This is a genomic window from Sulfurimonas sp. RIFOXYD2_FULL_34_21 (genome assembly GCF_001830805.1).
Classification (GTDB): domain Bacteria; phylum Campylobacterota; class Campylobacteria; order Campylobacterales; family Sulfurimonadaceae; genus Sulfurimonas.
Map to the genome: position 1 here is coordinate 57,672 of NZ_MICH01000002.1, position 115,343 is coordinate 173,014.

106 protein-coding genes (2 of these 106 cut by a window edge) are annotated in these 115,343 nt (G+C 33.9%); 65 read left to right on the plus strand and 41 right to left on the minus strand.

Features of this window, described 5'->3' with window-relative positions:
* The 8 genes from A2530_RS01600 to A2530_RS01635 all read right to left on the minus strand — a co-directional run.
* On the minus strand, positions 1 to 753 hold the 5' portion of the coding sequence (locus tag A2530_RS01600) for an ABC transporter ATP-binding protein (RefSeq protein ID WP_294884522.1). 102 nt of this gene lie to the left of the window's left edge; the window shows 753 of its 855 coding nt (coding positions 1-753); the start codon lies at positions 751 to 753; its stop codon lies beyond the left edge, outside the window.
* 177 nt (positions 754 to 930) lie between these two features.
* Complete coding sequence (locus A2530_RS01605; protein WP_294884520.1) at positions 931 to 1,944, minus strand: hypothetical protein; 1,014 nt, start codon at positions 1,942 to 1,944, stop codon at positions 931 to 933.
* Positions 1,945 to 2,145: 201 nt separating this feature from the next.
* A complete protein-coding gene (gene arsC / locus A2530_RS01610; RefSeq protein ID WP_294884518.1) occupies positions 2,146 to 2,502 on the minus strand; it encodes an arsenate reductase (glutaredoxin) in 357 nt (118 codons plus the stop codon).
* Between the two features lie 9 nt (positions 2,503 to 2,511).
* On the minus strand, positions 2,512 to 3,204 hold the full coding sequence (gene modB / locus A2530_RS01615) for a molybdate ABC transporter permease subunit (protein ID WP_294884516.1): 693 nt from the start codon (positions 3,202 to 3,204) through the stop codon (positions 2,512 to 2,514).
* Positions 3,197 to 3,601: a molybdopterin-binding protein gene (locus A2530_RS01620; protein ID WP_294884514.1), complete on the minus strand. Its 405-nt coding sequence runs from the start codon at positions 3,599 to 3,601 to the stop codon at positions 3,197 to 3,199. Before A2530_RS01620 ends, modB begins: the two co-directional genes overlap by 8 nt.
* Positions 3,598 to 4,344 carry a molybdate ABC transporter substrate-binding protein gene (modA, locus tag A2530_RS01625; RefSeq protein ID WP_294884513.1) on the minus strand — a complete coding sequence of 249 codons (747 nt, stop codon included), beginning with the start codon at positions 4,342 to 4,344 and terminating at the stop codon, positions 3,598 to 3,600. Before modA ends, A2530_RS01620 begins: the two co-directional genes overlap by 4 nt.
* A 21-nt stretch (positions 4,345 to 4,365) precedes the next feature.
* Entirely contained in the window at positions 4,366 to 5,838 is a 1,473-nt protein-coding gene (locus A2530_RS01630) for an OprD family outer membrane porin (protein WP_294884512.1), read from the minus strand.
* Between the two features lie 74 nt (positions 5,839 to 5,912).
* Positions 5,913 to 6,704, minus strand: coding sequence for a TOBE domain-containing protein (locus tag A2530_RS01635; RefSeq protein ID WP_294884510.1), 792 nt, complete (start codon positions 6,702 to 6,704; stop codon positions 5,913 to 5,915).
* 146 nt (positions 6,705 to 6,850) lie between these two features.
* On the opposite strand from A2530_RS01635, the gene pyrH reads away from it, so the two are divergent.
* The 6 genes from pyrH to A2530_RS01665 are packed head-to-tail and all read left to right on the plus strand — an operon-like array spanning position 6,851 to position 13,706.
* Entirely contained in the window at positions 6,851 to 7,564 is a 714-nt protein-coding gene (gene pyrH / locus A2530_RS01640; protein ID WP_294884508.1) for a UMP kinase, read from the plus strand.
* A gap of 23 nt (positions 7,565 to 7,587) precedes the next feature.
* Entirely contained in the window at positions 7,588 to 7,806 is a 219-nt protein-coding gene (locus A2530_RS01645) for a DNA-directed RNA polymerase subunit omega (protein ID WP_294884506.1), read from the plus strand.
* Between the two features lie 5 nt (positions 7,807 to 7,811).
* Positions 7,812 to 9,965 carry a RelA/SpoT family protein gene (locus A2530_RS01650; protein WP_294884505.1) on the plus strand — a complete coding sequence of 718 codons (2,154 nt, stop codon included), beginning with the start codon at positions 7,812 to 7,814 and terminating at the stop codon, positions 9,963 to 9,965.
* A gap of 24 nt (positions 9,966 to 9,989) precedes the next feature.
* Entirely contained in the window at positions 9,990 to 11,189 is a 1,200-nt protein-coding gene (gene tyrS, locus A2530_RS01655; RefSeq protein ID WP_294884504.1) for a tyrosine--tRNA ligase, read from the plus strand.
* Positions 11,189 to 12,280: a nitronate monooxygenase gene (locus tag A2530_RS01660; RefSeq protein ID WP_294884503.1), complete on the plus strand. Its 1,092-nt coding sequence runs from the start codon at positions 11,189 to 11,191 to the stop codon at positions 12,278 to 12,280. The genes tyrS and A2530_RS01660 overlap by 1 nt, the downstream gene beginning before the upstream one ends.
* Before the next feature lie 7 nt (positions 12,281 to 12,287).
* The gene (locus A2530_RS01665) at positions 12,288 to 13,706 is read left to right on the plus strand and encodes an N-acetylmuramoyl-L-alanine amidase (RefSeq protein WP_294884502.1); all 1,419 of its coding nucleotides are present in this window, start codon (positions 12,288 to 12,290) and stop codon (positions 13,704 to 13,706) included.
* Here the strand turns inward: A2530_RS01665 and A2530_RS01670 are convergent.
* From A2530_RS01670 to A2530_RS01735, 14 genes are all read right to left on the minus strand, one after another.
* Positions 13,703 to 14,416, minus strand: a complete 714-nt coding sequence (locus tag A2530_RS01670; RefSeq protein WP_294884501.1) for a phosphocholine cytidylyltransferase family protein — start codon at positions 14,414 to 14,416, stop codon at positions 13,703 to 13,705. The genes A2530_RS01665 and A2530_RS01670 overlap by 4 nt on opposite strands.
* Positions 14,413 to 16,830: an aminotransferase class V-fold PLP-dependent enzyme gene (locus tag A2530_RS01675; RefSeq protein ID WP_294884499.1), complete on the minus strand. Its 2,418-nt coding sequence runs from the start codon at positions 16,828 to 16,830 to the stop codon at positions 14,413 to 14,415. The genes A2530_RS01670 and A2530_RS01675 overlap by 4 nt, the downstream gene beginning before the upstream one ends.
* Positions 16,808 to 17,797 carry a hypothetical protein gene (locus A2530_RS01680; RefSeq protein ID WP_294884497.1) on the minus strand — a complete coding sequence of 330 codons (990 nt, stop codon included), beginning with the start codon at positions 17,795 to 17,797 and terminating at the stop codon, positions 16,808 to 16,810. The genes A2530_RS01675 and A2530_RS01680 overlap by 23 nt, the downstream gene beginning before the upstream one ends.
* Entirely contained in the window at positions 17,794 to 21,159 is a 3,366-nt protein-coding gene (locus A2530_RS01685) for a hypothetical protein (RefSeq protein WP_294884496.1), read from the minus strand. The genes A2530_RS01680 and A2530_RS01685 overlap by 4 nt, the downstream gene beginning before the upstream one ends.
* Positions 21,156 to 22,328, minus strand: a complete 1,173-nt coding sequence (locus tag A2530_RS01690; protein WP_294884494.1) for a hypothetical protein — start codon at positions 22,326 to 22,328, stop codon at positions 21,156 to 21,158. Before A2530_RS01690 ends, A2530_RS01685 begins: the two co-directional genes overlap by 4 nt.
* Positions 22,318 to 24,756 (minus strand): Mur ligase family protein, encoded by a 2,439-nt coding sequence (locus tag A2530_RS01695; RefSeq protein ID WP_294884493.1) that lies wholly within the window; start codon positions 24,754 to 24,756, stop codon positions 22,318 to 22,320. The genes A2530_RS01690 and A2530_RS01695 overlap by 11 nt, the downstream gene beginning before the upstream one ends.
* Positions 24,757 to 27,864, minus strand: a complete 3,108-nt coding sequence (locus A2530_RS01700) for a Mur ligase family protein (protein WP_294884491.1) — start codon at positions 27,862 to 27,864, stop codon at positions 24,757 to 24,759.
* Positions 27,865 to 27,880: 16 nt separating this feature from the next.
* Positions 27,881 to 29,080 (minus strand): hypothetical protein, encoded by a 1,200-nt coding sequence (locus A2530_RS01705; RefSeq protein WP_294884489.1) that lies wholly within the window; start codon positions 29,078 to 29,080, stop codon positions 27,881 to 27,883.
* Between the two features lie 14 nt (positions 29,081 to 29,094).
* Positions 29,095 to 30,951 (minus strand): protein containing Six-hairpin glycosidase-like domain protein, encoded by a 1,857-nt coding sequence (locus A2530_RS01710; RefSeq protein WP_294884487.1) that lies wholly within the window; start codon positions 30,949 to 30,951, stop codon positions 29,095 to 29,097.
* A 6-nt stretch (positions 30,952 to 30,957) separates the two neighbouring features.
* Positions 30,958 to 31,563 carry a LuxR C-terminal-related transcriptional regulator gene (locus tag A2530_RS01715; RefSeq protein WP_294884485.1) on the minus strand — a complete coding sequence of 202 codons (606 nt, stop codon included), beginning with the start codon at positions 31,561 to 31,563 and terminating at the stop codon, positions 30,958 to 30,960.
* Complete coding sequence (locus A2530_RS01720) at positions 31,564 to 32,904, minus strand: HlyD family type I secretion periplasmic adaptor subunit (protein ID WP_294884483.1); 1,341 nt, start codon at positions 32,902 to 32,904, stop codon at positions 31,564 to 31,566. It lies immediately after the preceding gene.
* Positions 32,904 to 35,063, minus strand: coding sequence for a type I secretion system permease/ATPase (locus A2530_RS01725; RefSeq protein WP_294884481.1), 2,160 nt, complete (start codon positions 35,061 to 35,063; stop codon positions 32,904 to 32,906). Before A2530_RS01725 ends, A2530_RS01720 begins: the two co-directional genes overlap by 1 nt.
* 174 nt (positions 35,064 to 35,237) lie before the next feature.
* A complete protein-coding gene (locus A2530_RS01730; RefSeq protein WP_294884479.1) occupies positions 35,238 to 37,784 on the minus strand; it encodes a TolC family outer membrane protein in 2,547 nt (848 codons plus the stop codon).
* Between the two features lie 12 nt (positions 37,785 to 37,796).
* Complete coding sequence (locus tag A2530_RS01735; RefSeq protein WP_294884478.1) at positions 37,797 to 38,585, minus strand: OmpA family protein; 789 nt, start codon at positions 38,583 to 38,585, stop codon at positions 37,797 to 37,799.
* A 214-nt stretch (positions 38,586 to 38,799) separates the two neighbouring features.
* Here A2530_RS01735 and A2530_RS01740 point away from each other — a divergent pair, with 214 nt between their 5' ends.
* From A2530_RS01740 to hypF, 20 genes are all read left to right on the plus strand, one after another.
* On the plus strand, positions 38,800 to 41,802 hold the full coding sequence (locus A2530_RS01740; RefSeq protein WP_294884477.1) for an HNH endonuclease: 3,003 nt from the start codon (positions 38,800 to 38,802) through the stop codon (positions 41,800 to 41,802).
* Positions 41,803 to 41,825: 23 nt separating this feature from the next.
* Positions 41,826 to 42,572, plus strand: coding sequence for a M48 family metallopeptidase (locus A2530_RS01745; RefSeq protein WP_294884476.1), 747 nt, complete (start codon positions 41,826 to 41,828; stop codon positions 42,570 to 42,572).
* Positions 42,569 to 43,666 carry a succinyl-diaminopimelate desuccinylase gene (gene dapE, locus A2530_RS01750; RefSeq protein ID WP_294884474.1) on the plus strand — a complete coding sequence of 366 codons (1,098 nt, stop codon included), beginning with the start codon at positions 42,569 to 42,571 and terminating at the stop codon, positions 43,664 to 43,666. Before A2530_RS01745 ends, dapE begins: the two co-directional genes overlap by 4 nt.
* Before the next feature lie 4 nt (positions 43,667 to 43,670).
* Positions 43,671 to 44,066: a thioredoxin family protein gene (locus A2530_RS01755; RefSeq protein ID WP_294884473.1), complete on the plus strand. Its 396-nt coding sequence runs from the start codon at positions 43,671 to 43,673 to the stop codon at positions 44,064 to 44,066.
* A gap of 18 nt (positions 44,067 to 44,084) precedes the next feature.
* Positions 44,085 to 44,459, plus strand: coding sequence for a RidA family protein (locus A2530_RS01760; RefSeq protein ID WP_294884472.1), 375 nt, complete (start codon positions 44,085 to 44,087; stop codon positions 44,457 to 44,459).
* A gap of 132 nt (positions 44,460 to 44,591) precedes the next feature.
* Positions 44,592 to 45,188, plus strand: a complete 597-nt coding sequence (locus tag A2530_RS01765) for a TetR/AcrR family transcriptional regulator (RefSeq protein ID WP_294884471.1) — start codon at positions 44,592 to 44,594, stop codon at positions 45,186 to 45,188.
* Positions 45,185 to 46,411: a TolC family protein gene (locus A2530_RS01770; RefSeq protein ID WP_294884470.1), complete on the plus strand. Its 1,227-nt coding sequence runs from the start codon at positions 45,185 to 45,187 to the stop codon at positions 46,409 to 46,411. Before A2530_RS01765 ends, A2530_RS01770 begins: the two co-directional genes overlap by 4 nt.
* Positions 46,408 to 47,160, plus strand: a complete 753-nt coding sequence (locus A2530_RS01775; RefSeq protein WP_294884468.1) for an efflux RND transporter periplasmic adaptor subunit — start codon at positions 46,408 to 46,410, stop codon at positions 47,158 to 47,160. The genes A2530_RS01770 and A2530_RS01775 overlap by 4 nt, the downstream gene beginning before the upstream one ends.
* A gap of 5 nt (positions 47,161 to 47,165) precedes the next feature.
* Positions 47,166 to 50,207: an efflux RND transporter permease subunit gene (locus A2530_RS01780; RefSeq protein ID WP_294884467.1), complete on the plus strand. Its 3,042-nt coding sequence runs from the start codon at positions 47,166 to 47,168 to the stop codon at positions 50,205 to 50,207.
* 144 nt (positions 50,208 to 50,351) lie between these two features.
* Positions 50,352 to 53,024 carry a PAS domain S-box protein gene (locus A2530_RS01785; RefSeq protein WP_294884466.1) on the plus strand — a complete coding sequence of 891 codons (2,673 nt, stop codon included), beginning with the start codon at positions 50,352 to 50,354 and terminating at the stop codon, positions 53,022 to 53,024.
* Between the two features lie 2 nt (positions 53,025 to 53,026).
* The gene (locus A2530_RS01790; RefSeq protein ID WP_294884464.1) at positions 53,027 to 54,532 is read left to right on the plus strand and encodes an HD domain-containing phosphohydrolase; all 1,506 of its coding nucleotides are present in this window, start codon (positions 53,027 to 53,029) and stop codon (positions 54,530 to 54,532) included.
* 41 nt (positions 54,533 to 54,573) lie between these two features.
* Positions 54,574 to 55,164 carry a TetR/AcrR family transcriptional regulator gene (locus tag A2530_RS01795; RefSeq protein WP_294884462.1) on the plus strand — a complete coding sequence of 197 codons (591 nt, stop codon included), beginning with the start codon at positions 54,574 to 54,576 and terminating at the stop codon, positions 55,162 to 55,164.
* Between the two features lie 2 nt (positions 55,165 to 55,166).
* Positions 55,167 to 56,045 (plus strand): hydrogenase, encoded by an 879-nt coding sequence (locus A2530_RS01800; RefSeq protein ID WP_294884460.1) that lies wholly within the window; start codon positions 55,167 to 55,169, stop codon positions 56,043 to 56,045.
* Positions 56,038 to 57,297, plus strand: coding sequence for a nickel-dependent hydrogenase large subunit (locus A2530_RS01805; protein ID WP_294884459.1), 1,260 nt, complete (start codon positions 56,038 to 56,040; stop codon positions 57,295 to 57,297). Before A2530_RS01800 ends, A2530_RS01805 begins: the two co-directional genes overlap by 8 nt.
* Before the next feature lie 243 nt (positions 57,298 to 57,540).
* On the plus strand, positions 57,541 to 58,692 hold the full coding sequence (locus tag A2530_RS01810) for a hydrogenase small subunit (RefSeq protein ID WP_294884457.1): 1,152 nt from the start codon (positions 57,541 to 57,543) through the stop codon (positions 58,690 to 58,692).
* A gap of 10 nt (positions 58,693 to 58,702) precedes the next feature.
* Positions 58,703 to 60,436 (plus strand): nickel-dependent hydrogenase large subunit, encoded by a 1,734-nt coding sequence (locus A2530_RS01815; RefSeq protein WP_294884456.1) that lies wholly within the window; start codon positions 58,703 to 58,705, stop codon positions 60,434 to 60,436.
* 10 nt (positions 60,437 to 60,446) lie between these two features.
* Positions 60,447 to 61,163 (plus strand): Ni/Fe-hydrogenase, b-type cytochrome subunit, encoded by a 717-nt coding sequence (gene cybH, locus A2530_RS01820; protein WP_294884455.1) that lies wholly within the window; start codon positions 60,447 to 60,449, stop codon positions 61,161 to 61,163.
* Between the two features lie 167 nt (positions 61,164 to 61,330).
* Positions 61,331 to 61,876 (plus strand): HyaD/HybD family hydrogenase maturation endopeptidase, encoded by a 546-nt coding sequence (locus A2530_RS01825; RefSeq protein WP_294884453.1) that lies wholly within the window; start codon positions 61,331 to 61,333, stop codon positions 61,874 to 61,876.
* Positions 61,873 to 63,543: a hydrogenase gene (locus tag A2530_RS01830; RefSeq protein WP_294884451.1), complete on the plus strand. Its 1,671-nt coding sequence runs from the start codon at positions 61,873 to 61,875 to the stop codon at positions 63,541 to 63,543. The genes A2530_RS01825 and A2530_RS01830 overlap by 4 nt, the downstream gene beginning before the upstream one ends.
* Complete coding sequence (gene hypF, locus A2530_RS01835; RefSeq protein WP_294884450.1) at positions 63,540 to 65,774, plus strand: carbamoyltransferase HypF; 2,235 nt, start codon at positions 63,540 to 63,542, stop codon at positions 65,772 to 65,774. The genes A2530_RS01830 and hypF overlap by 4 nt, the downstream gene beginning before the upstream one ends.
* Here the strand turns inward: hypF and dcm are convergent.
* The gene (gene dcm, locus A2530_RS01840; RefSeq protein ID WP_294884449.1) at positions 65,771 to 67,009 is read right to left on the minus strand and encodes a DNA (cytosine-5-)-methyltransferase; all 1,239 of its coding nucleotides are present in this window, start codon (positions 67,007 to 67,009) and stop codon (positions 65,771 to 65,773) included. The genes hypF and dcm overlap by 4 nt on opposite strands.
* Before the next feature lie 117 nt (positions 67,010 to 67,126).
* Positions 67,127 to 67,855, minus strand: a complete 729-nt coding sequence (locus A2530_RS01845) for a PmeII family type II restriction endonuclease (RefSeq protein WP_294884447.1) — start codon at positions 67,853 to 67,855, stop codon at positions 67,127 to 67,129.
* Between the two features lie 277 nt (positions 67,856 to 68,132).
* Here A2530_RS01845 and A2530_RS01850 point away from each other — a divergent pair, with 277 nt between their 5' ends.
* From A2530_RS01850 to A2530_RS02035, 38 genes are all read left to right on the plus strand, one after another.
* Positions 68,133 to 68,774, plus strand: a complete 642-nt coding sequence (locus A2530_RS01850; RefSeq protein WP_294884445.1) for a hypothetical protein — start codon at positions 68,133 to 68,135, stop codon at positions 68,772 to 68,774.
* Between the two features lie 40 nt (positions 68,775 to 68,814).
* Entirely contained in the window at positions 68,815 to 69,615 is an 801-nt protein-coding gene (gene hypB / locus A2530_RS01855) for a hydrogenase nickel incorporation protein HypB (protein ID WP_294884443.1), read from the plus strand.
* On the plus strand, positions 69,615 to 69,905 hold the full coding sequence (locus A2530_RS01860; protein WP_294884441.1) for a HypC/HybG/HupF family hydrogenase formation chaperone: 291 nt from the start codon (positions 69,615 to 69,617) through the stop codon (positions 69,903 to 69,905). The genes hypB and A2530_RS01860 overlap by 1 nt, the downstream gene beginning before the upstream one ends.
* A 1-nt stretch (position 69,906) precedes the next feature.
* A complete protein-coding gene (hypD, locus tag A2530_RS01865; protein WP_294884626.1) occupies positions 69,907 to 71,049 on the plus strand; it encodes a hydrogenase formation protein HypD in 1,143 nt (380 codons plus the stop codon).
* Positions 71,046 to 72,275, plus strand: coding sequence for a P-loop NTPase fold protein (locus A2530_RS01870; protein WP_294884440.1), 1,230 nt, complete (start codon positions 71,046 to 71,048; stop codon positions 72,273 to 72,275). The genes hypD and A2530_RS01870 overlap by 4 nt, the downstream gene beginning before the upstream one ends.
* Before the next feature lie 64 nt (positions 72,276 to 72,339).
* The gene (locus tag A2530_RS01875) at positions 72,340 to 73,359 is read left to right on the plus strand and encodes an aldo/keto reductase (RefSeq protein WP_294884438.1); all 1,020 of its coding nucleotides are present in this window, start codon (positions 72,340 to 72,342) and stop codon (positions 73,357 to 73,359) included.
* Positions 73,360 to 73,362: 3 nt separating this feature from the next.
* Positions 73,363 to 73,851, plus strand: a complete 489-nt coding sequence (locus A2530_RS01880) for a histidine phosphatase family protein (protein WP_294884437.1) — start codon at positions 73,363 to 73,365, stop codon at positions 73,849 to 73,851.
* 6 nt (positions 73,852 to 73,857) lie between these two features.
* The gene (locus tag A2530_RS01885; protein WP_294884435.1) at positions 73,858 to 74,547 is read left to right on the plus strand and encodes a CHAD domain-containing protein; all 690 of its coding nucleotides are present in this window, start codon (positions 73,858 to 73,860) and stop codon (positions 74,545 to 74,547) included.
* A 12-nt stretch (positions 74,548 to 74,559) separates the two neighbouring features.
* Positions 74,560 to 75,558, plus strand: a complete 999-nt coding sequence (gene hypE / locus A2530_RS01890; protein ID WP_294884433.1) for a hydrogenase expression/formation protein HypE — start codon at positions 74,560 to 74,562, stop codon at positions 75,556 to 75,558.
* Positions 75,559 to 75,561: 3 nt separating this feature from the next.
* A complete protein-coding gene (locus tag A2530_RS01895) occupies positions 75,562 to 77,250 on the plus strand; it encodes a hydrogenase maturation protein (RefSeq protein WP_294884432.1) in 1,689 nt (562 codons plus the stop codon).
* 101 nt (positions 77,251 to 77,351) lie between these two features.
* Positions 77,352 to 77,693: a hydrogenase/urease nickel incorporation protein HypA gene (gene hypA, locus A2530_RS01900; RefSeq protein WP_294884430.1), complete on the plus strand. Its 342-nt coding sequence runs from the start codon at positions 77,352 to 77,354 to the stop codon at positions 77,691 to 77,693.
* Positions 77,694 to 77,870: 177 nt separating this feature from the next.
* Positions 77,871 to 78,179: a 50S ribosomal protein L21 gene (rplU, locus tag A2530_RS01905; RefSeq protein ID WP_294884429.1), complete on the plus strand. Its 309-nt coding sequence runs from the start codon at positions 77,871 to 77,873 to the stop codon at positions 78,177 to 78,179.
* 27 nt (positions 78,180 to 78,206) lie between these two features.
* Entirely contained in the window at positions 78,207 to 78,464 is a 258-nt protein-coding gene (gene rpmA, locus A2530_RS01910; RefSeq protein ID WP_294884428.1) for a 50S ribosomal protein L27, read from the plus strand.
* A gap of 204 nt (positions 78,465 to 78,668) precedes the next feature.
* Complete coding sequence (gene obgE, locus A2530_RS01915; protein ID WP_294884427.1) at positions 78,669 to 79,778, plus strand: GTPase ObgE; 1,110 nt, start codon at positions 78,669 to 78,671, stop codon at positions 79,776 to 79,778.
* A 27-nt stretch (positions 79,779 to 79,805) separates the two neighbouring features.
* Complete coding sequence (gene proB, locus A2530_RS01920) at positions 79,806 to 80,579, plus strand: glutamate 5-kinase (protein ID WP_294884426.1); 774 nt, start codon at positions 79,806 to 79,808, stop codon at positions 80,577 to 80,579.
* Positions 80,569 to 81,504 carry a methionyl-tRNA formyltransferase gene (gene fmt, locus A2530_RS01925; protein WP_294884425.1) on the plus strand — a complete coding sequence of 312 codons (936 nt, stop codon included), beginning with the start codon at positions 80,569 to 80,571 and terminating at the stop codon, positions 81,502 to 81,504. Before proB ends, fmt begins: the two co-directional genes overlap by 11 nt.
* The gene (locus A2530_RS01930) at positions 81,485 to 82,120 is read left to right on the plus strand and encodes a biotin--[acetyl-CoA-carboxylase] ligase (protein WP_294884424.1); all 636 of its coding nucleotides are present in this window, start codon (positions 81,485 to 81,487) and stop codon (positions 82,118 to 82,120) included. Before fmt ends, A2530_RS01930 begins: the two co-directional genes overlap by 20 nt.
* The gene (locus A2530_RS01935) at positions 82,117 to 82,902 is read left to right on the plus strand and encodes a ParA family protein (protein ID WP_294884422.1); all 786 of its coding nucleotides are present in this window, start codon (positions 82,117 to 82,119) and stop codon (positions 82,900 to 82,902) included. The genes A2530_RS01930 and A2530_RS01935 overlap by 4 nt, the downstream gene beginning before the upstream one ends.
* Positions 82,899 to 83,741: a ParB/RepB/Spo0J family partition protein gene (locus A2530_RS01940; protein ID WP_294884421.1), complete on the plus strand. Its 843-nt coding sequence runs from the start codon at positions 82,899 to 82,901 to the stop codon at positions 83,739 to 83,741. Before A2530_RS01935 ends, A2530_RS01940 begins: the two co-directional genes overlap by 4 nt.
* Positions 83,742 to 83,867: 126 nt before the next feature.
* Complete coding sequence (locus A2530_RS01945; RefSeq protein WP_294884419.1) at positions 83,868 to 84,290, plus strand: FoF1 ATP synthase subunit B'; 423 nt, start codon at positions 83,868 to 83,870, stop codon at positions 84,288 to 84,290.
* A gap of 9 nt (positions 84,291 to 84,299) precedes the next feature.
* Positions 84,300 to 84,818 (plus strand): F0F1 ATP synthase subunit B, encoded by a 519-nt coding sequence (locus A2530_RS01950; protein WP_294884417.1) that lies wholly within the window; start codon positions 84,300 to 84,302, stop codon positions 84,816 to 84,818.
* A gap of 1 nt (position 84,819) precedes the next feature.
* Complete coding sequence (locus A2530_RS01955; RefSeq protein WP_294884416.1) at positions 84,820 to 85,353, plus strand: F0F1 ATP synthase subunit delta; 534 nt, start codon at positions 84,820 to 84,822, stop codon at positions 85,351 to 85,353.
* Positions 85,354 to 85,374: 21 nt separating this feature from the next.
* Positions 85,375 to 86,892 carry a F0F1 ATP synthase subunit alpha gene (atpA, locus tag A2530_RS01960; RefSeq protein ID WP_294884414.1) on the plus strand — a complete coding sequence of 506 codons (1,518 nt, stop codon included), beginning with the start codon at positions 85,375 to 85,377 and terminating at the stop codon, positions 86,890 to 86,892.
* A gap of 10 nt (positions 86,893 to 86,902) precedes the next feature.
* Entirely contained in the window at positions 86,903 to 87,790 is an 888-nt protein-coding gene (gene atpG / locus A2530_RS01965; protein WP_294884412.1) for an ATP synthase F1 subunit gamma, read from the plus strand.
* Positions 87,791 to 87,801: 11 nt separating this feature from the next.
* Complete coding sequence (gene atpD, locus A2530_RS01970) at positions 87,802 to 89,196, plus strand: F0F1 ATP synthase subunit beta (protein ID WP_294884410.1); 1,395 nt, start codon at positions 87,802 to 87,804, stop codon at positions 89,194 to 89,196.
* 16 nt (positions 89,197 to 89,212) lie between these two features.
* A complete protein-coding gene (gene atpC, locus A2530_RS01975; protein ID WP_294884408.1) occupies positions 89,213 to 89,605 on the plus strand; it encodes an ATP synthase F1 subunit epsilon in 393 nt (130 codons plus the stop codon).
* A 4-nt stretch (positions 89,606 to 89,609) separates the two neighbouring features.
* Positions 89,610 to 90,176: a MotA/TolQ/ExbB proton channel family protein gene (locus tag A2530_RS01980; protein ID WP_294884406.1), complete on the plus strand. Its 567-nt coding sequence runs from the start codon at positions 89,610 to 89,612 to the stop codon at positions 90,174 to 90,176.
* A 2-nt stretch (positions 90,177 to 90,178) separates the two neighbouring features.
* The gene (locus A2530_RS01985; protein WP_294884404.1) at positions 90,179 to 90,571 is read left to right on the plus strand and encodes a biopolymer transporter ExbD; all 393 of its coding nucleotides are present in this window, start codon (positions 90,179 to 90,181) and stop codon (positions 90,569 to 90,571) included.
* Positions 90,564 to 91,331: a TonB C-terminal domain-containing protein gene (locus A2530_RS01990; protein WP_294884402.1), complete on the plus strand. Its 768-nt coding sequence runs from the start codon at positions 90,564 to 90,566 to the stop codon at positions 91,329 to 91,331. Before A2530_RS01985 ends, A2530_RS01990 begins: the two co-directional genes overlap by 8 nt.
* A gap of 2 nt (positions 91,332 to 91,333) precedes the next feature.
* Positions 91,334 to 92,584 carry a Tol-Pal system protein TolB gene (gene tolB, locus A2530_RS01995; RefSeq protein ID WP_294884400.1) on the plus strand — a complete coding sequence of 417 codons (1,251 nt, stop codon included), beginning with the start codon at positions 91,334 to 91,336 and terminating at the stop codon, positions 92,582 to 92,584.
* 70 nt (positions 92,585 to 92,654) lie between these two features.
* The gene (locus tag A2530_RS02000; protein ID WP_294884399.1) at positions 92,655 to 93,179 is read left to right on the plus strand and encodes an OmpA family protein; all 525 of its coding nucleotides are present in this window, start codon (positions 92,655 to 92,657) and stop codon (positions 93,177 to 93,179) included.
* A gap of 3 nt (positions 93,180 to 93,182) precedes the next feature.
* A complete protein-coding gene (locus tag A2530_RS02005; protein WP_294884398.1) occupies positions 93,183 to 94,109 on the plus strand; it encodes a tetratricopeptide repeat protein in 927 nt (308 codons plus the stop codon).
* 64 nt (positions 94,110 to 94,173) lie between these two features.
* Positions 94,174 to 94,686: a peptidylprolyl isomerase gene (locus tag A2530_RS02010; protein ID WP_294884397.1), complete on the plus strand. Its 513-nt coding sequence runs from the start codon at positions 94,174 to 94,176 to the stop codon at positions 94,684 to 94,686.
* Positions 94,640 to 95,425, plus strand: a complete 786-nt coding sequence (locus A2530_RS02015) for a Fis family transcriptional regulator (RefSeq protein WP_294884396.1) — start codon at positions 94,640 to 94,642, stop codon at positions 95,423 to 95,425. Before A2530_RS02010 ends, A2530_RS02015 begins: the two co-directional genes overlap by 47 nt.
* Positions 95,426 to 95,439: 14 nt before the next feature.
* Positions 95,440 to 96,378 (plus strand): ACP S-malonyltransferase, encoded by a 939-nt coding sequence (fabD, locus tag A2530_RS02020; RefSeq protein WP_294884394.1) that lies wholly within the window; start codon positions 95,440 to 95,442, stop codon positions 96,376 to 96,378.
* 1 nt (position 96,379) lies between these two features.
* Positions 96,380 to 97,096 (plus strand): nitrilase-related carbon-nitrogen hydrolase, encoded by a 717-nt coding sequence (locus A2530_RS02025; protein ID WP_294884392.1) that lies wholly within the window; start codon positions 96,380 to 96,382, stop codon positions 97,094 to 97,096.
* A 9-nt stretch (positions 97,097 to 97,105) separates the two neighbouring features.
* Complete coding sequence (locus A2530_RS02030; protein ID WP_294884390.1) at positions 97,106 to 97,798, plus strand: 5'-methylthioadenosine/adenosylhomocysteine nucleosidase; 693 nt, start codon at positions 97,106 to 97,108, stop codon at positions 97,796 to 97,798.
* A gap of 16 nt (positions 97,799 to 97,814) precedes the next feature.
* Complete coding sequence (locus A2530_RS02035; protein WP_294884624.1) at positions 97,815 to 98,546, plus strand: ATP-binding protein; 732 nt, start codon at positions 97,815 to 97,817, stop codon at positions 98,544 to 98,546.
* Here A2530_RS02035 and A2530_RS02040 read toward each other — a convergent pair.
* Together A2530_RS02040 and A2530_RS02045 are read right to left on the minus strand one after the other, a co-directional pair.
* Complete coding sequence (locus A2530_RS02040) at positions 98,536 to 99,027, minus strand: hypothetical protein (protein WP_294884389.1); 492 nt, start codon at positions 99,025 to 99,027, stop codon at positions 98,536 to 98,538. The genes A2530_RS02035 and A2530_RS02040 overlap by 11 nt on opposite strands.
* Positions 99,028 to 99,171: 144 nt before the next feature.
* On the minus strand, positions 99,172 to 99,390 hold the full coding sequence (locus tag A2530_RS02045; RefSeq protein ID WP_294884388.1) for a cold-shock protein: 219 nt from the start codon (positions 99,388 to 99,390) through the stop codon (positions 99,172 to 99,174).
* Between the two features lie 343 nt (positions 99,391 to 99,733).
* Here A2530_RS02045 and A2530_RS02050 point away from each other — a divergent pair, with 343 nt between their 5' ends.
* A complete protein-coding gene (locus tag A2530_RS02050) occupies positions 99,734 to 100,444 on the plus strand; it encodes a YebC/PmpR family DNA-binding transcriptional regulator (RefSeq protein WP_294884386.1) in 711 nt (236 codons plus the stop codon).
* Positions 100,445 to 100,586: 142 nt separating this feature from the next.
* Here A2530_RS02050 and A2530_RS02055 read toward each other — a convergent pair whose 3' ends face one another.
* From A2530_RS02055 to rplI, 15 genes are all read right to left on the minus strand, one after another.
* Complete coding sequence (locus tag A2530_RS02055; protein WP_294884384.1) at positions 100,587 to 101,834, minus strand: type II secretion system F family protein; 1,248 nt, start codon at positions 101,832 to 101,834, stop codon at positions 100,587 to 100,589.
* The gene (locus A2530_RS02060; protein ID WP_294884383.1) at positions 101,834 to 103,567 is read right to left on the minus strand and encodes a GspE/PulE family protein; all 1,734 of its coding nucleotides are present in this window, start codon (positions 103,565 to 103,567) and stop codon (positions 101,834 to 101,836) included. The genes A2530_RS02055 and A2530_RS02060 overlap by 1 nt, the downstream gene beginning before the upstream one ends.
* Positions 103,568 to 103,576: 9 nt before the next feature.
* Positions 103,577 to 104,119: a hypothetical protein gene (locus A2530_RS02065; protein ID WP_294884381.1), complete on the minus strand. Its 543-nt coding sequence runs from the start codon at positions 104,117 to 104,119 to the stop codon at positions 103,577 to 103,579.
* Positions 104,116 to 104,868 (minus strand): CDC27 family protein, encoded by a 753-nt coding sequence (locus A2530_RS02070; protein WP_294884379.1) that lies wholly within the window; start codon positions 104,866 to 104,868, stop codon positions 104,116 to 104,118. Before A2530_RS02070 ends, A2530_RS02065 begins: the two co-directional genes overlap by 4 nt.
* A complete protein-coding gene (locus tag A2530_RS02075; RefSeq protein ID WP_294884377.1) occupies positions 104,861 to 105,676 on the minus strand; it encodes an AAA family ATPase in 816 nt (271 codons plus the stop codon). Before A2530_RS02075 ends, A2530_RS02070 begins: the two co-directional genes overlap by 8 nt.
* Positions 105,673 to 107,313: a pilus (MSHA type) biogenesis protein MshL gene (gene mshL / locus A2530_RS02080; RefSeq protein WP_294884376.1), complete on the minus strand. Its 1,641-nt coding sequence runs from the start codon at positions 107,311 to 107,313 to the stop codon at positions 105,673 to 105,675. The genes A2530_RS02075 and mshL overlap by 4 nt, the downstream gene beginning before the upstream one ends.
* Positions 107,314 to 107,322: 9 nt before the next feature.
* Positions 107,323 to 107,799 carry a hypothetical protein gene (locus tag A2530_RS02085; RefSeq protein WP_294884375.1) on the minus strand — a complete coding sequence of 159 codons (477 nt, stop codon included), beginning with the start codon at positions 107,797 to 107,799 and terminating at the stop codon, positions 107,323 to 107,325.
* A complete protein-coding gene (gene pilO / locus A2530_RS02090) occupies positions 107,799 to 108,437 on the minus strand; it encodes a type 4a pilus biogenesis protein PilO (RefSeq protein ID WP_294884374.1) in 639 nt (212 codons plus the stop codon). Before pilO ends, A2530_RS02085 begins: the two co-directional genes overlap by 1 nt.
* Positions 108,434 to 109,984 (minus strand): hypothetical protein, encoded by a 1,551-nt coding sequence (locus tag A2530_RS02095; RefSeq protein ID WP_294884373.1) that lies wholly within the window; start codon positions 109,982 to 109,984, stop codon positions 108,434 to 108,436. Before A2530_RS02095 ends, pilO begins: the two co-directional genes overlap by 4 nt.
* A gap of 2 nt (positions 109,985 to 109,986) precedes the next feature.
* A complete protein-coding gene (locus A2530_RS02100; protein ID WP_294884372.1) occupies positions 109,987 to 111,294 on the minus strand; it encodes a M99 family carboxypeptidase catalytic domain-containing protein in 1,308 nt (435 codons plus the stop codon).
* Between the two features lie 11 nt (positions 111,295 to 111,305).
* Complete coding sequence (locus A2530_RS02105) at positions 111,306 to 112,277, minus strand: L,D-transpeptidase family protein (RefSeq protein WP_294884371.1); 972 nt, start codon at positions 112,275 to 112,277, stop codon at positions 111,306 to 111,308.
* Positions 112,274 to 113,152 carry a GTPase Era gene (gene era / locus A2530_RS02110; protein ID WP_294884370.1) on the minus strand — a complete coding sequence of 293 codons (879 nt, stop codon included), beginning with the start codon at positions 113,150 to 113,152 and terminating at the stop codon, positions 112,274 to 112,276. Before era ends, A2530_RS02105 begins: the two co-directional genes overlap by 4 nt.
* Positions 113,153 to 113,170: 18 nt before the next feature.
* Positions 113,171 to 114,499, minus strand: a complete 1,329-nt coding sequence (gene hslU, locus A2530_RS02115) for an HslU--HslV peptidase ATPase subunit (RefSeq protein ID WP_294884369.1) — start codon at positions 114,497 to 114,499, stop codon at positions 113,171 to 113,173.
* Positions 114,496 to 115,041, minus strand: coding sequence for an ATP-dependent protease subunit HslV (hslV, locus tag A2530_RS02120; RefSeq protein ID WP_294884367.1), 546 nt, complete (start codon positions 115,039 to 115,041; stop codon positions 114,496 to 114,498). Before hslV ends, hslU begins: the two co-directional genes overlap by 4 nt.
* A gap of 90 nt (positions 115,042 to 115,131) precedes the next feature.
* Positions 115,132 to 115,343, minus strand: the 3' portion of a protein-coding gene (gene rplI / locus A2530_RS02125) for a 50S ribosomal protein L9 (protein WP_294884365.1). The gene runs 235 nt beyond the window's last position; 212 of the gene's 447 nt are visible here — the last part of the coding sequence; its start codon lies off the right edge, out of view; the stop codon is at positions 115,132 to 115,134.

The window sequence follows — 115,343 nt, forward strand, 5'->3', positions numbered from 1 at the left end:
TAACTGCTGCCCGATAGATATGACGGCTACATAGATAACATCGACTTTAATTATGTCCAATAGCTCTCCTTCAAATGAGAACTTCTGGCTTCCGCTTGTTCTAAGAAGTACATCTTTTGGAGTGCCGTCGTTTACAATTTTGCCGAGATTTAGAACCACTACGCGATTTGCCAGACGGTACATCTCGCTGGTGTCATGGCTTACCATAACGGTCGTAGTGCCGAACTCTTTGTGAAGTGTTAAGATTTCGTTTTGCAGTTTTGTTCTCATAGCGGCATCAAGGGCAGATAATGGCTCGTCAAGAAGCAGAAGTTTCGGTCGCTTCATCATAGCTCGACAAAGTGAAACCCTCTGCTTTTGCCCTCCGCTTAGAGTATTTGGAATCCTGTTCTTTAGGTCGCTTAGTTCGGTCATCTCTAAAAGCTTTTTTGCAAGTTCTCTGTCTTTGCTTACAAAAAGCAGGTTCTCTTCAACGCTCATATTTTCAAAGAGTGCATAGTCTTGAAAAACAAAGCCGATGCCTCTTTTTTGAGGGGGCAGACGAAAGCTCTCGCTTAACCAGCTCTCACCGCCCACTTTTATCTCTCCCTTTGCATCTTCAAGCCCTGCTAGTATGCGAAGAAGAGTTGTTTTTCCGCTGCCGCTTTTTCCGCTAAGAGCTACAAACTCTCCCTCTTTTATAATTAAATCTACATGTAGATTCATTTCACCGTTCGCACCGTGTAGCGGTTTGGTTATGTTTATGGTTATCATATTAAGTCCAATTCTTGGGATATATCTTTTATAAGTTTGCTAAGAGGTCAGGGTAGGCTTTGATTATATTTACTATTGGGTGTTTTTCTCTGGTAGTTACTTTACCTATAAACTTTGCACTATATAAAAAATAATTGTTTTCAAAACCTTGTTTTAGGGTTTGATAAATAAAAAAAGTCATTGATTTTTCAGTAAATTAATTAATTCAAGAATTTTATCGTCAATAATTTCAGATATATTTTCTTTATCAAAAATAGATTTATCAAATGCAAAATAATTTGAAATACTGTTTTCATCATCTTCGTATTCGTATCTTTTTAAGTCTTGAACTTTTGACAATATCTTCTCATCATCTGAAATGATTTCTATCAAAATCGGAACTCCAGCTTTCTCCCATATTTCATAAATAACACCAAACCATATCTCAAAATCTTCTGATAGGTTATATTTCTTATTATCGATGTAGTACCCATAAAAATCTGGATTTTGTTCATCATATTTTTTGCGGACATGCACTTTGTATTTTATATTGTTCACAATATCAAACAATTTATTCATTACTCTTGGTATATTCGCATTAAAAGCCATCTTTAACTCCTCATTTTTCATATTGTGTTGTTGGAAAATTAGTTCTATCTCATTTTTTGAAAAATGAATTAGTTTGGTATAAAACCACCTATAATCAAGAATTTCACAAAACTCTTTAATGATAATATTGAGCTTGTCTAATTCTCTTTTTCTTATCTCGTTTATAATCTCTTCCCAATATAAAAAATGATTATTTTGAATTATCTCTTTTGGATAGTTATTGCAAAATTCTTGCCATTCTGAAAAAATTTGGTTTATGTGCATATACCCTTTTGGGATTATAAAATATAGATTGTCATTATATGAAAGTTCATTTTGTTTTTTAAGATAACACAAATACCCTTGTGGCTGATTTTTTGTAAGTTCTGTATATTTCTCAACTTTTAGTTCAAAAATATAATCCTCATCATCATAATTGAGTATTAGATCGCCTCTGCCTATTTTATTATTTTCATCTTCTTTAAAACACTTTTCAATCTCTCCAAAGTTTTTTTCAGTTGAAAAATCTTCGTATGATATATGTTGACATTTTAATTTGTTATCGTTATTTCGTTTTTGATTGACCATATCAATGAATATATCTCTAAATGCTTTATATGACATCAAATTACAAAAAACTTCTGTGAGCGACGTTTCATTTTTTAAAATATTAAAAAAAATATTCTTTTTCCTCATTTATTCATTCCAACTTTTTTACTATCATAACTACATGTAAACCTCGGGCTAAAGTTAAATCCCTCATTTTCAATGTTCTTATACTTTTCTACCCAAAGATAAACCAGTTCCATCTCAAAATCCTCTTATTTAGCCTATAAGCTCGGCAAGTCTCTCCATCGGTCTTGCTATGACGGCTTTGCTGCCCTTGATGATTATTGGGCGTTCTATCAGTTTTGGGTGTTTTAGCACTATGTCCATTATCTCCTCTTGCGAGAGGTTCTTCTCGGCAATACCCAGCTCTTTGTACTCGTCCTCTTTTGTTCTTAGCATCTCTCTTATGTCCGAGATACAGAGCATCTTGATAATGTTTTTTAGCTCGTCTTTGGTTATATCTTCTTTTAGATATTCGAAGACTTCGAACTCTTGATTCTTATCTTCGAGCATAGATTTTGCCTCTCTTGATTTCGAACACTTCGGGTTATGCCATATCTTTAACTTGCTCATTTTAACTCCTTATATACCGAATTTTCTGTTTTGCTTACCGTTGAACATGTAAACGCCAAGAAGCACCAAAAAGCTGATAATTACCATTATAGCGCTATATACATGTGCCGTGGTGTAGTCCATTATCTCTACCATTTCATAGATAGCAACTGATGCCACTTTTGTTTCATTCGGTATGCTTCCCCCGACCATCAGCACGACGCCGAACTCTCCGACTGTATGAGCGAATGTAATGATTATAGCAGTCATTAGAGAGGGTTTGATATTTGGCAGGGCGACTCTTAGCATTGTCGTAAATGCGCTTTTTCCGCTTATATAACTCGCTTCTATCATATTTTTGTTAAGAGCTTCAAAACCGCCTTGCAGGGGTTGAACCATAAAAGGCAGTGAGTAAAATACACTAGCTACCACAAGACCGGTAAAATTAAAAACAAGTTTAATGCCAAAATACTCCTCAAAAAATACGCCGATAACAGAGTTTTGCGACAATGCCCACAGTATATAAAACCCCAAAACCGAAGGCGGAAGGACAAGTGGCAGGGCGGTAACGGCTTCAAAAAAAGGTTTTGATTTTGATGAGGTCTGAGAGAGCCACCATGCTAAAGGAAGTGCTATAAAAAAGAGTATAAAAGTAGTTATCAGTGCCAGTTTAAAAGAGATAAAAAAAGGTGTAAACTCTAAATTTGATAGCGTCTCAATCATTGATTACTTCTTGTATAGAGAGTTCACTAGCTTTAATAAGAGCTACTAATCTGTCCTCTTTTTTTAAATTCATCCTAAACGCCGATTTTTTCGTGATGATACTCTCTATTATAGTGTTTTCGCTTAGTCTTAGTCTAAGTGCGCAAAGCAGCTCCCCGACATCTATCGACTCCACTTTACATGTAAGTCTGTTTGAGTAGCTTAGTTCTCCGCTTAGATTTTTACCGATACCTATATTTGAAGCTTTACATGTAAGCTTTACGATGGAACCTATCGTTATATTATTTGGTATTTCAAGGCTCATCATAGATAAACTCTCACCGTTAAAATCAAAGTCGATAATGTTGAGGTTTTCTACGCTGTTTATTGATGTTACTTTGGCAACTATCGTACTCATTTAGTTATATAGCCGTAACTTTTAAAAATCTTTTTTGCCTTATCGCTAAGAACAAAATCGTAAAAGTCTCTATACTCGCTGTTGTTTTTGCCATATTTTAAAATAACTATGCCTTGTTCGATGGGTGTATATAGTTTTGAATCTACTTCAGCCCAGTTGATACCCTCTTTGTACATTGACATTTTATCGCTGTAGAGGGATGATTTTGCGATAAGTCCGATATCTGCTGCAGTTACGGTATAAGCAACGGTTTGAGAGATGGATTCTGCAAAAACAAATTTATCTTTTACGCTTTCATAGACTCCGCCGTTTTTCATAGCTTCTATAGCGGCTATTCCATAAGGCGCAGTCTTTGGATTTGCTACTGCTATTTTTGAGATTTTATCGCTTTTTACTATCTCTATGCCTTTTGAAAAATCTTGCTCTTTGTTGCTAAGATATGCAAGAGCGCCCTCGGCATAAACGACAGGTTTTGTAACAGCTATTTTATCATCATAAAGAGATTGCGGGTACTTCATATTAGCAGACATAAAAAGCCCGTATGGTGCGCCGTTTTTTATCTGCGCGGTAAGTTTCCCGCTGCTGCCTAATGTTACTTGAATGTCGGTGTTTGGATGATTTTTTTTAAACTCGGTTTTTAACTCTTCTATGGCATAACTGACATTGGCTGCTACTGCTATATTTATTGTTTGGGCTGCAAGAGAAGTAGCTATTATTGCTATGCTTAGTACTATTTTTTTCACTGAGTTATTCCTGTAAATATATTAAAACAGATAGTTGACTTCAAAACGTGCATCAAGATTATCCGCATCTATCTCTTTTGTGTCGGCATAGCCAAATCTAAGACGCCATTGCAAATCAATCATGCTCGGGATATTTTGAACAAATCCAGCGTAGTAAAAGTTTTCGTCAAAATAACCTTTTGTTTCATCCGCATCCGTATGCAAAAATGAAAAAAGCATAAAAACATCCCTATAGACTCCTTTTGAATTTATTCCTTTAGCAAACTGAATGCGATAGCTTTTAGTATTTGCCATCCAGTTGTATCTTGCCATAGATCTTGTGTATCCCACAGTAGGAAAGCCGCGCCAAGGTGTGATTAAATCCGCTTCGTCTAAAACATTGCTATACCCTATGTTTATTCTGTAATTATCATAAGATGCAAGTAAACGCGCGGCTATCATCTGTGAGTCAAGTGAAGAGGCATCTTTATAGCCTCCGTTTGCTCCGCTTAAACCTGCTAAGTTACCGTTATAACTTGCACCGCCTATCTCTCCTGCACCGTTGTCAAACTGTTTTATATAACGAATACCGGGAATAATATCAAAATTGGAAAGTTTGATTTTATAATTTGCTTCAATCATTGTTTGTGAGAGAAGTTCATTAACTTTGTAAAATGATGCACTAAGGACGGTATTGTCAAATGATTTATTGCGGATATCGCCGGTAATTAGAGGTGCATCCGTACTTACTCCTGCCGCTTTTAGATTTGTATAGCTAAGTCCTTTATGCATTACTGTGTCATCATTTCCATTCCAAGAAGAGTGTTTAGCTGCATCAGAGTCATCATACATTAAAACAGAGTGGGAAGTCGTATGGTCGCGTAGCTTCTCTTTTGTTAAATAGGCAACCTTAACGTCCGTATCGGGAATAATTTTTGTCTGTACAACTACGCCGTCAAAAGTATTTGGAAGCATCTTTGTGTCATTGGCTCTCGCATAAAAAGTGTCAACTAGTTGGCGTCCTACATGCAGACCTGTTTTTGGTATGCCCATATAGCTTACATAAGCTTGACCTAAAACAGCCATAGATTTGTCGCCGTTATTTAAGTAGTCATAGCGGCTTACTAAATCTTTTGCAGGTTTTAATAAACCTACAGGGTCTTTGCCATTATCAAAAAACCCTTGCGAATAATATAATCCCGTCGTAAAATTAAAGTTCTCAAATGTTGCACTCTTATATATTAAAGAGCCGCCGAGTCCAAATGCTTTATGAGAGTTTTGAGTTGTATTCTCTTTTTCCCAATTGTATAAAAAGCTGTTAAAGCGAAGCCGCCCGTAAAATATACCCTCTTTAAACATATCTGCCGCATTATCGACAGACTTAGGCAACTTATTATAAACTAATTGATAGTTTCCTCTTAATATGCGTTTTGGAACATCTTCGCTTGCGCATGAGATAGATGCAAAAAGTAGTGTTAAAATCAAAATTATGCTAAACCTGATACTTCTGTTCATAAACTTTCCTTTACGTTAATATAAAAAACTAACTATAACTTTTATTTATTATTTAATAAAAGTATGCTTTTTTGTTACCAAATACCTAAAATTATTGTGTTAGGTTTACAAAACGCAACAACTTCCATTCCTATTTCTAATTTTTGTTCATCAAGTTTTTCTGTTGACATAGTTGAGCATATAGTGTTGCCACCGTTTAGCTCGATAATAACTTCCGCATTAAAACTGTCTGTATTAATTCTTATAATTTTTCCTATAAAACGGTTTAAATCACTTTTGTTTAGCGTAGTGTCGGTGTCAACCGTTAACGCATTTGCTTTAAAAAGTGCAAATAGTTTGCTTCCGGTTTCAATTCCGAGGGTATCGATAGAGTCATTTGTTATTATTGCCATAATGGTATCTTCGCCATGAAGTTTTAAAAAAATCTTACTCTCTACGGCACCTTTTTCTATTTTTACAACTTCTGCCTTGAGCTGATTTCTGGCACTTATTCGAATATCCATACTTTTTAAAAGATTAACATGTCCGTTTTTTTCGCTGATGCGTTTGGAGAGATTGTCTAAAAATTGTTGATGTTCTTCTTGTAAAATTTCATAAGTATTTATTAGCTCTTTCGCATACTCGGTTAGATGAGTTCCGCCGCCCCCTTTTCCACCTTTTGAGCTTTGGACAAGAGGGTGTTCTGAGAGATTATTCATAGCGTCAACAGCGTCCCAAGCAGCTTTATAACTCATTTTCATAGCTTTTGCGGCTTTTGTTATAGAACCGCTTTTGCCGATATTTATTAGGAGTCTTATTCGTCCTTCTCCAAGAAAATTATGTTCTGATTTGCTTATCCAAAAACGGCCTTGAAGAGTACTTTGCACTGTGATTTCCTAAATTGTATGTATCGTAGTATATTAAAATATATAACGATTGTCAATAATATTATGCATTATTATTGCAATTTTTTTCAAAGCAAAACAAAAGCCAATTTTAAGTATTATTCGCGCAATATTTACAAAGGAATTGCATGGCTAAAAAACGGGTGTTAGTAAAGTTTTCAGGTGAAGCTCTTGCAGGTGAAGCGGGTCATGGAATAGACACGCAGATTTTAAATTATATATCACAGGAGATTAAGTCTCTTGTAAATGCCGGAATCGAAGTAGGGATAGTTATCGGTGGCGGAAATATTATCCGCGGTGTAACGGCGGCTAAAGACGGTATTATCAAGAGAACTTCAGGTGACTACATGGGAATGCTAGCAACTGTTATAAACGGAGTTGCAATGCAAGAAGCATGTGAACATGCCGGACTTCAAGTTCGTATGCAAACGGCTATAAAAATGGAACAAATTGCAGAGCCATATATAAACCGTCGTGCAGTTCGTCATTTGGAAAAAGGTCGCGTAGTTATTTTTGCCGCAGGAACAGGAAATCCATTCTTTACGACAGATACGGCGGCAACTCTAAGAGCTGTTGAAATAGGTGCCGAAGTAATAATTAAAGCTACAAAAGTTGACGGTGTTTACGATAAAGATCCAAATAAATTCAGTGATGCAGTAAAATTGTCTGTTTTGACATATGAACAAGCGTTAAGTGATGATATCAAAGTTATGGATGATACTTCTATCGCATTGGCAAAAGATAATTCATTGCCTATATTAGTGTGCGATATGTTTAAAAAAGGCAATCTATTAGATATTTTACAAAACGGTAACATGCAAAACTGCTCGATAGTAAGATAAGTAAATTAAATTAAGGAAAGAAAATGAAAGTAGAAGTATTAACTGCAAAGATTTTAGATAATAACCCAAAAATGGATCGTTATCAGTTGGCAATAGCAGTTGCAAAAAGAACTGATGAGCTTTTAAACGGTGCGACAAGCAAGTTGAATGTTGCAAAAAATGTTAAAGTTGCTGATTTAGCTTTAATGGAAATAGCAGAGGGCCTTATAACTGTTAAAGGCTTTGTGGATATCAAAAAGTAACTCAATTGAGCCAGAGTCAAGTTGATATAGAAAAAGTCAAGCAAATATGTGATGTTGACTCTGCAATTGCTTATCTTTTTACACAAATTACTCCGAGTGAAACTCTAAAAAAAGCTCTTAGCTACTCTATAGCTGCACATGAAAAACAGTTTAGAAAAAGTGGAGAGCCATATATAATTCATCCGATTTTAGTTGCCAGCATTGTTTCATCTATTACGGATGATGAATCTATGGCAATTGCGGCACTTCTTCACGATGTGGTCGAAGACACACAAGTCAATATTGACGAGATAAGAGAACTCTTTGGGGCAGATGTCGCTCATCTAGTTGAAGGTCTTACAAAGATTGACACCATTAGGGATGCTGAATTAATTCCGTCAAATTCGGATGAAAGACTGGTCGCTTCAGCGCTCTCATTTCGTAAAATGCTCTTAGCTAGTATTAAAGATGTAAGAGTTTTAGTTGTAAAACTTTGTGACAGACTTCATAATATGCTAACACTTGATTCGCTTTCTCCTCAAAAACAAGAGAGAATTGCAGAAGAGACGCTTGTCGTTTATTCGCCTATAGCACACCGTTTAGGAATCTCTTTTTTAAAAAATTTATTAGAAGATTTAAGTTTCTCATATCTTTTTAAAGAAGAGAAGTTCCATATAGATAACTATCTTGATACGAATTATCATGCTATCGAGATGAAGCTAAATGAGTTCAAAGAAACAATAAATAAAATTTTGGTTCAAAACGGTTTTTGCGAAGATGATTTTGAGATACTCTCGCGTGTTAAACATAGATACTCTATTTATCTTAAAATGCAGAGAAAAGGCGTGGGGATAGAAGAAGTTCTAGATCTTTTAGCCGTTAGAATTCTTACAAAAGACGCCGTTAAATGCTACAACATCTTAGGTCTTATTCATCTGCATTTTCAACCGCTAAGCTCAAGATTTAAAGATTATATAGCAGTTCCTAAAGATAACGGTTATAGAACAATTCATACAACAGTTTTTTATAATACGGCTATTTTTGAAGTTCAAATTAGAACTTACGATATGCATAAAACCGCAGAGCTTGGAGTTGCCGCTCACTGGAAATACAAAAGCGGCGGGAATGATAATATAAAACTTGATTGGCTACATAATCTCGGTTATCAAAACGAATCGGTAGAAGATTTTTACGATTTGATAAAGAATGACCTTTACAGTGAGGATATATCAGTGTTCTCTCCCACCGGAGAAGCTTTTACCCTTCCTCGCGGCGCCGTTGTTTTGGATTTTGCTTATGCCGTGCATACACATGTAGGAAATCATGCGAAATCTGCTCTTGTCAATAAAACAAAAACATCACTTATAAATGAGCTTCATAACGGCGATATCGTAAAGATAGAAGTTGACGAAAACAATATCACGAGATGTAGCTGGATTGATGCGGTTAAGACCTCAAAAGCTAAAACAAATATGAGATATAACTGCAATGCCAGAGTAAGAGATATAGATTCAAAGTCAAGTATTAACATTGTAGCAACCGCTATGAATTTAAATAGCTCAAGGGTAGAAGAGTGGTTTGATAATCATAACTGCGATAAAAGAGCTACGATTGCTACCGATATAGAGCAGTTTCGTGAAGTCATACATAAATATACCATAGACATAAGCCAAAACAGCCGTTTTAAAAGATTTTTATCAAGACATAGATTTAAACTTAAACTATACGGTTTTAGAGGTTTAGAAGTTTACAGTGCATCTTATGTCAGTGATGTTGTATTTGATTATTGCTGTCATCCTAAAAACGGTGATGAAGTTTTGGCATTTTTAGAAAAAGGAAAAGCACATGTACATCATAAAATGTGTAGCAGTGCCTCAAAAAAACTAGATGCTAAAGAGCCGATGGTATTTGTAAGATGGGAAAAACTAAATGTCCACAACTACAATATGATAGTTTCTCTTCATAGCGGAGTAGGTACTTTGGCTGAGTTTTTAAACTTTCTGGCAAGATTAAAAATTGATATCAACCAAATAGAACTTGGAAAAAACAGAAGCGAGTCCACTAGATATTGTGAAATCGGATTTGAGTCAAAAGAAGCTGATATTAATTCACTTCGTGCTAAAATCGAGCAAAAAATAAAAGTCATACATCTTATTCGTACCGATGATGCTTATAGATAGAATTTAAATGGGAAATATATAAATATGTTAGAAGAAGCTTTAAGAGAGATAGAAAGAGGCAGTGCTGAAATTATAGATATTCAAAGAATCCAAAAATTGTTAAAGGCATACTTTGATGAAGGTAAAACTTATACAGTTAAAGCAGGATTTGACCCTACGGCACCTGATTTGCATCTTGGGCATACCGTGCTTTTGCAAAAACTTGCGACATTTCAAAAGTATGGTGCAAAAATACAGTTTTTAATCGGTGATTTTACCGCTCAAATAGGTGACCCGACAGGAAAAAGTGCAACTAGAAAAACTCTTAGTGCGGCAGAGATACAAGAGAATGCAAAAAGCTATAAAGAGCAAGTATTTAAAATTTTGGATGCTTCTAAAACCGAAGTTGTTTTTAATTCCCAGTGGATAAACCCGCTTGGTGCGTCGGGTATGCTCTCTTTAACTACGACTTATAATGTTGCTAGGATGCTTGAGCGTGATGATTTTGATAAAAGATACAAAAGCGGAACATCGATTTCAATCAGTGAATTTATCTATCCGCTTCTTCAAGGATATGACAGCGTTCATCTAAAAAGCGATATAGAGATAGGCGGAACAGATCAGAAATTTAATCTTTTGATGGGAAGACATCTTCAGCGAGCTTATGAGATAGGAAAAGAGCAGTCTGTTTTAATGATGCCTATTTTAGAGGGTCTTGACGGCGTACAGAAGATGAGTAAATCTCTAAATAACTATATCGGTGTTGCAGATGAGCCAAACGACATGTATGGGAAAGTTCTTAGTGTATCCGATGAGCTTATGTGGAGATATTATGAGCTTTTAAGCACAAAAACATTGTCTGAGATTGAAGGTCTAAAAAGTGGAGTAGAGAGCGGTTCTTTACATCCTAAAGCGGTTAAAGAGGATTTGGCTTTAGAGATTACTGCAAGGTTTCACTCAAAAGAACTTGCGAAAGCGGCAAAAGATGAGTTTGAAAAAGTACACTCAAACAATCAAATACCATCAGAGATTGATGAATATAGTTGTGATGGAGAGATTTGGATAGCAAAAGCTCTTGTTGATTGCAATATGACGCCTTCAACCTCTCAAGCAAGAAGAGATATTAAGCAAGGTGCTGTTAAAATAAATCAAGAAAAAGTTAATGATGAACAGTTACAGCTCTCAAGCGGAGAGTACGTACTTCAAGTCGGAAAAAGAAAATTTGCAAAGTTAAGGGTGAACTAATGAGCATGCAACCGCTAAAAATTGGTAAATATATTATAGACAAACCTATTGTTCAAGGTGGAATGGGTGTCGGTATAAGCTGGGATAAGCTTGCGGGAAATGTCTCAAAAGAGGGTGGTCTTGGAGTAATTAGTGCAGTCGGAACAGGGTATTATGAAGATAAAAAATATGCTTCAAAACTAGTAGCAGGCAGACCTCTTGATGCACTCGGATTTTACTCAAAAGAGGGATTTGAAGCGATAATAAAAAATGCTAGAAAAGTATGCGGCGACAAACCTTTAGCGGCAAATATCTTATATGCTATAAATGATTACGGGCGCGTGGTAACCGATGCATGTGAAGCCGGAATAGATATTATAATAACTGGAGCAGGGCTTCCTACGAATATGCCTGAATTTACGGAAGGGTATCCTGATGTAGCACTTGTCCCTATCGTCTCTTCCGCAAAAGCTTTGAAGATTATCTGTAAAAGATGGCAAAAGAGATATAACAGAGTCCCGGATGCAGTAGTACTAGAGGGTCCAAAAAGCGGTGGGCATCAAGGTTTTACTTATGAACAATGTTCCATGGAAGAAAATCAGCTGGAAAACCTTGTAAAACCAGTAGTAGAAGAGGCGGCACTTTGGGGAGATATTCCCGTAATTGCCGCAGGTGGAGTATGGGATAAAAACGATATAGAGGAGATGCTCTCTTTGGGTGCAAGAGGCGTTCAAATGGGAACACGCTTTATCGGAACGCATGAGTGTGATGCACATGATAATCTAAAGCAAGTTTTGATAAATGCAAAAAAAGAGGATATTATTCTTATGTCCTCGCCTGTTGGGTATCCGGCTCAAGGTGTGCGAACAAATTTGACAAAGCTTGTTGAAAAGAGAGAAGGACCTGCCATTAAATGTATATCAAATTGTGTGGCTCCTTGTAATCGCGGAGAAGAAGCTAAAGAGGTCGGTTTTTGTATTGCGGATAGGTTAAGCGATGCTTATGAAGGAAATCTTGAAACGGGTCTTTTTTTCTCAGGTACTAACGGTTATAGACTTGATAAAATAATTTCCGTAAAAGAGCTAATGGAAAAACTTACTAAAGGCGAATAAGAGTTTAATGATTCGTTTTCTCCTCCTTCTTTTATTTTTCGCTCTCTCTCTTGAGGCGCTAAGTAGTAGTGAAACCCTCAAGCGTGCAGATTATTATATGCAAACAAAAAATCAAAGTAATAAATTCAGAGCGTATAATGACTATAAAAATCTCTATCTTCGTGCTGTAATAGAAGATGATTCAGATTTAAAACTAAGAACTTTGCAAGGTATAGTAAGTAGTGGCAGAGAACTTAATATAGATGTTTCAAAATACATAAATGAGTTAAAAAAATTTACTCCTGCCGATATTGAGGAATCAAAAAAAGAGAGTTTAGCGAAGCAGACCTATCACAAACCGACATCTAAACCAATGCAGGCAAGCAAAAAGGCAGATGAGATACATGTGCAATCGCTTCATAAACTTGAATCCGTAAAATGGAATGATGAAAAATTAGTTATAACTTTTGATAAAAATTTAGATAAAAATCAGATTAGTTACTTTACCATTCATAAACCATCAGCGAAATCATATAAGTATGTTATCGACGTTAAATCATCTATGCTTATAAAGTTTGAAAATATAAGCAAAAGAGGTATTGATAGAATTAAAATAGCTCAGTATAACCCCACTACTATCAGAATAGTTATTCAAAATAGCTCTAAAATAGATTTTAAGTATGAGCAAGAGAGTCAAAATATAGTAATTGATTTAAATTTAGACTCTTCTGTACGCGAGATAGTAACAACTACTCCAACAAGAGTTGATAGAAATAAAACGATAGTTATAGACCCGGGACACGGCGGCAAAGACCCGGGTGCAATAGGATATAAAAAATATGAAGAAAAAGAGGTTGTTTTTACGATAGCAAATGAGCTTGAAAAGATTTTAAAATCTCGCGGATACAAAGTTTTTATGACAAGAAATAGTGATGAATTTATAAAATTAAGCAATAGAACAAAATATGCCAACGAAAAGTGTGCAGATATTTTTATTAGTGTACATGCAAATGCAGTCGGTAACGGAAGCTCTGATGAGGTTCATGGAATCGAGTGTTATTTTTTATCTCCGTCTCGTTCAAACAGGGCTAAAAAAGTTGCAGCTCAAGAAAACTCCGCAGATATGAGTGATATGAATATTTACGGTAAAGATAGTTATCTAAATCTTTTAAATCATCACAATATATTGGCATCAAATAAACTTGCTATAGATTTGCAAAGAGGAATGTTGGGGCTTCTTAATAAAAAATATGACGATATAAAAGACGGCGGAGTTCGTGAAGGCCCGTTTTGGGTTTTAGTAGGAGCTCAAATGCCTTCCGTGCTTGTTGAAGTAGGTTTTATCTCTCATCCAAAAGAGGCAACGCGTCTTATGGATAATAATTATAGAAAAACTATGGCAAAAGGACTTGCCGACGGAATAGAGCGATATTTTGCAAATAATTAGGCGTGTGATTTTACAAACTCTTTGATTCTCTCATAATCTTCAATATAATCAACTTCTGCCCAGAAAACGCCTGCAACGTTGTTTATAAAAACATCCGCACCTTTATCTACGGTTCTGTATATGACATCTTCCCACCAGCAGTTATAATCTTCGCAAGATACGGCATCAAGAACGGCTTGTTTAAACGGAACCAAATCTTTGGCTTTTAAGATACCAATACCGACATATTCTCCGGTAGTCTGTTCATTTGTAAGCTCTTTACCGTATTTTTTAAGTTTATCGCCGTCCCAGTTAAATCTGTAATCGGCATCTTCAATTCGACTGCTGTCGCTTAACATTACAGGACTTCTTTGTTCTGACAAAACAATATCAAGAATTTTTTCTTCCATAAACACGTCACCGTTCATTATCATAATATCATCGTTTGGAGATAAAAAATCTCGAGCAAACCAAACAGAAGATATTGAGTTTGCAACTCTATAAAAAGGGTTGAAATATCTCGCATATGCAAAGCCTTCAAGTGCTTGGTGAATATACTTTTCTTGATAACCGGTTACTATTGCGATATTTGTAATACCTTTTTTCTTTAGAAGTTCAAAAGTATGTCGTATCAACGGTTTTCCGTTAACATCTACACAACATTTGGGTTGTCCTTGCAAATGTCTGCTTATTCTGCTTCCGACACCTGCCGCCATTATTAAAACTTTCATCTATCTCTCCCGTAATAGTTAAATAAAGCATCTATTAAAATATCTGTATATTCTTTTGTCATAGCACCCATATGTGAAATTCTAAAAGCTTTATCTTTTAATGCACCGCCGTTTGGCGCGACAACAACATTATACTTTTCATCTAAATCTTTTACAATTGTACTTGCAGACTTATCGTCTGTAGGCGTAAGAGTTGTTAAAGCGTTTGGCATAAAATTACTAAACGCTTTAAGAGGAAGAGTCTTTATAGAGTCTCTAAAATATGATGAAATCTCTTTTGCTTTATTTATCTCTGATTCAATACCGTCATTTATAATTTGTTGCAGTCTAGCTTGAAGTTGTAAGATAATAGTAACGGCAGGAGTAAAGGGAGTTTGACCTCTTTTGCCGTCAATTATATAACTATTAAAATCAAAATAGAGTTGATGTTTTGGATTTACCCTTTTTATTGCTTTTGGAGATAGTATAACCATACTAAGTCCCGGCGGCAGAGCTAAACCTTTATGTGAACTTATGATTAATGCATCGATATTGTGATAGCACATGTCAAGTCTGTCTGTTACAAACATACTTATTGCATCTACGATATTAAAAATATCATTTTTTTTACAGAATTTCCCTATAGCATGTAAATCATAAAGCAGACCTACGCTTGTTTCGTGAGCATTTATTAAAAGTGTCGTAGCGTCCTTATGCCGTTTTAAATTTTTTGTATCAGAGAGATTATCGTCGTTTACTTTAAAATCAATATGATTTAAGTCGTGTATAGTGCAAATGTCAACAAATCTTTGACCGAATGTTCCGCCGTTTATTACAACTATCTTATCCTCTTTATTTAAAAGGTTCTGAGCGGTAGCTTCCATTCCAGCCGTTCCTGATGCTGTTAAAAACAAAACTCTGCTATCTTTGGGTGCATTAACTATTTTAAGTAAATTCTTTTCACAATCAAGTAAAATTTCCGAAAATTCGTTGTTTCTAAAATAGGGAGTTTGCATACCTCCTATTGCCAATATATCTTCTGACATTTTTACGGGACCGGGTGTAAAAATATGTTTATTTATAAGATTTTGCATAAATACTCCTTTTTTCAAATTTTGCAATAAAACTATAAAAATATTTTTATAAATATTACTTTTTGTAAAATTATTCAATAATGAAAAAGTATCTTTAATAGCTAAATCATAAATTGAGCCGCAATCTACCGAACACCAAAGACTCCCCCAGTTTCTAGGCGTAAGTTTTTGATTTGTAGGAAGATTTTTGTTGTATGAAGTTAAAATATTTTCAATATCATTATTCTCCATTTTTACTATATTGTAATATTCATTCTCTTTTATATATTTTACCAAGCCTATGTGTAAATTCTTTGTACCTACTTTTATGCGTAAAAGATATTTTGGATGATTAATATCTATATATGTTCCAAACATATGCGATGTTTTTTTATCTTTATTAAACCATTGCGTGCATATCTCCAAAGAGTGTACTTTTGTATTTTTTATAAAATTATCGACAACTTTATATAAGCCCTCTTTGATTGCCTCTTTTTCTATTGATTTAAAAAATTTCTCTAAGATACTCCCTTTAAAGTCATGAGAGTTTTTATAAATACTATTGTATTTTAAAAAGGTATCTTTTTTTACACTGTTTCTCTCAAGAGACTCTTCAAGAGTATAGTTATTTTCTATATCATCAAATACCGCAGCTATTCTGTCTTCGCTGAATTTTGTTAAAGTATTGCGAAGAATTCTATATAAATCACCGTTTTTTCGTAATAACTGAACCAATTGGTGTCCGCCATCCTTGTATGGATAAAGATTTACATTTTTAAATTTCTTAATTTTATTTACATGTTCTACATCTATTCTCTCATCAAGTGAGTAATAAATATTTATTTTGGTTTTATCGTTTAATGAAATTAATAGTTTAGATAAATCAAGATATTTTTCATCAATCCGTTTCGGCAGCCTCGATATCTGCTCTTCCCAGCGATTGTCACTGTATTTTTGTCTATTTTTCGTATCTAAAAATGTTTGAGGCGCAAAAGCGAGTACCATATCTGCCTTTATTAGATGTCCAATTACAATAGCAGCATATCCTCCCATAGAGTTTCCTAGACATACTACTTTTTTATAATTATGCGATTTTATAATTGATTTAAGATATTTTGCGGTTGTTTCAATTGAATCGCTTATTCCTCTCATTCCTTTGTGATACCAAGATTGTTCAAAATCCCTTATAAATATTTTATCAATCTCAAAACCTTGTGTTATTTTAAAAAATTCAAAAGGGTATAGCCCGATAGCACCGCTTATCCCGGCAAACGTAATCAGTAAAGTTTTTGATCCGCTTCCGACTTCCATAGTGTATGGAAGCTCCTGATTTTGTAAATCATTTTGAAATTTTTGTGACATGTTGTTCCTTTTCAATTAGACTTTTGTATCTGTTTATTACGTTGATAAAATCTATAATCTCTGTGTTTTTATTTTGTAGATTACTCAAGGTGTCTCTGATAGAAAGTAAGATATATAAATCGTTGTTTGGTGATTTTTGCTCTTTTTCACTCCATCCGTATTGTGTAAAACCGTATAATTTTGCAACTTCTTTATCATATTTTTGATAATTTTCTAAGATATTTTTAATGATATCAATTCCGCAGAGCTTTTCATCTTCTATCCAATATTTATCTGTAAAAATATTTTTATACTCTTTCTCATGGTTAAAATAGCAATCGCTTTTATCCGACAAAAAAGCTATTCTCTCCCAAAAATAGCTTGACTCATATATAGTTTTTGTAAGCTCATTTATCTCTTGTATAGAGGATGGCAGTTTTTTATGTTTTCCCGTACCTTTTCTAAAAGCGTACTCTATCCATCTTGCCTGACCTTCCATCGACCAGCGGTTGTTAAACATGCTGTATCCGTATTGTATTAGATGAAAAAACTCGTGTAGCGGGGTTAGGGTATATGGAACTAAATCAAGAGAAAATTTTATTACTAAAGAGTCGTTTTTTTCATCTACTACGTCTCCCGCGGCACCGTTGACTTTTATAGGTATCAAATGTATGTCTATATAGTGCGCTTTGTCTTTAAATCTCGGCTGAGCCAGAGGGTGTATAAATTTAAAATCATCAATTAATAATCTTGAAGCTTCATTAAGCTGATTTGCAATATTTTCAACGTAATCAGGAATTTTATTGTTGTTTGAGTCAATCTGATTTTTTTTAGGCAGTGCATTCTCGCCCTCTAACGTATAGTATATTCTAAACTCGTCTTGTTTATAAATTTTATCCAGAGTGCTTAAATATGAATTTGCATAACTATAAATCGGAAGAAAAAAAAGTATAAAAAATATTACTCTTACGTATTTTACAGGATTCAATTTAGTTCATACCTAGTGTTTACTTCGTTTATGTAAATATCCATCATCCCTTTAAACTCGTCGCAAAATCCTGCCAAAGTATAGCCGATTCTAGGATTTATTTCAAAGATTTTAGGAATACCGTTTTGTATTTTATAGTTTATACTGCATTGGCAGTACCCTTTTTTACCGCTAAAAATCTCTATAATATCTCTAAAAATATCGAGAAATTGCGTCTCTTCTTTTTTTGTTTGAATATTTTTTTTGCTCTCTTGCTGTAAAACATAAACCTCTTTATCGGCGGTTTTGCTAAAAGTCACCTCTTTTAAAATTTTTCCGTTCTTGTAAAATATGCTTGTTGCATACTCCGTATTGCTTGGCAGATATTCTGAGATGATACTGTTTTCATCTACTTTAGTTATATCTTTTTTACTATAAGCAAGATATACGCCTCTTCCTGCTCCGCCGGTTTTTGTTTTTACCATGCATGGAAACTTTATATCATCATCTAACATGTAGTATTTCGGCACGTAGTTGCTCATATTGTTTTTTATCATTATGTCGTAGAACTTTTGTTTGTCAACAAAATCTCGAAGTGCTTTTTTGTTGTTTACTATAAACTTCAAGCCATTTTGTAAAAGTAAATCGTTATGTTTTAAAATAGCACTCTGTGTAGCATAGTTGTTTGCAAAAAGTACTTTTATATCATTTTCTTTAGCGTATTTTATAACCTCTTTTATCTTTTTAAAGTTTATATGATAAGCATCAAGCCAGTCGCATTTCAAAACTGCTTTTTGCCACTTGTCTGCGAATAAAATTTTTAATTTTTTTTGGCTTTTTTTAGGGATTGCTTTTTCTTGTATGTTTAGAGATAGATTTTTTAAAATCAGCTCTTCCAATACACCCTTTTTATGCAAACATACTGCTATATAATGGTCACAATCATCATGCGCGATTAATTTAACTTTTTTGCTCTTTAAATGTAGTGCATGAAGTTCGTCTAGTTTAATATCTTTAGAGTAGTGAATCTCTATATTTACATTTTCATCAAGAGGCTCCCTGTAAAGCGGCTCCAAATCAAAATACTCTTTGTCGGCTTTTGATTTATTTAACTTTTCTAACTCTTTTTCCCATCTTATGTCACTATGTTTTTCACGGTTTAGAGTATCTAAAAATGATTGAGGCGAAAATGCCACAATGTTTGTCGCACCTAAAATCTTTCCGCAAAGAAGAGCCATATAACCGCCCATAGAGGCACCTATACAAAGAATTTTGGAGTATTTTTTCTCATCCGTTATCTCTTTTAAAAGAGTGATTGTCTCTTGTATATTTTTTGTAACGCCCTCAATTCCGTTATGAAACCAAGAATTTTTTTTATCCATAATAAAAATTTTATTTGTTTTCATCTCATCGATAATGTATGGATATCTTGAGTTAAATACTCCGCCAAGCCAACCGTTAAATCCCGAAAAAGAGATAATCAAAATATCGGACTCTACCTCAAAATCAAACATGTAAGAGAGTTTTAGGCTGTGTGTAGTTTTTCCGAAATTTTTATAATCGTGCGCCGGCTTAGTGGCAAACTTGTATGTCGGTATAAATTTGTTTGTATTTTTTTCGTAGAGTTCTAGTATGTTTTTGTGAAAGTTTGACTCTAAAGAGGGCTTCTTTTTGTACTGTGTGTAAGAGTCTATAGAGATTATAAGATAATAATCTTCATCATTTTGTAAATTTTCTAAAGCTGATATATCATATAAATCAGGGTTGTTATGAATGGCGATGGTTCTATTTTGAGCGTTCCATTTTGTAGTATAAATTTTTTGTAGATTCTCTAGCCCGTTTAACGTAGAAAGATTGTTATAAGCAATTCCCAGCATCCCTTTTACAGTGTTTAGTTTTGATAATGCGGATAAGTCGTCTAATTTGTTTGAAGATAGAGAAAAACTGGCGCCGACATACTCTAAACCCTCAAGACCTTTTAAATTTGTAAGTGCATTATGATGCAGATAAAATGATGATTTCACAACTCTTAAATTTTTTAAAAAACGTATATTTTGAAGTTTTTTATTGTGCGTTATTTTAATAAAATCATCTACCGTGTCGTTTTTTCTAAAGAGAATATTAAAACCGTTTATCTCTTCTAGTAACTCATTTTTGGAAATCTCTAAAGAGTTTATTCTCTCTAAAGAGTTAAAGCCGTTTATTGACTCTAGGTTTTGCATATCCGTAATGCAGAGGTTCTCTACACTGCGAAGATAGTTAAAACTGTTTAAATGTTTTATCTCTTTTGATGAGATAATTAAATCACCCTTTAAATTCTCTACAGCGTTTAAACAATCTAGTTCATATTCCGATAAATCTACACAATTTAATTTTGGAATATTTAATGTTTTTGTCTCTACATCATAATATTCACAATATAAAATAGAGTCAAATTCATTTATAAACTCATTATGGTTAAGTTGTAGAACTTTTAAAAATCTCTGTATCTGCAAGGTGTCAAATCGTTCTAGTTGCGTTTCGCTATTTTTAGAAATAAGTGTTAAAAACTCATCCAACTCTTCATTTCTTGTAGGCATACAATCTTTAACAGCATTTACAATTGCGCTAAATATATATTTATTATTAAGAGTGTTTTTTTTCTCCTCTTTGCTCCAACTGTTTTTAATATATCTCTCTTTTGTACCGAATTTTTTCTCAACCAAAGATGTTTCGTATGAAGAGTATTTTAAAAGAGAGTTTATAAATAGTTTTTCATCGCCGACAAGTGTAATGAGCCTTTTCCAAAAATACTCTGCGTCATGAGTTTTATTGATTAAGATTTCAAGTTCATCCAAATTTTGCGGCAGTGCCTCATATTTGTCAGCTCGATTATGTGTAATATTTTGCGCCCATCTGGCAAGTCCTTCCATAAACCACATGTTGTTAAAAGATGAATATGAGTACTGAAATATATGAAAAAGCTCATGTATGGGAGTTGCGGTTTTTTTAATAAGATTGTTATCTAAGAGTACTCTTATGGCATCACCTTGCATTGAGTGCTGACCTTTAAACAAAGCGCTGTTGTCAACAAGTTCTGCGGCCACTAAACCTTTTTGGGTAGGGATTGCAGTTAGCATGATGTCAATAAACTTTGCACCTTTTTCATAGTATATACCTTTTTTTAGAGGGTCGTTAAGCTTGTATATATTTATGTAGATATTGTAAGCGTGGTAAAATACTTTTATCAAATCCGTAACATAATCAGGTATTCGCACAGCATCTGCATAGTCAAGCTTTTTTGGTGTCTTATCATCACCGCTTAAATTATAAAAGAGTCTAAAAGGCTCTACTACGACACAGTGCTGATATGCGCTATTTTCGCCAAAGTTATATAGTTTCATTGCTTTTTCCATCTGTAAACCACCAAATCTCCGCTCTCTTTTTTAATATCGCTCATCTTCCAAATATCGCCCTCATCAACATCGCAACCCATTCCAAAATAAAAAGCTCCATCAAGCAGTTCAAAAGATCTAGCAAATGTCGGATACTCAAATGAAAACAATTTTTTGTATTTCGTTAAATCATCTGTTTTAAATTCCAAAACCTCTATTTCGGTGTTCTCTTTTACACTTTTTGAACTCAAGACATAAATTGTATCATCTCTTTTTATAATATCTCTAGGTATGTAACCGTCTTTTAATTTTACTCTTTTTGAATATAAATTACCATTTTTTAAGATTGTATAATAAAGACCAAAAGGTTTTGTCTGGTGAGAGTTGTATTTGTATGCTCCCAGATAGATTGCTTTATCGTCAAAGCTTATTATCCTTGTCGCTCTTGAGTATTTTATGTCAAACTTTGTAGAAGGGAACATATCGTATATACTTATATCGTATCTAGGTACAAAGTTTTTGTTTTTATACTGTGCAACGCTAAAATATGGTTTAGATGTATGTTTAAATTTTTTTAATGCAAAAAGCTCATCGCCTATTTGTAAAAAACTATAAACTCTGCTGCTGCCGAGTTTAATAATCTCCCAGTTTTTACCCAAATCTTTTGTTATGCCAACAGCGGCACCTTCGTAAAGACCTACTCCTGCAAAGAGTTTTTTATCTTTATATGCCAAATCATATACATGTAGAGCTTTTGGTATATTTCTATACATCATCCATTTTTGATTATCCACTCTTAGATAAAAGTTTCCAAAATTCCAGCTTCCCGTAGCATCATGACCTGGGATAAAAAGCTTGTCGTCTAAGAGTTTAAATATATCGATTTGGTCATCATAAATAGTAGTTTCTTTATTAAACTTGAGTGTTTTAGGATTATATACATGTAGTTCTACATTGCCTGAGTTTTTAGACGGTCCTTCATTTGCACTGTTGCCTGCTCCTATAAAAAGCTTATCATTATAAACCTGCAAATCCCAGACATTTCTCGAATATGCCGCTTCTCCGTCACTAAATTGCGATTTTGAAGGATTGCCTATAAGTTCAATATCTTTGGTTACATCGACCGCACTTAAAAGTGTGATATTTATAAAAAAGAGGATAAAAAATTTAAAACTCATCTTTAAAAGCCTCTTTTTGAATTGTAACTTTTTTATCTTTGTAAGCTTTATACATGTTTAACATCTTAGCGGGTCGAAGTATTTGCTTGTTATGTTTTAAACCTGTATGTCCCATATCGGAAGCTGCATTTAAAAAATTAAAATTTTGCATCTTTATTATCATCAGATATTCCATATAAATATGTAAACCGTTTATGTTATGGTCACTTTTAATTACAAATAGACTTCCTATATTTTTAGTTATCTCCCCTGCAAAATGGAATGATTTTATTTTAGAATCTATTTTAAATACTAAGCCCAAAAGGTCTTTTTTGTCAAATAGATGAGCATACTCTAAACACATCTTTGTATATCTGTTATCTAAATTATTATACTTTGAACTTTGTCTTATACTCCATTCGTCAAGAAGTTCTAAACACTCTTTTTTATCTTTATTCGAGTACTCTAAAATCTCAACATTTTCAAGAGTATCTATTTTTGCTACGGCTCTTCGAATGTTTCTAAGTTTTTGCCCAGATAAATCATTATATATTTTAGGATTATAGATATATTCTCTGTCTCTTAATTTAAATAAAATATCATCAAATTTTTTTGAGCTTTTTATTTTTATTAAATCATCTCTGTCAACCCATAAAATTTTTGCTTTTTGCTTTTTATTATATCTGTAAAGAGCATTTAAAGAATTATCTAAAACAGTCTCATTAAAAGGCAACGGAGGTATAAACATCTCAAAATCCGGCTTTTTTTCTCCATTTAGAGTGCGAAGCAAAAAGAGTTTTATTGAGCTGTTTTGTTCGCCGATAAGGAGTTCTCTGCTGTTTGATAGCGACCAAAAATATAAAAAAGGAAAATAATAAATCCAAGATGCTTTATCTGCTGCATGAGTATATTTTTTGAAAGTAGCTAAGTCATCTACATGTAAAGCTCTTAAGCCTCTAAAAGATAAATTTTCATCTTGCATACTATTCTTTGATTTTACTTTTGTAAGTTTGATGCCGTCTAAATTTTTTATGTAGAGTATAAATTTTGGCAGGATGCTCTCAAAAATTCCTTTAACACATAGAATGTCGTCATCTTTTATGGAGTCTATAATTTCATCTTTTATATTATTAAAATCTATACTGTGATTTTTCCAGATGGATTTGTCACTTAAAACATTGATATGTTCACTGAATTTCTCAACACTGTAAAAAGTTTTTATCCCTGAATCTTTTATAAGTTTTTGAAACTTTTTAGTATCGATAAATGCAATCTCACCGTCTTTATAGTCAACAAATTCAGATGTGAGTAAAATTTTTCTTCCGTTGTTTTTCGGTTCAATATAGCTAAAAGTTTTAAAAAAATTCTCATAACCCTCTATACCGCCTCGTTTACTCTGATCATAAAGATAAAAATTTTTACTCTTGTAATTTACTTTGTAAAATAGTCCGCTACTTTTAAAATTTTCGCAAGAGTAGTACTCATTTGCCGCGTCATGTATATCTAAACCTAAATGATATGCACAAAGCAAGACTCCAAGCGAGGTAGAAACGGCATACTCTTCAAAAAACGGTACTCGATAAGCAACGACTCTGTCTTCAATTTTTGCAATAACATTCCATCCAAAATCTTCAAACTTTTTATATAAAAGATTTGCATTGCATCTTCTTGGGGTTCCGTAGGTTAAGATATCTACATGTCTGTATTTTTTTGCCTCTTTTTTTATCTGCAAGTAGTGTTCATCATCGTGCGGCAGAAGAAGTTTCCCGCCTTTTTTGATTCCATAAGCAATTGAGAGTTTATTTTCTATAATGGCTTCAATGCTTTTAAATCGCTCAATTCCTTCATGCCCGATAGAAGTTATTACTCCTATGTCCGGATTTATTAGGCGGCTTCTTCTTTGGATTTTTTCTTTTTTAGATACCGGAAGTTCAAGTAAAAAGAGTTCATTGTCTTGTTTTATGGAAGCTGTATTACAGTAGGTAGATGCAGCATAGTTTGCACTGTTTGCTCTAACGTAACAACTTTTTTGTTTTTTTGATATATGATTGAGATTTAGTTTAAAACCTGTTTTTCCGTAGCTTCCAGTAATCAAGACTTTTTTTGCTTGAGTGTTTTTACTTGCATATTTAGCTAATTTCTTTATTGCAAAATAGCTGTTTTCTACTTTTAAAACAGGAATATTTACGTTTATTTTTAAATTTTCATCGACAATAATCGCACTAATTCCTTTTTTTACGGCTTTATTTATGAGGTGTTCATTATTTTTGTAAGCACTTGAATTAGGCCAGTTATCAGACCTTACAACAAAACAATCTCCCTTTTTTAAATAGTGATATGTATTTTGAAACTCTTTTATAATTAGAGTATTATCATTAAGGTTTTCCCATGTTCCGCCCGTTATATCTGCTATATCTTCGGCGCTAAAACATAAATGATTATCAACCATCTATAGCTCTTTTACTACTTTGGATAATATATCATTTAGTGTGCTTTTTGAAAAATCGGTAACGGTAAAATAGTTTTTTGCATCGGTAAAATCGATTAATCTTCCGCAATCAACGCTAAACCATTTTAATCCCCACGTTCTGTACTCAAAAGGCAGATGAATAACATGTGAGAATTTCTCTTCTATTTCGCTTTTCTCATTTTCATCCATTTTAATAACTTTAAATTTCCCGTTATCTTTAACATACTTTACAAAACCTATATGCAAGTTCATAGTAGCTGCTTCTACATGTAAAAGATATTTATCGTCTCCAAAGTAGTAAAAACTTCCAAATAGCTGTTTTTTAGGTAAATCAGGTTTTTTATCAAGATTATTAAACCATTTTTGACAATAAGTTTCATTATAAATATATGAGGCATTTCCCGTCTCTTTTATATCATCATTGACTGATTTAAACTTAGTGTTTGAGCAGATATCTTCATCAAGCGATTTAAAAAAGTTCATAAGCATAGAAGCTCTCAAATCGGTAAAAGTGCTATATTTATCTGTTATTTCTTTATAATCTTCTTTTGAAATAGCATTATTTAAAAGAGATATTTCAAGCGGAATTTTATTTTCTACCTCATCTAAAACTATCATAGTTTTATATTTCAATAAATCTTTTGTTGAGAGTTCATAACCGTCAATTGAGGAATCATATTTACTCTTGTCTTTAAATTTTAAGATTTTATCTGCAACACGACCTAAATAGAGGTATGCATTTCCAATTATAAAGAGCAAATCTCCGCCTTGAACTTCACTGTAGAGCGTTTGTGCCAAATAGTCCAAATCGTCGCTATGCGTTACATGTATATTAGAATTTTTTAGATTATCGGTAACATAGTTCATATAGTTACCCGTAGTATAGAGTCTGTCTATCTTGCTCTCGTTTATCATTTTTGCAAGTTCACCGTGAGCTTCTTTTGTCCAGTCGCTATCTTTTTTGGTAGATATTCCGCCTACAAGCGCAACTATCTTTCCGTCAAGTTTAAAGTTTTTCATGTCGTTAAATGCCGAACGCATTCCATGAATTCCGCCGCGTCTGCTTTGGTCGTAAAAGTGAACGATTCCTGAGCGTTTTTTTATACTTAACATTCTTCCCATAGTCTCAAACGGCACAAGCCCGTCATAATCGGCTGCCGCTTTTTTAACGTCGTAACCCATCTCTTTTACGGCAAGCAAAATACCGACACTTGTAAGCGGAGCGTGTAATTGAAACAGCGGTAAGAAATACTCTACGATTTCACCGTCAATATCTGCTTTTATATTCCAGCCAAACCTTTTAGAATCGAAACTTTTAGTAATAATTTTTGCATTGTCGCTCTCAAGATTTCCATAGGTTAAAATAGGTACGTCAACCCTTCTTTTATATATAGCGTTTAGAAGTTTAGGATAGTGCTCTATGCTTGAGTTCAAAATACATTTTCCACCTTCTCTTAGACCCTCTACTACGGAAGATTTTGCCGTCATTATATTATCTAGGGTTTTATGCATATCCATATGATTTGGACCTATATTTGTAAAGAAACAGAGGTTTGGATTTACCATTTTTGTTCTCTCGACCCTATATGCCTCATCGCTTCCGACTGAGACTTCGTTTATCTCTATGATATCATCTTCTTCAAGATTAATAAGCGAGCGAAGTACGGGGACTTCCGTATTTGCGCTGTTTAAGACAGCATGTGTTTTCGCCTGGTTATTTAAGATATGGTGAAATTGAACTTTTGCTCCGGTTTTTCCTTCTGTTCCCGTGATTAAAACGGTATAAGGGTTATGCTCTTGTCTGACTGTGAGGGCACATTTTTTAAATGCTTCAAAACAATCTTTTACATATAAAATAGGCAAATCTATTAGGTGTGCATAATCTAAGTTATCCAAAACAACTGCTTTTATGCCTTTGTCCAAAACTTTTTTTAGTTCACTCTCAACATTTTTTTCCTCTTTTATCCAATCTTTTATTGCCATTGTAAAATAGATATTGCCTTTTTGGTATGTTCCGTAAGTTCCAACGCCGCTAAATGTAAGGTTGTCATATACTCCATCTTTTATCCACTCTCCGCCCGTATATTTTACGACTCTCTTTGGTGTTAAAAATATCTCGTGATGATTATCTATTTTTTTAATCAGTTCTGAAGCCATTTGAGTAAATTTTTCTCTATCTTCTTTAGCCATATCTAAAATAGAGTAGTCAAACAATCTTAATTCAGGATTCGCAATTAAATCCTTTGTTCTTTGCATCCCTTTTTTAACCTCTTCAATCCACTCTAATAGAGATACTTCATTGTCTAAGTTTGGGTTTTCAAGCAGAGCGGGGCTAAAGCCGTTATATGTTAAAAGATGAGTAAGCGTAACACAGCTAAACGTTCTTGAGTTTCCGTCTGGAAAAGGGTGTAAAAGTTCAAGCTCACGAGGAACCAGCGCGATTACTCTTAGTTTTTCCTCGTCTGTTGAAGCTTTTTTTATATTTTTGTTGTATCTATCGACAATATCTTCCATCTTTGCAACCATCATCATCTGTACGGCATGTTTAGCTTCATAAAACTCATGTAAAGATAGCTTGCCCTCAATAGCTTCTTGTTGCTTTTTTGTTATGTTCGGATACCAGTTGCGGTAGTTTATTTTTCCATCTTTTAACATCGCCTCATAAACTTCATCTACATTAAGCTCGTTTGCGGTTTTACCCCATTTTTGACTATTAAAGATAGCCGTATTATCATCTTTGCGCATCTCAAATACTTCAACTAGATGATTATATGTAGTAGATTTTGCAAAAAACGGCATTCCTGAATTTAGGTAACGAATATCCCCGGGACTTGATTTTAGATTTGTCGTTTCAACGCTTAACATGCAGACTTTGTGAAGTTCGCGTAAGTAAGTGGCTCTTAGTCCGCCGGATATATCAAAGTTATCCAGCATAAAAGCAAAGCCGTTTAAAAGAGCCTGAACGCTTCCTCTCTCTCCTGCTTCATATCCAACCCAACCGTTATACTTTTTTTGAAATCTTCCGTCAACGAAAAATCTCCAAAATTGGGATTTGTCAAATTTTTTTAAGTAATGAATGCCCGACATATTTTTATCCTTAATATTAGTTCGTTATATCTTTTGTGTTTAAAATCAAGATTTTCCCCGTATCTTCACTTATCTCATCATAATCAAAATTTTTAGGGTCTGAGACTTCTGAGCCGAGTGAAAAGTAGAACTTGTCTCCAATCAGTTCAAAAGACCTCGCGAAAGTAGAACTTTTAAATGAGATATATTCACTAAATGAGTCAAAATTATTGCCTATGGCAAAAAAAACTTTTACGACTTTTGTATTTTTATTATAAGCAAGCAGATATGTTTTGCCGTTTTTATAAAGAATATCCCAAACTTGATAATCACCTTGAATTTTTATTTTTTTACTCACAAGTGTATCGTTTATAAACTCGGTATAATAGACTCCAAAAGGGATGAATTGATGGTCATTGTGCAGATACGCTCCGATATAGATAGTTTTTTTATCGATGTTTACTGAATGGACTATTTTTTGTGATTTATAATCCAAGTTATCCGAATCCGGAAAAAAGTTTTTGGAGTTTAAATCGTAATTAGGAACAAAAACGTCTGCTTTATACTCTGCAACACTGAAAAATTGCTTCTTTTTATTTTTTGACATCTTTTTTAAATCTTCTGATGATGGAAAAAACTTTATGGCAAATAGGCTATTTGCTACTTTTAAAAAACTATATATGCGAAAGTGATTTAAATTTTGTATATCCCAGCTGTTTGCGTTATTGCTTGAAATGCCTACTGCTGCACCTTCTTTGACTCCTAGCGCCGTAAATATTTTGCCGTTGTAAAAAGCAACATCATATACATGTAGTCCATTTTTTATATTACGGTATTTCTTTAACTCTTCATTGTTATTTTTTATATATATATTTGCGTACTCCCAGTTTTGCGTAGCATCGTGACCGGGTATGTAGAGCTTGTTTTCAAATACGTCAATTATATCTATCTGCTCGTCATCAACTATCGCCTCTGTCTTAAACTCTTTATTAAGAGGATTGTAGCTTATAAGTAAAACGGGACCGGCATTTTGTTTAGGTCCAATATTGCTGCTATTGCCTGCTCCCATATAAAGTTTACCGTCAAATTCCCGCATATCCCAAATATTTCCGGCATATAAATCTTTTTTATTAGGATATACAGCTTTATATGGAGAATCGAGAATTTCGATTTTATCGCTAACGTCAAAAGAGAGTAAAAATGTATTTATCAGTAGAAGTAAAAACAATACTTTCATCTCTTATATAGCCTTTACTCTTGTGATTTTTTAACGGCTATCGTATCGTATATGCCCATATCCGTTTTATATAATCTTGCAAAAAAACAAGATGCATGCTGTACGCTGTCAACCCTAACCCACTGACGTGTCAGTTTAAATCTGAAGCTATTTAGCGCTCTATGAGGTTCTATATGCGAGTAACAGGACTCTTCGCTGTTAAAAGTTTTCATTAAACCTTTTGCACTTAAGAGCATATTGTTCATTATCCACTCTGCTTTAGGCTCATCACCAAGATATTTAGCCAGATAGTACGCACTTACAACGCCTTCGCACCTAGAAGCGTCATGATAAACATGGTCTCCGTATTCATAAAAGAAGCCGCCTATATAATCTTTGTTATTAGAAAGGGTGTTTTCATCTGTGTACATGTGATTAAACATAGTTGCAGTATCGTTAAAAACAAAATTTATGTAGCTCTCTTTTGCAAGTTTATCTACTTTAATCCACTCTTCGATTGCCTGCATAAGCCAAGCATCCGCAGGAAGAGGTTCAAACATATGAATATATTTAATAGGTCTTACGTCCACTAAAAAATCAAGTGCCATCTCTGTTTTTTTAAGTAAATCTTTTTTTAACTCTTTGTCGATATCTCTTACATGTAGATAATAAAGTGCAAGTCCTAAAAGAGCTTCCCCAGGGTAGTAAAAGGAGAAGAGCTCTTTTTTTGTCTCATCGTTTGGATTTGTTAAAGGTTTTCCGTCATTAAAATTCGGATGAATATAATATCCTATCAATTCGCCGTCTTTATCTACACGGCTTAATATGTGGCGCACAAGCCCGTCCATCTCTTTTCTGTAACACTCATCGCCCGTATGCATATAGTAGTGCATTATAGCTACAAGACCTATTCCCGCACCGCCTAGTTTTGATTTTTTGTTAAAAAAAGGGTAACAGGCAAACTTCTTTTTATATACATGTGTTCTAAAAGTCGATATTAAAAAATCGATAGATTTTTTTGCTTTTTCAAGATAGAGTCTGTTTGCACTGATTTCATAACCGCGAAGCAAAGAGATTGTTCCGCCGCTGTGTCTTAATATATTGTTATATAAAGGATTTATCATTGTCGGATGCATATCGTCAATAATAGTGTTTAAATAGGGGTCGTAGTAGTATAAGAAACTCCCGTCTTCATTCATGTTTTTTACCAGCCAGTCGATGCTTTTTATGGTTTTATCATACATGTTCTCTTTACTAAATTCAATCGGCAGAGGGTATCCCCTCTCAAGCTCTAATACATCATCGCCAAAAGAGATGTATGCAATAGACTCTATAAATTTATACTCTATAGGCTCTCTTCTCATAAAATGGACTCTTTGACTGATTTTATCGCTCTGTTTTGAAATGCCGCACTGTTTCGATAGATAGTTTAAAAGTTGATTTACGCTCATAATTGATTTAGTAAATCCGTCTGTGGGCATAAAAAATCTTGTTATTCCCTCATAAGTGTATTTTAAACCGTTTACCCCAGGCTCAAATCTATTTGCAGAGTGCATTCTCATAGTGGTTAAATTTCTTATGTTGCACTCATACTCTTTAGTTACCATTTCAAAAAGTATTCGACATTTTGAACTATCTTTTAAGTTGAATTTTTTAAAGTTTTCATTCTCTCTTAGTTTATAGTTTATTCTGTTTATCGATTTTGAGAGTGTCTCTTTTTTTGTTCCCCATCTTATATAAGTGTTACCTGCTTGAAAAAGAGTTATATATATTTGAGATATGTTTTTGTCATATTGAAAAAATCCATCATATTTTTTTGAAAAGGGCAGGTTATAAAGCAGAGAGTCTCTTAAATCTATAAAAAAAGATTTTATATTTTGTGAATTTTCCATAACATGTCATTTCAATAAAAGAATTAATGAAACACGGTCATTTACATGAAGTTTTGCAAAAATTGAACTTACATGAGCTTTTACGGTTCTTGTAGAGATATTTACTTTCTGTGCTATTGCATCATTTGTAAGCCCATTCAAAATTAGATAAACTATTCCCACCTCTTTATCGGTGAGTCTCTCTTTAAGCATCTTTATAGACTCTTTGTCCAAAGATGTTTTATCGATTGTTGACACAAGTGTTGCAGTAAGTTCTGGGTAGGTCCATGTTCTGCCGCTGAGTACGACTCGAAACATCTGGTCAAAATGGTGCTGAAGCATTCTTGAGTTTCCGTATGCTTTAACACCGCTGTAGATAAGTTTTTTTCCGGTAGGAATTGCAGGTGATTTTTCAAGAACTATAACGTTTTTTGGAAGTTTTCCTGATGAGATAAGTGTATTAATATCATGAGCAACCGTATCAAAGTCTGCTATCACAATGTTTTTGCTATCTTTTGAAATCTCATCTTCTAATGATTCTAAATCATATGCTATATCAAAACTTTTAACTTTTAATTTACCCGTCCACTCATTTAACATCTCTTGATTCGCGCTAAAGTATATAGTCTTCATTTACCTCTCCGAAAAAACATACTGTTTTGATTTTAGTATAGGCTTTAATAAATATTGCATAACTGTTTTTCTACCGGTCACAATATCGACATCAACGGTCATCCCCGGAATAATTTTTTGAGGTTGTTCTTGTGTTCCTAGATAATTTTTTTCCGTTTCTATGTTTATAATGTAAAAAGTCTCTCCCTTCTCATCAACGGTAGTGTCGGGAGATATGTTAACGACTTCTCCGACTAAAGAGCCGTATATAGCAAAATCATAAGCTGAAACTTTAACTTTTGCCATAGCACCGGGATGTAGATAGGCTATATCGCTAGGTTTGATTTTTACCTCAAGGTATAGTCTTTTATCCGTAGGAACGATTTCAACTAAATCAGCACCCGGTTTTATAACTCCGCCTACAGTATTTACGTAAAGTTTTTGAACTATACCCTCAACAGGTGATTTAACCATTGTTCTACTGACCTGATCGCTAAAAGCAACCTGCTGTGTTGTGAGTCTCTCAAGTTCAGCACTTATCTCGTTTAACTCTTTTTTAGCAGTATTCATAAATGTTTGCTCAGCTTCAATCAGTTTGTTTTTTTGCTCTTTTATAGCTTCTAACAAGCGAGGTAGTGAGAGTTTTGAAGCTTCAATGTCATTTTGTATTCCATTCTCTTCTCTTTTGAGTTTCAAAAAGTCAACTTTTGATTTGACTCCCTCTCTTACCATAGGCTCAGTCATAGCAACTTCCTCTTTGACATATTCTAATGATATCTGCAAAGTTTTAATTCTAGCTTTAGCTTCTTCGTATCCCTGTTTTTTTTGCTCAATTTGTGTTATTATAGAATTGTTTTTAGCATTAAGACCACGTATGTCGGATTGGTAAAGTTCCTTTTCTCTTTTAACATGTATAGCAAAAGCCGGATCATTGACTTTGGTGTCTTCAAATTGTAAATTGTTTGCTTCAGCATAAAGCCTCATTTTCTTTGCTTTTAACTCCATAAATTTGATTTCATTTGTCTCAGAAGTTGAGGTAGTCATAGAGTTATTAATTTTAAGAATAATTTGCCCCTCTTTTACATATTGCCCCTCATTTATTAAAATAGACTCTACTATACCACCTTCAAGATTTTGTATAATCTTATTTTGTCCAAATGGAACAACTTTTCCTCCGCCTCTGGTTATTTCATCTATTTCGGCAAAAGAGGCCCATACAAAAATTAAAATAGTTGTTAAAACCCACATTCTCAAAACTCTGCTAATTCTTGATGGTGTTTTTTCTAATATGGCAGAGCTTAAGCTCTTCATAAATTCATAATCTTTTTCTGTATATTCTACTTTAGAGGTATCTTTTTTCATTACTCTTTACCGCCGCCGCTTAATTTTGCAAGTGCTTCTTGTTTAGGAGCGTCAATTATTATTTTACCGTCATGTACTACTATGATTCTCTCTACTATCTTAAGAAGAGCCATCTTCTGAGTAACAATTATAGATGTTACTCCCTCTAAATTTTTTTCAAAGTTTTTCAAGAGTTTTGATTCGGTTGTCTGATCCATTGCATTACTCGGCTCATCCATTATCATAATAGGTGTTTTTAGTAAAAATGCACGAGCTATCCCTATGCTTTGTTTCTGACCGCCTGAAAGCCCTTGACCTCTTTCTCTAATTGGCATCTCGTAGCCTCTTGGGTGTTTTTTAATAAATTCATCGGCACAGCTAATTTGAGCTGCTCGAACCATTGCTCCGCTACTAGCATGAGTTGCTCTAAATTTTATATTGTCTTCGACCGTACCTTTAAATAACATGACATCTTGAGATATATAACTCATGTGCTTCCTTAAATCAGCCGGGTCAATCTGTTTAATATCAATTCCGTCTATGAGTATTTGACCTGAATCAGGTTCATATAAGCCAAGTAATAATTTTTGTATAGTACTTTTGCCTGAGCCTATTCTTCCAATGATAGCTATATGTTCACCGGGAGTTACTTTGAAAGAGACATTCTTTAACGCAGGTACATCGTTGTAAGGGTAGGTAAATGTCACCTCTTTAAACTCTATGTTACCGCTAAATTCAGGTTTTTGAACAAAAGATTTTCCGTTTGGTCTCTCACTGGGCTGCATAATAACTTCATTTAAAGAGTCGTATGAAGCTTTCGTATCTTCATAATTTGTAAGTATCGATGCTACTTGTCCCATAGGAGAGACAACTCTAGCTGATAGTAAAACGGTAGCAATCAATCCACCCATAGAGAGTTCAAAATCTCTAATTAAATATACGCCGTAAACAACTACCATAACTCGATTTAGCTGTATAAAAAAACCTGTTATTATAGGAAGAGAGGCTGAGAGAGTACGTGATGTTAAACTTTTCCTAGCTATCTCTCCGCTTGCTTCTTCCCATTTCCACTGAACTTGACCCAAAGTCCCTAAGGTTTTTAATGTCTCTATATTATTGAGCGTCTCAATCAATATAGAATTTTTATCTGCATTTGCTTCATGTGTGTTTTTTATACTTTTTTTAAGTGCGCTTTTGAGAAAAAAAGCGTATGAAACAATTAGTATAGTACTAATTAGCGGGATGAGTACTATAGCACCTCCAAGATAGCCGATAACAAATAAAAAGATAACAGTAAACGGCAAATCGATTACTACGGCCATAGTAGCACTTGTAAAAAAGCTTCTAATAGAGTCAAAGTCTTTTAATTTACTTGCAAACGTACCTACAGAGGCAGGATGGTTTGCCATTTTTAAATTTAATATTTTCTCAAATATTATCGATGACATGATAATATCACTTTTTTTAGCTGCATTTTCAAGTAGATAAGTTCTGGTAAACTTTAAAAAAGTATCTAGCCCCATAACGACTATAACACCTATCGCAAAAACCCAGAGAGTCTCTATGGCATTGTTTGGAACAACTCTGTCATATACGTTCATAGTAAAAAGAGGTGAGGCTAAGACAAATATATTAATTAATAGCGAAGCGTATAAAACTTCTTTATATGTTCCAATGGATAATTTTAAAGTACTCCAAAACCAATGTTTTTGGTTTAAATTTAATGTTTGATTCTCTCCATCCGTATGTTCAAAGGCTTTTTTTATTAAAAATCCATAGCCAATGTATTCATCTTCAAGTACGTCAATATCAACCCACTGCTCAATTACCTCTTCGGATGGCATTATGATTTTTGCTTCAGATTTGTCTTGATTAAAGCTGTCTAATATACATGCACCTTGATTTGATAGTAAAATTATCATCGGCAGTTGAAGAGGAGATATTTGAACTAACGGTCTTTTTAATATGCTTGATTTTAAGCCTGCTTTTTCGGCAGCACGCGAAAAAAGACCTTTTGATTTATTTATAGAAAAAAGTTCAGGAGATTCAGATTTCGGTTCAATCGGAAGTCCGGCGGTAAGAGCTTCTGCAGAAAATGGCTTGTGGTAGAGTTTGGTAAATAAAACCAAACACTCAAGCAAAGAATCCATTCTTAAATTATCAACTTCAGTTTGAAGCATACAAAACCTTGAAAAAAATTTTTAAATATTTAACCAGCTTAGCTTAATAAATCTATTTTAATAGTTTTGAATTAAACATTATCGTTTATATTTACTTAATATAACAATATATAATAGCAATTTTTGTGCCATAAAACAAAGTATAGTGTCGAATGTTTGTAATAGTCGAATTGATTACTTAATCAATTCAACATCTATACGACGGTTTTGAGCACGACCTTCCGGTGTTTCATTGCTTGAAAGCGGATTTATAGAGCCTTTTCCTATAGCAATAAGCCTAGATGTAGCTACCCCATAGTTTATAAGTGCTTGTTTAACTGAATTCGCACGATTTTGTGAAAGTACTTTATTATTTTCTTCATCTCCCGATGAATCGGTATGACCTCTTATAATAGCTCTTTTATAGCTAGGGTTCTCTTTTAAAAATAGTGCGAAAGCCTCTACGTCATCCATACGAGAGTTTGATATATCATAACCGTCTGTAGGAAAATTTACCTGTAGCGTCAGAGATAACGGACATCCGTCACTATCTACTTTAAATCCTTTAGGCGTTCCCGGGCATTTGTCTTGAGGATCAAATACACCGTCACCGTCAGAGTCTAGCGGCTGTTTTTTCTCTTCACATCCTCTGCTATTTACCGCATGACCTTTAGGAGTATTTGGACACTCATCCATTTCATCAAATACACCGTCACCGTCAGAGTCTAGCGGCTTTTGCTCTTCACACCCTTGAGCATTTACAACATGTCCTCTAGGAGTGTTAGGACATTTATCCATAGAGTCAAATACACCGTCTCCGTCAGAGTCTGAATCTTTTATCAATTTTCTAACAACAATATCTACGCGGTTATTTAAGTCAACGCCTTCATTCTCATATAGTCCGTTTGTAAACATAGGGGCTTCATCCGAAAGAGCATAAACCGTAATATTCTCTTTTTTTGCACCGGACTTGATTAGTTTTTCTCTTACTACATGTGCTCTTTCGCGTGATAAATCTCGCATTTCGTCTTTTGACATTTTCTCATCGTCAACATTGCCGAGTAACTCAAATTTTATATGCTCTAAACCGTAAGGCTTTATCTGTTTAACCAAAGCATCTAGCTTATCTTCGGCTTCTTGAGTTATAGTAGCCGTTGTTCCTTTAAACAAGAAACCGCTGTATCTTTCTATGCGTAGCGTGTCTTTATAATCATAAACACAACCGTAAATACTTCTTAGTTTATAATTAAGTGAATTGTTACATATGTCCCTGTCATCAACGATTAAGTCCGTATCTCTATCAAGGAAGATAGGAAGAGAATCGTCATTTTTTGGAGCTGTTTTATTTAGATCAAGAGTTACGGTAGGAACATCATAATCAGCTGAGTCTTTATCAACTCTACTGTAGTGTGAATAGTCAACATTAGAGTTAATAACCAACCCTACGTTTGAATAATCAACACTGTTATTGCCCATAATAGTAGTAACTAACGTACCTAAAGCATCAAGGATTCTGTACTTTGCATAGATAAGACTATACTCTGCATTAATAATTTGTGATTCAGAGTTGATAAAATCATTTTGAGCTGAAAGTAAATCAAGAAGTGAGCGTCTTCCTAAATCATACTCTTTCTTATAAAGGCTAAGAGTAGTCTCTGCGTACTCTTTATATTTTTGAAGAGGTTCTATCTGTTTTGTAAGCTGCTCATCGGCTGCCCAAGATAGAGCTAAATCATCAATAGTCTCTCGTCTTAAAGTATCTTTTATATGAACTTCTTTATGAACTTCGCTTATACTTTTTTGAAGTGCCGCTTCGTCTGCAAAACCGTTAAAAAGATTATATTTAACTAGTGCCATTGCTTTAAATCGATTACGTTCACCCTCGGATGCACCGAGATTTTTAGTATAGTTTTGAGATACTTCTATATCAAACTGAGGATAAAACGGAGATTTCTTTTTATGATGAGTTGCTTGTGCTAGTTTTATATTATATTTGCTAACAAGAAGTGAAGGGTTGTTTTGTATTGCAAATTGTATAGCATCGTCAATATTTTTTGGAAGTTCAAAATTTGCCTCAGGTTTAGTCATACTATCTATATCAATGTGTCTCCCAAATACTTTATGAAAGTTAAACAGAGCATCTTTTAGATTATTTTCCTGAACTACATAATTTGAAGTTGCAAGAGATAGAGATGATTGGATTTTATTAACCTCAGAAAGGGTAGTAAGTCCGGAGCCGTAAAGCTTTTGTACCTTATCTAGTATCTCCTTATTTATATCAATATTTTCTTGTGCATTTTTAAGAAGTTCTCTCTGTTTTAAAACAAGCAGGTACTCGTTTACCATCTCAAAAGCGGTAGAGTTAACCCTTTCTACATAGTGATAAGCAGCTGCAACGGTTCTGTTTTCATGCTCTTTTACCTGATAGGTGGTCTCAAAACCCTTAAAAATATTTTGAGTAAACGTTAAAGAGTTGTCATATACGCCAAAGTCAAAAGAGCCATCAGGCGTAGCAGGACGATTATTTAGTTCCGTATGCTCATATCCGGCACCTAAAGAGAGGTCAAGTTTTGGATAGTATCCTGATTTTGCAATTTTAATATCCTCTTTTGTAGAGTTGTAGTTTTTCAATCTCTCTAAAATAATAGGGTTTGTCGATAAAACTTCACTTACCGTTGTTCTTAAATCCTCCGCGCTCAAGAGAGATGCTGCTGTTAATAGTGCTAATGATATCTTTTTCATATTTTTTCCTAATTACTTTCTAATTAATTCAACTTCAGTTCGGCGGTTTTGTGCACGACCTTCTACGGTTGCATTGTCTGCTACAGGCTGAGTAGATGCTTTACCTATAGGCATAAGTCTGCTACTCTCTACACCAAAGCTTACTAGTGCATCTCTGATTGAGTTTGCGCGATTTTGAGAAAGTATTTTGTTTTTCTCTTCATCTCCGCTTGAATCAGTATGTCCGCTTAAGATAACTTTATAGCCTGAGTTGTCTTTTAAAAATTGTGCAAAAGTTCTAAGCTCATTAATAATATCATCGGTTACTGCATACTCGTTAGTCGGAAAATGAGCCTCTAATGTTGCAGTCAGAGGACAACCGTCAATATCAACTTTAAACCCTTTTGGAGTTCTAGGGCATTTATCTTTAGAATCAACTACTCCGTCTTCATCACAATCAATCTCACACCCTTTTCTATCGACAATTACTTCAGGAGGGGTATTTGGACACTCATCTTTGGAGTCAAAAACCCCGTCTTTGTCGGAATCAGGCTCACAAACGCCTTGTGTAGCGGCCGGTGCAATTGCCTGTGCTACAACTTGTTCACACCCTTTTGTATTTACAACAGTTCCTTCGGGTGTGTTAGGACACTCATCCATAATGTCAAAAACACCGTCTTTGTCGGAGTCTATCATCTTATATTCAACTGCTACCGGCTTTATGTAAGGGAACTCTTTTTCATCGGTTGGTTGAATCAGTTCGGAAGCATTTAGGCAAAGTAAGAGGGCAGGGGAAGCAAGTAGGGCTAGTTTGAGATTCATCGTTTATCCTTAAACTTTTTTACTAGTTTTATTTTGTTAATATGTAATCGTACCAAAAAAACAGCATAAATTTGTCAAAATTTTAAATTTTTTAAGTATTTACGGTAAATAACGTTTACTTTTAATACACTAAAATTTTTTTAATCTCTTTAAATAAAGCAATTTTTTTTAATATGATATAATCCTAAGCTTAAAAATAAGAGAAAAGAAATTAATGTTTGCATCAGACCTAGGCGATATCTTAGAGAATAAAGATAAATTATTAACTCAAACATATTTTGAGCTACAGAGATATTTTGAAGATAAATACGGCAACGATACGGTAGTTTTTATGGAGATAGGCACTTTTTTTGAGGTCTATGAAGTAAATAACGACGATATGCAAATAGGCAAAGCAAAAGAGATAGCAGAACTTTTAAACATACAACTTACCAAAAAAAATAAAAATATAGTGCAAAATAGTGATAGAAATCCGCTCTTAGCCGGTGTTCCTGCCGTATCTTTTGACAGATATTTAAGCCGCCTTATTTCAGAACAAAAATATACGGTTATAGTAGTAAAACAAAAAGGCAATCCGCCAAAAATTAGCAGATATATAGCTCAAATAGTCTCTCCGGGAACAAATTTTGATTATGTAATAGATAACGATGACAACTATATAGTCTCTATTTTAGTTGATAAACATAGAGATATATATGTAGTCGGTTACTCTGCCATTGACGTAACGACGGGGAAAACATGGCTATACGAGAGTCATGGAACGAGTGAAGACCCATCTTACGCTCTTGATGAAATTTTTAATCTTTTAAATGTAAATCGTACTTCAGAAATAGTAGTTACTTTTTTAGACGGTGTTGAAGACCAACGCCACGCTATGCACTATCTCGAGATTCCTGAACACTACAATTACAGCGTAAATAACCAAAGACCTCGAGTAGAGTTTCAAAATGAGCTTTTTCGACAAGTCTATCAAATTCACTCGCTTTTATCCCCTATAGAGCATCTGGATTTGGAGAGAAGCCCGATGATTACGGAATCATTGGCTATACTTATCCATTTTGTAATAGAACATGATATACACATTGTACAAAAGCTTAATTATCCTAAAATAATCGATAATCGCCGTTTTATGTATTTAGGCAACAGTGCACTTGATCAGATGGGCGTAATTTCAAAAGACAAAAAGGAGTTTACTCTTTTAAAGATGTTGGATAAAAGTTCAACAGCAATAGGGCGAAGACTTTTAAAAGAGAGACTTTTAAATCCTATTATTGAAAAAGATGAACTTGAGAGAAGGTACAACCTAATAGAGAGAGTTTCATCACATGTAAGATATCTAGATGAGGTAATGCGAGGAATTTATGATTTGCAAAGACTCTCTCGAAGACTCTATTTAGGAAGACTCCACCCTTTTGAGATGAATCATATTTATGAGTCTATGTTAAGTATAAAAGAGTTGATACAGTATGCAAAAAAACATAAAATCCAAAAAATTCACTTTCACGAGAGTGAAGTTGACGAGTTTTTACGAGATATCTCTAAAAGCATAGACTTGGATGTTTCTCGCCGTTTTACAAATGCGACGATTGATGAGAATTTTTTAATGAGCGGTGTTGATGAAGCGATAGACACTTTAGTAAAAGAAAACTCTACTATGCTTATAGTTTTTGAAGATATCATGTCAAAAATAGAGACTTTGCTTGAGTCGTCAAATTCGTCTAGCACAAACTCATTGGTAACACTTGGACTTTTGGAAAAAGAGGGATACTACATATCTCTTAGTAAAAATAGATTTTCTATGATAGAAACGGAGTTCTCCAAACGTGAGGATTTTAAAGATTTTGCAGTAAAAAAACTGACAAACAGCGTAAAAATAACATCTGCTTTTACCGATACGCTATCAGACAATATTATGAAAAATCGCCGTAAGATAGTCTCTTTGGCTAAAGAGAGATATATAGCACTTCAAGAGGTTTACGAGAGAAGATATTCGCTTCTTTTTGACCGCATAATTTCTTACGTAGCGGATTTGGATGTCGGTGTCAGCTCATCAAAAGTTGCACAAGAATATAAACACTCAAGACCTATGATAATAGATGTTAAAAGCGATGAAAATTTTATGCAGATAATGCAGCTTCGTCATCCTCTAATTGAGATTCAAACCGGAAGCGGTATATATGTTCCAAACGATATCGTCATGGGAAATCGTGATTATATGGATTTGCCGCACCCAAAGACGGTTATGCTTGATGTTAATGTGCATGACGGGCATGAGATAAACGGAGTGCTACTTTACGGGATAAATTCTAGCGGGAAATCGTCGCTAATGAAGAGTATAGGACTTGCTACATTAATGGCGCAATCAGGCTTTTTTGTCAGTGCTGCCGTTATGAAATTTTCTCTCTTTGATTCTCTCTTTACCAGAATAGTATCAAGAGATAATCTTGCAAAAGGGCTTTCTACTTTTGCGGTGGAGATGTTAGAACTGAAAAATATTTTTAACCGTGCAACAGTTCGTTCACTAATACTCGGTGATGAGATAAGTCATGGAACAGAGACGCTTTCTGGTGTAGCTATCGTGTCAAGTGCTATTATAAAGCTCTCACGTCTTCGCTCAATCTTTCTCTTTGCTACGCATTTGCACCAACTCTCTACCATGAAAGAGATAAGAGTTTTAAAAAATGTTGTAGATTTGCATTTAAGTGTTGAGTATGATGAGCTTGAGGATAAACTTCTCTTTAATAGAGTTCTTCAAAATGGAAGCGGAAGCAGTATTTACGGGCTTGAATTTGCAAAATCTCTTCACATGGACAGTGATTTTTTAGATACTGCAAATAAAATCCGCAAACGACTTGCACGTGATTTTGACGAATTAGAACTGCTTGTAAAGAAAAAAACAAGTAAATATAACAAAGAGCTTTACGTAACAAAATGCGTAATATGCGGAGATATGGCAGAAGATGTGCATCATATAAATCATAAATCGTTAGCCGATGAGAGCGGTTTTATAGGACATTTTCACAAAGACAGTAAACATAATCTTATTCCCTTATGCAGGGAGCATCATAAGGCAATACATGATGGTAAGATAAGAGTCGGTGGCTTTGTTATGACTTCAAAAGGGTTGGAACTAACTTACGAAGAGCAGATAAGTAAAGTAAAAAACAAGATAGTTGAAGAGCCGCAAATAAATGGTTTTGTTCTTGATGATTGGTAATTTAAGATAACAAAGGAGTAGTTATGAGTAAAATATATCTGGTAATGGTTGCATTTTTATTTGTCGGCTGTTTGAGCAAAACGCCCATTACCGGCAGAGAACAGATGATTTTTATGTCACCGAATGAAGAGAAGACATTAGGGGAAAGTAGTTACAGAGAGTTTCTTAAAACAGCGAAAATTAGCGGCGATAAAGTCCAAACTGCTAGGGTAAAAAGCATAGGAGCGAAGATAGCAAAAGCGGCAGATAGAGCTGATTTTGAGTGGGAATTCAATCTCGTAGAGGATAAACAGATAAACGCTTTTTGTTTGCCCGGAGGTAAAGTAGTCGTTTATACGGGAATATTAGGTATTGCAAAAAATGATGACCAATTGGCAACCGTTATGTCACATGAGATAGCTCATGCACTTGCAAGACACGGCGCGGAGAGAATGAGCCATCAACAGATATCGAGCGGAATTCAAACTTTGGGCAATATAATAATAGGCGCAACCGCTCCGGGATACTCTGATGCTTTTAATATGGCTTACGGTTATGGTACTCAGCTAGGAATTATGCTGCCATACAGTAGAAGTCATGAGTATGAGGCAGATGCTATAGGGGTCTATTTGATGAAACAAGCAGGATACAATATTAATGAAGCGGTGCATTTTTGGGAGAATATGAAAGAGGTTAAAGGCAAGTCTCAGCCTGAGTTTTTTTCTACGCATCCAAACGATGATAACAGAATAAAAAGAATTTCAGAGATAGTAAAAGAGTTGGGCAAGTGAGAACGATAGAACTTTTTAAACACCTTATAGAGCAAAAGAGCGAAACACCGAGTGACGGCGGTATTTTAGATTTTATAGAGAGTTATCTGTCGGATTTTAAAGCTATTCGCATAGACGTAGAGGATGTTAAAAATCTCTTCATGTATAAAAAATTCGGCGAAGGCGAGCACCTCTGTTTTGCAGGACATGTAGATGTGGTTCCATCAGGTGGCGGTTGGGACACAAATCCTTATGAAGCGCTTGAGAGAGACGGTTATATCTACGGTCGCGGAACACAAGATATGAAAAGCGGTGTTGCGGCGTTTGTTCAAGCACTAAAAGAGGCAGAGGGTTTTAGAGGAACACTCTCAATTTTGCTTACTTCAGATGAAGAGGGCGATGCAATTCACGGCACACTTGAGGTACTAAAATATCTAAAAGAGAACGCTCTTCTTCCCGATGCAGTTATAGTCGCAGAACCTACATGTGAAGAGGTTTTCGGAGATGCTATAAAGGTCGGCAGACGTGGCTCTATCAACGGCTATATCACGCTTAAAGGTAAACAAGGACATGCGGCATATCCCGAAAAATCTATAAATCCGGTAAACTTAATTGCTCCAAGACTTGCAAATATGGCGGGAGTTGATTTGGATAGTGGAGATGAATTTTTTGCACCGAGCAAGTTTGTAATAACGGATATAAGAGCAGGTATGCAGGTTACAAATGTAACGCCAAACGAGCTAAAGATGATGTTTAACGTCAGAAACACTACTCTTACAACCCAAAAAGAGGTTAGAGCGTTTGTAGAAAAAAATCTTGAAGGGCTTGATTATGAACTGCGCCTTACTCAAGGCTCATACCCTTTTAGAACTCAGACCGATACAAAACTTGTAAGAAATATCGATGCTTCTATAGAAAAAGTAACGGGAATTAAGCCAAAACACTCAACGGCAGGCGGAACTTCTGATGCAAGATATATAGCTCCTTTAGGTATAGATGTTATAGAATTTGGTGTGATAAATGATACAATTCACGCGATAAATGAGAGAACTTCAATAAAAGAGGTCGAGAACCTTTGCGAAGTTTTTAAAAATCTAATAACTACATGGAGATAAAAAAGTGAGATATTTGGTACTGATAATAGCACTGATTTCTAGTTTGAGTGCTGGTTTTGACTGGCCTAGCGATTATGAAGCGGCTTTGGCAGAGGCAAAAAAAACCAAAAAAGGGGTTTATCTATTTTTAGGTTCAGAGTATTGTAAATATTGTGAGAGATTTGAAAAAGAAGTTTTGGCAAAAGATGAGGTTTTAAGAAGGTTGAAAAAAGATTATGTTCTTTTGTATCTATCAAGAGATATTGATGATATTCCTAAGAAATTTGAGACAAAACCTGTTCCAAGACACTACTTTTTAACAAGTGAAGGTAAAATAATATACACGACAATCGGTTCAAGAAGCATTGAAGGGTTTTATGAACTTTTAGATGAAGTAAAAGAGACAAAAGAATTAAAATAAACAAAAGGATATTTATAAATGAAATTCGTTCAAACAAACAAAGCGCCTTCGGCAATCGGTCCATACTCACAAGCTGTTGTGGCAAACGGTATGGTCTTTACATCGGGTCAAATCGCACTTACACCCGAGGGTGTAATGCTTGAAAATGATATAGTTATTCAGACAAATCAAGTGCTTAAAAATTTAAAGGCAGTTTTAGAAGAAGCAGGAAGTTCAATGGATAGTGTCATAAAAACAACCATTTTTTTAGCCTCAATGGATGATTTCGTAATTGTAAACGAGATATATGCAGAGATATTTGGTTCTCATAAACCAGCTCGTTCAACCGTTGCCGTAAAAACTCTTCCAAAAAATGCACTTGTTGAAATAGACGCTGTTGCACTCGTAAAATAACTCCATTTTAGCTCTCTTATTTTTAAGAGAGTTATCTCAACTTACATGTACTTCTTAATCTTTAGCTAAGCTAATAAAATCTATAATTCTCTTGATTGACTGATAGTCGGTCATTTAAAACAGGATATAAAAATGGCAATAATAGTAGATAAGGTACAAAAAAGAAAAGATATAGCTCTTTCGTGCAAAGAACTCATTTTTAGAAATGGAATAAGCAACTTAACAATATCTCAAATCGCTAAAACGGCAGGAGTTGGAAAGGGAACGATATATGAGTATTTTAAAAACAAAGAGGATATTGTTTTTGAAATAGTAAATATTTTGGTGCAAGAGAGAAATATCATAAAAGAGAAGCAGTTGTCTGAGATAAGTGTTACAAAAGATAAAATAAAACTTTTTAGTAAGTTTTTTTATTGTGATGAAGATATAGAGTTAAGAGAACTTTATAAGGAGTTTATATCAATTTCGTTGAGTAATCCAAACAAAGAGATGATAGCGTTTCAAACTGAGTGTTCAAACGGTTATTTTCGCTGGTTTGAGAAGATTATACAAGAGGGTATAGACAAAGGCGAACTTATAAAAGAGTCGAGTAGATTTGCAAGAGGGCTTTTTGTAATGGCTGAGGGGATGTTTATAAACAGCGAAGTTACAAACAGTATTGATAATCTAAAAGATGAGATATATAACAATATAGATGCCTTATTTGAATTTATAGAGGTTAAGAAATGAAAAAGTTACTATTGTTGGTTATACCTGCATTTATTTTTGCTCAGAATTTAAAATCGCTTATTGAGTATGCACAGCTGCGTAGTGATTTGGTTGTTGCAAAAACTCTAAACAAAGACGCACAGAGTAAAAATATCGACTCAAAAGAGAGTGCGTATCTTCCTACGATTGATGTCGGAGGTTACTATCAAAGTCTTCAAGATAAAACAGCTACTCAAGCGGGAGATATTTACAGCGGTTATGCAAAAGTCGGTTTTGATATATATGACGGCGGTAAAAAATCATCTCTGCTTGAAGAGGCAAGATACTCATACAGAGCTAGCGAGCATGATGTAAAAGAGATAAGAAAATCTCTCGCACTTGAGATAACAGAAGATTTTTACATGGTTAAAAATCTGCAGGCTTCTCTAAGAGCAAAAGAGGACGCGGGAAAATCTCTGCAAGAGCAACTAGAACGTATAAAAAAATATTTTGAAGCCAAACTTGCTACAAAAGATGACATTGACAGACTTCAAGCGGCAAGTGATACGAATATTTATGATATTGAGTCATTAAAACTTGATATTTTGGCAACCATAAAATCCTTAGAGCTAAAAGTAGGTAAAAAAATTGAAACTTTGGATGATTCAAATTTTAAAGAGTCAATTGATGAGAGTTTAGAAAATAGAGATGCAATCAACTCTTTAATGGCAAAAGAGAGTGCCTTAATAAGCAGTTCAAAATCTATAGAGAGTGCGTACTATCCGCAGATAAGAGTAGAAGATACATACAGCTTGTACGGATATGACAGAGCTGACGCACTACATCCAAAAGGGCTGGATAATCAAAACAAAATCCTGCTTAGTGCAAATATGAGACTTTTTGATTTTGGGACGATAAGCAAGTCAAAAGAGGCGGTGCAGATAAATGCTCAAGCTCTAAAGAGTGAGATATCTTACATGTTAAAAGAGCAGAAGATGCAGCAAGAGATTGCTCTTTTTAGAATTCAAACAAGCAAAGTAAAAATTAAAAGTGCTTTGAGTGCATTAACTGCGGCTTCAAGTGCATTTAAAACGATTAATGAGAAGTATAAAGCTGGCATAGTAGATTATGTAATATATTTGGATGCGTTGACATCAAAAACAAAAGCAGATGCACTATATGAATCATCACTTAATGAGTTAGAGACGGCTTATGCAATGTACTACTATTACAGCGGAAAAAATTTAACGGAGTATATAAAATGAAGAAAATAATTATAGGGTTAATGAGTTTGGTTTTGATGCTTGGTGCAGAGGATATTTATGCAAACTTTCATATAGAAGCAATTAAAAGCGCAAATTTAGCATTTGATGCTAGCGGTGTTGTTAAAAAAGTACATGTAGATGTATCAAGCAGGGTAAAAAAAGGCGACAGGCTCGCAGAACTTTATAATGACGATAAAAAGGCTTCACTCAACATTGCAAAAGCATCACTAGAGAGAGCAAAAGTTGCCATGAAGTTTGCCAAAAAAGATTATGAGAGACAAGAGATAATTAAACATCTTATAGACCAAGCTCTGTTTGATAAATATGCACAAAATTACGAGAGTGCAAAAGCCGCTCTTGTAGAGGCAGAAGCAAATCTCTCTTATCAAGAAGCACTCTATGAAAAAACCGTTCTTTATGCACCGTTTGATGGAGTGATTTTTGAGAAAATCGTAGAAGAGGGTGATGTTGTGAGCGGAATGATGCTTAGAACTATTTTTAAGATTCAGAGTTTAAGTGAGAGAAAACTGCTTTTAGATTTTGATCAAAAAAATTGGCAAAAAGTTCAGATTAATCAAAAATTCAAATACAGAGTTGACGGCGATAAGAAAGAGTATGAGGGTGTAATAACAAAAATATATCCACATGTAAATGACACAAACAGAAAGCTAAATGCTGAGGTAAAAGCTAATGATTTTATTGTCGGATTATTTGGCGAGGGGTATATACATGTACCCGCTAAAGAGTAAGCAACATGTATAAATTAGCTATAAACAGACCAATATCGACCTTGATGTATGTAATTACATTGGTAGTATTTGGATATATGAGCTTCAAATCAATGCCCTCGGCACTCTACCCAAACGTTGACTTTCCGATAGTTACGGTACAGACGACCTATGCAGGTGCAGAATCAACTACTATAGAGTCGCAAGTAACCGATAAAATAGAAGAGGCGATTTCAAGAATCGGCGGAGTTGACAGTATTACCTCTTCAAGTAGCGAGGGTGTTAGCATAGTCATGGTTAAGTTCTTTTTGGAGCGTAATATCGATGAGGCGACAAATGACGTCAGAGATAAAGTTTCAGCCGTTAAACTGCCAAAAGATGCAGACTCTCCGCTTGTAAGCAAACTAGATATAGGCGGAGCACCGGTTATAAATCTCTTTTTAACCGCAAAAGGCGACAGTATCAATAATCTTATGCTATTTGCGGATGAGAAGGTAAAACCTACCATACAAAAAATCAACGATGTCGGCGCTATAAATATTGTCGGTTATAAAGACAGAGAGATAAAAATATTTCCCGATATCAATGCTCTAAATAAATACGGCATAACTATCAGAGAGATAAACTCAATTGTAGAAAATGAGAATGTAAAAATCGGCGGCGGAAAGCTAATCTCGCAAACAGAGGAGTTTACGCTAAAGACAAAAGCCGATGCTTTAAGTATAGAAGAACTTGAAAATATAAAGATAAAAGAGGGGCTGAGACTAAAAGACGTAGCAAGAGTAGAAGATTCTCTAAGCGATGCCAAAAGTTATGCTTCGTTTAACGGCGTTGAAGGTGTAATGCTTGAAGTTCAAAAGATTTCGGGAACTAATACGATTGATATTATAGAGCGAGTAAAAAAGGTTGTTCCGGAACTTCAGGGTTTAGCAGGAGAGAAGTATGACGTGATTCTTTTAAACGATACATCTCCTTTTATTATCCATTCTTTAACCGATGTCGAGTTTGATTTGATTTACGGTGCGATACTTGCGGCAATTATAGTGTTTGTTTTTTTAAGAAATATTACTATCACTTTAGTTTCGGCACTCTCTATCCCATCTTCGATAATGGGTACGTTTGCACTTATGAACTACATGGGGTTTGATTTGAACAAAATGACTCTTATCGGACTTACATTGGCAATTGGTATAATAATCGACGATGCAATAGTCGTCATTGAAAATATCTATAAAAAGATGGAAGAGGGAATGAGCAAGTTTGAAGCGGCTTATGAGGGAACAAAAGAGATGGCATTTACCATTTTGGCAATTTCCGCAATGCTCTTAGCCGTTTTTATCCCGGTTTCGTTTATGAGCGGAATAGTAGGAAAGTTTTTTGAGAGTTTTGCTATGACCGTCGGTTTTGCCATCATTATCTCTTACTCAATTGCTCTTAGTTTTATACCGAGTTTGAGTGCTAGAACCTTGAAAAAAGATGAGAGCAGATTTTACAATCTAACGGAGCCTTTCTTTAAACTTTTAGAGAAGATATATGAAGCGACTTTAAAAGTAGTTCTTAGGTTTAAATATATAACCATTATTTTAGTTTTTATAATATTTTTTGCTTCACTTAGTCTATTTCCGAAAATAGGTATGGATTTTATACCAAAAGAGGATAAAGCAGAGTTTGAGATAAAGATAAAAGCAGATTCGGCAATTTCACTAGAAGAGATGATAAAAAAGTCTAAAGTGATAGAGGATTTGGTTAGAAAAAATCCAAATGTTGAATACACGACTCTGAGCGTAGGTTACAACACATCTCAGGAGAAGCATAAATCTTTGATATATGTGAAGCTTACAGAAAAAACGCAAAGGGCGTTAAATCAAGAGCAGATTATTCAAGAGTTTAGAGAGGCTCTCGTACCGTATAAAAAAGATATGTTTATAACGGCTTCTGCTATTCCAAACATAAAAGGTACCGGAGTAAGCGTACCTTATCAAATAGTTTTAAAGTCCGATTCATTTGAAGACTTGATGAGTGCAAAGAAAAATCTCACCGAATATTTGGCTAAGAAAAAAGGTTTTGCGGATATCGATACAAACTTAGACGACCCGAAACCTCAGATTGAGATAAATATTTTAAGAGAGAATGCTTCAAGGCTAGGCATAAGTGCATCTCAAATCGCAGAGGCGATATCTATTGCGTTTTCAAGTGATCTGGAGATTTCATACTTTGAGCAAAACGGTAAGCAGTATAACATTACGCTCAGATTTGACGATAAAAACAGAGTGAGTGTTGAAGATATTAAAAAGCTTCAACTAAGAGCCGCTAACGGCGATCTGGTCTATCTTGATGGTTTGGTAGAGTTTAAAAAAGGTCAAACTCTAGCAACAATAAACCACTTTGACAGACAGCGACAAGTGACAATCTATGCCGACTTGTTTGGGCTTGATTTAGGCGGAGCTGTAGGTTACACAAAAGCAAAGATTGATGAGCTTTTGCCAAAGAGTGTTGTTTACAGATTTACGGGTTTTGCCGAAGAGATGGTAAAAACAGGTCAAGCTTTTAGCGCGGCAATCGGTCTGTCAGTAATTTTGATGTTTATTATTTTGGCGATTTTATATGAGTCGCTTATTCAGCCTATTATCATTATGGTTTCGCTTCCTCTTAGTATCATAGGGGTTATGCTCGCTCTTTACATGTCAGGGCTTCAGTTTAGCTTGTTTGTCATGATAGGCTTTATGCTTCTTATGGGGATGGTAGGAAAAAATGCCGTATTGCTTGTTGACTTTGCAAACAATGCTATTGCAAAGGGAAAAAGTGCCGATGAAGCTCTTATAGAAGCAGGGGAGAAAAGACTTAGACCTATTTTGATGACAACTATCGCTATGGTTTTTGCGATGCTTCCTCTTGCATTAGGCACAGGTTTAGGAAGTGAGACAAAAGCACCGATGGCTATCTCTATTATCGGCGGACTTTTAAGCTCTATGATTTTGACGCTTCTTATAGTTCCCGTTATATATAGACTTATAAGCCCGTTTGACAGATGGCTGAGAAAATTTTATGAAGCAAAAAGGGTGGTTTAGTAAATATAGTTTAACATATAAAATTAAGTTATATTAAATAGATATTGATATAAAATGAGTCAAAAGTCGTTTTTAGGGTGTTGATAATAAAAAAATTCCATGTTTTATACTTATGTATTGTTTTAGATGTGGGGGGAGTATGTTATGGAAAAAATAAAAGAAGCTAAAAAAGAGATATATATTATCATTTTTGCTTTTTTATTTCTTGCGATATCTGTCATAGTTCTGAGAGCTTTTAGTTTATACGATATAAACACAATGAAGAGAGTGACTTCTGCCATATATGAACATCCTCTAAAAGTCTCAAATGCTGCGCTTTTACTTCAATTAGACGTATATAAAATTCATGAAGATACAAAAGATATAGTTTTTATGTCATCACAAGATGAGTTGATATACCTTTTAAAAGATATTGATGAACATAAGAAGAGTGCTTATGAAAATCTAAAAATTATTAAAGAAAATATACTTGGAGAAGAGGGTTTAAAACTACAAGAACAAACCCAAAAGATATTTAACGAATTGCAAGAAAGTAGTGATGAAATAGCCTCACTTGCAAAAAACGCTAAGATAGATGAATCAATAGCTATCATTAAAGATAAAAATGAAAAACAGATATTAAAACTGGAAAATTCAGTTAATAATATCTATATGTATGCAAAAAACAAAGCCTTCAATTTTAAAAATGAATCCGACTTTACATTTGAGAAGTTAGAAGCAGTAACTGTTTTAGCAATTATTTTGTTTTTGCTGCTTTTTGGAGTTATTGCATACTACACTATAAACAGAATTTCAAATTACATGTATAAAAATGAGCATTTAAGAGGTGTTTTGTCTGTCATAAGAGATGTAAATCAGCTTATAGTAAGAGAGAAAAATAGAGAAAAACTTATTCAGGAGTGTTGTGATATTTTAGCTTCAAAGCATGTGTTCCATAATGCTTGTATGATACTGTATGACAGTTCTAAACAAAGTGAATATATTGTAAGCTCAGATAAAACAGAAGATTTTATTTTATTTCAAGATAAAATAAAAAATGGTTGGACGCCTCATTGTATAGCAAAAACAGTTCAAAAAGGAAACACTTTTTCTTTTATAGAAAATCCAAAAGAGTACTGTGAAGGGTGCCCTTTAAAAGATACATATAACGAGAAAAGTGCTTTTGATATAGAACTAAAATATGAAAATAAAAATTTTGGTTATTTAACACTCCGCATTGATAAAGAGTTTTTTAACTACAGTGATGAATTGTTACTTTTAGAAGAAGTTGCAGGAGATATCGCTTATGCCCTAAACAATATTGAAATAGAAAAAAACATACTTGATTTAAAAGAGCTTTACGACAATACAATCAACAGTCTTGAAAATTTGCTTTTCGTAAAAGATAGGAACTTTAGCTACATAACATGTAACAGAGCTTTTGAGCGTTTTATTGGAAAATCAAAAAATGAGATTATCGGTAAAAGTGATTATGATATCCTAGATAAAGAGTCTGCAGATTTTTTTCGCCGACACGATGAGGCAATATTTGCCGATAAAACTCCAAAATTAAATTATGAGTGGGTAACTTACCCTGATGGAAAAAAAGTTTATCTGCTTACTACTAAGTCCCCGCTTTTAAGTCATAATGAAGAGATAATCGGTCTTGTCGGAAATTCTGTTGATGTAACAAAGCAAAAAGAGTCGGAAGAAGCTCTAATCGAGAGTCAAAAACGCTTTAAGCAGTTGATGAAAGAGTCTCCTTCTGTAATAGAAGTTTATGATTTGGACGGCTTTCAGATAGATGTTAATCATGCTTATGAAGTTTTATGGGGATTTCCTGCAAGTCTGACGCTTCATAAGTTTAATCTTTTTAAAAGTAAAGAGGTTGAGACAACAGGACTTTTAGAGTATATAAAAAGAGCTTACGCAGGAGAGAGCGTAAGCGTTCCTCTGTATGAATTTGATTCTACTGGAGACACGGAAGCTGCAGGAAAGGGGAGAGTACGCATTTTAAATACGCGCATTTATCCTCTTAAAGACTCACAAGGCGGTGTTGAAAATATAGTAATTACTCATGAAGACGTAACACAAAGAGAAAAGTCTCTTTTAGAGTTAGAGCAAAAAAATAAAATTATGATAGCTCAATCACGCCATGCGGCAATGGGTGAAATGATAGGGATGATAGCTCATCAGTGGAGGCAGCCTATAAGTATAGTATCTATGATAGCAAATAATATACTTCTTGATGCTGCTCTTGGAAGTTTTGATGCAAGCAAAATTGAGACTTATTCTAAAGATATTCTTGAACAGACAGAGCATCTCTCAAAAACAATTGATGATTTTAGAAATTTTTTTAAACCGGACAAGAGTGTTTCAAAAATTAAGATGAAAGATGTTATTGATGAAACATTATCTATTGTTAAAGATAGTCTTAAAAATAATAGTATAAAAATAAATACGCATTATCAGTCACAAACTCAAATAAACGGTTATCCAAGAGAACTTATGCAAGTATTTGTCAATATAATCAACAATGCTAAGGACGCATTAATATATAAAAAAGTCAATGATGCATCAATAGAGATAAGTGTATATGATGATGAAGAGCATGTTAATACAAAAATATGTAACAACGGCGGTAATATCCAAAAAGATATAATCTCAAAAATATTTGATCCGTACTTTACTACCAAAGATGAAAAGACGGGAACTGGTTTAGGGCTTTATATGAGTAAGATGATTGTTGAAGAGCATCTTTATGGGATTATAGAAGTGTTAAATATAAAAAACGGCGTCTGCTTTATAGTTAGATTACCTAAAGAGAAGGGGATATAACGATGTTAAATGAATTTAGTGAATTAGTAAGTTCAGTAAAAGAAAAGGCAAAAAATATCTCTGTTTTATATATTGAGGATGAGCAAAAACTATGCGAAGAGATGAGTGTTTTTTTAAATAAAATATTTACACATGTAGATGTGGTATCTGATGGCAAAGAGGGATTAGAAAAGTATCTTCAAAACAGACATGATATCGTTTTAACAGATATTCAGATGCCAAAGATGAACGGTTTAGAGTTGATAAGGGAGATCCGAAAAATCAATGAAACACAAGAGATAATCGTAATATCCGCTTATACAGATTCAGAGTATCTAATAGAGTCTATCAAGCTTGGAGTTACAGGTTATATTATTAAACCGATTAATATTGAGCAAATCTTAAAAATGCTTCAACAATCTATAGATAAGCTCATAGCATTTCGTCAAAATGAAATATATAAAACAAAATTAGAAGTGATGGTAGAAAAGAGAACAAAAAAAGTACTTAGTCTGCAAAATGAACTTGTTTCAAACTATAAACAGATGATGCGCTCTTTTGTAAAAATGATAGATGGTCGCGATACATATACGGGTGGACATAGCGAAAGGGTAGCTATTTACTCAAGAGATATTGCATGTGCTATGGGATTTGACAAAAAGGAGTGTGACTTAATTTATGAAGCAGGAATACTTCATGATATAGGGAAAATTATTACCCCGGATACTATTCTTCTAAAACCGGGAAAGCTTAGCAGTGAAGAGTATGATTTGATAAAAGAACATGTAAGTGCGAGTTTTTTAATTCTCTCCGATGTCCCTATGTACAAAGAGTTAGCAGATATTGTTTACTCTCACCATGAGCACTACAACGGAAGCGGTTATCCTAGAGCTTTAAGTGGTGAAGAGATTCCTTTTTTTTCCAGAATCATGACTGTTGCCGACTCTTTTGATGCAATGACGACTAGCAGAGTATATAAACCAAGAAAAAGCAAAAGTGAAGCGATAGAGGAGCTTAAAAAATTAAAACATATATTTTATGATCCAAATATCGTAGATGTAGCAGTAAATGTTTTCAAATCTGTTCAAATCGATAACAACGTTACTCAAGAGGCAGAAACATATTTAGATGATGCGCGTTTTGCCTATTTCTATAAAGATTCACTGACACATCTTTATAATCATGACTATTTTGATTTTATATTAAATAAGAGTAAAAACGAAAACCTTTTTATATGTATGCATGTACTCTACATAAGAAATTTCACTGCTTATAACAAAAAAAACGGTTGGGATTTGGGAGATGTTTTTTTAAAAGAGTTTGCAGATTATTTAAAATCAGAATTTAAAGAGTTTAAGATTATTCGTATTTTCGGTGATGATTTTGTACTCTTAAAGCATGAACATCAAGATATAGATATAGATAAAATAAACGCTATTGAGTTGCTTAAAAAGAATAATCTTCATTGCGAACATAAACATTTTAATTTAAAAAATACAAATATAGAGAGCTATAAAGATTTGGAATAGTTTAATAATAGTATAATTTCCTCTTGACACAGGAGTGATAATTGCTTAAGAAAAAAGAGAATAAAAAAGAACTCATAATGCAAGCGGCATTGGAGCTTTTTGCTTCAAAAGGATTTTATACTACTACTATCCCTGATATTGCCGCATCTTTGAAGATGAGTGTCGGCAATATGTACAACTACTTTAAATCAAAAGATATTTTGGCAAAAGAGATTATAAAGTATATATCTTCTTATTTGGGAAACAAATTAAGAGAGATTAATGAACAAGAGATATCAACCAAAGAAAAAACAAGAAAAATAGTTGAAATTTATTTTAAAACCGCCTCTTTAAAACCTGAGATGATAGACTACTTTTTAAGAATATATCTCTCAAACCGCGAAGTTTTTAAAGATAGTTGCGAGGGGATGATATGCGTAAACGAGTTTGTCACGGAAATAATGATATATTTTGAAGAGGGCGTTAAGTGCGGTGACCTTAGAGAACAGGATTTCTTCAGCGCTTTTGGTCTGTTTATGGGATATTTAGGCGGTATGGTTTTTTTAAAGGGCGAAAATATTTTGCCAAAAGATTTAAACGACTATATAGACGATATAGCGTTTAATATATACAAAGCCCTAAGTGCAGAGTAGTTATGAAAAAAACGAAGGTTCTGTGGCTTAGCGCAATTGCCTGCAACGGAAATACCCACTCGTTTTTAAACTACCCGTTTATGGAGCAGTTTTTAGAGGATTTTGAATTTATCTATCATCCCGTTATAGATTCAAAGTATTCTCTTGAAGATATAGTTTCAAAAGAGATTACATGTGATATTTTGCTTATTGAGGGCGCAATCTCAAAAGAGTTTAAAAGAGCGGATGTCTCTGTTGTAAAGATTATCGAAAAATATTCCAAAATAGTCCAAAAAATAGTTACGGTAGGTACATGTGCTACTTTTGGCGGAATCTTTAGAGAGAGCGGTTATGAAAATACGTCAGGTCTTCATTTCGACCAAGATAAGCAGCTAAAGGAGTTTCAATATCTGCGTGATAAAACAATATCCGTTTCAGGCTGTCCCGTTCATCCGGAAGTTTTGGTAAACACTCTTTATGCAATAAAAAAGAGTATTACATTAAAACTTGATAATTTTCTACGTCCAAAAGAGTTCTATGCCTACACGGTTCATAACGGCTGTACCAGAAACGAATATTTTGAGTATAAAGTTGACAATCACCGTTTTGGAGAACTAGAGGGGTGTATGTTTTACGACCACGGCTGTCAAGCACCGTTTACGCATGGAAGCTGTAATAAAATACTTTGGAACGAGGTAAACTCAAAAACAAGAGCGGGGCTATCGTGCATGGGTTGTACCGAACCTACATTTCCAAAACGAAACCTCTTTAGCACGAAAAAAAATATGGCTATACCGGAAAATCTTCCCGTCGGTGTAGGAAAAAGAGTTTATCTAACACTAGCAGGTATCACTAAAGCGTTTAAGATAGATAGACTAGAAAAGAAGTTGATAGATGATTAAACTAATAGAGAAGATAGAAGGCGAAGCAAAACTAAACTTTAATTTTAAAGAGGGCAAGATTGATTTTGTTGATATTGAATTTATGTCAACTAGAAATATCGAAAATATTTTAAAAGGCAAAAATGCTTTTGATGCGCTTGTTATAAACCCCAGAGTCTGCGGAATATGCGGTCATGCTCATCTCATAGCAACCGTACAGGCGCTAGAGAGCTGTTATGAAAATTTAGAACTTTCAAATAAAGCAAAGAGCATAAGGGAGCTAACGCTTAATTTTGAACTTATCCAAAATCACTTTAAATGGTTTTATCTCACTCTTTTCCCGCTCTTTGGAAAAAAACAAGAAATACTAAAAGCAACGTACCCGTCTCAGCTTATGGCAAAAGCAATTGCCGTATTCGGCGGTCAGTATCCGCATACCTCTTATGCAATTGTAGGCGGAGTAGTCTGTGAGATAACACATATGGATATCATAAAACTGCAGCACTATATATCTCAGACTTCCAAGTTTGTAGAAGATAATCTGGTAAAAACGGATAGTAAAACTTTTTTAACATGTAAAGATGCAGACGCTCTTTTGGATTATGAGGGAGATTTGCCTGATATATTAAGAGAGATAAAAAAAATGAATTTGTTAGGACATGGAAAAAGCTATGACAGATTTATCTCTTTTGGGCAGAACAGCTACTTTAAAAAGGGCAAATCGCTAAAGACAAAAGTAAGCCATAATATTTCATTAGAACATGTAAAAGAGTCTGATATTGCTTCATCTTTTGCTAAAAATGTAAGTTTTAAAGATGAATATTACGAAGTAGGACCTCTAGCTCGCGCTATGATAAACAAAAACCAGCTAATAGCAGATGCCCATAAAAAGTACGGAGATAGTATATTTAGCAGAATATTGGCAAGAGTATGTGAGATATCTAAATTGTTAGAGCACTCAAAAAAGTTGATTGATAATTTGGATTTAAACGAACCCTCATACATTGAGCCGTCCATGGATATATCAAAACTAAACTCTATCGGCTACTCAGCCGTTGAAGCGGCGCGCGGAACGCTTATCCATAAAGTTGAGATTGAAGAGGGTATTATAAAAAACTATGAGATTATCACGCCGACACAGTGGAACCTAAGCGGCGGAACAAAAGAAAAGCAGGGAGTTTCGCAAAAAGCAATGGTTGGTTTAGACGATGTTAAAACCGCCGAACTTGTTTTTAAATCATTTGATGTCTGCTCCGTTTGCACTACTCACTGAAATAGCAAAATAATAGATTGCTTCGCTGCACTCGCAATGACAAGACATAGTCACTGTGAGTATTGAAACGACGTGGCAGTCCGATATTGCTTTACTTCCTAATCATTTTTTAAGCAAATAAGAGTATATTTATATAAATAATAGTTATTTATCGATATATTAAATTTACTTTAAGTAATTTTCATATATCATTGTTGAATGAACATTCATTTGTGAATATAGCTAAAAGTAAGGGAGTGTATTATGAAAAATAACAGTCTGTTTAACAAGTTGTCTTCAAGACTAGACGAGTTGTCAAATTTACCTAAACTTGACGATAAAGTGTCAATATCAAAACTTATTGAAGAGAAGGGTTTTTCAAGAAGAGAGTTTATGGGGTGGGCGGGAGCAATGGCATCAATGCTTATGTTGCCTGCTAATTTTACTCCTCTTGTTGCAAAAGCAGCGGAATTAGCCGATAGGCTTCCTTTGGTTTGGCTGCATATGGCGGAGTGTACGGGGTGTAGTGAGTCACTACTACGTTCTTCAACGCCTAGTATAGATAGTCTTATATTTGACTATATTTCACTGGAGTATCATGAAACGATTATGGCGGCGGCCGGTTGGCAAGCTGAACATAATCTTGAACATGCTATGGAGAAATATAAAGGAAGATATATATTAATGGTTGAGGGCGGTATCCCTCACGGTCAAAGCGACTATTTTTTAACAATAGGCGCACACGGCAAAACGGGAGAGCAGAGTGCAAAAGAGGCTTCAGAAAATGCAGCCGCTATCTTTGCTATCGGCTCTTGTTCATCTTTTGGCGGTGTTCAAGCCGCATATCCAAATCCTACAAATGCAACGGCACTTAGCAATGTCACAGACAAACCTGTTATAAATGTTCCGGGTTGTCCACCTAGTGAGAGCAATATTGTCGGAACACTTCTGCACTTTATTCTTTACGGAACTCTTCCCGCACTTGATGTTTTTAACAGACCAAAATGGGCTTACGGGCTTAGAATTCACGACGCTTGCGAGAGAAGAGGGCGTTTTGATGCAGGCGAATTTGTCGAGCAGTTCGGTGATGAAGGTGCAAAAGACGGTTACTGTTTATATAAGGTAGGATGTAAAGGACCATATACGTTTAACAACTGTTCAAAACAGAAGTTTAATCAAGGCACGTCTTGGCCGGTTCAAGCAGGTCATGGCTGTATGGGATGTAGCGAACCTGACTTTTGGGACAAAATGGGAATCGTTCACGAACCTCTCGGAGACAGACTTTATCACACGGCTTTTGGCGGCTTAGGCTCTGATGCAACGGCAGACAAAATAGGGGTTGGGATTCTAACCGTTACTGCAGTCGGTATAGCTGCACATGCCGCTATATCATTAATCAAAAAACCAAAAGAATAAGGAGTTTGCAATGTCAAAAAGAGTAATAGTAGATCCCATAACAAGAATAGAAGGACATTTAAGAGCTGAAGTTATTGTCGGAGATGACGGAGTTGTGCAAGATGCTTTTGTATCCTCTACGCTTTGGAGAGGATTAGAGGTAATAGCAAAAGGTAGAGACCCGAGAAATATACCGCTAATGATGCAGAGAATCTGCGGTGTTTGTACCTACTCGCACTATCTAAAAAGTACTATTGCGGTAGAAGATGCACTCGGGATAAAAATTCCATATAATGCAGAGCTTGTAAGAACGCTTATGAATGCGGCTCTGTTTTTACATGACCATGTTGTCCATTTTTATCATCTGCACGGCGTTGATTGGGTTGATATCGTCTCGGCACTCTCAGCCGATGAAGCAAAGGCAAGTAAACTAGCTTTTAAATATAGTGACAATCCTATAGGAACAGGCGAAAATGAGCTAAAAAAAGTAAAAGAAAAAGTGGCAAAATTTGCTAAAAATCCTCAAGGTCTTGGGCCTTTTGCAAATGCGTATTGGGGACATAAAACATTTAAGTTTACGCCTGAACAAAACTTAATAGCACTTTCACACTATTTAAAAGCATTAGAGATTCAAAGAACGGCAGCGCAAATGATGGCGGTATTTGGGGCTAAACAGCCGCATCCGCAAAGTTTGGCAGTCGGCGGGGTTACATGTGTAATGGATATTTTAAATCCAGCTAGAATGGGTGAATATTTAGTTAAATATCAAGCAATTGCAGATTTTGTAAATAATGCTTATTACGCGGATATAGTAATGGCGGCAGAGATGTATAAAACCGAACCTTCTGTTATGAAGCCTATGGGTGTTAAAAACTTTATGGCACACAGAGAGTTTATGATAGGAAGAGAGGAGTACCTCTTTGATAGCGGAATAATTATGAACGCAGATTTGAGCAAGGTTTTTGAAATTGATGAAGATAAAATAACGGAAGAAGCTACTCACTCTTGGTACAAAGACGATGCTCCGCAACACCCTTATGATGGAACAACAAATCCAAACTATACGGGTTTTATAGACGGTCAATCAGTCGGACCTGATGGTAAAATGATAGACTCTAAAATGATTAATGAAAAAGAGAAGTACAGCTGGATAAAATCGCCTAGATATAACGGCGAACCTATGGAAGTAGGTCCTCTTGCGTCAATTTTAGTCGGTTATGCAAAAGGGAACAAAAAAGTAGAAGCAGTCGTAAATGAGTTCTTAGCTAAAACAGGTGTTCCTGCAGCAGCTCTTTTTTCGACATTAGGAAGAACGGCAGGGCGTATGCTTCAAGCAAAACTTGTTGCCGATAATGCGTTAGTGGCTTTTAATAATTTGATAGAAAATCTTAAAGTAGATCAAGAGACTTGTGCTACTTATGTTATCGATAAAGATAAAGAGTATAAAGGCAGAGGAATAGGCGATGTTCCGCGCGGGATGTTAAGCCACTGGATAAGAATTAAAAACGGAGTTGTCGAAAACTATCAAGCCGTAGTACCATCAACTTGGAATGCGGGACCGATGGATTCAAAAGGTGCAAAAGGACCTTATGAAGCCGACTTAATAGGTTTGAAGATAGAGGATTTAACTCAGCCGCTTGAGATAATCAGAATCATTCACTCTTATGACCCGTGTATAGCATGTGCAGTACATGTAATGGATACAAAAGGCAAGACACTAAGTCAGTATAAAATAGACCCGCTTTACGGCGGATGTACTATTTAAGGGAGTCATTATGCAAAGTGTTGATACATTAGAAAAAAATTCTCTTAATCATGTTGATGAAACCATTGAAAGAGAACTTGAGTTTACTTCGTTTTATAGATGGCACCATTGGATTAGGGTGTTTAGTATAATTATATTAACGGTAACAGGATTTTATCTCTCTGTTCCTTTTATAATTCCTGCAGTAAATGCAGAGCCTACAAACTTTTTAAATGCCGAGTTTAGAGGCATACATGAGATGTTTGGTTTTATTATGATATCTATGTTTATAGGAAAGACATACTATTTCTTCTTTTCGGTAAAGGATAAAATAGAAATCAACTCGTTTAAAGATGTAATGAGTTTAAAAAATTGGCTTAGTCAGATAGGATATTATCTGCTTTTAACAAAGCACCCAAAGCTAAGCGGAGCGTATAATGTTATACAATTAATGGCGTATTTTGTATTTTACATCGCTATTACAGGTTTGATTATAACAGGACTTATCCTTTATGTTCATAGTTTTCATCTTGGAATAGGCGGAGTGTTGTATGATAGTATGAGAGCTATAGAAGCGATGCTAGGCGGTCTTGCCGTAGTTAGAGAGTTACACCATTTGCTTATGTGGGGAGTTATCTTTTTTGTAGTAGGACATGTTTACATGGTGGTTTTTAATGCCGTTCACGGAAAAGAGGGAACAGTTGATTCTATATTTAGCGGATATAGATGGAAAAGAAAACATCACTGATGTTAAACAACAAAACGAACAAGTCCGTTTTGTTGGCAGGGACTTAGAAGTCCCTACAACCCCCTAAAGCTACGAAAAACAGGTTTTTCGAGAGTTACAAGGTGTGTTACGCTCTTTTTTACAAAAGTGTGTAACATCAGAACATTAGTTTTTATAAGGACTCTTTTTTGAAAATTTTAATTTTGGGTATAGGCAATATTTTATTCGGAGATGAGGGCGTGGGCGCACATTTAGCAAACCTCATAGACGAGAAATATGAGTTTGTCTCAGATAAACATCAAGTAGATGTGCTTGACGGCGGTACTTTGGCTCAGAGGCTTATACCTATTATTACCGATTACGACAATGTTTTACTTATTGACTGTGTTAATGTCGTAGAGGGAGAAGTCGGAGATGTTTACAGTTTTGACTTTAACGATGTGCCTGAATATATAACATGGAACGGAAGCGCGCATGAAGTTGAGATGCTTCAAACTTTACAGATGATAGAGATGTTAGGAGACTTGCCGCCTACTAAAATAGTCGGCGTAATCCCTTTTGTAATCGGAGAAAACAGCACTTTTAGCATGACTCAGGAAGTATTAAAAGCTAGTCTAACGATGGAGAGAGTCATTATAAAATATATAGAGGATTTTGGAGTGGCAGTTTCAATCAAAAAAAACGTAACTTTAGATGAAGTCTCTAAATATACATACCTAAAGGGAACTATGTGATACTACGATTTTCATTCAATTATCTCTCATCTTCTTTAATTTACGAGAAGATAATCCTAAAAACATTGGCACTTTTTTCACTAGACTCTAAGTTAGTAAAAAATAGTGATGAACTGCTTTTGTATGTAAACTCTGATGATAGCGATGAGCTGGAGAGTTTTGCAAACAGGTTGTCGCTTGAGCTGCCTCACTCGATTTTTTTACACAATACTGATGTCAAAGTAGTAGATGAGATGCCGCAGGAGAGTTTTATTTTGCCAAATGTGCCAAAACTCTCCATGGCTTTTTGTCCTAAATGTTTGCGTGAAGTTATGGATGAGGCGGACGAGAACTACTACAATATTTTTCATAAATGCGAAGTTTGCGGATATGACGTTGAGGGCGAAAAAAAGAGTTATAAAGAGGAGTTTGTAAACCTAGCCAAATCAATAAGCAGTGGTTTAGTAGCTGAAGTAAACACATTTTACGGGAAATATTATCTTGGTAAAATAGATAAAAAATGCAGCGATGTAGATTTTGATATTGTCAGTTATGATTTAGCTACTCTCTCACACTATACAAATGCTACAAACAGCGAGATAGCGGCACTTGGAGCAATTGAGAAACCTTTTGTAAAATTGAAAACAAATATTAAATTTAAGATGGATTTTGAAGATGTTGCGGATGAGCTTATCCGTTTTAAACTACCTGATGATTTTGTTTTGCACCTTCTGCTCTGTGAGCTTCATAAACTGGGAATTAATCTAATCTTTATAACAAAAGAGAAACTTCTCTCTGATGTTAAGTTTGACTTAGTAGAGTATGAAAAAGAGCAAGAACCTATAGAGGCAGTTGTCGGCGATAATCATATTGCCATAGTAAGAGGAGAAAAAGGTCTGCCTCATCAAAATCTAAGCAATAGCAATGATTTGATTCCTCATATCGGTGCTTTTTTCTCGGTTATAAAAGAGCACTCTTTGTTTGATAAAACCGTTGCAGGACTAAATATCTCCAAAGAGTATCACAACAACATGTTAATCTACTCTAAGAAATTCGGAACTATAGAGTATCTCTCATTTGGGTTTGAATTTAGCTCTGTTAAAGATGTGTTTGATTCTATTATAAGTTCAAATGAAAGCGGCAAAAAGCTGGTAGAGAACTTTAAAAACAAATTTCCTGAGCATTTTGAGGCGATATCTGCTATAGCATTTAATGAAAAAGAGTTTAATGTCTATAAACTTTGGGGGATAGTTGCAATTGTTTTAGGATACTCAAAAGAGACAAATCTTACAAAAGCGGCAAAAGTTCTTGAGGAGAGTGCAAGCTTATTTTTGGGAACAAAAGGTCCTCGCATAGACTATAAATTAAAAAGAGTCGATTCTAAGGTTTATATAGACCCACTGATGACGATTAGAACCGCAATGAGTTTTAAACTGGCTGGCGTAGATAAGCTTACGCTTAGTTACGGTGTCGTAGAGAGTTTTGTCGAGTTTATCTCATCACAATTTGATGATATAAAAGATGAGATGAAGAGTGATGCGGTTGTTGCAACGGGTTCACTTTTACAAAATAGACATCTTTTTAGTAAACTTAGCAAAGAGGTCTCTATAAATCATAATCTATACTTTAATAAAGAGTTGCCTATAGACGGAAAAAATATTTTATACGGCGGAAACGAGTTGTTTTGAAAAGATATAAATATCTTATAAAAGGACAGGTTCAAGGCGTCGGATTTCGTCCCTTTATATATAAGTCGGCACTCTATTTCAAACTTGCCGGTTTTGTCAAAAACGATATAAACGGAGTAGAAATTGAAGTAGAGGGAAGGCAAGCAGATATTGAGCTTTTTGAAGAGTCGCTTTACTCTAAATTACCGCCGCTTGCAAGAATAGACACTGTAGAAAAAACAGAGATTAAACCCATAAAAGAGAAAAATTTCACGATTATACAAAGCTCTATCGAGTCAAAAAACTCATATAAAACAGCTCTGGTATCTCCCGATATTGCTACATGTAAAGAGTGTCTGGCTGATATAAAAAAAGAGGGGAGATATCATGGTTATTTTGCCACAAACTGTACAAATTGCGGACCTAGATACTCGATTATAAAGAGTGTTCCTTATGATAGAAAAAACAGTTCCATGAACGTGTTTGAGATGTGCAGTGAGTGCAAAGAAGCGTACGAAAATCCGCATGACAGAAGATATCATGCTCAGCCAATCTCATGTAATAACTGCGGACCGAAACTCTCACTTTGGAGTGTAAAAGATAAAACTCAGATTCAAACAGCGACTGTTTTTAAAACAGTTGCAACTTTGATAAAAGATGGAAATATTTTAGCCATAAAGGGCATAGGCGGTTTTCATATAGTCTGCGATGCCTCAAACGATGAAGCTCTAAAGAGACTAAGAGTATTTAAAAACAGACCTGCAAAACCGTTTGCTATCATGTGCAGAGATTTGACGCAGATAAAAAGCTTAGCAGAAGTAAACGAGCAAGAAGAGCAGCTTTTGACATGTAAAGAAGCTCCTATCGTCATACTAAAAAAGCTTACATGTCAAAATAGTTTACATGTACAAATATCATCCTCTTTAGCTCCAAACATAGATAGAGTCGGGTGTTTTTTGCCTTACAGCGCTCTTCATCATCTACTTTTTGAACATCTTGCGCATCCCATAGTTGCCACAAGCGCAAATTTAGGAGACGAGCCGATAATAATCAATAAAGAAGATATATTTAAAAAACTCTCTTTTGTTGATTTTGTATTGGATTTTGACAGAGAGATAATAAACGGTGTGGATGACTCTTTGGTTCAAGTAATAGACGGCAAAACGCAGATACTAAGACTCGCGCGCGGATATGCTCCAAAGCTTGTAAAACTGCCGTTTAAGAGTGAAAAAAAGATTTTAGCCGTAGGAGCAAACCAAAAAAACTCCATAGCTTTTGTGATGAATGATAACATCATAGTATCTCCACATATTGGGGATTTAGATTCACTCGAAGCTTTTGGATATTTTGAGAGAACATTAGAGACTTTTAAAAGGTTTTATGATTTTGAGCCAGAGTTGATAATTCATGACAAACATCCAAATTATGAGACGACCAAATGGGCGAAAAAACAGAATAAAGAACTTCTACATGTAGGTCATCATTTGGCACATATCTACGCATGTAAAGCGGAGTTTGGACTAAGCGGCGATTATCTGGGGTTTAGTTTTGACGGTACAGGTTACGGCGATGATGAAACTTTATGGGGCGGTGAAATCTTTGTAGGAGACAAACGCAAATACAGTTTCAAACAGATTAAGCTTTTAGGCGGTGAAAAAGCCATAAAAGAGCCTAGACGTATTGCACTTAGTATGCTTTTTGAGAAGCTTAGTTTGGATGAGGTTTTAAAGCTTGATTTGGAAGTTGTAAAATCATTTTCACATGTAGAAATTAAAATGCTTCATCAGAGTTATGTAAAAGATTTAAACGCTCCAAAAAGCAGCTCAGTAGGAAGACTTTTTGATGCAGTAGCTTCATTTAGTGACATCGCCCAAACAATAAGCTATGAGGGCGAGAGCGGGCTTTTGTGTGAGAGCCATTACGATAAAACGATAGGAGATAGTTTTCTTTACACAATTACAGATGGCATTATAGAGATAAAAATCGCAGAGTTCGTCTTAAGCAACTCTTACGATAAAAAACTCCTAAACTCTATGTTTATAAATACGCTTGTTAAAATTATCGTTGATATCTCAAAAAGAGAAAAACTAGAAGTGATACTAGGCGGCGGAGTGTTTCAGAACAAAACTCTGCTTGAACTTCTTACATGTAGATTTAAAAAAGAAAAAATCTCCTATTTTTTCCAAGAAAAAACTGCAATTAATGACGGCGGGATTGCCTTGGGACAACTCAATTATGTCATAAATAATTAATTTTTAATTGAATAAATATCATTTAGTAATTGAACAAGTGTATAACCAATTTCTTCCGCCAAATTTACTGGAACTGCATTACCAATTTGTTTGTATTGTTGTGACTGTGAACCTTCAAATATCCAGTCGTCAGGGAAAGTTTGTATTCTTGCATATTCTTTTATTTGAAAAGGTCTAGTTTCATCAGGATGACATCTTTCGGTTTGTTTTTGAGCAGGTGAACATGTTAAAGTTAAGCTAGGTTCATCCCAAGAAATTCTTCTTGCCATTCCGGTTTTACCTCCACCAAGATAAAAGCTTTTTTGCATATATTCTTTTTGAATATCAAGTGGTAAATTTCTCCAGTATCCTCCAGGCGGTACTATATCCAAAATTTCTTTTTTTCGTTTAGGATAGATTTGTCCAGGAGAAGAAAGGACATCAGTATCATACAATTCACCTTTTTTTAAGGCATCTTTTAAGGTATATATCTTTTTATGAGGTTCTGGATAGTTATAAGTTACTTTATCTTTGTAATCATTCTTGATACCAACTATGATTAGTCTCTCACGCTTTTGAGGAACTCTATAGTGAATTGCTTTTAAAACTTTTGGTTTAAAGATATGGTAATCCATATCTTTAGTAAGAACATCTATCATAGTCTGCAAAGTTTTACCACTATCATGACTTAATAAGCCTTTTACATTCTCTATTAAAAATACAGGTGCATTTGTTTCTTGTAGTGCTCTTGCAAATTCAAAAAATAGAGTTCCTCTTGTGTCTTCAAAACCCAATCGTTTTCCGGCATAACTAAATGCTTGACACGGAAAACCGCCTGTTAATAAGTCTATTTTATCTCTGTAAGGTTTAAAGTTAATTTTAGCAATATCACCTTCCTCAATTTTCCAATTTGGTCTATTTTTTTGAAGAGTTTGAACCGCGTATTTATCAATTTCATTTAATAAAGCATGTTTTATCCCTGCTTTTTCAAGTCCTAAAGCAAGTCCACCTGCTCCGGCAAATAATTCAATGCTCTTATATGCTTTTGTCGGAGATATATTTGTATAAGATTTTGTATCAAAATGAATCTTTGCATTTTCAAAAATTATTAAATCATTTTGTTTATATTCTCTATAATTATTTATAGGATTTCGGATACTCTTTAACTTACCAGAATTATCCCATCTTCTTAAAGTCTCTTTACTAATAGATAAAATCTGCGCCGTCTCATTTAATGAAAAAGTTCTTCCAGTCAAAATATATACCCACCTTGTTCAACATTACACATGGTTATTTTAACATATGCTTTCTTAGATTATAGTATACTTTAGTTAGATTTGTATTGAAAAGAATATTGCAATATGTCATATTTTTTAAGAATTTAGCTCTGAAGATAAATCTTGTATATATTTTGATTTCGAAAGTTCTTCAATCACACCGTCAAGTTCGTGTTTAAAGTCGGCTTGAATTGCTACTTCTCCTATTGCTTTTATTAAATCTGTGTAAAATTCACTATCTCCTGTCAATCTATGCCAAAAATCATTCCCAATAACAGTATCGTAGTGATATTGTTTAGAAATTCTTTTATAGTGTGCATTTATCTCATGTATTTCTCCGTATATAATGCCAACTATTAAATTATTAAAACCTATTTTTAGTCCATTAGCTTTAGATAAATTTATGACATCAATAAAGTGTTTAGCTATAGTTTCCACATCATCTTTATTTATTGTATCTGGTCCTGATTTAAGTTGACAATATTTTTTTTCACCATCAATCATATCAATAAATTCAATATCTATGCCGGAAGTTGTACTTCCATAGGATGACAAAACTGATGAAGTGAATTTTTGAATATTTGTTCCAAAAGATGTATTTATTGATGTGCCAAGGACTCTAGGATATATCAATGCTTTAGCGATGCTAATAGGGTCATGATTTCCTTCTAAAAAGTTTGATAGATATGTTAACAAAAATGGGTTGACATTGAATTGGCTTATATCAGAGAGTTTCAATGTATTTTTAATATGGTTTTCTGCTATTGATTCTTTAAACCACTTTTTGGCTTTTTGTAAAATTTCAAATTTTTCTTGTTCAGTCATAATGATTTTCCATAATTTTAAATAGGTTACACATAGTATATAAAATTTAGTTTATTCCTTATAAAAATCAATTAAAATTTTTTCTTGTATCTTTTTAGAATAATTAAACTTAAACTCAATCTCTTTTAGATAGTAAAAAATATTGTTACTTACCTCTTTCATAAAAAATTTTAGCATGATTTGTTGCTAAAACTATGATAAGAAATTATAAAATTTATTTTAAATTTATTTTAAAGATATATAATATGAACGCCTATTCAGTTAAAGGGAAATGTATATGGAAAATTTAGGATTGTTACTTATCTTTTGGTACGGTGTATTACATGCTTTTGGACCCGATCATCTTACGGCTATTGCCGATTTTTCAATCGGTAAAAACAGAAATAAAACTATGCTCATTACTACTCTCTTTGCGATAGGGCACGGGTTGTCTCTTTTTGTATTTGCAAAAATATTGCAGAGTTATCATGTAAGCGATGTTTTACTTGGTTATGGAGACATTCTCTCATCTTTTGTCATTTTAAGTATAGGAGTCTATCTCTTATATATGGTCTTTACCGACCGTATTCAACTAAAAAAACATATACACGGCGGCAAAGAGCATCTGCATATCTGGTTTGGAAAAGAGCATAGTCACGGCAATGCGGATAGTGCTTCCGCATTTACTATCGGTACATTAATGGGAATAGGCGGAGTTCGCGGAATGCTTATAACTCTGGGTGCTATTGAAGGGCAGAGCGTTGATTTTGTAATGGTTTTAGCTTTTACGCTTGGAGTTATGAGCATATTTGTAGGTTTTGGAGTCGTAATACTCTATATAAATAAAAATCTATTAAACTCAAAACAGAACTTAAGAAGAGTATTTACAACGGCAGGGATTGTGTCGGTTGTTGTAGGCTCAAACATGTTAATCGGATAGAAATAAAAAAAATCTAATAAATAAAATTAAGGAATAAAATATGTGTAAAGATTGCGGTTGTAGCATTGTAGAGCATAAAGAGAAACATTCACATGGACATCATCACAAAGAGCATCATGAGCATCATCACGGAGATTCTCACGAACATCAAAACGCTCACGCTCATCTGCATGATAATCCTCAGTTAAATGACCCTAAAACTATATCTGTTATTACAAAAATACTAGATAAAAATGACCATGAAGCAAGACATAACAGAGAGCATTTTAACTCTCACGGCGTTTTATGTATAAACCTTATGAGCAGTCCCGGAAGCGGAAAAACTGCACTTTTAGAGAGTTTGTCGGATTTGGCTGATTTTAAATTTGGTGTTGTTGAGGGCGACTTGGAGACAAGTCGTGATGCAGATAGACTCAAGGCAAAAGGGATACAAGCTCATCAGATTCAAACAGGTTCGGCTTGTCATTTGGATGCGTTTATGGTTCATAAAGCTTTGCATCACATGGATTTGGACAATATGGATGTCTGTTTTGTAGAGAATGTCGGAAACTTAGTCTGCCCTGCGAGTTATGATGTAGGAAGTCACTTAAACATAGTACTTGTCAGTGTTCCGGAGGGCGAAGACAAGATAGCCAAATATCCTGTTATGTTTCGTCAAGCAGATTTGATTCTTTTTACTAAAACAGACCTGCTTCCATATTTTGAGTACGATATACAAAAAGAGAAAGATACGGCAAGAAAGCTAAAACCAAACGTTGACATACTTGAAGTCAGTACCAAAGATGAAGAATCTATCAAAAAAGTTGCCGCGTGGATAAAGTTTAAAATAGGAATGAGATAATGTGCCTTTCAATACCATCAAAAGTAGTAAAAATAGATAAGAAAAATGAAGTGGCAACTGTCGATACGATGGGTGTTCAAAGAGAAGCTTCTTTATCTCTTATGAGCGAAGAGGAGATACATGTAGGCGATTATGTACTTTTGCATATCGGTTTTATTATGAACAAGATTGATGAGACGGAAGCGTTAGAGAGTTTGGCACTCTACAAGGAAATCATAGATGCGATGAATGAAGAGGATAGGCTTCAAGCGATTTTAGAAGCGGATGAATGCCCAAATAGTGGAGCATAACATGGAGTTGGAGCTTAAAAACCTATATGATGATTTTAGAGACGGCGAGACTATAAAAGCTTATGCAAAAATCATCAAAGAAGATGCTAAAAAACTTAAAAATCCCATAAACATCATGGAAGTTTGCGGTGGACATACACACACTATCATGAAGTATGGGCTGCCTCAACTACTCCCCTCAAACATAAAATTTATCCACGGTCCGGGATGTCCCGTTTGCATCATGCCAAAAGAGCGAATTGACCATGCATACGTTTTGGCGATGCAAGAAGATGTTATCTTGGTAACTTTGGGCGATATGATAAAAGTACCGGGAAGCAACGGAAGTCTGCAAAGTGCAAGAAGCAAAGGTGCTGATGTTCGTTTTGTATATTCGCCTTTGGAATGTTTAAAAATCGCAAATGAAAATCCTGCGAAAAAAGTTATATTTTTTGCTATAGGTTTTGAGACAACAACTCCAATGACAGCGGCACTTCTTGATGCGGTAATAAAGCAAAATATCAAAAATATCTACTTTCATATAAACCATGTAACGGTTCCAGAGGTCATGAGAGAGCTAATAGACAGCAGGGATATACATGTAGATAGCTACAACAACAAGATAGATGCATTCCTTGGACCCTCACATGTAAGCGTTATAAGCGGAAGCAAAATTTATGAGGAGTTTCCACGAGATTACGGCAGACCTGTAGTTGTCTCAGGTTTTGAGCCAGTGGATGTTATGCAGGCAATCAGCATGATAGTCAAACAGTTTATCGAGGGCAGATGTGAGCTTGAAGTGGAGTACAAAAGACTTGTCACTTATGATGGAAACACTAAAGCGCAAGAGCTGATAGAGAGATACTTTGAAAAAAGAGAACTGTTCAAATGGCGAGGTTTGGGAAATATACCAAAAAGCGGACTAAAACTAAAACCGGAGTTTAAAGCTTACGACGCGGAAGTTATCTACAAAGATGTTTTACCCATTGGCGAGATAGAAGACCATAAACTCTGCATCTGCGGAGACATACTAAGAGGGATGGCAAACCCGCCTGAATGTACTATCTTCGGTACGGCATGTAAACCTACCAGCCCGATAGGAAGCTGTATGGTAAGCTCAGAGGGAGCATGTGCGGCGTATTATAAGTATGGGAATTTGGTATGAACAACATTGAAAAATTAAAAGAATATCTTGTCGGCAGTAAAGGCTATCTGTTAAATGATAAGCTTAGTAACGGCAAAGTTATTATGCTTTCAGGTGCATGGGGAAGTGGTAAAACACATTTTTGGGATAATGAAATAAGAGAAAAGTTAGATAAAAATATTTATGTAAGTCTATATGGTAAAAAATCAATCCTTGATATTGAAAATGAAGTTTTAACAAAATCGATTTTAAAAGAGTTGCCTGACGATAATAAGATAGTGGAAAATTTATCATTATTTGGAAGTATTACAAAGAATATAGCAAATATTTTTGTTCCAAATTCAGGTGAAAAATTAGAAGATATTAAAAATAAACTTATTAATAGTTTCGGCAAAAATAGCTTAAAAGAAGGTGTGGCAATTTGTTTTGATGATTTTGAGAGAAAATCACAAGATATAGATTTAAATGACCTCTTTGGTTTTATAACACAACTTGCCACAAGCTTTAAATGCAAAGTTGTAATAATATTAAATAGTGATGTGTTTGAAGGAAAAGAAAAAGAAATTTTTACAACAGTAAAAGAAAAAAGTGTCTCAAAATATTTAATGTTTAACCCTACATGTGATGAGCTTTTTGAGATTATTTTTAGAGACGATAGTTATCAAAAGTTAATACAACATAAAGACATTCTTAAAACAACTTTTGCAGATGTTGGTATTGTTAATGCAAGAATTTTTATACAAGTTTTGGATAATGTAGTCGAATGGACTAAGAATAATGAAAATTTTAATACTGATTTTTTCTTAAGATATTTTGCATTAGTAAATATAAACTTTATATTGAATCATCACATATTTAAGGCAAAGATAGAAGAAACTGATACTCGAGGACCTTTTAACCCATATCAAAAAGATACTACTCCTGAGCAAGCCAAGTATGTAAATCAAACAAAAATAGAGGTTGAAAGTGAGATAAACTATAAATTTATAATATCTTATATACGGAGAAATGATAGGTATAGCAATAAATTTATTAATAATCTTAAAAAAGAAATTTTATTTAAAGATAAAGATAATGGGGAAGAGAAGGAAGCGTTATTGATTTTTATTAATGAAAATGAATCATTAATAAAAAGTTTACATTTTATGTATAGCTTTAAATTAGGTAATTATAGTGAAACTAATAATCAAACAGAAGTAAAAATATTAAATGAAATAAATAGTTTTATTGAAACAGGGATTCTGTAGACGAATAAAACAATAAGCTTACAGTTTACAGTAATACGATATAAATCTAGTAAGAGGGTTTGACATGAAGTACAGATACATAGGAAAAACAGGGCTTAGAGTCACTCCGATAGGGCTTGGAACTATGAGTTTTGGTTCTTGGAGCGATGAAGGGGAAGCTTTTAAGATTATGGATAAAGCGTATGAAAGAGGGATTAACTTTTTTGACACAGCCGAACTTTATCCAGTTCCGCCTAGAGCTGAAGATGTGGGTTTGAGTGAGACTATAATCTCAAAATGGTTAAAGAGTAAACCTAGAGATAGCATTATCTTAGCTTCAAAAGTTGCGGGTGCTGCAAACGGCTGGTTTGTTCCGCCCATCCGTCATGGCTATACCGCAATTGACTCATTTCATATCAAATGTGCAATTGAAGGGAGTTTAAAGCGATTACAGACAGATTATATAGATCTATATCAGATGCATTGGCCAGACTCTGTTGTACCTATTGAGGAATCTCTGAAAGCTTTTGATGCGTTGGTAAAAGAGGGCAAGGTAAGATACATCGGAACTTCAAATGAGACTGCTTACGGACTTACAAAAGCAAATGAGACTTCAAAAAGATTAGGTATATCAAGGTTTGAATCCATACAAAATAATTTCTCTTTGAACAATCCAAGGTTTTTAGATGAGCTTGCGCATGTATGTAAAAGAGAGCAGATATCGCTTCTCTCTTACTCTCCGCTTGCAGGCGGCGTTTTGAGCGGTAAATATAACGGCGAATTTTATCCTGAGAATGCGCGTTATTCAGACTACATGTTGAGTAAAAGTACCCGTCTCAACTCGCAAGCCACAAGGTTCGTCAATGAAAAAACTCTAAAATCTACAGCGCGTTATGTAGAGATAGCAAAAAAACTTGAAATCTCTCCCGTAACTTTGGCGGTTGCTTACACAAAGCAGTTTGATTTTGTCGCTTCAACGATTATCGGAGCAAGAAATGCCGAGCAGTTGGATGAGTCACTTGCCGCGTTAGATATGACTTTGAGTGAAGAGACTATGAATGAGATAAAAGCGGTACAGCAAGAGATTATGTACCCGATGGGATGAGAGATGAAAAAACTATACATTATCAGACATGCAAAATCGAGCCGGAAAAATGAGACGTTAGAGGATTTTGAGCGACCGTTAAATAAAAGAGGCAAAAAAAATGCCCCGATGATGGGAGAGCGGCTCAAAGAAAAGGGCATCATGCCCGACATCATCATCTCAAGCCCCGCAAAGAGGGCAAAAACAACTGCTGAGATAATTGCTAAAGAGATTGGCTATGAAAAAAAGGTGCTCTTTGATGCAAATATCTATGAAGCAAACGTTAATGAACTTAGCAAAATTTTAAGAGCGCTTGATGATAAAAACAAGACTGTTTTTTTGGTAGGGCATAATCCTTCTTTAAACGATTTGGCGAACTATTATGTACATCATGAAGAAAATATTCCGACATGCGGCGTTGTAGAAATAGCGTTTGCATGTGAAAAATGGGCAGATATAGAACCTAAAAATGCAAAACTCCTCTCCCTTGAGTATCCAAAAAAAAGTGAGTGATAACCTATGCAGAACAAACAGGTAGAAAAAAAACTCAAAGAGTTTAAAAAAGTCGTCAAACATTTCAGAAAAAAATCTTTGCAAAGTGCCGAAGACATCCACGCTCTGCGCATCAAGTGCAGAGAACTTTTTTCTCTGCTAAGTAAAGATGATGCGTTCGCTAAGAGCGTAAAAAAAGTTATCTCGTTAAGCAATGAAATCAGAGATATCGATGTCTTTTTTAGTGACTACCTTACATCATTGCCAAAAAAACAGAGAAAAAAAGTTCAAGAAGAGATAGCATCAAAAACAAAAGATGATGCGAGAAAAGAGGAGATAAAAAAACTCTCTAAATATCTTAAAAATCTACAAATTCCAAAGAGTGCAGAGCAAAAAGAAGAGCAAGACGAAACCTCGCAAAATTTGCTCACAATGAGACTTCCAAAGCTGGATAAAAAGAAGCTGCATAAATATAGAATTTACATTAAAAAAAAGCTTTATAGAGAAAAAAACAGTTCTCAAAAAGATGAGAAGAAGATAGAAAATTTAACAAGCATGAAAGATACATTAGGCGCGATAAACGACAACTACAACGCCATAGAGAGGCTTCGTAGCTACGACGTAAAAGAATCTTTGTATGAAAAGATAAAGAAATTTACGCAAGAAGAAAATGAAAAGCTTTACGAGAAGCTAAAATCAAAGAGTAAATATAAATAATGGAGAAACAGATTGACTAAAACAATAAGCCTAGCATGTGGAAACGGCGGAGAAGAGAACAACGAGCTGATAAAAGATGTTTTTTACAAAGCTTTTAAAAATGAGATACTGGACAAAAGCGAAGATGCGGCGATTATTCATAACGGAGAGCTTGCGTTTTCAACAGATAGCTTTACTGTTTCGCCTCTGTTTTTTGCGGGAGCGGACATTGGCAAGCTTGCGGTTTGCGGTACATGTAACGATTTGGCAATGATGGGAGCGAGACCAAGATATCTTACATGTAGTGTAATTATTGAAGAGGGATTTCCTACAAGAGAGCTTGAGAAAATTGTGCGAAGTATGAAAAAAGAGCTTGAAATTAACGGTGCTATCGTTGTAAGCGGCGATACAAAAGTAGTACCTCGCGGAAGTGTCGATAAGATTTTTATAAACACGACGGGAATCGGCGAAGTTTTAAAAAAAGGGATAAGTTCAAACAATATAATCAAAGATGACGTCATCATAGTAAATCGTGATATCGGGTGTCACGGTGCGGCTATATTTGTCGCTCGCGAGGGAATAGAGATGAGCAGTTCGCTTAAAAGTGACTGTGAGTCGCTATTTCCTCAGGTAAAAGCTCTTTTGGACGCGGACATAAAAATAACGGCTATGAGAGATGCAACCAGAGGCGGAGTGAGTGCGGTGCTAAACGAGTGGGCAAAGCAGTCAAATATCTGCATAGAAGTTGAGGAAGAGAGTATTCCCGTTAGCGATGAGGTAAAAGGCATCTGTGAAATGCTCGGTTTTGAAGCGACTGCTTTGGCAAACGAGGGCACGTTTGTGCTTGCGGTTAAAAAAGAGGATGCCCAAAAAGCTGTTGATATTTTAAAGAGTTTCCAGAGTTGCAAAAATGCGGCTGTTATCGGTAAAGTAACGGATACTCATCTAAAAAAAGTCACTCTTAAGAGTAGCTGGGGGACTTCAAGATTTTTAGATACGCCAAGCGGCGAACTTCTTCCTAGAATCTGTTAAAAAATGAAAATACTTCTACTCGTATCGTCTTTTAACTCTCTTTCGCAGAGACTCTTTTGTGAGCTTCAAGATATGCAACATGTAGTCTCGGTACAGTTTTTTACAAGTGATAAAGAGGTAATAGACGAAGTTCAAAAATTTAAACCTGACATCATATTTTGCCCATATCTCAAAAGATATATACCTAAAGAGATATTTCTAAAAACTACGACTTTTATTCTCCATCCGGGCATCAGAGGCGACAGAGGTCACAATGCGTTAGACCATGCTATAAAAGAGAATAAAAAAGAGTGGGGAGTTGTGATACTAAAAGCCAACGAAGAGTTTGACGGCGGAAATATATATGCCGAAGTTAGATTTGAGATGAGAGAGACTTATAAGGCTTCCATATACAGAAACGAAGTTGCCGATGCCGCTTCAAAAGCTGTTAAAATCCTGCTTGAAAATTTAAACGATAAAGAGTACAAACCGACTCCGCAGTTAAAAACACCTATACATGCATATCTTACACAAAAAGATAGAGCCATCGACTGGCAAAGAGATACTACAAAAGAGATTATAAAAAAGATACATGTAAGCGACAGCTATCCCGGTGTCAAAGATGAGTTTTTGGGAGTAGAGTGTTATCTCTTCGGTGCGCATGAGGAAGAGACTTTGCTAGGAGAACCAAAAGAGATAATTGCAAAAAGAGACGGAGCAATTTGTGTCGGCACGATTGACGGAGCGCTGTGGATAAGCCACATGTTAGAAGTCGGCAGATTTAAACTTCCCTCGACCTATGTTTTAAAAGATAAGATAAAGGGTGTTAAAGAGATTCGCATACCTTTAATCAGTGAAGTTGCAGAGAAGACTTTTCATGAGATAAGCTCTAAAATCATAGGCAATATAGGGTATGTGTACTTTAATTTTCATAACGGAGCAATGCACTCTGAGCAGTGTATAAGGCTAAAATATGCATTTGAGTATTTAAAAGAGAGTTGCAAAGTCGTAGTTTTGATGGGCGGAGCGGATTTTTTCAGTAACGGCATACACCTAAACATACTTGAAGACTCCAAGAAGCAAGGCGAGGACGGCTGGAGCAACATAAACGCCATGAACGATGTTGTTAAATCCATACTTTTTGCCGATGATGTTATTACGGTTGCATCTTTAGGTAAAAATGCGGGAGCGGGCGGAGTTTTTTTAGCTCTTGCATGTGATTATGTAGTCGCACGAGAGGGAGTGGTTTTGAATCCTCACTATAAGACTTTAGGACTTAGCGGAAGCGAGTATCATACTTATACTTTAGAAAAAAGGCTCGGCAAAGAAAAGGCTGACGAGCTTTTGGCAAAGTGTCTGCCGATAAGTATAAGGAGAGCTTTTCAAATCGGCATGGTTGATAAGGTTTATGAAGATAAAAACTACTTTAAATCTCTCAATGAGTTTGCACAAAGCTTAATAGAAGATGAAGATAAATACAGTGATTTTTTATATGAAAAAGAGGAATATTTATCTCAAAATATTGACATGATAGAGCAGAAAAAAGAGCAGGAGTTGAAAATAATGTATCCTGAGTTTTGGGACGAAGATAGCTTGTTTCATAAACTAAGATATGAATTTGTCTATAAAGTATGTTCGCTAAAAACACCTCAAAGATTGAAATCGTACCAGTACGATGGGCTTCCTGCCGAAGGAAACTTAGCGTTAGCGTAGGTAGCGGAATCTAGGTGCCCCTTGAGGGTATACTTCCGATACCGTTATGTAAATAAGGGGCGGGTTCCCTTTATTTTATGAAATAAAATCAAGGAATAGATATGCATGAATATAGTATTGTTCAATCTCTTTTAGACTCATGTGAAGAGAATGCAGTAAAAAACAACGCCACAAAAGTAACCAAAGTCGTAGTAAAAATAGGTGTTATGAGCGGGGTTGAACCTGAACTTTTAAAAACGGCGTTTGATACCTTTAAAGAGAAGACTCTTTGCGAAGAAGCGGAGTTTATAATAAATGTTCAAAATGTTGTTATAAGGTGCAATAAGTGCCTAAACGAGGTAGTTTTAAACACTTTAGAGTATTACTGTCCCAAGTGTGAAAGTACAGATATTGATGTTATTGATGGAGAAGAGATGTACTTAATGCAGTTAGAACTTGAGTAGATAAGTAAAATAAAATTAATTTTATTTATGGACATATAGAAATTAGGTTAAGAATTAAACAAAACTTAAAGCTTGATTAGATACAATTCCAGACTTTTTGTAGAAATGATACTTTTGAATTTATGGTATTTGATATATTCAAGAGAATTAATTATTAAAGATTTTAAGGAATTGTACATGTACGCAATTATCAAAAACGGTGGCAAGCAGTATAAAGTTCAAGAGGGCGATATTTTATTATTTGATAAAATGTCTCTTGAGCCTAAAGCTACTATCGAAATTAAAGAAGTTTTGGCTGTTAATGCAGGCGAACTTAAAATGGGAGCACCTTTTGTAGAGGGTGCTGTTGTAACTGCTGAGGTTATTAATGAAGGTCGTGATAAAAAAGTTATGACTTTTAAGAAACGTCGTCGTAAAGACAGTAAAGTAAAAAGAGGTTTCAGAAGAGACTTCACTCGTGTTCGCATCACGAGCATAGCGGCATAAGCTAATAAAACTTAGAGGAGATTAAAGATGGCACATAAGAAAGGTCAAGGTAGTACACAGAATAATCGTGACTCGGCTGGTAGAAGACTTGGTGTAAAGAAGTATGGTGGAGAGGCTGTAGTAGCCGGTAACATTATTATTCGTCAAAGAGGAACTAAAGTTCATCCTGGTAAAAATGTTGGCATGGGGAAAGACCATACGATATTTGCACTAGTTGACGGTGTTGTTTCTTTTCACAGAAAAGATAAAAAACGCCAACAAGTTTCAATCGTTCCTGCTGCATAATTCTACAAATATTTGAGCGTATGCTCAAATATTTCTACTTCAAATATAGGGTTTTTAACCTGACATAATTTAAATATTTAACAATTTACTCTTTTTGTTATAGTTAATTTTTAAATTTTTAAGTGTCAAGTTTACTATCGATTTCTGAAATCATTTAGAAATCTTACACAGCTAATTACTAGCTAAAAATAATAAGGAAAGAGCTTGTTTACAGATAGAGTAGAACTTACGGTTTCTTCAGGAAAAGGTGGCCCGGGATGTGTTTCATTTCGTCGTGAAAAGTTTGTTATAAACGGTGGTCCAAACGGCGGTGACGGCGGAAAGGGTGGAGACATCTGGTTTAAATGCGATAATAATACTCACACTCTTTCTCATTTTCAAAAAAAGATGCATATCAAAGCAGATAACGGTGCTCCGGGTGAGAGCTCTAATATGTCAGGAAAATCAGGTACTAAAAAAGTTATTATAGTTCCGCCTGGAACTCAAATAATTGATGAAGATAATGATGAAGTTTTATTTGACATGTTAATTGACGGGCAAGAAGAGCTTTTTATAAGCGGCGGAAAAGGCGGTCTTGGAAATACTCACTTTAAATCTTCGACAAATCAAAGACCTACCTATGCGCAACCCGGAGAAAAGGGCGAGACTAGAAGAATTACACTTGATTTGAAACTTATTGCAGATGTAGGGCTTGTAGGTTTTCCGAATGTAGGGAAATCTACTCTTATTTCAACTGTTTCAAATGCACGTCCCGAAATAGCAAATTATGAGTTTACAACTCTTACGCCAAAACTTGGACAAGTAAATATAGGAGATTTTGAGTCATTCATTATGGCTGATATTCCTGGAATTATCGGCGGTGCTCATGAGGGTAAAGGTCTTGGAATAGAATTTTTAAGACATATTGAAAGAACTGAGATTTTGCTTTTTATGGTTGACTTGGCATCTTATAGAGATTTAAGAGAGCAGATAGAGACTCTAAAAGCGGAAGTGGCAGCATTTTCCGATAAACTTGGAGATAGTAAATATGCTATCGCTTTGACAAGAGTAGATATTATTGCACCTGATGAAATCAGTGATTTGGTTAGCGGGTTTTTAGAGATAATAGGTGTAGAAGCTACTAAAAACAATGAGCTTGGTTTTGACGAAAAAATCCCTTATTTTATTCAAAATACTCCAGACGAAACATTAGGATATGATAGAACAGTTCCATATTTTATTGCACCGATATCTTCGGCTACAAATAAAAATATAGAACCGCTAAAGCATGCTTTGTTTAATTTAGTTCAAACTAATAGACTTTATAGTAAATAGATATTTCATAATTCAGAGATAACAAATATGAGAAGAGTAGTTGTAAAAGTTGGAAGCGCTGTTCTAACAGAGAATGATGCAATTGCATTGGAGAGAATGAGAACGCTGGTTGATTTTTTATTTGAGCTTAGAAAAACAAATGAAGTAATACTTGTCTCATCAGGCGCTGTTGCTGCCGGATATACTGCGTTAAAACTAGATAGAAGTATATTGCAAAATAAACAGGCTTTGGCTTCTATCGGTCAGCCTATTCTTATGAACAAATATGGCAAAAAATTCTCTAACTACAATATTTTAACAGCACAGGTTTTAGTTACTGCTGCAAATTTTAATATTGAAGATGAGAGCAAAAAGATAAAAGATACCGTAGATACGCTTCTCTCAAATGGAGTTATTCCGATAATAAATGAGAATGATGCAACAACGACAAAAGAGCTAGTTGTTGGAGACAATGATCAACTCTCAGCATATGTTGCAAAACATACGGCTTCTGATTTACTTATTATATTATCTGATATAGACGGTTATTATGACAAAGACCCGAGAAAATATTTGGATGCTAAAATAGTAAAAATAGTAAATTTTATTGATAAAGATGAGTTAGAGAAAGAGGCTACACCGCATGGAAATTTTGCTACGGGCGGAATTTTAACAAAACTAAAAGCTGCAAATTATCTACTTACTCACGGTATAGATATGGTGCTTACAAGTGGATATGACTTAAGCGATATAAAAAGTCTTATGCTTCAAAACAGACATGTAGGCGGAACTCTTTTTACAAAAGATAATTATGCGCAGTGAAGCAAGTGCCCTTGGGGTAAAAATTATTTTTATGGGTACGCCTGATTATGCAGGCGCTATTTTAAAAAAAATTATTGCTACTAAAGATATTGATGTCGTAGCCGTATATACTCAGCCTGATAAACCGGTAGGGCGAAAAAAAGTTCTAACTCCTCCGGTTGTAAAAACTATTGCATTAGAAAATAATATATCAGTTTATCAGCCAAACAGATTAAGAGACGACAATGTAATTAATGAACTTCTTAAAATTGAGTGTGACTACATAGTTGTGGCCGCTTACGGTCAGATACTACCGCTTGAAGTTTTGCAACATGCTCCTTGTATAAATTTGCATGCTTCAATATTGCCCAAGTACAGAGGAGCAAGCCCGATTCAGCAGACTATTTTAAACGGAGACAATAAAACCGGCGTTACGGCAATGCTTATGGATATTGGACTTGATACTGGAGATATAATAAAAATTAAAGAAGTTGATGTTGATGAAGATGAGATGGTTGAATCGCTCTTTTATAGATTAACAGAGGTCGCATCTGAATTAACAATAGACGTATTAGAAAATTTTACTTTATATACACCCGTAAAACAAGATGATTATATATCTTCACACTGTTCAAAGATAAATAAAAAAGACGGTGAAGTGGAATTTGACGATGCATATACTCTTTATAATAAATACCGTGCTTTTACGCCTTGGCCCGGAGTATATTTAAGTAGCGGATTAAAGCTTACAAAAATAGAACTTGTTGAAAAAGATAGTAAAAACGAGAGCGGAAAAGTTTTACATGTAGATAAAGAGAGTATTATAGTCGGATGTAAAAGCGGAAGCATAAAGGTACTTAGAGTTCAACCGCAATCAAAAAATGAGATGGACATTCTATCTTATATAAACGGCAAAAGATTAAATATTGCAGATACTCTATCTTGAGAGCATAGGCTCTACACAAAAATATTTAAAAGAGTTAGTTGCGCAGAACAAAATTTCTCTACCCTATGCAGTTGTTGCATATTCTCAAACAGACGGGGTAGGTAGCAGAGAAAATTCTTGGAGCGGCATGGACGGAAATCTTTTTTTATCTTTTGCAATCAAGATAGAAGATTTACCGCATGATTTAAAACTAGAGTCAGCATCTATTTATTTTTCTTATATCTTAAAAGAGACGTTAGAAGGATTTAATTCAAAAGTTTGGTTAAAATGGCCAAATGATTTCTACATTAATAATTTAAAAGTCGGTGGAGTTATTATTAATATGGTTAAAGATACCCTTGTATGCGGTATCGGGCTAAATACAACCAATGCTCCAGAAAATTTCCAAAAGCTGGATATAGTAATAAATAGAAATAAACTTCTTGAAACATATTTTATGAATATAGAAAAAAAGAGTTCATGGAAGCAAGTTTTTAGCAAATATAAGTTAGAATTCTATAAGAATCAAAACTTTTATACACATGATAAAAATTTAATAATTTCTTTAAATGATGCTTCATTGCAAAGCGATGGATCTATTCTAATCAACGGTGAGAGGATATATAGCAGACGATGAGTGAAGTGATTGTAATTGCAAATCAAAAAGGCGGTGTCGGTAAAACAACTACTGCTGTAAACTTAGCTGCTTCACTTGCCGTTGCAGAAAAAAAAGTACTTTTAATAGATTCGGATCCACAGGCAAATGCTACGACTTCATTAGGATTTCATAGAAATGATTACGAATTCAATATTTATCATGTACTTATCGGAACAAAAAAATTAAAAGATATTATTTTAAAATCAGAACTTCCTACTCTTCATTTGGCACCCTCAAATATTGGACTTGTAGGAATAGAAAAAGAGTATTATGACGCCGAAAATTCCAAAGGACGTGAACTTGTTTTGAAAAAAGCAATAGCAAATGTTTTAAAGGATTATGATTATATAATTATAGACTCTCCTCCTGCACTTGGACCAATGACGATTAATGCACTTTCAGCTTCTAATTCTGTGATTATTCCGATACAGTGTGAATTTTTTGCTCTTGAAGGACTTGCGCAGCTTTTAAATACAGTCAAATTAGTAAGAAAGTCTATTAATCAAAAACTAATAATAAAAGGTTTTTTACCTACAATGTTTAGTCCACAAAACAATCTCTCTAAACAAGTTTTCGCAGATTTGAAACAACATTTTAGTAGTAAGCTGTTTAAAGATACTACAGGGGAAATAATAGTAATTCCTAGAAATGTAAAGTTAGCGGAGTCTCCATCTTTTGGAAAACCGGCTATTTTATATGATGTAAAATCAAGCGGTTCTATCTCATATCAAAATTTAGCACAAGCGATTATGGAAATATGAAAAGTCAAAAATTAGGCAGAGGCTTAGGCGCACTTTTAGGCGAAATAGAAGAGGCTTATGAAAATGAAGTTCCTCAAAAAGATTCTATTATTGAAATCTCACTAAAAGATATAAGACCGAACCCTTTTCAGCCTAGAAAACATTTTGAAGAGAACTCCTTGTACGAATTAGGAGAGTCGATAAAAAATGATGGGTTGCTACAACCAATTATTGTAACGGAAGATGTTGACGGTTATGTACTTATTGCAGGAGAGAGAAGACTTCGCGCATCAAAACTTGCAAAACTAAAAACAATTCGTGCTATTGTTTTAAACAGTGACGAACAGAAAATGAGACAGTTTGCACTAATTGAAAATATTCAAAGAGATGAATTAAACTCTATTGAACTTGCACATGCGTATGGCGAACTTATCAAACTGCACAATATTACTCAAGATGAATTATCGATAAAAATTCATAAAAGCAGAACACATATAACTAATACCATTAGACTGTTGCAACTATCTTCAAAAACTCAAAGAGCATTAATAGAGAAAAAAATCAGTACCGGACATGCAAAGGTTTTAGTTGGACTTGATGAAAAACAACAGCAACTTATAGTTAATTCGATTGTAGGGCAAAAATTAAGTGTTAGGGAAGTTGAAGCTACTATAAAAAGTATAAAAAATGCCAAAGCTGAATCAGACGATAAAGTTGAAGCCATTTTGTATGATTTTAAAGAGATAAAAGATAAATTGTCTGCTTTAGGATTTAAAATAAAAAATTCAAATAAAAGTTTGACTATTGAATTTGATAATAAAAATCAAATTGACATATTTTTAAACTATTTTGTAGAGTAACTTAATTCTATATCACTTGAATTTAAAATTTTTTGTAAAAAATATAAAAAAAGTTTAAATATTTTGTCAGTTTAACAATTCTTTTAATTTTAACATAGTATAATCACGCAACTTTTAGGAGGTGCTATGTTAGATATAAATCCGATACTACTTGTAGCTACATTAATCGTGTTTCTTACGCTTATTGCCGTTCTAAACAGTTGGCTTTATAATCCGTTATTTGCTTATATGAACAAAAGAGATGAGGACATCAAAAAAGATCTAGAAAAAGTAGGTTCTAATGATGATGAAATTAACGAACTTGAGTCAAAAGCACAATCAATAATTGTAAATGCTAAATTGGAAGCTGCGGCACTGAGAGAGAAAGTTATTACGGATGCTAAAGAGTTAGCAGAGAGTAAGTTAGAAGCGAAACGTGCTGAATTAGCTAGTCAGTATTTAGAATTTGAGCAATTGCTTGCTCAATCTAGTGAACAGTTGAGTAGTGATTTAAAATTACAAATCCCACTGTTTAAAGAAGCTGTAAAAGCTAAATTCAGTCAAATATAAGGATGTAATGTGAGTAGAATTTTAGTATTTATGCTAATGATGTCGACCTATGCATTGGCATCTAGTGGTGGCGCAGAACATGCTAATACCGATATAATTCAAAGAACAGTTAACTTTTTATTGTTTGCCGGATTGATTTGGTATCTTGTTGCTGAGCCTGCAAAGAACTATTTTGCATCAAGAAGTCGGTTAATTGCTGATGAGATGAAAAAAGTGCAAGATAAGTTAAAAGAGTCTGTTTCTCTAAAAAAAGAGGCACTAGCGAAAATAACGGCAGCTGAAAAGTTTGCTGCAGATTTAGTAGCTAACTCTAAAAAAGAGAATAAAATCGTAAACGACCATATTATGACACAATGCGAAGCAGATATAGAAATATTAGTTAAACAACAAGCTACGCTAATTGAGTATGAACAAAGAAAAATGGTTCGCAGTGTTGTTGAAAATACACTAAAAGATGTATTGAGCCAAAGTGATGATGGTTTTGATAAAGAAGCTATGGCTAGTGTTATCTTAAAGAAGGTGGCATAACATGGAAGAATTAATCGCAAAAAGATATCTTAAAGCTATTAAACAGAGTTCTAATTTAGAGTCTATTCAAAGCATAGCTCTCGTTTTTTCTGTTTTAGCTGAATCTTTTAATGATGAGAAATTTAATCAAATCATTAATCATCCGGATATAAGTAAAAATCAAAAATCAGAAATTTTATTGGCAGCAGTTAAATCATCTGGCTCTAAAAATATTGAAAACTTAATAAAACTGCTTGTAGAGCAAAATCGTATTAATATTATCCCTGCAATTGCTGAAGTTATAAGAAAAGACATTGCTTTAACTAGTAAAAGCTATAGTGGAATTGTATATAGCGATAGCAATATTGATGCAAAAGTTTTGGAAGATTTAAGCAGCGGTTTAGGTAGAAAATTTGACTCTAAAATATCATTAAAGTTTGTGAAAAACGATTTTAACGGTATTAAAGTAGATGTTGAAGATCTTGGAGTAGAAATAAGTTTTTCTAAAGCAAGAATCAATAGTCAAATTATAGAACATATTGTAAAAGCAATTTAACTTCATGAGAGGAGATGTGTAGTGGTAGCAAAAATTCAAGCTGATGAGATCAGCTCAATAATTAAAGAGCGTATTGACAACTTTGAACTAAGTGTTGATATTAATGAGACAGGTAAAATTGTTTCTTATGCTGATGGTGTTGCGCAAGTTTACGGACTAAGTAATGTTATGGCAGGTGAAATGGTAGAGTTCGAAGAGGGAACTAGAGGTTTAGTTATGAACCTTGAAGAGAGTACGGTAGGTGTTGTTATACTTGGACCAGGGTCTATGTTGAAAGAGGGCTTATCTGTAAAAAGATTAGGTCGTCTTCTTCGTGTTCCTGTCGGTGACGCACTACTTGGTCGTGTTGTTAATGCATTAGGTGAGCCAATTGACGGTAAAGGTCCTATTGAGACAAGTGAGACTCGCTTTGTCGAAGAGAAGGCACCTGGGATTATGAGTAGAAAATCTGTTCATGAACCTTTAGCAACCGGTATTAAAGCGATTGATGCTTTAGTTCCAATTGGTAGAGGTCAAAGAGAACTTATTATCGGTGATAGACAAACAGGCAAAACAACAGTTGCTCTTGATGCTATTATTAATCAAAAAGGCAATGGTGTTATTTGTATTTATGTTGCTGTTGGACAAAAAGAGTCAACTATTGCACAAATAATTCGTCGTTTAGAAGACCATGGTGCATTAGAATATACTATTATTGTTTCTGCTACTGCTTCTGAAGCGGCAGCTCTTCAATTTTTAGCACCATATACCGGTGTTACTATGGGAGAATATTTCCGTGACAATTCTAGACATGGTTTAATTGTTTATGATGATTTATCTAAGCATGCAGTTGCATATCGTGAGATGTCACTTATCCTTCGTCGCCCTCCAGGTCGTGAAGCATACCCTGGTGATGTTTTCTATATTCACTCTCGTCTTTTAGAGAGAGCTGCAAAAGTTTCTGATGAAAGAGGAGCAGGTTCACTTACTGCTCTTCCTATTATTGAGACACAAGCAGGAGATGTAGCGGCATATATTCCTACAAATGTTATCTCTATTACTGATGGTCAGATTTTCTTAGAGACTGAACTTTTTAACTCAGGTATTCGTCCTGCTATTAACGTAGGTCTTTCAGTTTCTCGCGTTGGTGGTGCTGCTCAGATTAAAGCTACTAAACAAGTTGCAGGTACTCTAAGACTTGACCTTGCTCAGTATCGTGAGCTGCAAGCATTTGCTCAGTTTGCATCTGATCTTGATGAGTCATCTCGTAATCAGTTAGAGCGTGGGCAAAGAATGGTAGAAGTTCTAAAACAAGGACCTTTCTCTCCACTTTCTGCTGAGAAACAAGTTATGATTATTTTTGCAGGTAATGAAGGCTTCTTAGATGATATGGCACCATCAAATGTTGTTCGTTTTGAAGCTGAGCTATATCCTTTTATTGAGGCATCTTATCCTCAAATTTTTGAAAATATTAGAAGCACTTCTAAAGTAGATGATGATACTAATGCACTAATGAAAAAAGCACTTGAAGAGTTTAAATCTAGCTTCGTAGTGGCATAAGGAAAACTTTATGGCAAACTTGAAAGATATTCAAAGACAGATAAAGAGTGTTACAAATACTCAAAAGACGACTCGTGCTATGAAGCTTGTTTCGACTGCAAAACTTAAACGTGCAGAAGAATTAGCTAAGCGTTCTCGTCTTTATGCTGCAAAAATGAATCAGGTGCTTGCCGAAATAGCTGGACGTATTAAATGTAATAAAGTTGGAGGAATTGACAATCGTTGTTTTATAGAGATTGAAAATCCAAAAACAGTTGACATAGTTTTTGTTACTGCAGATAAAGGCTTATGCGGTGGTTTTAATATTCAAACTATTAAAGCCGTCAAAAAACTTTTGGCTGAGTTTAAAGCAAAAAATATAAAAGTACGTTTACGTGGAATCGGTAAAAAGGGCATTGAGTTTTTTAAATACAATGAAGTTGAACTTTTTGACTCTGTAGTAAATCTTAGTTCTAAACCTGATAAGGAAAGATCGGATGAATTTATTCTATCTTCTATAGAAGATTTTAAAGACGGAAAAATTGATGCTCTGCATATAATATATAACGGCTATAAAAATATGATAACTCAAGAGTTACATGTAGATAAAATATTACCGGTTGATGCTAGTAAGTATGAGTGCAATGAACCGGAAAAGTCAATGCTAGAGATAGAGTCTCAAGATGAAGAAAAGATGTTGGACTCTTTAGTAAATGTGTATGTTCAATATGCAATGTATTATTCGCTTATTGATTCGGTTGCTGCTGAACATAGTGCAAGAATGCAGGCTATGGATACGGCAACAAATAATGCAAAAGATATGGTTAAGTCATTAAATGTGCAATTTAATAAAGCTAGACAAGCAGCTATTACCACTGAACTTATTGAAATTATAAGTGGTGTGGAGTCTATGAAATAATGGAGAAAAATATGATTGGTAAAATAAGCCAGGTTATGGGCCCGGTTGTTGATGTTGATTTTGATGGTTATCTTCCAATAATTAATGAAGCAATTGAAGTTAAGATAAATTTAGAGGGTGTGCAAACTCGTTTGGTATTAGAAGTTGCAGCTCACTTGGGTGATGGTCGTGTTAGAACGATTGCAATGGATATGAGTGAAGGTCTAGTGCGTGGGATGGATGCTGTTGCAACAGGTTCTCCTATTAAAGTTCCTGTTGGAGAGAAAGTACTTGGACGCATTTTCAATGTTATTGGTGAAACAATTGATGATGGTGAGCAAGTAACTGATGCTCCTATGTGGTCAATCCACCGTCAACCTCCGGCTTTAGTTGAACAATCAACTACTACTGAGATGTTTGAGACGGGTATTAAAGTTGTTGACTTGTTAGCCCCTTACTCAAAAGGCGGTAAGGTTGGATTGTTTGGTGGTGCCGGTGTTGGTAAGACAGTTATTATTATGGAGCTTATCCACAACGTTGCAATGGGACATGATGGTTTATCTGTATTTGCTGGTGTTGGTGAAAGAACTCGTGAAGGTAATGATCTTTACCATGAGATGAAAGATTCAAATGTACTTGATAAAGTTGCACTGTGCTATGGTCAAATGAGTGAGCCTCCTGGAGCACGTAACCGTATTGCATTAACTGGTCTTACAATGGCTGAATACTTTAGAGATGAAAAAGGTCTAGATGTATTAATGTTTGTTGATAATATTTTTCGTTTTGCTCAATCAGGTTCTGAGATGTCTGCACTTCTTGGTCGTATCCCTTCAGCAGTTGGTTATCAGCCGACACTAGCTCGTGAGATGGGTGCACTTCAAGATAGAATTACATCAACTAAAAATGGTTCAATTACTTCCGTTCAAGCTGTTTATGTACCAGCGGATGACTTAACAGATCCGGCTCCTGCTTCTGTTTTTGCTCACTTAGATGCAACTACGGTTCTTAACCGTAAAATTGCTGAAAAAGGTATATATCCTGCAGTTGATCCACTGGATTCATCTTCAAGACTACTTGATCCGCAGATTTTAGGCGAAGAGCACTACAGTGTAGCTCGAGGTGTTCAACAAACTCTTCAGAAGTATAAAGATTTACAAGATATTATAGCAATTCTTGGTATGGATGAGTTATCAGAAGATGACAAAAACGTTGTAGAACGTGCTCGTAAAATCGAGAAGTTCTTGTCTCAACCGTTTTTCGTTGCTGAAGTATTTACAGGTTCTCCTGGTAAGTATGTTTCTTTAGCCGACACTATTAAGGGTTTTAAAATGATTCTTAACGGTGAGTGTGACCATATGCCTGAAGGTTCTTTTTATATGGTCGGTGGCATAGATGAGGCAATTGAAAAAGCTGGAAAAATGAAGTAATTCATAAAGGACTGACATGAATAAGTTAAAACTTGAAATCCTAACTCCTAATGGTGTTATCTATAACGGTGAAGCCATTAGCGTGACTCTTCCTGGTGAAGAGGGCGAGTTTGGAGTTCTAGCTGAACACTCATCTTTAACTACATTGCTTGAAGCAGGTGTAATTGATATTGAGAAAGAAGATAAATCAGTCGAATCAATTTTAATCAACTGGGGCGTAGTTCAAGTTGATGAAGAAAAAGTTATTGTATTAGTTGAAGGTGCCGTAGCAATTCGCGGAGCAACAGAGAGTGCAATTGCTAAAGCACTGAGTGATGCTAAAGAGCTTATTGAATCTATAAAAGACAATAATCCTGCAATTGCTGCCGTTACTGCAAAAATTGAATCAGCTGCTCAAAATTTAATATAAATATATGATTAATAATTTAATTGATTTTTATCTCAAAAGTCACCCTGTAACATTGGGTGTTTTGGCTCTATTAGCGCTATATTTTATAGTGCTGAACTGGGTCTTTTTTTATCGTTATTTTTCTCTTAATAGTTGGCTTGAAATAGAAAATAAATCTCTTGAGAGTCTTTTAATGGGGGCAACTAACGTTAATCCTCAATCTTTTCTAAGTAATTTTTTAAAAACTAGTTCAAATGTTTCTAAAAATGTATTGGCATTAGCCCTTTTGGCAGCGACAAAAGATGCTACAAAAGGTCTATCTATTCTCTCAGTATTTGCATCAACGACTCCTTTTATCGGTCTTTTTGGAACTGTTGTGTCAATTTTAGATACATTTACGCATATAGGTCAAAGCAGTGGAGGTATGTCTGTGATTGCAGGTGGTGTTTCAGATGCACTAGTAGCAACTGCTGCCGGCATTTTTGTTGCTATATTTGCATACACATATCATCAAATATTAAAACGAAAATCATTTGAACTAATTAGTTTTATAGAGATGCAAAGCGATGCAATAATAGCTAGAAAAGTGTAAATATGGCATATAATTGGGATGAGAAACCTGAACTTAATATTACTCCATTAGTGGATGTAATGTTGGTTCTTTTAGCTATTATGATGGTTATAGCACCAAATGTAATTTATGAGGAAAACATCAATCTTCCTCAGAGTTCAAAAACAAAAACTTTATCTAAAATACCTCCTGTGCATATTAGTATAGATAAAGATAAAAATTTAAAAGTTAATAAAGACAGCTATCAACTAGATGCTTTTTTAGACAACTTTTTCTTATACTCTAAAAAACTAGATTTAAAAGCAAGTGTACTAATAAGTGCGGATAAAAATTTGGATTATGGTGTTGTCATGTCTGTTTTAGCTGCTGTAAAACAAGCTGGCTTTACTGAGGTTTCACTAGCTACTAATGGATAATAAAAATTTTTATTTTTACATTAGTGGTTTTATATCACTATTTATATTTGTATTTTTTTCATCGCTATTTATTATTTCTATAGTTATATCAAAAAAAGTAGATAGTTTTGCACTAAAAAAAGATAATTATATATCTGTTTCAGTAGATATACCAAAAACTCAATCTAGTACATCTAAAAAAAATATTGAAAAACCTATTGTAGAAGAGCCGATAAAAGAAGAACCTATTGTTGAGAAACAAAACGTGCAAACTCAAACAACTAAAGTAGAAAAAAAAGAGATAAATATAGATAATTTATTTAGTGATGTTTGGACTAAAAGTATTAAAGCAGAAGAGAAAAAACCAAAAACTGATAATAGAATTATAGAAGAAATTCAAAAAAAGATTAATAAATCAGACACAAATACTGTTAAATCAATTTCAAAAAAAATTCAAAATATTGATGCGGCAAAAATGGAAAATGAGAATGCTAAAGAGTCAACTGCTCCTGAGGTTAATGAATATTTTGCTAAAATTCAGGCTCTGGTGTATGAGCATTTTACGCCGCCAGAAAACTCAGAGGGTAATAGTGTAGTTGCAGTTATTGAACTAAGTGCAATGGGTAAAGTTATTGATTTTAGAATTTTAACTTACTCAGGCAATGACGCGTTAAACATTGAGAGTGATAAGATAAAAAGTAGGATAGTAAATATACTTTTTCCGGAGAATCCAAACAAAAGTTCCGGTATATATAAAATAAAATTAATTTCTAAGGAGTAATATTGAAAATTTTTATTTCACTATTAATTGCTGTAAGTATTATGTTTGCAAGTGATGCAACAATTGAAGTCGTGAAAAAAGCAGATTCTCTTCCAAGCTTGGCAGTTGAAGATTCATCTATTAGCTATGATCAGACATTTAAAGAGAGATTTTTTAAATCTATAGTAGCTGATTTGAATGTTCTTTCTATATTTAATGTAGATAGAAATTACCGAACGGTAAGCTATGACGCTTCTAATGTTGTTGTTGAAAATAAAGATATGAATTATGTTTTAAGATATAAGCTTAGTGAGGGCGAAAATAGGGCACTAAATGTCGAGCTGAAAATTTTTACACAAAATAATGTTGTGTTTAATAAAATATATAAACTAAATAATCCAGAGATATATATGTTTGCATCTCATGAAATTGCATATGATGTAAACAGCTTTATGGGTGAAGCACCTATAGAATGGATAAAAAGAAAAGTAATCTTCTCAAGAATGATTTCTCCGCAAAAAAGTGAATTGGTAATATCAGATTATACTTTAGCATATCAACATGTAGCGGTAAAAGGTGGTTTTAATATATTTCCAAAGTGGGCTAATAAAGAACAGAGTGCATTTTATTATAGTTCTTTAGATGAAAAAAAGCCGACCTTAAAATATGTAAATATTAGAACAGGAAGTGTTAAAGTAATAGCTTCTTCTGATGGAATGATGGTTTGTTCTGATGTTAACGAAGATGGAAGTAAATTATTATTGACGATGGCTCCAAAAGGACAACCTGATATTTATCTCTATGATGTTAAAACAAAAAACTCAAAAGTATTAACGACGTATGGCGGAATTGATGTTAGCGGACAATTTATGGGTAAAGATAAAGTAGTTTTTGTATCTGATCGTCTAGGATATCCAAATATATTCTCATATAATATGAATTCAGGCAGTATTGAGCAGATGATATATTATGGAAAAAGTAATGCCGCTTGTAGTGTCTTTGGCGGATATATTGTATATAAAGCAAGAGAGAGTTCTTCTTCTTTTGGAGATAATACATTTAATTTGCATCTTATATCAACAGAAACAGATTTTATAAGAAGATTGACGGCTGTAGGTGTAAATGAATTTCCAAAATTTTCTATAGAAGGAGATGCAATTATCTTTATTAAAAACTATAAAGGGCAAAGTTCTATAGGTTTAATTAGAATAAATCATAATAAAAATTACCTTTTCCCACTAAAAGATGGAAAAGTTCAATCTTTGGATTGGTAATATTAAAATATAATCATATTTTAATATTATTTTGGTACAATTGCGAAAATAAAATCTAAGGTAGAAAAAGATGAAAAACGTAGTAGTCTCAAGTGTTTTAACGGCGTTAATAGTGTTAAGTGGTTGTAGCGATAAAGAGCCAAAAGTTGAAGAAGCTGTTGCTGCTCAGGAAATTGTAAAAGACAGTTCAAGTGCTGAATCATCTTCTTCTGTTGCAAGCAATATAGAATCAGAGAGTGAGTTAATTGTTAGATTAGAAAAAGAGTTACAAACAATTTACTTTGATTTTGACAAATTTAATATCAGAACAGATATGCAAAGTAAACTTTCAAGTGACGTAGCTGTTGTAAATTCTAAAGCAAGTAAATTTTCTATAAAACTAGAGGGAAATTGTGATGAGTGGGGAAGTGATGAGTACAACTTTGCACTAGGATTAAAAAGATCTGAGACAGTTAAAAAAGCTTTAGTTGCAGAAGGTGTTGACGTAAAACGTATTACTATGGTAAGTTTTGGTGAGAGTAATCCTGTTTGTAAAGATAAAACTAAAGAGTGTTGGTCTCAAAATCGTAGAGTTGATTTCAAACTTTTACCATAATACATGAATACTAGAAATTTAATTGTTTCATTAACAATAATCTTTCCTTATTACTTAATCGGAGCCGAACCATCAGCGTTCGGTGCCGGTGATTTAAGCAATCCAAACCCTTATGGTTTAACTTCTACCGAAGCCACAATACTAGAAACTAAAAAAAATCTAAACAAAATCGTAGTAAAAAGCAATAATCAAGCAAATGAAGTCGATTCTTTAAGAGAAAGAATTGATGGATTACAAACAATTATTGAAAGTTTAAGCTCATCATCTCGTGAAAATAAGTTAAAGGTAAAATCCTTAACTGACGAATATACGCTTCAACGTAATAATGAGAGTGAATACAGCAAACGAATTGCAGAATCACTTCAAGATAATAGTAAAGAGATAGAAAAGATAAAGCTTCAAATTATCGAGATGTCTAAAATTATTGACCAAATAAGTTCCACTTATATTTTAAAGACGGAGTTTAATGCTTTGGTTAGCGATGTCAATAAATTTAAAGATCTCGTTGCAAAAGAATTAAAGACAGGCAACACTAAGTCAAAAAAAACTAAAAATGAAAATATGTCAACTTCAGAGATTGAAAGTAAAGCAAAAAGTTTATATGATAAAAAGCAATATGATGAATCTTTAGAATATTATAAAGATTTAATAGCAAAAAATTACAAACCTGCCTATTGCCATTATATGGTAGGAGAAATAGAATATTATAAAAATAGTTATGCTGAAGCAATAGCGTATTATAAAAAAAGTGCATCATTGTTTAATAAAGCAAGCTATATGCCCACATTAATGCTTCATACTGCAATCTCAATGGATAAAACAGGTGATAAAAAGAATGCAAAGATTTTTTATGATGCTGTTGTTTCCCAATTTTCAGATAGTAGTCAAGCAAAAATTGCAAAAAGTAAACTTAGCTCAATTAAACAATAGTTATTAGTTTATTTGTAATTAGTATTATTATGTTAAAATCAAAAAAAAATTAAAGGCATTAAATATGGCAATAGAAACAAATCAGATAGTATCAATAGAATATGAGGTTAGTGATGGTGCAAATATAGTTGATAGTAATGTTGGCGGTATTCCGTTAGTATTTATGTTTGGAAAAGGTCAAATTATTCCTGGTTTAGAAAATGCAATTGCTAATATGTCTATAGGCGAAAAAGCAGAAGTTCTTGTTAAAGCAGAGGATGCGTACGGTGAGTATAATGCTGAAGCTAAGCAAGAAGTTCCAAAAGATCAATTTGCCGGAATTGATTTGGAAATTGGAATGACTCTTTATGGACAGGGAGAAGATGGTGGAACTGTTCAAGTTGTAGTTCAAGAGATTGGATCTGAAAATGTTATAATTGATTTTAATCATCCTTTAGCAGGAAAAGATTTAGCTTTTGTTGTTTCTATTAATAATATTAGAGAAGCATCAGCAGAAGAAGTTCTAAGCGGTATTCCGGTTGAGAATCAACATGATGACTGTTGCGGAACTGGTGGCGGCACTGGTTGTGGATGCTAGTTATATAACTGCTTCCGCCTCTTCGGCGCAAGCATTTAAGACGGCAACTCTTTTAAAAACATTAAGTGTAAATTCTCTTATAACAGGAGATGTCGGCGTTGGGAAAAAAAGTTTAGCTCGTTATATTCTTCCTGATGCTCCTATGCTTGATGCATCTAATCATGATGAATTATTGGCTACATTAGAGAGTTCTAATAAGGTCATAATTGTAAATATAGAAAATTCACCAAATATAAAAAAAATTTTAGACATTGTTTATAATAATAATATTAGGGTTATAGCTACTGCAAAAAGTTCATATTACAATGAACAAGCAGATAAACTATTTGGCATTAAATTTAATGTGCCACCACTTTCGAAAAGACCGGAAGATGTTGAACAGCTTGTTCAAAAGTTTATCAAAGAGGCATCTTTGCTTTTTTGTACAAAAGAAAATTTTAAAATAAAAAACTTTAAACCTGATTTGACTCAAAATTCAAACTCTTTAAGAAGGCAGATAATGATTAATTATCTACTGCAAGATATTAATGAGAGTGAATTAATAGATATAATTCAAAACTATTTAATTGATAAATTGGGTTCCAATAATGATTATAAAAATTTTCTGCATTTATATGAAGTACCTATTATAAAAGCAGGTATTTTAAGATTTAAATCACAACTTCAGCTATCTGATAAACTTGGTTTAAATAGGAATACTCTTAGAAAAAAGATAGCAGATAATGAAAAATATTTATAAAAATAAGGATAATTATGAAAAAGATAGCAATGATTTTTGCAGGACAAGGGAGTCAGGCAACTGGTATGGGAAGGGATTTCTATGACAATTCAGAGTTAGCAAAAGAAATGTTTGACAAAGCAGGCGAGAGAATAGGTATTAATTTTGAAGAACTTATCTTTGGTGAACATGAGTTATTAAATCAAACAGCATATACACAGCCTGCAATACTTTTAGTTCAGATGATAGCTTATCGTCTTTTAAAAGAAGAATGTCCTGATTTGAAAGCAGAACTGTTTTTAGGTCACTCATTGGGTGAATTTTCAGCTCTTTGTGCAAGCGGTGCTATTGATTATATTGATGCAATTGAACTTGTTCATAGACGCGGTCAGTTAATGCAGGACGCTTGTACTGATATAGAAGCCGGCATGATGGTTGTTATGGGACTTGATGACGAAGCAGTTGAGAAAATTTGTACTGCAGCGCAGCAAGATGGCAAAAAAGTTTGGCCTGCAAACTACAATCAAGACGGGCAGCTAGTCGTAGCAGGAATGAGAGCTGATTTGGCATCATTGGAGCAGACATTTAAAGACGCCGGGGCAAAACGCGCTCTTTTACTTAACATGTCGGTAGCTAGTCATTGTGAATTACTATCTGCTGCACAAATTCCTCTTAAAAGTTTAATGGAAGGAATGATAGAAGATAGTTTTGAAGCTCCTGTAGTCTCAAATGTTACAACTACTTTATATGCAACAAAAAAAGAGGCGGTAGAGCTTTTAACGAAACAACTTGTTGAGCCGGTTAAATATAAGCAATCTATATTGGCAATAGAAAATAGTGTTGATATTGCTATTGAATTTGGAAACGGGGCTACTCTTAAAGGTTTAAATAAGAGAATAGCACCAAATCTGGAAACATATAATGTATCGGATATGAAATCATTGGCTGAAGTAGCGGCACAAATTTGTAATTAAAATGAGAATTACTCTTGCTCAGACATCGCCGAAATTAAATCGTTCCAATTTAAAAGAAATTATTTCTATAATAGATACATGTAAAGATAAAAGTGACTTGATAGTATTTGCGGAACTCTCTTTAAACGGTTATATGCTTCAAGATAAGCTTAGTGAAGATGCATGGAACATTGACGAGTTAGATATTTTGAAAAATTTAAGCTTACATGTAGATATTGCAGTCGGTGCTGCCATTAAAGATAAAAACTACTTTAGAAACGCGGCACTATATTTCTCAAAAGGTAAGCTTTTATCCAAGCATTTCAAAGTACACCTTCCTAACTACGGCATGTTTGAAGAGGCTAGATATTTTAAAGCCGGCAATATTTTTGAGAGTTTTATAAGCAGTCATGGAAAAATTTCTATGGTAGTCTGTGAAGATTTGTGGCACAAAGATGTTCATAAAGATTTAATAAAAGAGAATCCTGATTATATACTTGCGCTTGTTGCATCTCCGGCAAGAGGTTTTAGTGATGACGGGCTTGAGATAGAAGACAAATGGTATGAAATTATTAAAACTGTAGCACAAGAGTGCAAAGCTAAACTAATATTTGTAAATAGAGTCGGTTTTGAGGACGGTCTTGGATTTTGGGGTGGAAGTTGTATTATTGATGAAAATGCAAATATTATCCATAGAATGCCACGGTATAAACAAGAAACAAAGATATTTGAAATATAGGAAAAAATTATGAAGATAGCAATAATGGGTGCAATGCCTGAAGAGATAGCTCCGATACTTGAAAAAGTGGGTTTGTATAAAACAACTGAATATGCATGTAATAAATATTATGAAGCATCATATAAAGGTATTGAGTTAGTTATAGCATACTCTAAAATTGGAAAAGTATTTTCAACTCTTACCGCTACAACTATGATTGAGCATTTTGGAGCTCAAAAATTACTGTTTTCCGGTGTAGCAGGTGCTATATCAGCTTCTCTTAAAGTAGGAGATTTAGTTGTGGCTACAAAGCTCTCTCAACATGATTTAGATATTACCGCATTTGGTCACCCATTTGGATATGTTCCTGAAGGCGCTGTCTTTGTAGAAGCAGACAAGCAGATGATAGAGATAAGTAAAGAAGTTGCAAAAAGTATGGGTAAAAATATTTTAGAAGGAGTAATTGCAACAGGCGATCAGTTTGTTGCAAATGAAGAGAGAAAAAACTGGATAGGGAAAACTTTTAATGCCGATGCTCTTGAAATGGAAGGCGGAAGTGTTGCTGTTGTGTGTGATGCTTTAAATATTCCGTTTTTTATACTTCGTGCAATTAGTGATGCAGCTGATATGGATGCCAGTTTTAGTTTTGATGAATTTTTACAAACAAGTGCTAAAGAGAGTGCAGAGTTTGTTATGAATATGGTGGACAGACTTGCAGATTAAGCTTTCTAAAAAAATAATGTCCAAACTCGGTAAAACAAATGCCGAGTTTAATCTTATAGAAGAGGGCGATAAAATTTTAGTAGGTCTTAGCGGGGGCAAAGACTCTCTTACGATGATTCACGCTATGAAAGAGCAACAGCGTCGTGCCCCATTTAAATTTGAGTTTATTGCCGTAACCGTTTCATATGGAATGGGTGAAAATTTTGACAAGTTAGTGAGCCATTGCAAAGAACATGAAATACAACATGTTATTTATGATACGCAAATTTATGATTTGGCTGAAGAAAAAATTAGAAAAAACTCATCATTTTGTAGCTTTTTTTCTCGTATGAGGAGAGGTTCGCTATATAGCGCTGCAGAAAAGTACGGCTGTAATAAAGTTGCGTTAGGTCACCATATGGACGATGCGTGCGAGAGTTTTTTTATGAATTTTATATACAACGGTCAACTTCGCTCTCTTGCACCAAAATATAGAGCAGAAAACGGATTGATTGTAATTCGTCCGCTAATTCAGATGAGAGAGCGACAATTAACCGCTTTTGCACTAGATAATAATATTCCTACAATAGGTGATGAATCTTGCCCATCTATGAGATTTGATGTAAAGATGCCTTATGCAAGAGCTCGTACTAAAGAGATGCTAAAGAGCATGGAAAAAGAATTTCCTTCACTTTTTACAAGTTTAAATGCGGCATTTAAAAATATATCGCAAGAGAGTTTTTTTGATAAAGAGAAGTTTAATATTTAGACTCCACTTTTTCTTCATCTTTAGCTATCTGTAATTTCTTTTCGTTAAGAGTATCTTCTTTTATGTTTTTTAAAAATTCTATAATATTCTCTTGATAAGAGATAATATCTCTGTCATGTGAAAGAGAGATTAATTGACGTAGAGACTCGATATCTATTTTTTTAGCATATCTGGGTGCATGTCTTAACTCTTTTTGAATATTTGAGATAAGAGTATCTATGTCAAGACCGTTTTTTTCTGTAACTTTTTTTACAAGTTCTTTGGTCGAGAGCATTAAAAGGTTAGCTCTGTCTTCATCATATTTATAAACTTCAATGCCGATATTTTTAATGATTGAGTAGTTTTCCACGTTAGCATCTTCATTTGCTGAAATAATTAATGCAAAAAGTTTAGCGCGAAACTCTAAAGAGCCGTGATGATGAACAAACAATTCTCGAAATGCACTAAAAAAATGGTGTTTTAATTTAAAACTTAGTCGCACTTTGATTCCTCGGCTCATATGATATGCCATTATACAAAAAGTAAAATAAAACCTAGTTAATTGAAGTTTTTAAATATTTTTAGAATCGATAAAGTGAAATGGATTGAAGTAGAGATATGAGCGGAAAATCCGCTCAGAGAAAAATTACAGACCTGTAACGTTTTCTGCTTGAGGACCTTTTTCGCCTTGACCAATTTCGAAAGTAACTTTTTGACCTTCATTTAATGATACACGACCATGTCCTGAGTTGTTAATTTGACGAAAGTGTACAAATACATCTTTTCCGCCATTTTCTTGCTCGATAAATCCAAAACCTTTTTCACTATTGAACCATTTAACTGTTCCGTTTACTAATGTTGCCATTGTAATCCTTTTTATGTATGAATACACCTTATTTCAAAGGTGGTTGAAAATCTAATATTAAGTTCTATTTTAGGTGAATTTTACTGTTAACTAGAAGTCGTCAATACAAAGCAGTCTAAATGATGTAACTCGAATCATCTTTCATTGCTAGTATTGTATCTAAAAAAAGTTAAAAATAAAAAGATTTGCAAAATATTTGACTACGTATAGCTAAAATCATAAAGCATACCCTCTATTTTAGCAGTTTTTTATGCTTTTATTTTGCATATATGTTATTATACATTTTTGATTTTACCATGATATAAAATCGTAATAGTATATAAAAAATTATAAGGAAGAATTTATGGGTAGAGCCTTTGAGTATAGAAAAGCTTCAAAGTTAAAGAGATGGGGAGCAATGTCAAAATTATTTCCAAAGCTGGGGAAAATAATTACAATGGCTGCAAAAGAGGGTGGGATAGACCCTGATATGAATGCTAGACTTCGTACGGCAATTATAAATGCCAAAGCTGAAAATATGCCAAAAGACAATATAGAAGCGGCGATAAAAAGAGCTACGTCAAAAGATACTGCAAGTATGCTTGAGGTTAATTTTGAGGGAAAAGCACCGCACGGAGTACAAATTTTTATAGAGTGTATGACTGATAATAACACAAGAACAGTTGCAAATGTTAAAAATATACTTACAAAGCATGGTGGAGAGATGCTTACAAAAGGATCTTTGGAGTTTATGTTTGATAGAAAAGCACTATTTGAATTTCCTTTAAAAGAGGGCATGGATTTAGAAGAGTTAGAGCTAGAGTTAATTGATGCAGGATTAGAAGAGATAGAGGCGGAAGATGGCGTTGTAATGGTAACAGCTGATTATAAAAGTTTTGGTGCAATAAATAGCGCTTTAGAAAATATGGGTATTGAAATTTCAAAAGCAAATTTGGAAAGAATGCCAAATTCTCCTATATCTATTAATGACAAACAGCAAGCTGATATTGACAAAATATTAGATAAGCTTGAAGATGATGAAGATGTTCAGAAAATTTTTACAAACATAGCATAATATTAGCTATGTTTATATAATATGGAGTATATAAATAGTAAATTTATACAAACGCTAGAGTTAAAAAATAACATGTAAGTGACTCGAATATTTTTACTAATCGAACAATATATAAACTAAAAGCAAGCAAATAAGATGTCCTCTATCTAGCTCCCGTAACTGCATTTCCCATATCCCACATAGGCAGGAATATTCCAAGAGCTAGTAGAATAACCATACTTGCTAGAATTAATAACATGATAGGTTCAATTGCTTCAGACAGACCGTCAATAATGGCATCAAATTTCATTTTATAGTACTGGGCAACTTTTTTTACCATATTGTCCAACGTACCGCTATCTTCTCCTGCACTAATCATTTGAATAATCATATTTTCAAACAGTTTAGTCTCTTTTAAACCTTTATGTAAAGCAGAGCCTTTTTCAACGGCAACTCTTACGGATGAGAGTTTTGCTTTTAGGGGAAGGTTGTCTATCATTGCAATTGTAGTGTCAAGTGCTTCAAGGATAGGGATACCGGCACGAACAAGTTCTGAAAAAACAAGTGTAAATCTGCTGAGTGTTGAGTACATAATAATATTTTTAATCAAATATGTTTTAAGTAAAATTTCGTGCCAACCGTATCTAATATTTTTGTAATTATCTATTAAATATTTTAAAACAGCAAAAGATATAAATAACAAAGCAAGTATATATAATCCATAGGTATTAAAAATATGTTCAAGTTTTAGTAAAATTAGTGTAGGCAACGGTAATTCAGCATTTAATTTTTCAAACATCTCTTTAAAGTTAGGAACAACATAAGATATTAAAATAGTAAATGCAACAGCCATGGCTATCATAACATTTCTCGGATATGCCATAGCTTTTTTAAATTTTATATAATTAGCACGAATCTCCTCAAGCATGTCTGCAAGCGAATATAGCGACTCATCAAGATTACCTGTTTTCTCTCCTAATTGAACCATAGCAATAGTTAGGTGACCAAGTTCAAAATTAAAATTCTCCATTGATTTTGATAAAGAGTGTCCGGAGTTGATATCCTCTGCTAGTTTACTAAAGACAAGTTTCAAGCTCTCATCGGTTGTTGATTTTGCAATTTCACTCAGTGAATCATATATTGATATTCCGGCATTTGTCATAACTGCTAATTGTCTAATTGAGGCTATAAGTGCATCCGGCTTAATTTTTCGTTTTTTAATATTGCTAAAGAAGTTAGTTTTAAATCTTTTTAATTGAGCCTCTAGTGGCTCTTGTTCCTCGGTAATTTTTAGTACTATACCAGAGCGTTTTAGTTTTACTAGTTCGTTAACTTGTTTTCTATCATTGGCATACATACCTATATGCTCTTTTTTGCCTTTAGATAAAATTGTAACGACAAAATATTTCATTATTTTGCTACTCTTAAAATCTCTTCTAAGCTTGTAACACCGTTAAGTGCTTTATTGATTCCATTTTCAAAAATTCCTATAAATCCATCCTCTTTTGCTTGAGCATGCAACGCTTCTATAGAAGCACCTTTTGCAATAAGTGATGATATCTTTTCATTAACTACTAAAACTTCGCAAATCATCTCTCTGCCTATATATCCGGTTTCATTGCACTCTTTACACCCTTTGCCGATATAAAATTTACTGTTATTTGGAATTAGATGACCTAGCTCTTCAATTGTTGAAGAGGAGATTTTTTCTTCAGTTTTACAGTTTAAACATATTTTTCTAACAAGTCTTTGCGCTTGTATAGATACTAATGAGCCGCTTATAAGATATGGAGGAACGCCCATATCAATCATACGCGTAATTGCACTTATTGAATCATTAGTATGGAGTGTAGAAATTACTAAGTGACCTGTTAATGCAGCCTTTATAGCTATCTCAAGAGTTTCTGAATCACGAATTTCTCCAATCATTATCTTATCAGGGTCTTGTCTTAATATTGAACGCAGTGCGGCAGCAAATGTTAATCCTACTTTAGGATTTACTTGTACTTGCTGAATAAGATTCATCCTATACTCTACGGGATCTTCTACGGTAATAATTTTATCTTCAATATTTCTAAGCTCATTTAAAGCGCCGTATAGTGTAGTTGTTTTACCGCTTCCCGTGGGACCTGTTACTAAAATAATACCGTACGGAGTTTGTAGTGCTTTTAAAAATTTATGATAACTAACGCTATCCATGCCGGCATCTTCAAGTTTTACAAGAGCTTTTTGTTTGTCAAGAACTCTTATAACAATAGATTCGCCATATAAAATCGGAAGTGTAGATATACGAAAGTCATACTCTTTGGTATTTACCAATGTTGAAAAACGTCCGTCTTGAGGTTTTCTTTTTTCGGCAATATCAAGGTTCGCAAGCAGTTTAAGTCTAGATGCAAGTGGCGGGTAGATATCTTTTTCAAAAATAAATATTTCTATTAATTTTCCATCAATACGAGTTCTTACAACGCAGTTTTTTTCTGTGGGTTCAATATGTATATCACTTGCACGACCTTTAATACATGCATTTAAAATAATATCAATTAAAAGTAAGATTGAAGAAGCTTCCTGCTGCTCTTCAATAGAAGCTATTGAATTTAACTCATCCCTGATTTTTTTTACTAAACCTTTTACGCTATCTTTTAATTCTACTTTAAAAAGATATGATTCAATCTGTTTTTTAGTTGCAAGCGCTATTTTAATGGGTTTTCGTGTAAAGAGTCTTTGTATAGACTCCTGAGCCTCTATGTTAAAAGGGTCGCAAAAAGCTATAGTAATACTTAAATCATCTTCAGATATAGGCAGAGCGTTGTACTTTTTGAGTTGCGCAAGTGATATCTTCTCGGTTAGTCTATAGTCCATATCAATTGAGTCAAGATCAAGAAATTGAATATTTAATTTTTGTGCTAGTTTTACTAAGACATCTTTTTCTTGAATATAGTCATAATTTTCAATTATAGACAAATCATATTCACCGCTTTGTATTTTATCAACGATAAAACGAATAAGCCTGTCCATAGTCATAAATCCGGATATCGTAATATCTCTAAGAACTAAGTTTGTATCTAAGCCTTTAGCTATCAATCTATCGACTTGACTCTTCATTATAGAGCCATTAGCCAATAAATCAGATGTTATTCTATCCATAAATGACTCCTACCAATAGATATGTTTTTTAATAAGAGTTGTATTTTTGTACTCTTCTATTACAATTTTGTTTATTCTATCATTTTTTAAAAGATAGAGTTTATATTTTTGTTGACTATCATCTTTATCTTCAAAAGTATAAACTTCTTCTTTTTTATCATTTTTAACTTTTGTATATAAATCAAAAACTTTAGATAAAATATAATCGGTTGTCGGTAGATTTAAACCTGAAATGTCGTACCCGTCAATTAAAGCGTGGTAGAGCAGTTTTTTTTGCATTAAAATAACTGAAAAATAAGCAGCATTTGAGCGTGCTTCCTCTGAATATTTTAGTGTTGAGATAGGCATGGATAAACGATCTAAAAGATCAATGTTTAAACATGAAAATGCATATAACGACATGTACTCTTCATCTCTTATATTTTCTTTAAAGTTATCAAAACCGGTGTCACATGCTTCTAAATATTTTTTATTTTTATAAAGAGTAAACATCTTCTCTTTCGCATCGGCATATAAACTTATAGCCATAACTATTATTAATAATATTTTCATTTAAATTTTCCTGATGAAATTTCATCCAACAACTGTTTTGCTTGCTGTGAATTAGAGTACTCAATATATTTTTTAAGTGTCTCTATCGCCATCTCTTTTTTATTTAGTTTAACTAATGATTTTGAAAATAGAACCCAACTTGCATCAATGTTGTTGTTTATTTTATTTGTAATCAAAGCATAGTTATATGCTTTTTCATATTCACCTAACTGATAATACTTTTTTGCTATAAAAAGACTAAGCGCCGGATTATTATTAACTTTAAATCTTTTAATTACCTCTTCAATATCATCGGCGTCATTGTTTCTCTCTATATTAACAAAAACCTTTTTATCTTTTACATGTAGCGGTTCTCTAACCTCTTCAATCTCTTTTGACAATATCTCTTTTTCTATTATTTTATTTTGTGCAATTGTTTTACTAGGGGGCATGTCAGGTTCTATTTTGTTCATAAAACTCAATGATGGAGTCAATACCACTTTATCATCTTGAATTATAACGGGAGCTTTTATCTTCTCCTCTTTAACAACTTGCTCTATTTCAATTGGCTTAGTTTGTTCAATTGGCTTAGATACATGAGACTCTATTTCACTTTTTAAAATTGGTTTTTGTTCTTGATTATTGTTAATAATCATAAAAATAGTAATAAAAGAGATTAAAATCGCTATACCAGCAATTATAAAATATGGCATATCTTTTTTTAGTTTATATCTCTTATATCTAATTTCTAAATTTTTTACATCAAGCATTAATAAATCCTGTTTGGATAGCAGACATCTCTATAATATCATTTAAAACTTTACCTTTTTTTATTTTGCTAGGGGCATTTTTATCATAATAATCATAAATGTCAAAAAGAGTATATAACAGTTTATTTGTATTTCTGTAGTTTCCGTCTGTAAATTTGTGAATTAGATTAACTGATTTGGATGAGAACATGCTTGCAATATCTAAAAAATTTGCCTTCATAAGTTTCTTTTGGATATAAATTTTCAACTCTGATGTAGATGCATTTTCAAGTTGAATACTCTCCCATATTCTTGTTTGAAAGTGCTCTTTTGCAATGATGTCCTCTTTTTGAGTTTTATGAAGAGCAATTATAAATTTAACTTTTCTCGTATCAGCTAAAAGTCTAATCTTCTCCATTAAAGAGCTTGAGTAAAGCTGAGCTTCGTCTAATAAAATTAACGGTATCTTATTTTCTTGCGGATTCTTATTTTCAACTACTTTCATAAATTGTGTAAAATTTAATTCATTATTATAGTTCATCTCATATAAATCTTGCGCTATTGTTTTAAAAAATTCATTTTCGTCTAAGATAGGTGTTTGATAAAGATGTACTTTTTGAGTGGATAGAAGATCTTGATAAAGTTTTAGTAATAGCATACTTTTGCCGGTACCGGGTTTGCCGTAGAGAAGTATTATCTTTAGCGGTTTTGTTGTAGAGTTTTTTAGGTATCCATAGATATCTGATCTTCTATCAAGCTCTAAATAATCATCTACGTTTAGAGTGTCTAAAAAAATGTCTCTCGCATGTTCATAGATATTTAATTTCACTTTTTATCTTTCATATCGGAAATTTTATTATTTAATACAGTATCATCAGTTAAGCTTTTATAGCCCAAATTAGACAAAGATAATCCTTTTTTTTCTTTCCCGACAATATGTGGTTCTATTACTATAATAAGCTCTTGGACAATTTTTTGTTTATTCTCATATTTAAACAAATAATTAATAAGAGGAATATCTCCTAAAATAGGTACTTTATTGGTACTGTTATTAATACTTGTATTTATCAGACCGCCTAAAATAATTTTATTTCCGTCTTTTACCGTTACAACGGATGAAAGTTGGCGACGACGAAGATCCGGAGGCATAGTTCTGCTTGTAGAATCAGTTTGAGAAATGTCAGATGCTGTTTCGGATAAAGATGGATTTATTTTTAGTGTTATCATGTTATCATCAGAAATTTCAGGAGTTATATCTAATAAAACACCTGCAAAAACAGATTGAATAGTTTCATTTGAGCTTTGTGTTCCGCTTGTTCCTCCTGCTAATGTCTCCGTACTTGTTATTTTATAAAAATACTCTGTTCCTGCAGTTATTAGTGCCGCTTGATTATTAAGAGTTAAAACTTTTGGATTCGATATAGAACTTACTTCTCCTTGTGTTTTTAGAAATTTTATAATATTGTTGATGGTAAAATCATTACTGATTGTTAGTAGCTTTGAAGTTACATCAACAGGTGCGCGTACTCCTGCTACATTCATTAATCCATATGTAGGCTCAGCAACTGTTCCGCCTGTTATGGCTACTGTTTGAACATTGTCTCCTTCATAAGCACTATCCCAGCTACCACCGCTTACATTTGTTCTTTTTGCCTTATTAAAAGTTAAGTTGAAGTTTTGTAAATTATATAATTGATTCCAATCAACACCGGTTGTCTGCCCTTCATTAAGTGTAACTGATAGCAATTGTACATCTATTAGAACTTGAAGTTGTACTTTGTCTTGAAGACTTTTTAAATACTCTTCCAATCTTTCCATCTGTTTAGAAGTTGCGGTTACCGTTATTATTCCCGCATTTTTATTTATAATAGGAGCTTCTGCTACATATATATCTTGCGGTCTGTTAAGAATCTTTTGAAGTTCTAAGTCTAACTGATGCCAAAACTGTACTTCATCGGAACTATCTACCTTCATCCCTGATTTGCCTGCTGCATTTTTGCTTTGCGATGTCTCTTGCTTTGTAGAACTAGAACTTGTGCTTGTTGGATTTGCTTTGCCGACACCCTCTGAAGAGAGAGTTATATCTGTATTTGATTGGCTTTTTCTTTGTGATAATATATAATCAACGCTAAACATTTTTGTTTCAAGATAAGATATTTTTAAAATATTGTTCTCAAGAGTGTATGAAAGATTATTCTCTTTTAAGATAATATTTAAAACTTCATGTATGGTTAAGTCATTAAGATTGGTTTTATTAAGATTTGTATTTAAGAACTCTTGAGCATTTGGGTCTGAGATGATAATACTAAAACCGCACTCATCACTAAGTTGTTCTACAAAATCTATTATTTTAGTATTTTTTGTTGAGCTTATGTTAAATAGTTCATATGAGCAATCAGCTAAAGTATTAGAAAAGAATATAGATGTTAAAAGTACTGCGTAAACTGTTTTATTTATAAGTTTCATTAATTTGCCCTACTTGTTTTTGAATTTTAGGCTTGAATTTTTTACATATGTCGATAACACAAGCTTTTTATTCTCTTTTTTTAAAGTTACGGAATTTTTGTCAATATTAGCAATAGTATAATTGTTAATAATGTCATCTTTCCTATACCAATTTCCATTAATCATAGCAGAAGAGTTGATAATTACATTCAGGTTAAAATCATCAATTTGAGCAGTGTTGTCATCTTTTTCGCTAAGCTGTTCTTGTGTTTGGGAAGATTTTGCCGATGATTCTACATGTGTAATTAAAGAGCTACTAGTCTCATTTTTTATTTCAGATTTGTTTTTTTCAAGAAAAACAAAAGGAGATTCAATTGTTAAAATATCTATCCCTTTTCTTGGCGGCTTTATTGCCTCTACTTGTTCATCGACCCATTGCAGTTGTGTTGCACAAAGAATGGTATTACTTAAAATAGCCGCAAGTAATACAATTAACGCTGCTTTCATTAATAAGTTATCCCCCATACCGAGATATTAAGATCTGTATTTAGTGAATCTTGTGCTTTTATGCTTAAGTCATGTATATCAACGACAAGTTCACTCTGCTCTAAAGAATTTATAAACTTAAGTGTATCCAAATAACTGCCCTTAATCTCAAGAGAAATATCTAAAACATGACCAAAAGATGAGTTATTATTTTGTGAATATTTGTTTGCAAAATTAATTATCTTTATATTATTCTTTTTTGCATTAATAGATATTGAATTTAGGTACTCTCCCCATGCTTTTTCATTGTATATTAGATAGGATATCGCTTCTATTTTTTCCTTTATATATCTATTTTTTTCTCGTTGTACTAATATCTCATCTTCATACTGTTTGATTTCTTGCATAAGTTTAGATACAACTGCTTCAGTATTTACTTTTAAGTAAATTTCATCTGCGTTTATTTTTGTCTTAATATCTGCTACATTTTCTTTTGTGCTATTAAATTCATTAAAAGATAAATCATAAAACGGATATGCTAAAAAAAACAGAATTATAGTTACTATCATATACAAGATATAGACATCTTTTTTAGATTTCTCTTTAAAAAAGATATCAATTTTTTGTAGAATCTCTTCTATCATCAGTTTTATTTTCATAATAAATTCATCTTTAATTCTGCAAAATAGAGTTTTTCCGTATCATTATAAAATATTTTATCCACAAAAAAGTGAAATTTACCTTCATATGCAGTAGTGAGATATTTAATAAAGTCTGTAATCTTGTTATCACTAGAAGATACAAGCCCTAAGCTTAACTCTTTATTTGAACTATTATTATCTTTATTTTCAGAATACGATGCAAACTCCAACTTAACGTCATATCTGTTTAAATCTTTTGTCAAATTGTGTAACAAGTCTGCTTTCATAGGATAGTTTACTTTTACGTTATGGATTGCAATAAGAGTATTTCTTTTATTTACAAACTCTTGATCTTCATGAGAGAGTAATTGCGAAATCTTCTCTTTTTGTGCTCTATTTATGTTTATTGTAGCTTCTCTTGTGATTTTTATTTCATGAATATGCCTATACTCTTCGTGTAAGAGCTTATTTTGAAGAGATTGCGTATATGTGAATGCCCAATATGATATAGGGTAGATAAATGCGAGGAGCAGCGAAGCAACTGCAAAGAGTATAATCTTTCCGCTCTCTCTTTTAGTAAACTTGGCAGGACGATGGTAAGAGGTAAAATTACACTCATATCTTTGTGCTTTAGGGATTGTAATATATAAATGCATAAGATAGTGCATATAATCAATATGGATATCTTTTTTGTTTGAAAATCCATAGTTAAAATTGAAACTATTGCTTTTAATACTAAGCTCAACCTCTGCTAGCTCATCTAGTTTGGTTACGCTTGATAGTTCTGTATCTATGTAGAGAGAATCTATCTTCTCTATGTCTAAAGCTCTTTTTACATAAGTTAATATATCGTTTATATTTGCAAATATCTCTTTATAAAGTTTTATTATTGTTTTTTTATATGGACTGCTTGATGTTTTCAAATCATCGTTAGATAGAAAACGGATAAATTCGTTATACTCGATATCTTGCATATATATTTCACAAAATCTTTCATGCATCTGTAATAACGAATAGTTTATGGATTTGGTGTATATAAAATGTTTCTCTTTGTAAATAGCAATAAAAGTATCATCTTCCTGAAAATATACAAAACAATCAACACCTCCATCTGTTAAAATTTCTTTAACATATAGCGACTTTAAAAGTAAAGGAGATGGGATAATATAGTCTATATATTTTATTGTTTCAATTGATTGTTTAAAGATATCATTAATAATCATAGGATCAATTATAAAAATATGAAAGTTTCTATTCTCTTCATCTAGATTATTAAAAGTTTCAATATATTCTATTTTATATATAATCGCTTGATCAAGCCCAAACTCATCATAAGCTTTATTATAAATAGCATCATATAAATCTTCGTTTGGAATATTTCTACTTATAGAAATACTGCTGTTGATAAAGCTTTTTGTATTTAGATAAGAGATTGCATACTGCTCTTTATCATATGTCGGCTCTATAGCTTCGTCCAAAAAATTTGAAACGGCAGTTATATATCTGTTTTTGTATGGATTGATTGAGAGTACGCTAGAGAAAGAGGGATGCTCTTTTTTACCCATATTTATTTACCATATTTAAATTGAACTTTTGACATAGAACAAAAGTTATCATTTTTATAAAATTCAACTCTATATTCACTGTTATTTGCATCAATTGAGAATCTTTCATCAAAATCTTTTAGTTCAATATCTATTCCGCTCTCATCCACTAAATCTTTAGATTTAAAACCTATTATATTAACGCGATAGTTGTCTTTTTTTATAATATTAAAACTATTATTTACAATAATATCGGAAGATTTATTCATAGAGATTTTTTTCCCATCAACAACTACATCAAATTTATCTTCACAAGATTCTTCAATTTTAAAATATTGCGGTTTTAGAGAAGTTACTTTCTCATTGCCTATATATATGTTAAAAATGCCGCTTTCTTGAATAACGCTTCCTAATGGACTGGAGAATTTAAACGTATTGTTACTTGATTTTATCGGAATGAAGCTTAAGAAATTTTTGATGTTAGTCAAATTTAGTGAAATATTATTATTAATATTTAAATTACCGTAATCTTTCAATAAATTATCTATATTTTGCTCATTTAGTTCAAAATTTCTTGAAAAAGATATCTCCATTAAGTTCATAAACTCTTCTATTGCCAAAAGATGATAGAACACTTTTTGAGATAAAGTCGGTAAGTTTTTGCTGCTCTCAATTGCAAATGCAGGTTTATTGTTCGTAACTGCAAAATATGTTAATGAAAGTTGCATTGCTTCATCGTCAAATTTTGTATTTGTATTTTTTACGTCAAAAGTGTGATGCTCTTTTATTAATGTTTTATTTATTCTGTTTTTAATATTAATAGCTATGTTATTTAAATCACCAAAAGGTTGATCTTTGCTTAAAATGCATTGATCTATAACACAAGTTTGACCCCATGCATTAGGGTTAAAAATACTTCCTTTGTCAGTTTTTCTGTAAAATCCATTCCCGTCATGTAGATTTAAAACAAGAGAAATATTTGGTTGAAGAATTATCTTTTTAATTTCATCAACAATGCTTTTATCCCCGTCTTCATCTTTAATCTTGGAAAATTTTCTGTTCATGTCTCCATAAATGCCTCTGTTATTTTTTTGAATACTAGATTGATTCAAATTTGGTACTATCCAGATGTTTTTAGAATTAATTTTATAATTAGACGCTAGTATAGAGGCAGAAAAATATCCTCCCGGCTCATCGCCGTGTATTCCCCCGATTACTAAAAGTGTAGTGTTTGAGTCATTGTTCTCTTTTTTTATTAATTGAACATTTGCGTACACTGATATTAAAGAGATATTAAGAAGAAAAAATATTTTAATGAAAATATGTTTCATATATATCTCTTCTATTTTTCGGTTAGTATTTGAATATGTTTCTTTTTATTCAACTTTACAATCAAAGTTTTATCGCCGTTAAACTCAAATGTATCTGACTTATAAAACTCTTTAAAAGTAATTTGATAGATATCTGAACTACTTGGATAAGGCAAAACATTTATATTGTTAAAAATAATAATTTTTTTCTCAACTTTTTTAAAAATTCTTGTCTTATAGCTTGTGAAATCTTTAATATTCATACCGTCATTTCTAATAAACTCAGGTGCATAAAAACTAAGATATCCCTTTATGTCATCATAAAGCCATGAATATCTCCATGAAAAGAGTTGCGATAAAATAGATACTAAAGCCTCTTTGGAAACAGTTGTTTTAACGGCAGAATCATTGATTATTAGCAGAGTTTTTGATATATCTATATTTTTATCAAGACACTCTATGTTTGAATTATTTATTGCGATACAGCCTCTTGTAAATTCATCTCTAGCCTCTTCAACAGGTAAGCCGTGTATCCAAATTCCTGAACCGTTTTTACCTCTATATGCATCATAAACGTTAGGATATGATGTAACAAAAGCCAAAGGTCCGTAAAACGGGTCTAGTTTTGTCTCTTTAGCGGATAATTTTTTAACAATCTCATATATTCCTATAGGAGTTTTCAAATCTCCCTCTTTTACCTTATCGCCTTTTTGTTTACCGGTAAAAGCACTATATGTTTTTTTGAATTTAAAACTTTTATTTTGGTCTAAAGAGTAGAGTTGCAACGCCGACTCTGATTTATCACATGTTAAAACGTTTGAATATGACTCAATATATCCAAACGTTGTATCTTTGTTTGCCAAGTATTGATTCCAATACTCATCCTTTGACAATTCTAAATCCATCTGTTTTTCAATATCGACAATACCGTTAACTCTATAGCTAGTCAATATATTGCTAGCAAACACATTTAAACTTATCAACACAAGTAGTAGTAATTTCATGAAGTGTAACCTATCTTTTCCAAAAATGATTTATCTTTTGTCCAACCTTTTTTTACAACAACTTGTAAATCAAGATAGACTTTTTTGCCGCTTAGAGTCTCTATTTTCTCTCTGGAATATTTCCCGATTCTTTTTATTGACTCGCCGTTTTTTCCTATTATAATGCCTTTTTGCGACTCTTTTTCAATAATTATAGTTGCAAAAATTTTATCTATATTCGCCTCTTCGTATATTTTATCAATGATAACATCCGACTCGTAAGGAATCTCATCGCTTATGTTTTCAAAAATTCCCTCTCTTATAAATCCTGCATATATATCACGAACAAGTTCGCTGGTTAAATCCTCAGGGTCATAAAGAAACGGCGACTCTGGAAGAAGTTTTGATATTGTCTCAAGCAAATCTTTATGACCCACCTTTTTTGGTACAGCCATCGGTATCAGGGCTTCAAAATTATCCGAAAATTGATTGTAGAGGGCTATTTTTTTAAAAAGCTTATATTGAGATACCTGATCAATTTTGCTTAGTACTATTATATGTTTAATTTTTGAATTATTAAGTTTTAAAAACTTTTCATAATTTTCTACGCTATCGGTAACAGGTGCCAAATAGACTATTAAATCACAATCACCCATAGCTTTTAGTGCCTCATCAAGCATAAATTGGTTTAATACTTTCTCTCTTTCATGTAGTCCGGGAGTGTCAACAAAGATTATTTGCGTATCATTGTGCATTACTATAGCATTTGATCTTTTTCTCGTAGCATTGGCTTTTTGACTTACCATTGCAATATTTTCACCTAAAAGTGAATTCATCAATGTACTTTTACCGGCATTTGGACGACCGATTAAAGATACGAAACCAGCTTTGCTCATATATTTATACCTTGTTTTCTATAGGATGTAGCGAGATAAATCATTATTTTCGACAATTACATCTAACTTTTCATGTACTAGCTTTGCACTTACTATAAACTCTTTATCTGCATAACTGTCTGCCTCAAAGCTTATGTCTTCCAAGACTTTTTCCAGTACGGTATGAAGCCTTCTTGCACCTATATCTTCTGTTATCTCATTTGCTCTGTGAGCTAATTTTGCTATAGCATGTATCGCTTCATCTTCAAAAACCAACTTCATGCCTTCTGCGCCCAAAAGTGCTTCATATTGATTTAAAAGTGAATGTTTTGTTTGAGTAAGTATCTTGTAGAGCGCATCTTCTGTTAAAGATTCAAGTTCAACTCTTAAAGGAAATCTTCCTTGAAGTTCAGGAATCAAATCACTAGGTTTGCATAAATGAAAAGCACCTGCGGCAATAAAGAGAATATGATCTGTATTTATCATGCCATATTTTGTGCTAACACTGCTTCCCTCAACGATAGGAAGCAAGTCTCGTTGAACACCCTCTTTGCTTGGGTCATTTCTGCCTTGTGATTTTTCACTAATGGCAATTTTATCAATTTCATCAAGAAAAATAATTCCGCCGTTTTCTGCTCGTTTTAATGCTTCTACATGTATATTTGCAGAGTCAAGGAGTTTTGAACTAGCTTCTTGTCTTAAGATAGATTTTGCATCTTTAACGCTTAGCTCTTGTTTGTTATCCTCTTTATTCATTTGAGAAAAGACTTTAGAGAACGACTCCTGAACTTTTGCCATTTCAGGAGGAAGATTGGTGTCATTAAACTCTACATGTATCTTTTGAACTTCAAGTTGTATGATTTTATCATCCATTTCGCCCGAGAGAACTCTATTTTCCATAGCTTCTAAAAGTCTTTGATAATCATCTTTTTTACTCTCACTAGCACCTACCGGAAGTGGAGGAAGAAGTTTTTCTACTATTTTGTTTAAGACGTAGTTGTCTATCTTCTCTTTATTTTCTTCCTCTTTTTCGGTTTTAACTATAGCAATGGAAGCAACAACCAAATCTCTAATCATAGATTCGACATCTCGTCCGACAAACCCTACTTCCGTATATTTGCTAGCTTCAACTTTGATAAAAGGAACTTTCATCATTTTTGCCAAACGTCTTGAAATTTCTGTTTTTCCAACGCCAGTAGAACCAATCATAAGAATATTTTTTGGCATAATATCTTCTTGAAGTTCAGCACTTAGCTGCATTCTTCTGTATCTTGTTCTAAGAGCGATGGCAATAGTTTTTTTAGCATTATGTTGTGAAATAACATACTTATCTAAATATTCAACAATCTCTTTTGGTGTTAAATTCACTTACTATCTCCATCTAATATAAGAGTTTTTATGTTGTGGTTTGTGTATATGCATAAGTCTGCAGCGATACTTAAGCTCTCTCGTACCAGTGCTTCTTCGTCTAAAGAGGCATGTTTCTTGAGCGCACGTGCGGCAGAAATGGCAAAATTCCCGCCGCTTCCGATAGATGCTATTTCGCCGTCTTCCGGTTCAACGACATCTCCGTTTCCAGTTAAGATAAAAATATGATCGTTGTTTAATACTATCATCATAGCTTCAAGACGGCGGAGTACTTTGTCTTTTCTCCAAGCTTTAGAGAATTCGACAACAGATTTTAAAATATCACCTTTTTTAGCTTCTAAAAAATCCTCAAACATATCAAAAAGATTAAAAGCATCTGCGGTACTGCCTGCAAAACCTGCTAAGATTTTACCGTTGTACAGGGTGCGAATTTTTGTAGCATTGCCCTTTAATACACTATTTCCAAAGGTAACTTGTCCGTCACCGCCTATTACGGCTCTGTTTTTACCTTTGTATGCAAGTATTGTCGTAGCGTCAAACATTTTATTTGTCTCCTTGAATTGGAAGTAATTCCACTTCAATTCCTCTCACTGAAGCTACGCCTATCGGCGAGATAAAATATCTCATATTTACTATTCTCCTTGTACATCCACATGTAATGTAGCATGGATTGCATGTCCTAGCTTGAGGTCTAAGTCATGTTCACCGACAGTTTTAATAGATAATTTATCCGTAATGTGTTTTTTATCTATTTCAATATTATGCTGTTCCAAAAGGGCATGAGCTACTTCATCTTTTGTAATTGAGCCAAAAAGATGACCGTTTTGACCAAGTTTTTTAGTTA

Excerpts from the sequence above, each read along its gene's own strand:
- A2530_RS01605 (WP_294884520.1), bottom strand. The coding sequence starts at position 1,944 with ATGTCATATAAAGCATTTAGAGATATATTCATTGATATGGTCAATCAA.
- arsC (WP_294884518.1), bottom strand. The coding sequence starts at position 2,502 with ATGAGCAAGTTAAAGATATGGCATAACCCGAAGTGTTCGAAATCAAGA.
- modB (WP_294884516.1), bottom strand. The coding sequence starts at position 3,204 with ATGATTGAGACGCTATCAAATTTAGAGTTTACACCTTTTTTTATCTCT.
- A2530_RS01620 (WP_294884514.1), bottom strand. The coding sequence starts at position 3,601 with ATGAGTACGATAGTTGCCAAAGTAACATCAATAAACAGCGTAGAAAAC.
- A2530_RS01630 (WP_294884512.1), bottom strand. The coding sequence starts at position 5,838 with ATGAACAGAAGTATCAGGTTTAGCATAATTTTGATTTTAACACTACTT.
- pyrH (WP_294884508.1), top strand. The coding sequence starts at position 6,851 with ATGGCTAAAAAACGGGTGTTAGTAAAGTTTTCAGGTGAAGCTCTTGCA.
- A2530_RS01645 (WP_294884506.1), top strand. The coding sequence starts at position 7,588 with ATGAAAGTAGAAGTATTAACTGCAAAGATTTTAGATAATAACCCAAAA.
- tyrS (WP_294884504.1), top strand. The coding sequence starts at position 9,990 with ATGTTAGAAGAAGCTTTAAGAGAGATAGAAAGAGGCAGTGCTGAAATT.
- A2530_RS01660 (WP_294884503.1), top strand. The coding sequence starts at position 11,189 with ATGAGCATGCAACCGCTAAAAATTGGTAAATATATTATAGACAAACCT.
- A2530_RS01665 (WP_294884502.1), top strand. The coding sequence starts at position 12,288 with ATGATTCGTTTTCTCCTCCTTCTTTTATTTTTCGCTCTCTCTCTTGAG.
- A2530_RS01670 (WP_294884501.1), bottom strand. The coding sequence starts at position 14,416 with ATGAAAGTTTTAATAATGGCGGCAGGTGTCGGAAGCAGAATAAGCAGA.
- A2530_RS01675 (WP_294884499.1), bottom strand. The coding sequence starts at position 16,830 with ATGTCACAAAAATTTCAAAATGATTTACAAAATCAGGAGCTTCCATAC.
- A2530_RS01685 (WP_294884496.1), bottom strand. The coding sequence starts at position 21,159 with ATGAAACTATATAACTTTGGCGAAAATAGCGCATATCAGCACTGTGTC.
- A2530_RS01690 (WP_294884494.1), bottom strand. The coding sequence starts at position 22,328 with ATGAGTTTTAAATTTTTTATCCTCTTTTTTATAAATATCACACTTTTA.
- A2530_RS01695 (WP_294884493.1), bottom strand. The coding sequence starts at position 24,756 with ATGGTTGATAATCATTTATGTTTTAGCGCCGAAGATATAGCAGATATA.
- A2530_RS01700 (WP_294884491.1), bottom strand. The coding sequence starts at position 27,864 with ATGTCGGGCATTCATTACTTAAAAAAATTTGACAAATCCCAATTTTGG.
- A2530_RS01705 (WP_294884489.1), bottom strand. The coding sequence starts at position 29,080 with ATGAAAGTATTGTTTTTACTTCTACTGATAAATACATTTTTACTCTCT.
- A2530_RS01710 (WP_294884487.1), bottom strand. The coding sequence starts at position 30,951 with ATGGAAAATTCACAAAATATAAAATCTTTTTTTATAGATTTAAGAGAC.
- A2530_RS01715 (WP_294884485.1), bottom strand. The coding sequence starts at position 31,563 with ATGAAGACTATATACTTTAGCGCGAATCAAGAGATGTTAAATGAGTGG.
- A2530_RS01720 (WP_294884483.1), bottom strand. The coding sequence starts at position 32,904 with ATGAAAAAAGATACCTCTAAAGTAGAATATACAGAAAAAGATTATGAA.
- A2530_RS01725 (WP_294884481.1), bottom strand. The coding sequence starts at position 35,063 with ATGCTTCAAACTGAAGTTGATAATTTAAGAATGGATTCTTTGCTTGAG.
- A2530_RS01730 (WP_294884479.1), bottom strand. The coding sequence starts at position 37,784 with ATGAAAAAGATATCATTAGCACTATTAACAGCAGCATCTCTCTTGAGC.
- A2530_RS01735 (WP_294884478.1), bottom strand. The coding sequence starts at position 38,585 with ATGAATCTCAAACTAGCCCTACTTGCTTCCCCTGCCCTCTTACTTTGC.
- A2530_RS01740 (WP_294884477.1), top strand. The coding sequence starts at position 38,800 with ATGTTTGCATCAGACCTAGGCGATATCTTAGAGAATAAAGATAAATTA.
- A2530_RS01745 (WP_294884476.1), top strand. The coding sequence starts at position 41,826 with ATGAGTAAAATATATCTGGTAATGGTTGCATTTTTATTTGTCGGCTGT.
- A2530_RS01760 (WP_294884472.1), top strand. The coding sequence starts at position 44,085 with ATGAAATTCGTTCAAACAAACAAAGCGCCTTCGGCAATCGGTCCATAC.
- A2530_RS01765 (WP_294884471.1), top strand. The coding sequence starts at position 44,592 with ATGGCAATAATAGTAGATAAGGTACAAAAAAGAAAAGATATAGCTCTT.
- A2530_RS01770 (WP_294884470.1), top strand. The coding sequence starts at position 45,185 with ATGAAAAAGTTACTATTGTTGGTTATACCTGCATTTATTTTTGCTCAG.
- A2530_RS01775 (WP_294884468.1), top strand. The coding sequence starts at position 46,408 with ATGAAGAAAATAATTATAGGGTTAATGAGTTTGGTTTTGATGCTTGGT.
- A2530_RS01780 (WP_294884467.1), top strand. The coding sequence starts at position 47,166 with ATGTATAAATTAGCTATAAACAGACCAATATCGACCTTGATGTATGTA.
- A2530_RS01785 (WP_294884466.1), top strand. The coding sequence starts at position 50,352 with ATGGAAAAAATAAAAGAAGCTAAAAAAGAGATATATATTATCATTTTT.
- A2530_RS01790 (WP_294884464.1), top strand. The coding sequence starts at position 53,027 with ATGTTAAATGAATTTAGTGAATTAGTAAGTTCAGTAAAAGAAAAGGCA.
- A2530_RS01800 (WP_294884460.1), top strand. The coding sequence starts at position 55,167 with ATGAAAAAAACGAAGGTTCTGTGGCTTAGCGCAATTGCCTGCAACGGA.
- A2530_RS01805 (WP_294884459.1), top strand. The coding sequence starts at position 56,038 with ATGATTAAACTAATAGAGAAGATAGAAGGCGAAGCAAAACTAAACTTT.
- A2530_RS01810 (WP_294884457.1), top strand. The coding sequence starts at position 57,541 with ATGAAAAATAACAGTCTGTTTAACAAGTTGTCTTCAAGACTAGACGAG.
- A2530_RS01815 (WP_294884456.1), top strand. The coding sequence starts at position 58,703 with ATGTCAAAAAGAGTAATAGTAGATCCCATAACAAGAATAGAAGGACAT.
- cybH (WP_294884455.1), top strand. The coding sequence starts at position 60,447 with ATGCAAAGTGTTGATACATTAGAAAAAAATTCTCTTAATCATGTTGAT.
- A2530_RS01845 (WP_294884447.1), bottom strand. The coding sequence starts at position 67,855 with ATGACTGAACAAGAAAAATTTGAAATTTTACAAAAAGCCAAAAAGTGG.
- A2530_RS01850 (WP_294884445.1), top strand. The coding sequence starts at position 68,133 with ATGGAAAATTTAGGATTGTTACTTATCTTTTGGTACGGTGTATTACAT.
- hypB (WP_294884443.1), top strand. The coding sequence starts at position 68,815 with ATGTGTAAAGATTGCGGTTGTAGCATTGTAGAGCATAAAGAGAAACAT.
- A2530_RS01860 (WP_294884441.1), top strand. The coding sequence starts at position 69,615 with ATGTGCCTTTCAATACCATCAAAAGTAGTAAAAATAGATAAGAAAAAT.
- hypD (WP_294884626.1), top strand. The coding sequence starts at position 69,907 with ATGGAGTTGGAGCTTAAAAACCTATATGATGATTTTAGAGACGGCGAG.
- A2530_RS01870 (WP_294884440.1), top strand. The coding sequence starts at position 71,046 with ATGAACAACATTGAAAAATTAAAAGAATATCTTGTCGGCAGTAAAGGC.
- A2530_RS01875 (WP_294884438.1), top strand. The coding sequence starts at position 72,340 with ATGAAGTACAGATACATAGGAAAAACAGGGCTTAGAGTCACTCCGATA.
- A2530_RS01880 (WP_294884437.1), top strand. The coding sequence starts at position 73,363 with ATGAAAAAACTATACATTATCAGACATGCAAAATCGAGCCGGAAAAAT.
- A2530_RS01885 (WP_294884435.1), top strand. The coding sequence starts at position 73,858 with ATGCAGAACAAACAGGTAGAAAAAAAACTCAAAGAGTTTAAAAAAGTC.
- A2530_RS01895 (WP_294884432.1), top strand. The coding sequence starts at position 75,562 with ATGAAAATACTTCTACTCGTATCGTCTTTTAACTCTCTTTCGCAGAGA.
- hypA (WP_294884430.1), top strand. The coding sequence starts at position 77,352 with ATGCATGAATATAGTATTGTTCAATCTCTTTTAGACTCATGTGAAGAG.
- rplU (WP_294884429.1), top strand. The coding sequence starts at position 77,871 with ATGTACGCAATTATCAAAAACGGTGGCAAGCAGTATAAAGTTCAAGAG.
- rpmA (WP_294884428.1), top strand. The coding sequence starts at position 78,207 with ATGGCACATAAGAAAGGTCAAGGTAGTACACAGAATAATCGTGACTCG.
- proB (WP_294884426.1), top strand. The coding sequence starts at position 79,806 with ATGAGAAGAGTAGTTGTAAAAGTTGGAAGCGCTGTTCTAACAGAGAAT.
- fmt (WP_294884425.1), top strand. The coding sequence starts at position 80,569 with ATGCGCAGTGAAGCAAGTGCCCTTGGGGTAAAAATTATTTTTATGGGT.
- A2530_RS01935 (WP_294884422.1), top strand. The coding sequence starts at position 82,117 with ATGAGTGAAGTGATTGTAATTGCAAATCAAAAAGGCGGTGTCGGTAAA.
- A2530_RS01940 (WP_294884421.1), top strand. The coding sequence starts at position 82,899 with ATGAAAAGTCAAAAATTAGGCAGAGGCTTAGGCGCACTTTTAGGCGAA.
- A2530_RS01945 (WP_294884419.1), top strand. The coding sequence starts at position 83,868 with ATGTTAGATATAAATCCGATACTACTTGTAGCTACATTAATCGTGTTT.
- A2530_RS01955 (WP_294884416.1), top strand. The coding sequence starts at position 84,820 with ATGGAAGAATTAATCGCAAAAAGATATCTTAAAGCTATTAAACAGAGT.
- atpG (WP_294884412.1), top strand. The coding sequence starts at position 86,903 with ATGGCAAACTTGAAAGATATTCAAAGACAGATAAAGAGTGTTACAAAT.
- atpD (WP_294884410.1), top strand. The coding sequence starts at position 87,802 with ATGATTGGTAAAATAAGCCAGGTTATGGGCCCGGTTGTTGATGTTGAT.
- atpC (WP_294884408.1), top strand. The coding sequence starts at position 89,213 with ATGAATAAGTTAAAACTTGAAATCCTAACTCCTAATGGTGTTATCTAT.
- A2530_RS01980 (WP_294884406.1), top strand. The coding sequence starts at position 89,610 with ATGATTAATAATTTAATTGATTTTTATCTCAAAAGTCACCCTGTAACA.
- A2530_RS01985 (WP_294884404.1), top strand. The coding sequence starts at position 90,179 with ATGGCATATAATTGGGATGAGAAACCTGAACTTAATATTACTCCATTA.
- A2530_RS01990 (WP_294884402.1), top strand. The coding sequence starts at position 90,564 with ATGGATAATAAAAATTTTTATTTTTACATTAGTGGTTTTATATCACTA.
- A2530_RS02000 (WP_294884399.1), top strand. The coding sequence starts at position 92,655 with ATGAAAAACGTAGTAGTCTCAAGTGTTTTAACGGCGTTAATAGTGTTA.
- A2530_RS02005 (WP_294884398.1), top strand. The coding sequence starts at position 93,183 with ATGAATACTAGAAATTTAATTGTTTCATTAACAATAATCTTTCCTTAT.
- A2530_RS02010 (WP_294884397.1), top strand. The coding sequence starts at position 94,174 with ATGGCAATAGAAACAAATCAGATAGTATCAATAGAATATGAGGTTAGT.
- A2530_RS02015 (WP_294884396.1), top strand. The coding sequence starts at position 94,640 with ATGATGACTGTTGCGGAACTGGTGGCGGCACTGGTTGTGGATGCTAGT.
- fabD (WP_294884394.1), top strand. The coding sequence starts at position 95,440 with ATGAAAAAGATAGCAATGATTTTTGCAGGACAAGGGAGTCAGGCAACT.
- A2530_RS02025 (WP_294884392.1), top strand. The coding sequence starts at position 96,380 with ATGAGAATTACTCTTGCTCAGACATCGCCGAAATTAAATCGTTCCAAT.
- A2530_RS02030 (WP_294884390.1), top strand. The coding sequence starts at position 97,106 with ATGAAGATAGCAATAATGGGTGCAATGCCTGAAGAGATAGCTCCGATA.
- A2530_RS02035 (WP_294884624.1), top strand. The coding sequence starts at position 97,815 with ATGTCCAAACTCGGTAAAACAAATGCCGAGTTTAATCTTATAGAAGAG.
- A2530_RS02045 (WP_294884388.1), bottom strand. The coding sequence starts at position 99,390 with ATGGCAACATTAGTAAACGGAACAGTTAAATGGTTCAATAGTGAAAAA.
- A2530_RS02050 (WP_294884386.1), top strand. The coding sequence starts at position 99,734 with ATGGGTAGAGCCTTTGAGTATAGAAAAGCTTCAAAGTTAAAGAGATGG.
- A2530_RS02055 (WP_294884384.1), bottom strand. The coding sequence starts at position 101,834 with ATGAAATATTTTGTCGTTACAATTTTATCTAAAGGCAAAAAAGAGCAT.
- A2530_RS02060 (WP_294884383.1), bottom strand. The coding sequence starts at position 103,567 with ATGGATAGAATAACATCTGATTTATTGGCTAATGGCTCTATAATGAAG.
- A2530_RS02065 (WP_294884381.1), bottom strand. The coding sequence starts at position 104,119 with ATGAAAATATTATTAATAATAGTTATGGCTATAAGTTTATATGCCGAT.
- A2530_RS02070 (WP_294884379.1), bottom strand. The coding sequence starts at position 104,868 with ATGCTTGATGTAAAAAATTTAGAAATTAGATATAAGAGATATAAACTA.
- mshL (WP_294884376.1), bottom strand. The coding sequence starts at position 107,313 with ATGAAACTTATAAATAAAACAGTTTACGCAGTACTTTTAACATCTATA.
- A2530_RS02085 (WP_294884375.1), bottom strand. The coding sequence starts at position 107,799 with ATGAAAGCAGCGTTAATTGTATTACTTGCGGCTATTTTAAGTAATACC.
- pilO (WP_294884374.1), bottom strand. The coding sequence starts at position 108,437 with ATGAAAATAAAACTGATGATAGAAGAGATTCTACAAAAAATTGATATC.
- A2530_RS02095 (WP_294884373.1), bottom strand. The coding sequence starts at position 109,984 with ATGGGTAAAAAAGAGCATCCCTCTTTCTCTAGCGTACTCTCAATCAAT.
- A2530_RS02100 (WP_294884372.1), bottom strand. The coding sequence starts at position 111,294 with ATGAAACATATTTTCATTAAAATATTTTTTCTTCTTAATATCTCTTTA.
- A2530_RS02105 (WP_294884371.1), bottom strand. The coding sequence starts at position 112,277 with ATGAAATTACTACTACTTGTGTTGATAAGTTTAAATGTGTTTGCTAGC.
- era (WP_294884370.1), bottom strand. The coding sequence starts at position 113,152 with ATGAGCAAAGCTGGTTTCGTATCTTTAATCGGTCGTCCAAATGCCGGT.
- hslV (WP_294884367.1), bottom strand. The coding sequence starts at position 115,041 with ATGTTTGACGCTACGACAATACTTGCATACAAAGGTAAAAACAGAGCC.